Here is a 115,343-nt window from a genome sequence, read left to right on the forward strand (position 1 = left end):
CGGTAGGGGCTGAGCTGGGCATCGAGGATCACGTGGGAACGCACGTTCATCAAGGCGACGAGCCGCATCATTGGAAAAGGCGTCTGGCGTTCAGTCCCCGTGTTGCCAGAGCCAAAATGTTCTCTTAGCTCAGGTGTATCGGGGGTTCGCAGTAATGCACCATCGACCGCGAACACCTGTAAACCATTCCAACCATCACCCTCGTATCGCTCGCAGCCCCAGTGTCTACCCGTCTGACGAAACAACGATTCGACCGGATCAGCTCCCAGTCGCTTACGCGCCTCAGTCACCCCACTTCGCGCGAGCAACTGATCGGAGGCCAGGCCTTGAGCGCAGATATTCAGACGCCTGGCCACCTCATGCACAGGCTCATCCCGGAACAGCGCCATGCCCAACACCAACCAGAGAACCTGATCGCTTGGCAGGCGACGGCGCCTTATGGTGGCTTGTGCTGAAAGGCTCAGCGCGCTGGCGACCCACTCAACAGGGATGTTCTGCGTGAAGGTACTCAGATCCGAGAAATTGAAGAGATCACCGAGGTCGAGCAATTGCTGCTGAATGGGCATAAAAAATCCGATACCAGAGGACTGGTATCGGATTTTCTAGAAGCCACGGCCTGGACTCAAATGCTTAAGTGAACAGCATTACACCGCATGGTGGGCCTTTTTTGTTTCTGTTCAGCGCTCACTGTGCCGGAAACACGTCGGCGACGCAGCGCCGCCTTGTGAGAGGCCCAGATACCTCGTTGCGATGAATCGGGCTGGAGAATCCAGCCCTGCGGCCGACATAGCGGCGTATGACGTTAGCTTGTCCTGGCGTTTTGATGTTTCCCTTATGGTTTCGCTTGATGTTTCTCACACCTTTACGCAGCTTGCGAGCGCGCTTCGCCATCGTCGTCGCCCTGGTCGTCTTCGTGCTCAGTTGCATTTTCGGCACCGCCATCGGTGAGTCTTCCATTTCGCGATTGAAGGAATGGACGGGACAACAGCTCGGAGAAGCGGCTTTCTCGATGGTTGATCGCCTTGACCGCGACATGAGCGGCCGCTCCAAAGAGCTGACCGTACTCAGTGAGCTCCAAGCGCTTCGCAACCCAGAAAATGTCGGTGAAGCCCGCACGCTTCTCAATCATCTGAGCGATCACTTTCCCAGCTACTCCTGGATCGGCCTCACAAACGCCAACGGCAAGGTGGTCGCCTCCACCGATAGCCTGTTGGAGGGCGTGGACATCTCGGCCAGACCCGTATTCCTCAACGGGGTGGAAAACACCTTTATCGGTGACGTACACGAGGCGGTGTTACTGGCCAAACTGCTGCCGAACCCGTCGGGCGAGGCGATGAAATTTGTCGACATCAGCATGCCCGTGCGCGATGACTCGGGGGCACTGGCAGGGGTGCTGGCCACCCATCTTTCCTGGGAGTGGGCAGATGAGGTTGGCAGATCATTATTTGAACCACTGCAAAAGCGTTTGCCAGGGTTGGAGTTTCTTGTCGTCAGCAAAGACAGGACGGTGCTGCTCGGCCCGAGGGAAATGATCGGTAAGCCTATCGGAATCAAGCTCGAGGACCGTCCCGTGCAGAATTGGTCCGTGGTGCATTGGCCAGACGGCACAGAATATCTGACGGGATTTGCCGAAAGTGTCGGCTTCGAGGACTACCCCGGATTGGGTTGGACCGTCATTGCTCGCCAGCCCGCAAAGATCGCGTTTGCCGAAGCACGCCAGTTACGCGATGAGATTTTCATCTGGGGGGCCATGCTGTCCTTGGCCTTCGCCGTCATCGGCTGGTTTGTTGCGGGAATGATTACACAGCCGCTACGAGAGATCGTTGACGCAGCGGCCCGCATTTCGGAAGGGGCCGCAGTTCGGATTCCGCTACTGAAAAGCACGCAGGAAGTCGAAGCCCTCAGCGTTGCGATACGGCATCTGGTGGACAGCCTGACCCGAAAAAGAAGTCAGCTGGCGTTGGTCGAAGGGATTGCCTATCGCGATACCGTGACCGGACTGCCGAACCGGGCGGCGCTGCAGAAATACGTAGAAGCTGTCCGGACCGAAGAAGAACGGCAGTCGAGCTTCGGCGTTCTGTGCCTGGACCTCGATGGCTTCAAGCCGGTAAATGACCTCTTCGGCCATGCCGTAGGCGATGCGCTCCTGCATGAGGTCGGGTTGCGGCTTTCGGCTTCGATCCGCGACGGAGACATCGCGGTGCGGCACGGTGGAGATGAGTTCGTCCTGCTTCTGCGCCTGCGCAAAGGCGAATCCGTGCGCAATGTGCAGCGCGCGGCCGATCGCATGATCGCCAGGCTTGCCGAGCCGGTATCGCTGGCGGGCGAATCTATCAACATCGGTTGCAGTGTCGGCGGCGCGCTCTGGTCAGGCGGTGACTTTGCCGACGCACTTCGGTCAGCTGACGAAGCGCTATACCGCGCCAAAGGCGCCGGTAAGGGACGAGCGAGCTTTAGCGTTGCCAACAAGGGTGAGGCTAAGGCGCCGGTGCCGCAGGTGGTTTGATAAACCTAGGCGTGAGGGCAGCTGCCATGTTCAGCCGCTTGGCAGGGTTGGCGGGAAACCAGGGCTGATAGCAATAGCCAGCTCGGTAACGCCGATCGATATTCAACGTCCCGCGCTCGACCTCAGTTGAGGCCGAGCTGGTAGTATCGGTTTAGAAGCTAAACAAAAGCTCAGGCGGTGGGCTTGTCCTTCGCCTCGTCTTCTTTCTGCTTTGTGCGTCCTGTTAGGAGAGTACTGGGGCTTGAGTAATCGGTGGTCCTGGCAGCCCTGTCTCGATCAACGTTCCGGTAATCGAGCAAGGCGCCCGTACCCAGTACACCGAGGCTGAGGAGTGCACACAACGCTATCTGAAAGGCGTTCATTTCGAAAACTCAAGGATGGTGGAGAAGGTGCGCCAATACCTGCCGCACCACTATGCAATACCTGCTCCGTCCGGCAATCCATTAGATCTAGGTCGAGTAGCGATTGAAGTGCGTATGGTTTTGAGGGCTTAACGCCACTGCCGCTTCTTCGCGTCGGCGCGAACACTTATCGACACAACAGTCGACCAAATGACTTGATACAAACCGGGCTGAGTGCTCGAGCCTCGCCAGGATGGTTTGTGGCTATGATTTTGCTCCCCATCCGATTCCGGCATGGGTTCTGATCGCAACCTTCTGCTTGAGAGTCTTGATGGAATCGCTTATTCAGCTTTTTTCCGAACCTACCACCTGGGTGGCCCTGGCCACGTTGATTGCCATGGAGGTGGTACTTGGTATCGATAACCTAATCTTCATCTCCATCCTGACCAACAAGCTTCCCGAGCATCAGCGCGAGCGTGCCAGACGCATCGGTATCGGTTTGGCGTTGGTGCTGCGGCTGGGCCTGCTAGGTACCGTAGCCTGGATTGTTCAGTTGACCGAGCCGGTAATCGAACTGTTCGGAAACGCCTTGTCCTGGAAGGACATGATTCTGATTGCGGGTGGTTTGTTTCTGTTGTGGAAGGCCACGAAAGAAATTCACCACACCATGGACCCAACCCCTGGCGGCGACATGTTTGAGGGCAAGCCGCTCGAGAACGCGGTCACCATGGGTTTCAGTGCAGCCATCGCGCAGATACTGCTACTTGATCTCGTGTTCTCCATCGACAGCATCATTACTGCGGTTGGTATGACCGAACATGTTTCGATCATGGTGATCGCTGTCGTCGTCGCAGTGACCGTGATGCTCGTTGCCGCTAATCCGTTGGCCAAGTTCATCAACGATAACCCTACGGTTGTGATGCTCGCCCTGGGCTTTCTGATCATGATCGGCATGACGCTCATTGCCGAAGGCTTCGGCGCGCATGTACCGAAGGGCTTTGTGTATGCAGCGATGGCATTCTCGGCCGGTATAGAGGTGCTGAACATACTGTCCCGACGCGCCAAGCGAAAGCAGCCTGAGTCGGCTCGTTAGAACCACTCTGTCGGTGCCCGGCCTAGCCGGGCGTACTAGGGCTGCGTAACAGGAGCGAGGTGAGTTCGGATGCCCAGCACCAGCGGTCTGCACACAGCAACCGGCCATGCAATTTAGCCGCACGTATCTCCCGCACCGGTAAGGCAGAAACAAAAAAGCCCCGCATCAAACGATGCGGGGCTCTTCTGTTTGGGCTGAGTCCTATCCCTTCGGCCGCTCCGAGCAGCGATTCCTTGCGTCAGTCCTGACGCTTCGCGAGTCCTTCGCGGCAGCCTTGCACCAGCTGAAAGTCACTTCGCTGGTCGCCGAGCTAGGCGTTCCATGGCACACCGAAATGGGTCAGGGAGCGGCTAGCAGCGGCAGCAGGGTTAAGAGGGGCAGTGATGGCAAAAGTTCCACTTTTAGAATGAAAAGGCCATCAGATTAATCACAGCGAGTCGAATCGGTGCCTTCGATTGGCCATCAGTCCCTACTGGCTGTGTTCGCAGGCAGGTTTTCGCCTAGTCATCTCGCCTGTAATCAGTCCGACATTTGCCGGCAGCCGATTCGCTCTAGAGGCCCTTGGCCAGCGTTTCAGTGGATTGCACCGCGATCCATTTCCAGACGTCTGCGTCCGGAACATGCCAGACAAAACGCGGTCTGCTGTGCGTCGCCACTCCAGCGCAACTGAAGGCAATGCTTGCCACCACGGAGCCAGCCTTGAGGAGCCGAGCCACTCGATGAGCGCTATCACCACCCTCTTCCACAAACTCAAGCTGTACCTGTTCAATGCTTCATGGATGATGGCGGAGCGGCTGCTGAACATCGGCGTGGGCTTTCTCATGGCGATTGTGCTGGCCCGCTATCTGGGACCGGAACAGTTCGGGATTCTCGCCTACGCCATATCCATGACCGCGATCTTCGCCTCGGCGGGTCACATGGGACTGGCAGGCCTGGTGGTGCGCGAGGTGGTAAAGCAGCCGGACAAGGTTCCGGAGACGCTGGGCACCACCTTCATGCTTAAGCTGACCGGCATGACCCTCGGTTTCATTCTGGTCTTCGTTTACGCGTGGGTGTTCGAAGAAGTTGGCGGCACCGAGTTCTGGATGCTGCTGATCGTCGCCTCGGCGATCTTCTTCCAGACGTTTGACGTGGTGGAATACTGGTTTCAGTCCCAGGTGCAGGCCCGCTATCCGGCCATCGCCAAGTCCAGCGCAATCCTGCTCTCGGCCGGCCTCAAGCTGTTGATGGTCGTCAGCGGCGCCGGCGTCGTAGCCTTCGCCTTCGCGCATACCGCGCAGTTCATCATCGCCGCGGTGATCCTCGCACTGCTCTACAAAGGCACCACCACTGTCTCGCTGATGAGCTGGAAGGCCAGCTTCGCCAAGGCCAAGGAGCTGCTCAGCCAGGGCTGGATTCTCTACGTCGGTTCGATCTTCGCAGTGATCTACATGAAGATCGATCAGGTCATGCTCAAGTGGATGGTGGGTGCCGAGGAGGTGGGCGTTTATGCCGTGGCCGCACAGCTCTCCGAGGCCTGGTACTTCCTGCCGATCGCCATCGTCGCGTCGTTCTTCCCCAAGCTGATCAAGCTGCATGCGGCCGACCTGGCGCTGTTCAACAAGCGCTTCCAGCAGCTCTTCGACGTCCTGTTCATTCTCGCCATTGCCGTAGCGGTGCTGGTGTCGCTCGTCGCCGAACCCCTGATCGCCCTGCTGTTTGGCGACGAGTACCAGAACTCCGCATCGATCCTCACCATCCATATCTGGGCCGGCGTGTTCATCTTCATGCGAGCGGCGTTCAGCCGTTGGATCTTGATCGAGGGCGCACTGATGTTTTCGCTGATCACCCAGGGCCTCGGCGCGCTGGCCAATATCGGCCTCAACCTGCTGCTGATTCCTCGGTACGGCGGTGAAGGCGCCGCCATGGCCACGCTCATTTCTTATGCGGTTGCTTCATACGCTGCACTGCTGGTGCACAAGAAGACCCGCCCGGTGTTCTACATGATGACCAAGTCAATGTTCAGCCCGGTCCGTTACGCATTCAACGCCGTAGGAGCCACCCGATGAGCCTCATGTCGCTCGCCAGAGCCTTGCCTGATCCTGTGAAGAACGCCATCAAGGCGACCCGGGATAGCACTGGCCTGGCCCTGGTCCGCCTGTTTTCCTCCAGCGGCTTCTTGTCTTCTGCCTATTACTGCCTGATCAGCCGTGAGTTCGACCGGGAACACCGCGCGGTGCTGCTGGGCCGGCTGCATTTCGCTCAGCGGATGCGCGGCAAGGGCGAGAACGATGCCTTCCTGCGGCGCAACGTGCATCGCCTGGAGAAGGGCCTGATCATGCGTCCACGGCGCAGCACCTTTGCCGAGGACTACATCGGCCCGACGGTTCGTTGCTATGCCGATGCGACCCGGGCCGGCGGCGTCAACGGCCAACAGCGCTGGGCCAACGATGTACTTACTGACTATTTCTCAGCCGTTGGCAGCACGCCGCGCATCGACTCGGCCAAGCGCGCCTTCACCAGCACCGAGAACCCCAACGAAACCAACCGCTGCGTGCCCTACCCCCACAGCCAGCTGCCGGACTGCCCGGTTAGCTATGACGAGCTGATGGTGCTGTTCCGCCGTCGCCGCTCGGTTCGCTGGTATCAGGATAAGCCGGTCAGCAATGAGCTGATCGAACAGGCGGTAAGCGCCGCGGCTCTGGCGCCGTCGGCCTGCAACCGCCAGCCGTTTCGCTTCTATGTCAGCAACGGCAAGGAAAAGGCCGCCGAGGTCGCCAAGTGCGCCGGCGGCACGGCGGGTTTCCACGACAATTTGCCCTGCGTGATTGCTGTAGTCGGCGACCTGGGCTGCTATCCAGAGGCACGCGACCGCCACGTGGTCTATATCGACGGCTCGCTGGCCGCCATGCAGCTGATGCTGGCACTGGAAAGCCTGGGCTTGTCGAGCTGCTCGATCAACTGGCCTGACGTCGAAGAAAGAGAACGTCAACTGGCGAAAATACTGGGCCTGGCCTACCAGGAACGCACTGTGATGCTCCTTGCGGTGGGCTATGCCGATCCAACGGGAGGGATTCCTTATTCGGACAAGAAGACCGCAGACGACTTGATTGTATTCAACTGAGGTAAGCGATGATTATCGAGATCAGAAAGGCAGGCTTCGTCAATAAAGGCGCTGAGCTGATGTTGCACGCGGCGTTGCAGAAACTGAGGACCCGGTATCCGGACGCTACCTTCGTCATGGCCCCGACCCCGAAAAAAGCCGAGCAGCCGTTTCGCAAGCTGGTCCAGCTGGGTTTCTATCCCAAGGCCTGGCTGTGGCGCTACGGCATCCAGTGGGGCACGCTGGCCAACTTCGCGCCACGTCCGCTGCGCGAGATGTACGGCGTGGTGCTGGATAAGGAAGTCGATGTGGTCATCGATGCGGCGGGCTTCGCCTACAGCGATCAGTGGGGCGAAGACCCCTGTGCGGAGCTGGCGCAGTCGACCAAGCGCTGGCACAAGAACGGCACCCGCGTGATCCTGATGCCGCAAGCGCTTGGGCCGTTCAAATCGGAGAAAAACCGGGCGGCAATGAAAACGGTGATCGATAACGTCGACCTGATTTTCCCGCGCGAGCGCGTGTCCTACGAGCATCTCACCGAGCTGGTGGGTGAGCAGGCGAAGATCAAGCAATCACCGGACTTCACCAACCTCATCACCGGTGTTCTGCCGCAGGGCTTCGATACCGAACAGAACCGTTTCTGCATCGTCCCCAACTGCCGAATGCTGGACAAGACCGACCAGAAGACGCGCGATGCCTACCTGCCGTTCCTGATCAGCTGCACGCGCTACCTGCTGGAAAAGGGCGCCAAGCCTTTCGTGCTGGTGCATGAAGGCAAGGACGATCAGCGCCTGGCTGACGAACTGTCTGCGGCGGTGGGCGGCATTCCGATCGTCAAGGAAAGCGGTGCACTGGAAATCAAAGGCATCCTCGGCGCCTGCAGCGGCACCCTGGGCAGTCGTTTCCACGGGTTGGTCAGCGCGCTATCCCAAGGCGTGCCAGCCTTGGCCACCGGCTGGAGCCACAAGTACCAGATGCTGTTCGAAGACTACGGTTTCCCTGAAGGGCTGGTTCAGGTCACCACTGACGAGGCGGAAATCAAGCGCAAGATCGACTTGGTGACGGATGATGCTGCGCGGATCCAGGCGTTGATCCAGACCCGTACCGCTCAGCTCAAGCAACAATCCGAGCAGATGTGGCAGCAGGTCTTCGCCGTGATTGACCAGTGTCAGCGTACACACCAGGCGCAGCACCACACCGCTGGCGCGGCCTGATTGACCACCGTGGCGCCGCGAACTGGCGTCACGGTCTACTGTTTTTTGCTGGCGAAGCGCTGGCGAATCAGCCGATACAGGTAATAGAGCACCATCAGCACCACGATCGCGGTGGAAACCGGGTTGAGGTACTCCGAGACTTTCTGGTACTGCGACTCAAGCAGGTAACCGGCCAGCGCCAGCAAGGCCGTCCAGATCAGCGAGCCCAGCGTCGAATAGATCAGAAATTTGGTCATCGACATTCCGGCGATACCCGCGGGCACCGAAATCAGCGTGCGGACCGCCGGAATCAGGCGGCCGAAGAACACCGCGCCCTTGCCGTGACGATCGAACCAGTCGCTGGCCTTGTCGACGTCCTCTGGCGACAGGGTCAACCAGTGGCCCCAGCGTTCGGCGAAATGCTTCATGCGCTTCTGACCGAGTTTGGCGCCGGCGTAGTACCAGGGCAGCGCACCGACCACTGAGCCAGCAGTGCCGACCAGAATCACCGCGATGAAGTTGAGATCACCCCGCGCGGCGACGAAGCCCGCCAGTGGCATGATCAGCTCCGACGGGATGGGCGGGAAGATGTTCTCCAGCAACATCAGCAGGAAAACCCCGACGTAGCCCAATGCCGAAACGATTTCCACGATTTTGTCGAACATCGGTTACCTCTGCTTTTGCGGTAAAGGGGTCTGCGCGGACGGCTCGGTGAGGGTTGGGGCGGGCTTATCGAGAGCCCCGGCCACCTTTGCCGGCAACGACGCGTAGTAATCGGCCAGTGCCTGCATCTGCTCCGGCGTGAGCCGCTGCGCGGCGCTGTGCATGATATGGGCGTACTCCGTACCGCCACGCTTACCGGCCGTGAACAGTTCCAGCTGCAAGTTCAGGTAGCGGGCGTACTGCCCGGCGATGTTTGGATACATCGGATTGCGAGGCCCATCCTTGGGCCCGTGGCAGTGAACGCAGGACGGGATGCCGCGTTCACGCACACCGCGCTCCGCCAGCGACAGGCCCTGGGCCAGGATGTCCGGCGTCGGCTCTGGAGCGTCTGTGCGACTGACTGGCGGCAGATCGGCGTAATGCTGCGCCAGTGCTTCGAGCACCGCCGGCTCCAGACCTGCGGCGATCGGCTGCATGATGCCACTATGCCGCTCGCCCCTTGCGTAGGCCTGCAGCGCACCGAGCAAATATGCCTCGCTCTGCCCGGCCAATCGGGGGAACGCGCCCTCGCCCCGGCCGCCGCCGTCTTCGGCATGGCAACGGTTGCAGTTGGCCAACACCGGACCGAGCGGATCCTTCAGCGGCCGCAGATGATCGGGCGTGACGGGTTTGGCGGTCTCTTCGCTGCGCCCGCCCAGCGCAAGCTGCTTATAGCGCTCGGGCGACATGCTCGGCATCGCCTGGAGGAATGCCACCACGGCCCAGACCTCATCGTCCCTTTTCTGCGCGGGCCAGGCCGGCATGGCGGTGAATTTCACGCCATTCTTCACAATCCAGAACAGCTCCTGCGGCTCCCAGTGCTCGATCTGCGGCGGCAAGTAAGGCGGCTCGGGCGTCATCTGCTGGACGATCAGCGAACGTTCCTGGCCTGGGCCGCCATGGCAGGCCAGGCAGCCCGTGTGATAGTGCCCAGCCCCCTTGAGCACCAACGCCGGATCGTCCAGCGGCGGCACCTTGATGCCCATCGACTGCGTGCTCACCGCACGACGCATGGCGTAGTGCAGCATCCAGCCGGTCGCCTTCCAATGACCCGAGCTGGCACTGATCGAGACCAGTCCCAGCGAAACCAGCACGAACGCGCCCGTGCCCGCCAGCGCTGCCATCAACGCGATGGCCGCCCCAACGCGCTTCCACGAGCCACCGGTCAGCCAGCATAGCCAGCGCCGCAGCGGCGCCGAGCATCGCCGGACCTTGCGTTTAGCTGACTGAAAAGGCATTGCGCTTGTCCTGTAATAGCCCGAAAAGCAGATACAACCCGCCGATAAGATAGGCGCTGCCGCCAAAAGCCAACATGATCACGCCGCCCATCTGTTGATCCTCGAGCGGGCTCATGCCTGAGAGTGCCGAGCCGGTGTGCTCGAACAGCGGTCGGCTCGACATCGCCAGCAGCACGCCGAGCAGCGTCATGTGCATCGAGGTCAGCAGCAGGCCGGCAATGCCGGCCAGCGCGCGCTGATGACGCACGCCGCCGAATGCCGCGAGCCAGACCAACAGCCCAACGAACAGATAGCTGCCCTGTTCCAACAACTCCGCCGATTGCGAGGTGCGCGCCGCATGGTGCAGCGCCGGCATGTGCCAGGCCCAGACCACGAACAACTCGATCACCGAAGCCAGGATCGGCGAGAACAGAAACGGGATGCGATTGGAGAAATCAAACCGGCCGCCAGCAAGGCCGATCGCCAGTAACGGCGCCGCCACCGCCACCACCATCACGTGCATCAGCATATGGCCGACGAACAGCCGATCGGCCATGTCTGGCAGCGGACCGAGCCAGACCGCCCCCAGCGTGGTCAGGCCAAGCATGAACGACAGGCGCCGCCAGATCATGCGCAGCTCCTGATGAAGACCACGCACAGCGCCACGAAGATCGTCGCAACGAAGCTCAGGCCGCTCAACAGCAGCGTCGAGAAGCCAAGGAAGCGATGGCGATCGCCGGGGGTGTCGAAATCATGCGGCGCCGTTGCATGCCCAAAGGAGTGGTGACGCCAGCCTTTCCAGCCGGTCAACCCAATGCCGACCAGCGCAACGAGCGTCAACACACCGATGGCGATGCGAATGTCGCCCAGCTCGCCGCTGCGGCCCGCCACCTTCGCGCACCACACAGACACAGCCAGGTAGGACAGCAGAAAGTGCGCCGCCCAGATGGTCGGGCTGAAGGTGATCAGCCAGAGGGTGTCGCGCTCTTGCGGCGGTGCTTCAGGGGCCTGCTGATCGCCATTCCGTTGCTGTTCGCTCAGGTTTTCACTCATAGCACCTCCGGAAAGCCGGCGATGACCGCGACGGTCACGCCGACGGTGATGAGCATGAAATGCCAGTACAACGCGATATTGCGGATATCGATGTCATGCACCGCCGTCATCCGGCCGGCCGCACGTCGCGCCAAGCAATAGAGCTGCATGATCAGGCCGATGGACAGGTGTATCAGGCACCAGAGCACCAGCACCCACACCGTGGCGGGATAGACATTGCTGGTGGGATCGAGGCCGCTGAAATGCGGCCCGGCCCACATGGAGTAGGCCCCCGCCAGGGTGCAGATCGCTGCCAGCCCCAGCGAGCCGTAGAAGCCCGCCGCCTGATCGCGAAAGTTGCAGTGCCGCGCCAGCAGCGTCAGCGCCCAGGACGCTGCAATCAATCCCAGTCCCAGTACCGGCCAGAACACGCCGGGGCCGGCGGCATCGGCGGGCGGGAAATTCTCGTGCACGGTCCAGAAGAAGAAGTAGCCGAATACCAGACTGCCGAAGGCGCTCATGTCGCCGATCATGGTGATAAAGGTGGCCCACCAGCCCACCGACTTTGCGCCGGAGGCATAGAGCGGCACCGTCACGTCCAGGCCGATATCCTTTTTTGGCTTTTCCGGGATCACCGCCGTGCCGGTCCACAGCCAGATGAGGATGGTGATCAGCGCGAGGCCGGCACTTACCAGCGCTGCGACATACCAGCTGTAGGTCGCGAAGATGAACAGCCCACCGGTGAAGATGGCCGCCCACATGCTCAAGAAGGTCGGGCCCGGCACGCGCAGGCACTGGATCGGCTCGGCATCAATGATGCTGCTGATCAGGGTCTCGCGTTTGCCCTCCTCGGCGTCCGGCAGGTAGAAGCGACCAGCATCCACGTCCCGCATCAGGTCTGGCTGATCCCACAGTGGGTAGCGGCTCTTGATGATCGGAATCGAACGCGCGCCCCAGGCCCTGCCGGGCATTTCTGCCAGCCATTCAAGGGTCCCGGCGTTCCACGGATTGCGCTTGCTGTAGGGCTGTTTGCCCTTGGGCCGCAACACATCCCAGACCAGCACCGCGACGCCGGTGGCGAGGATGAAAGCGCCCACCGTGGACACCATATTCAGCACGTCGAAGCCCATACCCGGCGCATAGGTGTAGACACGCCGCGGCATGCCCAGCAGGCCGGTGAAGTGCATGGGCAGGAAGGCGATGTTGAAGCCGATGAACATCAGCCAGAAGGCGATCCGCCCGAGCCGGTCCGACAGTGTCTTGCTCATCGCCAGCGGGAAGAAGTAGTAGAGGCCGGCGATGACCGGGAACAACATGCCGCCGATCAGCACGTAGTGCAGGTGCGCGACGATGAAATAGGTGTCGTGCGCCTGGAAATCGAACGGCGCCAGCGCCACCATCACGCCGGTCAGCCCGCCCAGCACGAAGATCGCCAGCGCACCGGCGACGAACAGCATCGGTACCGATTTGACGAAACGTCCCGCCAATGCAGTCGCGAGGAAGCAGAAGATCTGCACCCCAGTGGGGATCGCCACCGCTTCAGATGCCGCCGAGAAGAAGGCCAGCGAGATGCCCGGCATCCCGGTGGTGAACATGTGGTGGACCCACAGCCCGAAACTGATGAACCCGGTGCCGACCGCTGCCAGCACGATGAAGCTGTAGCCAACGATAGGCCGCCCGGCTGCGGTGGGCACGATGGTCGCCACCAGCGCCACGGCGGGCAGGAAAATGATGTAGACCTCGGGGTGGCCGAAGATCCAGAACAGGTGCTGCCAGAGCAGCGGGTCACCGCCACGGCTGGCATCGAAGAACGGCCAGTCGAATGCGCGCTCCAGCTCGAACAACAGGTCGCCCGCGATCAGCGGTGGAAACGCGAACAGGATCATTCCCGCGACCACCAGGATGTACCAGGAATACAGCGGGATCAGGTTGATGCGCATCCCCGGCGGCCGTGTTTTCAGCACGCCGACGATCAGCTCCACCGCCGCCGCGATCGAAGACACTTCGATGAATGACAGCCCGAGCAGCCAGATATCCGCGCCGAGGCCGTCCTGATAGGTGGTGGTGAGCGGCGGGTACATGAACCAGCCACCCTGCGGCGCGACGCCGAAAAAGATCGAGCCACAGACGAACACGCCACCAATGATGAAACACCAGAAGCCATAGGCCGACAGACGCGGGAACGGCAAGTCTCGTGCGCCGAGCATCTGCGGCAGGATCAGGATGGAGAAGGCTTCGAAAATCGGCACGCCGAAGAGAAACATCATCACCGAGCCGTGCAGTGTGAACACCTGGTTATAGGTTTCGGCCGATAGGAAATCGTTATCCGGCACCGCCAGCTGAGCGCGAATCAGCATCGCCAGCACGCCGGCAAAGAGGAAAAACAGGAACGACACGCCGGTGTACCAGAGGCCCACCTCGGTGTTGTTTACCGCTGACCAGTAACGCCAGCCGGTGGGGGTCTTCCAGGCTGCGGCAAGGCGTTCGGCCTGTCCTTTGGCGCGGGCTTCGTCCTGCGGGTCGCGGTATGCAATCGGCTCGCTCATTCAAGGCCCTTCAGGTAATGCGCCATGGCGCTCAGCTGTGCCTCAGGCAGCATGCCGAAGGCGGGCATTTTCACGTCTGGCTTGATCGCGCTGCTGTGGCCGATCCAGCGCCGGAAGGCGTCGACATCGGCCGGCAGCGTGCCGGCTGCCAGGGTCAGGCGGCTGCCGACGTGGGTCAGGTCGGGCCCGACCGTGCCGTCGGCGGCCGTGCCGCGCACCTGATGACAGGCACCGCAGCCATTGGCGAGAAAGGCCTGCTGGCCCGCCTGCTGCAATTCCGTTTCCGGTTGCTGTGCGGGCTCTGCCTGTTCGGCTAGCCATTGATCGAAGGCCTCACGGGTCATCACCACTACGGCGAAATTCATCAGCGCGTGGGAGGTGCCGCAGTATTCGGCGCAGGCGCCACGGAAGGTGCCAGTCTCGGTCGGCTCCAGCACCAGCTCGTTGACCCGACCGGGAATCATGTCGACCTTGCCGCCCAGCGATGGGATCCAGAACGAGTGGATCACGTCCGGGCTGGTCAGGCTGAAGGCCACCCGCTCACCCACCGGCAGTCTTATTTCATTCGCCAGTTCAACGGCCTCCCCCGCATCGGTCCGGTAGCGCACCCGCCACCACCACTGCTCACCCGACACCTCGACACGCAGGGCGACATTTTCGGCGGAGCGCAGCTGCGGCATCAGCATCAGCCCGTAGATCAGCAGGCCGGTCAAAACCACGACGGGGAAAATGATCCCGCCGCCGATGATCAGCCAACGGGCGCTGCGGATACCGTGAGCTTCCGGGTGTGCCTGGGTGGCATACAGGGCGATGCCCATCACCACCAGCCAGATGACCAGCGCACCGCCCGCCATCCACCAGAACAATGTGGCGATGCTCTGTGCGCCGGCACCAGCGGGGTTCAGCGCCGACTGCTGGCCGTCGCACCCCACCAGCACCGCACTCAGCAGCAACAGGCAGACGCCATGCGGCTGCAAGCGTGCTGTGGTGAGGTCGTTTGTTAGGGTCAGCCGCATGGTCCGCCTCGCTGTGGGTCACGTTTTGTGACACTCCTCAGGCGGGAAAAGTTGGATAACCGGTCGAATTCGTGAGCGGTGGACCCTTAAGTCGTTGCGCTTGTCCTAAAAAACAAGGAAATCGACTTTGGAGAACGCATGGCCACAGACAGACGACACCGACGCTACCTTTTGATTTTGGTCGGCCTGTTCCTGTTGATCTGGGGTGCGCTGGCGATCGATCCGTTCAACCGCCATGACTGGCTGTTGGAGAACCTCTTGGTGGTGGGGTTGGCAGCGGCCTTGTTGCTGGGGCACAAGCACTACCTGCCCTCCCGCAGCGCCGCGACACTGATCTTCCTTTATCTCTGCATCCATCAGCTTGGCGCCCACTACACCTACGCCAACGTGCCTTATAACGATTGGTGGCTGGCACTGACCGGCGAAGGCTTGAATGAACAGCTGGGTTGGGAGCGCAATCAGTTCGACCGCTTGGCACACTTCAGCTATGGGCTGCTTCTGGCCTATCCGATGCGTGAGGTGCTGGTGCGCATGGGCCTGCGCCCTGGATTCTGGAGCCTGGTATTGCCGATAGACATCGTGCTGTCGACCTCGGCGATTTACGAGCTGATCGAATGGGCAGGCGCGGAAGTGTTAGACGGCGGCCTGGGGCGCACCTTTCTCGCCACTCAGAATGATCGCTGGGACCCACAGAAGGACATCGCGCTGGCAGCCGGCGGCGCGCTGATCGCCATGATCATTACCGGAATCGTCAGCCGAACACGGCGCCAGCGTGGCGACTCGGCCGGATGACGACTGTCGCCGGTCTCACGGACGGGCGGCGTCTCCAAGCCGCTCGGGCGAGTCGGATGGCTCGGGATCTGTGGTCACGCCGATCCGGCGCAGGTACCACTGATGAGCCACGTATGCGCAACCCCAGCCAAGCAGAACGCCAAGGGTATTGGCGAGCATGTCGCCCAGCGACGCCTGTCGATTGGGCAGCAGGCTCTGCCCGACTTCGATCAGCGTGGCCGCCGCCAGGCTTGCCGCCACGGCCCAGAACACGCTCCACTGCGGGAAGGCCAGGCGCAGCGAGAACATCAGCGCGGCGAAGCCAAGCATGTGGTGCAGCTTGTCCTGCTGGTCGAACACCTGAGGAACCGGTTCCGGCCGCAATCCGCTGAAGAGGATGACCGCTAGCACCGCGAGGAACGGCAGGACGCGCAAGTAATTCATAGGCAATCGGTAGCTCTTGCTGAGATCGGAAAGGTGAAGTTGGCAGGGCCCGAATCGCGGGCGTGATGAAGACGTCAACAAAGGCGGCGTAAGATAGCAGCCCCTCGACGCAGCGCGTACCGAGCATGGTCGTCGGCGTGCACGCTATGGAGGTCGGAAGCGGTCGATAGTTCGTGCCGGCCTGTAACAAATTGCGCCGCTGTCGACCAACTGCCCATATTCGACGCCTCAGAGACCTAAACGTAACCTCGTGATCGAGGTCCGAACTGTTAGGATCTGGGCAATGCTACGGGGTACGGCGTATGCCGCCCCGCTACCAGCACTACGGGATACCACTTTGACGCACCCCACTTCGCTGCCAGGCAGTCTGCAGCGGCAGCCGACACAGGACGCCCACGCCACACTCACCATTGGCGGCGACTGGACCCTGCAGCACTACGCCACGCTGCGGCGGGAGATTGAGCGCACGCGCCGCCAGGTCACAGACACCGATCGGGTCGAGCTCGATTCGCTTGGCGAGCTGGATACCGCGGGCGCCGGGCTACTGATCGAACTGATCGGCCCCGCACGGGTGGCCCGTCTGAGCGACTGGGCGCCGCAGCTGCCGGCGGAACGCCAAGCCTTGTTGAAAACCGTCGCCGCCGCGCTGGACCAGCCAGAAGCCGAGCAGGCGCCGGCCACCAATGGCTTTGCCGATGTGCTGGCCCATGTTGGACGTACCGTGTCGGGTGTCTGGAATCAGCAGCGCACTCTGCTCGGCTTCATTGGCCTGACCCTACAGACCCTGTTCACCGTGCTCCCCAACCCGCGGCGCTGGCGGGTCACAGCGTTGGTGGCGCACATCGAGCAAACCGGGCTGGACGCGATCCCCATCGTCGCCCTGCTGACCTTTCTGGTCGGTGCGGTGGTGGCTTTTCTAGGCGCCACGGTGCTGGCCGATTTCGGCGCGACCATCTACACGGTCAACCTTGTTGCCTTCTCGTTTCTGCGTGAATTTGGCGTGTTGCTGGCGGCGATCCTGCTAGCCGGGCGCACCGCGAGCGCTTTTGCCGCACAGATCGGGGCGATGAAATCCAACGAGGAAATCGACGCCATCCGCACCCTTGGCTTGAGCCCCATCGAGCTGCTGGTACTGCCACGGGTGCTGGCGATGCTGATCACGCTTCCGATCCTGACCTTTATCGGCATTCTCAGCGGCATCGTCGGCGGGCTGGTGGTCTGCTCCTTGGCGCTGGACATTTCGCCCGCCATGTTCTTCACCATCTTGCAGCGCGACATCCCGCTCAACCACTTTCTGGTCGGCATGGCCAAGGCGCCAGTGTTCGCCTTCCTGATCGCAGTGATCGGCTGTCTCGAGGGCTTCAAGGCCAGCGGCAGCGCGCAGTCGGTGGGCGAACACACCACCTCCAGCGTGGTGCAATCGATCTTCATGGTGATCCTGCTCGATGCGGTCGCCGCCCTGTTCTTCATGGAGATGGGCTGGTGAGAACAGACGAACCCGTGATCCAGGTCCAGGGCCTGGTCAATCGCTTCGGCAAACAGGCGGTGCACGTCAATCTCGATCTGGATATCCGTCGCGGCGAAATCCTTGGCGTGGTCGGCGGTTCCGGCACTGGCAAGTCGGTGCTGCTGCGCAGCATCGTCGGCCTGCGCCGGCCCAATGCCGGTAGCGTGAAGGTGTTCGGTGAGAACCTGCTGAAGCTCTCGACCCAGCGCCGCTCGGAAGTCGAGCGGCGCTTCGGCGTGCTGTTCCAGCGCGGCGCCCTGTTCACCTCGCTCAACCTCCAGGAAAACGTTGCCTTGCCGCTGATCGAGCACATCGGCCTCAAGCGCGCCGATGCCGAACATCTGGCACGGCAGAAGCTGGCGCTGGCTGGCCTGCCGCCGGAAGCCGCCTGCAAGTATCCCGACGAGTTGTCCGGCGGTATGGTCAAGCGCGCCGCCCTGGCTCGCGCGCTGGCGCTGGATCCGGAGGTGCTGTTTCTCGATGAACCCACCGCGGGCCTCGACCCTATCGGCGCGGCGGCCTTCGACCAGTTGATCCTGACCCTGCGCGATGCGCTGGGCTTCAGCGTATTTCTGGTCACCCACGACTTAGACACGCTGTACACCATATGCGACCGCATTGCCGTGCTGGCGCAAAAACGCGTACTGGTGGTCGACACGCTGGAAAAGGTCGCCGCCACTGACGACGAATGGATTCGCGAATATTTTCACGGCCCTCGTGGCCGCGCCGCGCACGAAGCCGCGCAACGGTTGGAGAAACCATAATGGAAACTCGCGCCCATCATGTATTGATCGGACTGTTCACCGTGGCAGCCGTCGGCTGCGCCCTGCTCTTCGCCCTGTGGCTGGGCAAATCCAGCATGGACCGGGAGTACAGCTATTACGTTATCGGCTTCAGCCAGGCCGTCAGCGGGCTGTCGAGTGGCAGCTCGGTGGAATACAGCGGCATCAAAGTCGGCGATGTCACCGAGCTGTGGCTGCAGCCAGACGACCCGCGCAAGGTTCGAGCGCGGATCCGCGTCTACGCCGGCACGCCCATCAAAACCGATACCCAGGCGCGCCTGGCGCTGGCCAATATCACTGGCAGCATGGTCATCCAGCTGCACGGCGGCACCCCGGATGCCCCGCGGCTCGAAGGCGACCGCGAAGACCCACCGCTGATCATCGCCGACCCGTCCTCACTCAGCGCACTGCTGGAAAACGGCGAAGACCTGATGAGCAACATCAACAACCTGCTGCTCAGCGCCAACCAGATCTTCTCCGAGGAGAACACCACGCGCCTGAGCCGCACGCTGGAGCACCTGGAACAGGCCACCAGCGTGCTCTCGGAGCAACGCGGCGATCTGTCCCAGACACTCCAGCAATTCAACCAACTGAGCCAACAAGCCAATACCGTGATGGGTGAGCTGTCGAGCCTGACACGCAACGCCAACGACCTGCTCGATGATCAGGGCCGCAGCGTACTGGACAGCGCAGCGCAATCGATGAGCGCGCTGGACCGCACCACCTCGCGTCTGGATACCTTGCTCGAAGAAAACCAGGGCGCGCTGAACAATGGCATGCAGGGCTTCAACGAACTCGGCCCGGCGATCAACGAACTGCGCAGCACCCTCGGTGCGCTGCGCCGGGTCACCCAGCGCCTGGAAGACAACCCGAGTGGTTTCCTCCTCGGCCGCGACAAACTGCAGGAGTTCAACCCATGAGCCTTCGCCAATCCCTGTCCCGCTTTGCGCTGCTCGGGCTGCTCTCGGCCCTCGCCGCCTGTTCGGTGCTGCCGGAGTCCGAGACCCTGCGGATCTTTTTGCTGCCGACCACACCGACGCCGCAGCAAGCCAGCGAGCCGACCATCCAGCAAGCGCTGCGCATCAACACACCGCAGGCCAGCCGCATCCTCTCCGGCCAGCGCATCGCCGTCGTGCCGCAGGGCAACGAAATCAGTGCCTACGGCGGCGCACGCTGGAGCGACGCTGCGCCGGTGCTGCTGCGCGACCGCCTGATCGAAGCCTTCCAGCGCGACGGGCGCATGCCTTCGGTAAGCAACGAAGACGTCAATCTCTATGCGGACCTCAGCCTGCACAGCGATCTGCGCGCCTTCCAGACCGTCTACATCGATGGCAAGCCGGTGGTGGTGATTACCCTCGATGCGCGGCTGGTCAATCGCAACGACCAGCGCACCCTGGCCAACCGCCGCTTCGAAGTCCGTCAGCCGAGCGCCGACCCCAGCGTGGAAAGTGTGGTCGACGCCTTCGGCCAGGCCAGCGACAGGATCAGTGCCGATATTCTCGAATGGACGCTGAGCCATGCCCGACAACTGCCCTGAGCAACTGCCGTACGGTAGGCGCTAATCGCCTCAAAATTGATCCAGATACACACAAGTAGCGTATTAGAGCGCCTAAGATGACTCCGGACGATTAATAGCCGGAGCAGAGTCATGAGTCAGCCACGCACCCGAGCCGCACTCAAGGTTCTTGCAGCCGCCGCCGTGATTGCCGTCATCGGGGCGCTGCTGTGGAACGAATTGCGCCCCAGCGGTCTCGGCGAAGGGTTCGCCAGCGGTAATGGTCGCATCGAAGCGACCGAGATTGATGTCGCCACCAAGAGCCCGGGCCGAGTGATTGAAATCCTCGTGGACGAGGGTGACTTCGTCCAGCCGGGCCAGGTACTGGCGCGTATGGATACCGATGTGCTCCAGGCGCAATTGAACCAGGCGCGTGCGCAGGTCCGCCAGGGCGAGAATGCCATCCTTACCGCAGAGGCCATGGTCGCTCAGCGGGAAAGCGAGCGCGCCACCGCCGAAGCCGTCGTCACCCAGCGCCGAGCCGAACTGACCGCCGCCCAGAAGCGCCATCAACGGACCGAAACCCTGGTGGCGCGCAACGCCATGGCGCGACAGCAGCTCGACGATGACCTGGCCGCGATGCAAAGCGCCCAGGCGGCGCTCGCCGCCGCACGCTCACAAGTGGTGTCTGCCGACGCCGGCATTGCTGCAGCGAAATCCCAGGTGATCGAGGCGCGCTCGGCTGTCGAGGCGGCACAAGCCGGCGTTGAACGACTGCAGGCAGACATTCGCGACAGCGAACTGAAGAGCGACCGGGTGGCTCGCGTGCAATACCGCGTGGCGCAGCCCGGCGAAGTCCTCGGCGCGGGGGGCAAGCTGCTCAATCTGGTCGATCTGGCCGACGTCTACATGACCTTCTTCCTGCCCGAACGTCAGGCCGGACGCGTGGCGATCGGCGCCGAGGTACGGCTGGTGATCGACGCCGCTCCGCAGTACGTGATTCCGGCCAAGGTCAGTTATGTAGCCAGCGTGGCGCAATTCACACCAAAGACCGTGGAAACCGAAAGCGAGCGCGAAAAACTGATGTTCCGGGTCAAGGCACGCATCGATCCGGAACTGCTCAAGCGTCACATGGAGCAGGTCAAGACCGGCCTGCCGGGCATGGCCTATCTGAAGCTCGACGCTGAAAGCGAGTGGCCCGCCGATCTGCAGATCAATGTAACGCCATGAGCGAGCCGCTCGATTCGGTGGTGCAGGTTGCCGGGGTCAGCCTGCAATACGGCAAGACGCGTGCTCTGGATGAGCTGACGCTGACCTTGCCCGCGCGATGCATGGTCGGCCTGATCGGCCCCGATGGGGTGGGCAAGTCCAGCCTGCTGGCGTTGATCTCCGGGGCGCGAAAGCTGCAGCAGGGCACGATAGGCGTACTCGGCGGCGACATCGCCGACCCCGGCCACCGGCGCAGGGTCTGCCCGCGTATCGCCTACATGCCTCAGGGGCTGGGCAAGAATCTGTATCCAACGCTCACCGTTTTCGAGAATCTCGAATTCTTCGGTCGCTTGTTCGGCCAGGCGGGCGAGGAGCGCCACTGGCGCATTGCTGAACTGACCCGCAGCACGGGCCTCGCGCCCTTTCTCGAACGGCCGGCGGGCAAACTCTCCGGCGGCATGAAACAGAAGCTCGGCCTCTGCTGCGCGCTGATCCACGACCCCGATCTGTTGATCCTCGACGAGCCCACTACCGGCGTCGATCCGCTGTCGCGTGCACAGTTCTGGGAGCTGATCGAGCGCATCCGCCGCGAGCGCCCACAGATGAGTGTGCTGGTGGCCACCGCCTATATGGATGAGGCGCAGCGCTTCGACCATCTGGTGGCGATGGACGCCGGCCGCGTGCTGGCCACCGGCACGCCAGCCGAATTGCTGGCGCGCACCGCCAGCGACTCGCTGGAGCAGGCCTTCATCCGCCTGCTGCCGGACGCCAAACGCAATCAGCATCGAGAACTGGTCATCCCGCCGCAGCCGCATAGCGACAGCATTGCGATCGAGGCCCACGGTTTGACGATGCGCTTCGGCGATTTCGTCGCGGTGGATCAGGTCAATTTCCGCATCGCCCGTGGCGAAATCTTCGGTTTCCTCGGCTCCAACGGCTGCGGCAAGACCACCACCATGAAAATGCTCACCGGCCTGCTGCCGGCCAGCGAGGGCGAGGCGCTGCTGTTCGGCAAGCCGGTGGACCCGCACGACATGCAGACCCGCCAACGCGTCGGCTACATGTCCCAGGCGTTCTCGCTGTACAGCGAGCTGACCGTGCGGCAGAACCTCGACCTGCACGCCCGGCTGTTCCACCTGCCGGTCGAACGGCGCGGGCCGCGCGTGCAGGAGATGCTCACGCGCTTCGATCTCACCGGCGATGCCGACAGCCTGCCCAGTCGCTTGCCGCTAGGCGTGCGTCAGCGCCTGTCGCTGGCGGTGGCGGTGATCCACAATCCCGAAATCCTGATTCTCGACGAGCCCACTTCCGGCGTCGATCCGGTTGCCCGCGACGGCTTCTGGGAACTGCTGGTGCAGCTGTCACGTGAAGACGGCGTGACCATTTTCATCTCGACCCATTTTATGAACGAGGCACTGCGCTGCGACCGCATTTCGTTGATGCACGCCGGCCGGGTACTCGACAGCGACACGCCACAAGCGCTGATGACCAAGCGCGGGCTGCCGACGCTCGAAGCAACCTTCATCGCCTACTTGGAGGAAGCCGCCGCGGCGCATGCCGGCGAACAGCCGGCAGCCACCTCAACCGCTACGCACGGCCCGATCGAAGCGTCCAGCAACAGTGGCCGCCAGGCACGTTTCAGCCTGCGGCGGCTGCTCAGCTACACCCGCCGCGAGGCCATGGAACTGCGCCGCGACCCGATCCGCGCAACGCTGGCGATGCTCGGCAGCGTGCTACTGATGTTCATCATGGGTTACGGGGTCAGTTTCGACGTGGAAAACCTGACCTATGCCGTGCTCGACGGGGATCAGACCACCACCAGCCAGCATTACCTGCAGAACATCGCCGGCTCGCGCTACTTCTTGGAAAAGCCGGCCCTGGCCAGCCATGCCGAACTGGATGCACGCCTGCGCAGCGGCGACATCAGCCTGGCGGTGGAAATCCCACCCAATTTCGGCCGCGACCTCAAACGCGGGGCCGTGCCTCAGGTCGCGTTCTGGATCGATGGCGCCATGCCCATGCGGGCCGACACCATCAAAGGCTACGTGCAGGGCATCCATCTGACCTACCTGCAGCAACTGGCCCGCGAAGCCGGCGTAGACGGGCAGTTGGCGCCAGCCGACGTAGCCATCCGCTACCGCTACAACCCCGACGTGCAGAGCCTTCCAGCCATGGCGCCTGCGATGATTCCGCTGCTCTTGATGATGATCCCGGCGATGCTCACCGCCTTGGGTGTCGTGCGCGAGAAGGAGTTGGGCTCGATCACCAACTTCTACGTCACCCCGACCACCCGCCTGGAGTTCCTGCTCGGCAAGCAGCTGCCCTACATCGCCCTGGGCATGTTCAACTTCGCCACCCTGGCACTGCTGGCGGTGTTCGTCTTCGGCATCCCGATCAAGGGCAGCATCCTGACCCTCTGCCTCGGCGCGTTGCTCTACGTGACCTGCGCCACCGGGCTGGGCCTGTTGATGTCGTCGATACTCAACAGCCAGATCGCAGCCATTTTCGGCACCACCATCGTTACCCTGCTACCGGCAATCCAATTTTCCGGGCTGATCCACCCAATCTCGGCAATGGAAGGGTTCGGCGCCTTTATCGGCAAACTCTATCCCACCAGCCATTTTCTGATCATCAGCCGCGGAGTGTTTTCCAAGGCGCTGGGCCTGGCCGACCTGTACCCGTATTTCATCCCGATGCTCCTGGCGATTCCGCTGCTGACCCTGCTCAGCGTCGCCGGCCTGCGCAAGCAGGAGAAATAGCATGGCCAATATCCGGCGCAAGCTCAGCAACATCATCCAGCTCGGCCTCAAGGAGCTGCGCAGCCTCTACCGCGATCCGGCAATGTTGGTGCTGATCATCTATTCGTTCACCCTGGCCATTTACGAAGGCGCCACCGCCGTGCCCGAGGCGCCGCACCGCGCCAGCATCGCCGTGGTCGACGAGGATCGGTCGCAGGCCTCGCTGCGTATCGTCAACGCCTTCCAGCTGCCCTACTTCATTGAGCCCAAGGCCATCACCCTGCAGCAGATGGACAGCGGCATGGATGCCGGCCTCTACACCTTCACCCTGAACATCCCGCCGAACTTCCAGGCAGATTTACTGGCCGGTCGCCAGCCGACAATCCAGCTCAATGTCGACGCCACCCAGGTCAGCCAGGCGTTCACCGGGGCAGGCCAGATCCAGCAGATCATCGCCAGCGAGACGGCCGACTTCGTCCGCCGCTACCGCAGCGTTGATGCCCTGCCGGTCGAAGCCGTCGTGCGCACGGCCTTCAACCCCAACCTGAATCGCGCCTGGTTCGGTGCCGTGAACGAGGTGATCAACCAGATCACCATGCTGGCGATCATCCTCACCGGCGCCGCTCTGATCCGCGAGCGCGAACACGGCACGATCGAGCACCTGCTGGTGATGCCGGTGACGCCATTCGAGATCATGGTCGGCAAGGTCTGGGCGATGGGATTGGTGGTGTTGGCCGCCGCGGCGTTCGCGCTGCGCTTCGTTGTCGAGGGTTGGCTCGACATCCCGATTCAGGGCTCGCTGCTGCTGTTTGCCAGTGGCGCCGCGCTGCACCTGTTTGCCGCGACGTCCATGGGCATCTTCTTCGGCACGGTGGCGCGCTCGATGCCGCAACTGGGTCTGCTGGTAATCCTCACGTTGATCCCGCTGCAGATCCTCTCCGGTGGCGTGACCCCGCGCGAGAGCATGCCTGCGCTGATCCAGCACATCATGCTAGCGGCACCGACCACCCATTTCGTCGAACTGGCGCAGGCCATTCTCTTCCGCGGCGCTGGCGTCTCGGTGATCTGGCCACAACTGCTGGCGCTGCTGGCGATCGGCGCGGTGTTCTTCCTCGGTGCGTTGTCGCGGCTGCGGCAGTCGTTGCGTTAGTGATCGTCGCTGGTAAGCGGGTCACCCTCGGGCGACGGCTGTAATTCGACCTCGAACACTGAACCGCCCGCAGCGTGCTCGACGCCGGTCAGCGCACCGAACAGTCGTAGCTGGTGCTCAAAGGTCGACTGGATCTGCGAGACCCGCGACACCATGCGGCGGCTAGCGATGCGCACGGCAGGGTCTTCGCTGGCCATCATCTCGAACGAATAGGTGGTCACGGCCTCGCTCAGTTGCGACAGGCTGCGCGCAGTCATACTCAGAAACTCGACGAGTTGCTCGTTACAAGTGTGCATTCCATTGCCACCTAACAGTTGATATCGCCATGATGTTACTGCATTTTTGCCACCTGCCTGCATCGCCGCTTTGGTCGAATTACCCTAACGTCAGGGTTGAGCCCAGACGCGTTGGCGTCATGCACGGAAACTCATGAGCAAAACAGGCGAATCACCTGCCAGGCTTGGCGGGGCTCTGGCCAGCGGGTTGCCGGAACAAACGCAGTCAGTAACCTTCATACCCGTTCGGAGTTCAGCACTATGGGCGGGAATTTTTGTATTTTCGGCGGGTCTATCCTGCCGACATGCCAAGAGCCTGTAGCTCTGTAGCGCGCCAAGGAAGCCTCTCAATCATGCGCATTCTCGTAACCGGCGGAGCCGGATTCATCGGCTCTGCTCTGATCCGCCATCTTATCCAAGACACCGGGCACAGCGTCCTCAACCTGGACAAGCTGACCTACGCCGGCAATCTCGAGTCGCTGGCCGATGTCCACAGCAGCGACCGATACCAATTCCTTCAAGCCGACATTGCCGATCGCGAGCGCGTCAGCGAAGCGCTGCTGGACTTCCAGCCGGACGCTATCATGCACCTGGCCGCCGAATCCCATGTCGATCGCTCAATCGACGGCCCGGCAGAGTTCATCCAGACCAACATAGTCGGCACCTATCAGCTGCTCGAGGCAACACGTGCCTATTGGCAATCCCTGCCAGCCGAGCGCCGCGAAGCCTTCCGCTTCCACCACATCTCCACCGACGAGGTGTACGGCGACCTGCACGGCGTCGATGACCTGTTCACCGAAACCACACCCTATGCGCCCAGCTCGCCCTATTCGGCGAGCAAGGCCTCGTCGGATCATCTAGTCCGGGCCTGGCAGCGCACCTACGGCCTGCCAGTACTGATCACCAATTGCTCGAACAACTACGGGCCGTATCACTTCCCCGAGAAGCTGATTCCGCTGGTGATCCTCAACGCGCTGGATGGCAAGCCGCTGCCGGTCTACGGCAACGGCACCCAGGTACGTGACTGGCTGTTCGTCGAGGACCATGCGCGCGCCCTGTTCAAGGTGGTCAGCGAAGGCGAGGTCGGCGAGACCTACAACATCGGCGGTCACAACGAGCAAAAGAACATCGACGTGGTGCGCGGCATCTGCGCCCTGCTCGAAGAGCTGGCGCCGCAGAAGCCCGAAGGCCTCGAACGTTTCGAGGACCTGATCACTTTCGTCAAGGACCGCCCCGGTCACGACCTGCGCTACGCCATCGACGCCAGCAAGATCGGGCGCGAGCTCGGCTGGGTCCCGCAGGAGACCTTCGAGACCGGCCTGCGCAAGACCGTGCAGTGGTATTTGAACAACCTCGAATGGTGCCGTCGCGTTCAGGACGGCAGCTATCAACGTGAGCGCCTCGGCGCCCTGGAGAACGCATGAAAGGAATCATCCTCGCTGGAGGCTCCGGCACCCGGCTGCACCCCATCACCCTGGGCGTATCCAAGCAGCTGCTGCCGATCTACGACAAGCCGATGGCCTATTACCCGATTTCGGTGCTGATGCTCGCCGGGATTCGCGACATCCTGCTGATTTCAACGCCGCAGGACCTGCCGCAGTACAAGAACCTGCTGGGTGACGGCAGCCAGTTCGGCGTTAACTTCAGCTACGCCGAGCAGCCTTCTCCGGACGGCCTGGCCCAGGCGTTCCTGATCGGTGAAGACTTCATCGGCGACGACTCGGTGTGCCTGATCCTTGGCGACAACATCTTCCACGGCCAGCATTTCACCGAGAAATTGCAGCGTGCCTCGGCGCAAGAAAAAGGCGCGACGGTGTTCGGTTACTGGGTCAAGGACCCGGAGCGCTTCGGCGTGATCGACTTCGACGAGACCGGCAAGGCCCTGTCGATCGAAGAGAAGCCAGCCAAGCCGAAGTCCAGCTATGCGGTAACCGGGCTGTATTTCTACGACAACGACGTCATCGAGATTGCCAAGTCGATCAAGCCCTCGCCGCGCGGAGAGCTGGAAATCACTGACGTCAACAATGCCTATCTCAAGCGCGGCGACCTGAATGTAGAGCGCTTCGGCCGCGGCTTCGCCTGGCTCGACACTGGCACCCACGACAGCCTGCTCGAAGCCTCGCAGTACGTGCAGACCATCGAGCACCGTCAAGGCCTGAAGGTCGCGTGCCTGGAAGAGATCGCCTATCAGCACAAGTGGATCGACCGCGAACAGCTCTTGCAGCGCGCCGATGCCCTGGGCAAGACCGGCTACGGCCAGTACCTGTTCAAGCTGGCGGGTGAAGACGCATGAAGGTCATCGAAACCGACATTCCCGATGTGCTGATTGTCGAGCCCAAGGTATTCGGCGACGAACGCGGTTTCTTCTACGAGAGCTTCAACGCGGCCGCTTTCGAAGCGGCCACGGGGCTCACGCGCCAGTTCGTTCAGGACAATCATTCCAAATCCCAGCGCGGCGTGCTGCGCGGCCTGCACTATCAAATTCAGCAGCCCCAGGGGAAGTTGGTGCGGGTCGTGGCCGGCGAAGTATTCGATGTCGCGGTGGACCTGCGCCGCAGCTCGCCGACGTTCGGTCGCTGGGTCGGCACCCGCCTGAGTGCCGATAACCAGCGCCAGCTGTGGATCCCGGAAGGCTTTGCTCATGGTTTTGTGGTGCTCAGCGAGAGCGCCGAATTCCTCTACAAGACCACCGACTACTACGCGCCAGCCCATGAGCGCTCTTTGCTCTGGAATGACCCGCAGATCGGCATCGACTGGCCATTCACCGAGCCGCCCCAGCTTTCGAAGAAAGATATCGACGGCAAAGTACTCAGCGAAGCGGAGCTGTTTGCATGAAAATCCTCGTCACCGGTAGCTCGGGGCAACTGTCTCGGGAGCTGCAACTGGCGCTTGCCGGTGAAGGAAAGGTGCTCGCGCTGGGTCACAAGCTGCTGGACCTGGCCGAGCCGGCGCAGATTCGTCGACAGGTTCGCCTTTTGCGTCCCGACCTGATCATCAACGCGGCCGCCTACACCGCGGTTGACCCCGCGCAAGACGACCGTGAGCGAGCCTTTGCAGTGAACGCCATCGGCCCTGGTGTGCTCGCCGAGGAGGCGGCAGCCCTGGGTGTACCGCTGATCCACTATTCCACCGACTACGTCTTCGACGGCCGCAAGACCGGGCTCTACAGTGAAGAAGATGTACCAGCTCCGCTGAGCGTATACGGGGCGAGCAAGCTGGCCGGTGAACAAGCGATTCAGGCCGTAGGCGGCGACCACCTGATCCTGCGCACCAGCTGGGTCTACTCGTTGCACGGGCGCAACTTTCTGCTGACGATGCGACGCCTGCTACAGGAGCGCGACTCGCTGTCGGTAGTCGACGATGAGATCGGCGCGCCAACCTGGGCCGGAACCATCGCAGCGGCCACCGCCGAGATGGTACGCAAACGGCGTAGCGGTGCGGGCGGGCCCAGCGGGCTTTATCACCTGACCGCCAGAGGGGAGACGTCCTGGTACGGCTTCGCCTGCCACATCGCTCAACATCTGCAGAGCCAGGGCCTGCTGCGCGCAAGGATAGAGCCTATCCTGTCTGCCAATTACCCCACGGCTGCTCAGCGGCCGCTTAATTCCCGCCTCAGCTGCGCGCGCCTGCAGCGCGATTGGCAGATAACCTTGCCAGACTGGGAAACCGCCCTGCAACAGTGCCTTGGCGATATGCCCCGTGCTCAGGCGGATCACAGCGCACCGGCTGCGCAAAGCGTCTGATAGTACCGACGCTGGTCCAGCCGACTAAGCCGCTCACCTAGCCTCAAGCACCAAAGCGGGTCGGACGTGCATAATGGCGCCCGAACCACAGGCGCATCTGCATGACTTCACCCGATACCCCCCGCCGCCCTCGCTGGCGCAACCTGGCCGTGGTTGCATTGTTGTTGGCGCCGCTGCTGTGGCCGCTGCAGCAACTGGCCAAACGTTATTACAGCAACGAGCTGATCGAGCAGAACCGCCAAACGCTCGATCTTTACGTCGCCAACCTGCTCGGCTCGCTGCGCCGCTACGAAGTGCTGCCGCGCATCCTCGGTGACCTGCCGACCCTGCGCACGGCGCTGCGTCAGCCCGACAACCCAGCCGCCAAGGATCAGGCCAACCGCCTGTTGGATCAGCTGCGCAAGGAAACCGGCGCCGATGTGATCTATCTGATGGCGCCGGACGGCGACACGCTGGCCGCGTCAAACTGGAACGAGGAAGACAGCTTCGTCAGTCGAAACTTCGCCTTCAGGCCCTATTTCCGAGAAGCCATGGCCGGTGAGCTGGGCCGCTTCTTCGGCCTCGGCACCACCTCGGGCAAGCGCGGTTACTACTTCGGGGCCGCTGTTCGCGATGGCGACGAGATCCTTGGCGTGCTGGTGGTCAAGGTGGACCTGGACCATACCGAGACGCTATGGGGCAGCACGCCCGAGCAACTGATGGTGACCGACAGTTTCGGTGTGGTGATCCTCACCTCGAAACCAGAATGGCGGTTCCGCGCCAGCCGTGCGCTGGATATTGAGGAGCGCGAGCAGATCGCCTCCGAACGCCCCTATCCAACGCTAGAACCCCGTGACCTGACGCTCGATATCGATACCTGGCTGATTCAGAGCCGCGAACTCAAGGAAACCGGTTGGACGGTGCGCATCCTGGCGCCGATCAGCCTGGTCGAACGACCCGTGCAGACGGTCGTCGCGATCGGCGCAGCGACCCTCGCAGCGCTCTTGCTGTTGCTTGGCCTGCTGATGCAGCGGCGTCGCCATTACCTCGAGCGTATCGCCCTGGATGCCAAAGCGAGGCAACAACTCGAGCGCCGCGTGCAGGAACGGACCTACGACCTGGAAGCCCTGAACAGCCGACTCAAGGAAGAGGTGCTGGAACGCGAGCAAGCTCAGCAGGAGCTGGTCCGCGCTCAGGACGAGTTGCTGCAGGCCGGCAAGCTCTCGGCGCTCGGCACCATGTCAGCGAGCATCAGCCATGAACTCAACCAGCCGCTTGGGGCGATTCGCAGCTATGCCGACAACGCCGGCGTCCTGCTCGACCAGCAGCGAAACGACGAGGCGCGCGACAACCTTCGGTTGATCAGCGAGCTGACCGCGCGCATGGCTTCGATCATCGCTCATCTGCGCGCCTTCGCCCGCCGCGACCGCCATGCCCCGGAGCGGGTTGCGCTGCAGCCAGCGCTGGACGACGCGCTGGCGTTGCTGGCCAAGCGGCGTCAGGCCATGGGCGTAGAACTGATTCGTGACCTGCCGGACGCCACACTCTGGGTTCAGGCCGGCGAGACGCGACTACGGCAGATTATCTCCAACCTGTTGAGCAACGCCTTGGACGCCCTGGTCGAGCGCCCGCCGGTGCGTCGCATCTGGCTGCGCGCCGAGCGGCAGGGCGAAGGCGTGCTGCTGACCTTGCGCGATAACGGACCGGGCTTTTCCGACGAGGCGATGCGACGGGCCCGCGAGCCCTTCTTCACTACCAAGACCAGCGCTCAGGGGTTGGGCCTGGGGCTGGCCATCTGCGATACCCTGGCCCGAGCCCTGGACGGTGAACTGACCTTGGCCAACCATCCAGAGGGCGGCGCGCAGATCAGTCTTTACCTGCATTGCGCCGACCCCGGTGTCGCCTTTCCAAGCGAGGACTAGCATGACCCACCCGATCGACCCGCAGACTCAGGTCATCCTGGTCGATGACGATCCCCATCTGCGTAAGGCACTGAGCCAGACCCTCGACCTCGCCGGGCTAAAGGTGCTCAGCCTGAGCGATGCACGCGGTCTTCCAGGCATGCTGCCGGTGGAGTGGGGTGGCGTGGTGGTCAGCGACATCCGCATGCCCGGCATAGACGGCCTGGAGCTGCAGCAACAGCTACATGCGATCGACCGCGAGCTACCGGTGCTGCTGATTACCGGCCATGGTGATATCCAGCTGGCGGTTCAAGCCATGCGCGCCGGTGCCTATGACTTTCTTGAAAAACCCTTCCCCAGCGAGGCACTGCTCGACAGCGTCCGTCGCGCCCTCGCCCTACGCCAGCTGGTGCTCGACAACCGCAGCCTACGCCTGGCCCTGGCCGACCGTCAGCAGTTGTCGACCCGTCTGCTCGGCCAATCGCCTGCCATGCAGCGCCTTCGTGAGCAGATCGGCGCGCTTGCCGGGACCCAGGCCGACGTGCTCATCCTTGGCGAAACCGGCGCGGGCAAAGAGGTAGTAGCCCGTGCGCTACACGACCTTTCCAGCCGTCGCAACGGGCCGTTCGTGGCGATCAATGCCGGAGCGCTGGCCGAATCAGTGGTGGAAAGCGAGCTGTTCGGACACGAAGCCGGAGCTTTTACCGGCGCGCAAAAACGCCGTATCGGCAAGTTCGAGTTCGCCAACGGTGGGACCTTGTTCCTAGACGAGATCGAGAGCATGAGCCTGGATGTCCAGGTAAAGCTGCTGCGCATGCTGCAGGAGCGGGTCGTCGAGCGACTCGGTGGCAACCAGTCGATCCCGCTGGACATCCGGGTGATCGCCGCGACCAAGGAGGATCTGCGCCAGGCCGCAGACCAAGGCCGCTTCCGCGCCGATCTCTATTACCGCCTGAATGTCGCCCCCCTGCGCATCCCGCCGCTGCGCGAACGCAGCGAGGACCTGCTGTTCCTGTTCCAGCATTTTGCCGAGACCGCCGCGAGCCGCCACGCCCTGCCGATCCGTGAGCTGCGTCCGGAGCAGCGTGCACAGCTGCTTCGGCATGCCTGGCCGGGCAATGTGCGTGAGTTGCAGAACACCGCCGAACGCTTCGCGTTGGGGCTTGAACTGGGTCTCGACGATCCCGCTCGTGCTTCTGAGGCCAGCAGTACTGACTCAGCCCACGGGCTTGGCGAGCAGGTAGACGCTTTCGAGCGCGCCCTGATCGCAGCCGAACTCGCACGGCCCCATAGCTCGCTGCGCAGCGTTGCCGAGGCCCTGGGTCTGCCACGCAAAACGCTGCACGACAAACTGCGCAAGCACGGCCTGGTGTTCAATGATGCTGGCGGAACCCCGCCCGAGGATAACGAATAGCTGGCGGATTTCCGCCAAGCCCTCGCTCGCTGCAATCAAATTGTAGCGTCCAAGGCCAAGCAGACATGGTTTGGACATCTTTATCTGGCTGAATGTCGGCGTCTTGCCCTGGCTTGGCAACGCTGACGAAACCTGCGAGCTAGACGCATTAGGCTGAGAAACATTCGTCAGTATTTAGCCATCATGCGAGTAAACTGCCGCCTCACGGGCGCCAGTTGCACGCATCTGGCACAGCACTTGCTCCCGCAAACCCCATGAACCGGCAAGTCCAGCCGCAATCCGGCGCGGCGATTTATTCAATGGCGCCTAGACTTGTCTTGCTGGTTACAGCCGAGCTCCTGCCTGATTGCAGCGGCTCATCCACAACAAGAGGAAACACAACAATGTTCAAGCTGACTGCCACAGCGCTCGCCTGTGCTCTGTCCCTCGGTATCGCAAGCCTGGCCCAGGCCGCCGACCCGATCCTGATCAAGTTCTCCCACGTGGTTGCCGAGAACACCCCGAAAGGTCAGGGTGCCGTCATGTTCAAGAAGCTCGTTGAAGAGCGTCTGCCCGGCAAGGTGGAAGTCCAGGTTTACCCGAACTCTTCCCTGTTCGGCGACGGCAAGGAAATGGAAGCGCTGCTGCTGGGCGACGTACAGCTGATCGCTCCGTCGCTGGCCAAGTTCGAGCATTACTCCAAGGGCGTTCAGGTGTTCGACCTGCCGTTCCTGTTCGACGACATCCAGGCGGTTGACCGCTTCCAGCAGAGCGATGCCGGCCAGAAGCTGCTGAGCTCGATGGAAGACAAGAACATCACCGGCCTGGCCTACTGGCACAACGGCATGAAGCAGCTGTCGGCCAACAAGGAACTGCGTGAGCCGAAAGACGCCCGTGGTCTGAAGTTCCGCGTACAGGCCTCCGCCGTATTAGACGAGCAGTTCAAGGCCCTGCGTGCCAATCCGCGCAAGATGAGCTTCGCCGAGGTCTACCAGGGCCTGCAGACTGGCGTGGTCAACGGTGCCGAGAATCCTTACTCGAACATCTACTCCCAGAAGATGCATGAAGTGCAGAAGCACATCACCGAGTCCGACCATGGTCTGCTCGACTACATGCTGATCACCAACACCAAGTTCTGGGACGGTCTGCCGGAAGACGTTCGCACCGAGCTGGACCAGATCATCGACGAAGTCACCGTTGAGGTGAACAAGCAGGCCGATGACCTGAACCAGAAAGCCAAGCAGGACATCCTGGCTGCTGGCACCACCGAAATCCTCGTCCTGACTCCGGAAGAGCGTGCCAAGTGGCGCGAAGCCATGAAGCCCGTTTGGAGCAAGTTCGAGAACGACATCGGTGCCGACCTGATCAAGGCCGCCGAAGAAGCTAACAAGGCCCAGTAAGGCCTTGCCGGAGGGCAGCCACAAGCCGCCCTCCGCGTTCCGACTAGAGCAATACCAGCCACATCGACAGACCAGTGAAAAGACAACCCAGCCAGGCAATACCTACGGCGCGGTGATCCCGAGCCAGCTGCCTGTACAACAAGAGTTTTTCATTGCTCTGTCACCCGGTTACTCGACCGGCCCATGGCGCACGTTCTGTACGCCCACCGAAACAATGCAATCCATCAGGAGATGTCATCCATGAACGCCCTCTGGCGCGTCTGGGACCACTTCGAAGAAGCGTTTATCGCCTTCCTTCTGGCCGCCATGACCTTGGTGACCTTCGTTTACGTGGTCTTGAACAACCTTTACACCGTGTTCTACAGCCTCGGCGATCGCTACGAGGGTGCCAGCGATCTGTTCTTCGCCATGGGTGACTTCACCATCGGCCTGGCGCAAGAGATGACCTGGAGCACGGCACTGACCAAGGCACTATTCGCCTGGCTGATCTTCTCCGGCCTGGCATACGGTGTGCGCACAGCCGGCCATATCGGCATCGACGCACTGGTCAAACTGGCGCCGCGCCACATCCAGCGCTACATCGGCTTCGTTGCCTGCCTGTTCTGCCTCGGTTATGCAGGCATGCTGGCCTTCGCCAGTTTCAATTGGATTTCGGCGCTGTTCACCGCAGACATCGGCGCGGAAGACCTCGGTCATTTCGGGATCAAGCAGTGGCACATCGGCATGATCGTGCCGATTGGCTTCGCCATGGTCTTCATCCGTTTCGCCGAAATCTTCGTGCGCATTCTGCGTAACGAGCAAACCGGCCTGGGCCTGGCAGACGAAGCCGCCGAAGCCGCGAAACTGGGCGCAGAGGAGCCGAAGTAAATGACCATCCTGTTCCTCTTTGTCGCGCTCTTCGCGCTGATGTTCATCGGCGTGCCGGTGGCCGTTTCCCTCGGCCTGGCCGGTTCGCTGACGATCCTGCTGTTCAGCCCGGACTCGGTCACCTCGCTTGCAATCAAGCTGTTCGAAACGTCCGAGCATTACACGCTGCTGGCCATTCCGTTCTTCCTGTTGGCCGGCGCGTTCATGACCACTGGCGGCGTCGCCAAGCGACTCATCGACTTCGCCAACGCCAGCGTCGGGCACATCCGTGGTGGCCTGGCCATCGCGGCGGTGCTGGCCTGCATGCTGTTCGCCGCGTTGTCCGGTTCTTCGCCGGCAACGGTCGCCGCGGTCGGCTCGATCGCGATTGCTGGCATGGTCCGCTCCGGTTACCCGCAGGCGTTCGGTGCCGGCATCGTCTGTAACGCCGGCACGCTGGGCATCCTGATCCCACCGTCGATCGTCATGGTGGTCTACGCCGCCGCGACTGAAACCTCGGTCGGTAAGCTGTTCATGGCCGGCGTCGTGCCGGGCCTGCTGCTGGGTATCGCGCTGATGGCCGCCATCTACATCATCGCGGTGAAAAAGAACCTGCCGGCGCTGCCGCGAGCCACCTTCCGCGAGTGGCTCTCTGCCGCACGCAAGGCGGTCTGGGGTCTGCTGCTGATGGTGATCATCCTCGGCGGTATCTACTCCGGCATGTTCACCCCCACGGAAGCGGCTGCAGTGGCGGCTGTGTACTCAGCTTTCATCGCGCTGTTCGTCTACAAGGACATCACGATACGTGATTGCCCGAAGGTACTGCTGGAGTCGGGCAAGCTGTCGATCATGCTGATGTTCATCATCGCCAACGCCATGCTCTTCGCGCATGTGCTGACGACTGAACAGATCCCACAGCAGATCACTGCCATGGTCCTCGAGGCCGGCCTGCAACCCTGGATGTTCCTGCTGGTGGTGAACATCGTCCTGCTGATCGCCGGTGCATTCATGGAGCCGTCGGCCATCATCCTGATCCTGGCGCCGATCCTGTTCCCGATCGCCATGGAACTGGGCATCGATCCGATCCACCTGGGCATCATCATGGTGGTGAACATGGAAATCGGCCTGATCACGCCTCCGGTGGGCCTGAACCTGTTCGTCGCCTCGGCCGTGACCGGCATGCCGGTCACTCAGGTAATCCGTGCGGTCATGCCGTGGTTGGCGATGATGCTGGCCTTCCTCGTCCTCATCACATACGTGCCGTCGATCTCGCTGGCGCTGCCGAATCTGTTAGGCATGTAACGCCGTTTGTAGCACCGCTTCCCTATTGGCCCGGCTTATGCCGGGCTTTTTTTGCCCGCGCTACAGCGCAAGCACATCTGCAGGACGCCGGCGAAACCAGCCCGTCAGGGAGAGGCGGTCGGTATGGGTGACCAGCACTTCGTGAGGGAACTCGCCAGACAGGAAAACCAGGAGATCACCCGCAAGCGGCGGAATGTCGCGCTGCGAGCCGTCAGCGAAATGCATGCGCAACTCTCCCCCATCAGCGGGTTGCCAGTCCGGATTGAGGTAGACCACCGCGGTGACGCAGCGGCTGTCGTCGTCTCGGAAGCGATCCAGATGCGTCTGATAGAAAGCGCCCGGCGGGTACAGGGCGAAATGGCATTCGAACTCTTCCAGACCGAGGAACAGCGTCTGGTTCATGCGTAATCGAAGCCCATCCATCAGCTCCAGATAGCAGTCACACAACGGCGACTGGCCCGGTTCAAGCCATTGAATCTGATCGCCACGTATTCCTTCGCGGATCGTCAGCGCATCGCCGCGGCCGATGCCCGCCGGGGCCAGGGCACCTTGTGCCTCGCGCTTGCGGCACTCCGCTGCCAAACCGAGGGTCAGATCATCTGACAGGAACGAATGACGTAGCGACCAGCCATGCTCGGCGAGGTCGTCAATGATGGGATCGAACTGCAAGGAAGAGACTCCGAAAGGACTGCGTGGAGTCTAGCAGCAGCGCTTTCGCGCCTCGACAGCAGCCGTCAGGGCGCTGAAAATAAACTGCCCGCCAGACAGGAGCTTCCATGCGCGCTTTAATCGCTTGTGTATTACTTGCCTTCAGCTTGAACACCCTCGCCGATACCTACGACGAGCTGTACGAGACCGCTGGCTGGACCGAACAACGCGCCAATTTCAGCGATGCTCTGACCGCCGCTCAACAGCGCTACAAGAACACCCTGCCACCCGCCGTTTACCAGGCACTAGTGACCAACAGCAATCGCCGTTTCGCGGTTAACGCCATCGATCAGCGGGCCAAGCAGGCGCTGCGCGAGAGCCTCGCCAATCCGCAACCAGCGCTGGAGTTTTTCCAATCTCCGCTCGGCCACAAGGTGGTCGCGGCCGAGACGCTGGCCGGGCGCCGCGAGCAGCTGGCCAGATACGAAAACGGCATTCCGCGAATGGAGGCCGGCAGCAACCGGCAGCTGTTGATCCGTCATCTGGCCCAGGCGCTGCCGGCTGCCGAAGCCGGTGCTGAGGTCAGCCTGGCGTTGGCTGGTGTCGCAGCCGATAGCCTCAGCCAGATGATTCCGGGCTTGCTCGGCGGCGGCCAGGCGCAGGGCCTGCTCGACAGCCAACGCGAGCGTTTGCAGCAACAGGTCGAGAGCGACCTGGACAACACGCTGCTGTATATCTATCGCGATCTCTCCGATGCCGAACTGGAGGAATTTGTCCAGTTCGCCCAGTCGGAGGCCGGTCAGCGCTATTACAGCGCAGCGCTGCAAGCCCTTCGTGCCGGGCTTGCGGTCGGATTGAGCAGCAACGAGACTCAAGCGTAAGCGGGCTCTCAGCCAACGCGCTGGGCTACTTCAAGCGTTCGCTAAGAAACTCGAAGTATTCACGGCGTAGGGCTTCCTGCTCGTTGACCAGGTGATGCCTCGCTGCGGGTAGCCGAAGAATCTCCGGGGCAGCGAACTTGTCTTGCAGGACCGGCAGGTTGTGTTGCCAGTCGACCGTCATGTCGGCCTCTCCCTGAACAATCAGCGGGCTGTACAGGCTGGCAGGCGCGCCTTCGATACGCTGGATCCAGCGCGACAGCGCGCCCACCCAGGCGGTCGGGAGGATATCGGGCTGCAGCGGATCGTGGGATTGGATGAACTGGAGAAACGCCGGATCGCCTGAGTTTTCACTGAAGCGCCGGGGAATCTGCTGGACGAAGCGTCGCATCACCTGATAACTGAAGCGGGACCACCCCCAGGCTCGTGGCCGCACCAGGGGCGCCAGCAGAATGCTCTGCCCCAGCGCTGGGTGCAACGGCTGGCAGAGCAGGTAATCCAGCACGATGGCGGCGCCAGTGCTCTGCCCCAGCAAATGCCAAGGATGCGGCAGATTCATCGCAGCGGCTTCTTGCAGCAGGCCCTGCAGCACGGCCTGGTATTCATCGAATTCATTGATGCTGGCGCGAGGCCCGCTGGAAAGCCCATGCCCCGGCAGGTCGCAGGCGAGCACGGCGAAGCCCATGCGCAACCCCCAATCCACTACGTGCCGGTACAGGCCCATATGGTCGTAGTAACCGTGCAGGACCAGCAGTGTCGCGACCGGCTGCTCTGGGCACCACGTTTGTGCCACCACCTCATAACCGTGTACCTGAAACCGCCCCAGGCGCCGCTGGATACCGCCGTGGTGAGGCAGATCCAACCCATAGTAGGCCTGATAGAAGCGTGCATCGGCGGTAAGCTCGGCCGCGTGGCGAAGTGGGCTTAATTGTGCGCGGAGTGCGTCGGGATCGATTCGCGAAGGCATGAGCGGTTTTCTTGCTAGGAGTAAGCGAGATATTCAGCTCTGCAGCGCGACGTGGCAAGCTGGCGCATCCATCCAAGAGTCCCATCATGTCCGTACGCAACAAGTATCTGATCGCAGCGCTCGTTGCCCTAGTCTGGGGTGGCGCCATGCTGGCTGCCTTCTGGTGGTTCGAAGCGCGCTACCTGCGACCGTTCGAGAACGAGCGGGCCGAGCTGTTCTCCGGCGATCAGCTGGCATTGCCCGAGTCGCTGAGCGGCGCCGGGCCGGTTCGTGTGGTGCACTTCTGGGATCCGGCCTGCCCCTGCAATGCAGGCAATCAGCAACACCTGGCCGAATTGGTGCAACGCTTCGGTGGGCGGGGCGTCAGCTTTTATGCGCTGCAAAAGCCGGGTAGCCAGGGCCGCTTGCCGGACCAGTTGGCTGGTCTGCAGCCGCTCGCTGATCTGCCGGGGGCCAGCAGCCTGCCTGCCAGTCCGGCGGTTGGGATCTGGGATACCGATGGACGACTGGTGTACATCGGCCCCTATAGCGAAGGGGCCGTGTGCAGCTCCGACAACAGCTTTATCGAGCCCATCCTCGAGGCGGTGCTGGCTGGCCGTCCGGTCAAGGTGACGCACTCGCTCGCGGTGGGTTGTTTCTGTGACTGGGCGCCTTCGCCGAGCGCTGAATCCTCAGCAAACCAGCGGTCAGCAGCTAATCGCTGACCGCTAGCAGTGCCTGTCAGCTGTGTGCCGAGGGTGGCGTCATTACCTTGCGACTGTCGATAACCTGACGCCAGGTCGGGTTGGCATTGGTGTCATCCATCGCCTGGCGCATCGCCCGCACACGGCGCTTCTCGGCGCGACGGCCGATGTACCAGGCAATGAAGGTCGCCAGCGACACCACCAGCAGGATCAGGCTGGCAACGGCGTTGATCTCAGGCTTCACACCCAGGCGCACCGCCGAGAAAATCTCCATTGGCAGCGTCGTTGCGCCTGGACCGGAGACGAAGCTGGCCAGGACCAGATCATCCAGCGACAGCGCGAACGAGAGCATGCCACCGGCCGCCAGTGACGGCGCGATCATCGGCATGGTGATCAGGAAAAACACCTTCCAGGGCCGTGCCCCGAGGTCCATCGCTGCTTCCTCGATGGACTGGTCAAGTTCACGCAGCCTCGCCATCACGACCACGGCGACATAGGCCGAGCAGAAGGTGGTATGGGCGATCCAGATGGTGACGATGCCGCGCTGGGCGGGCCAGCCGATCAGCTGCGCCATGGCCACGAACAGGAGCAGCAACGACAGACCGGTGATCACTTCCGGCATCACCAGCGGCGCCGTGACCAGACCGCCAAACAGGGTGCGCCCGCGAAAGTTGGGTATTCGCGTCAGCACGAAGGCGGCCATGGTGCCTAGCGCAACCGCGGCTATGGCGGTGTAGAAAGCGATCTCCAGCGACCGCATGACCGCGCCCATCAGCTGGCTATTGTCCAGCAGCCCGGCGTACCACTTCAGCGACCAGCCGCCCCACACCGTGACCAGCCGCGAGGCGTTGAAGGAGTAGATGACCAGCAGCACCATGGGCAGGTAGATGAACAACAGCCCGAGGACCAGGATCAGGTTGGAAAAGCTGTAACGCTTCATAGCTTGCCCTCCAGTTCCTTGGTTTGGTTGCGGTTGAACAAAATGATCGGTACCAACAGGATCGCCAACATCACCACCGCCAGTGCAGACGCTACCGGCCAGTCGCGGTTATTGAAGAACTCCTGCCACAGCACCTTGCCAATCATCAGCGTCTCCGGCCCGCCGAGCAGCTCGGGGATGACGAACTCGCCCACCACCGGAATGAATACCAGCATGCAGCCGGCAATGATGCCGTTCTTTGACAGCGGCACCGTGATTTTCCAGAAACTGGTCAAATTGCGAGCGCCCAAGTCGGACGCAGCCTCCAGCAGGCTGAGGTCATGCTTCACCAGGTTGGCGTAGAGCGGCAGGATCATGAACGGCAGGTAGGAATACACCACGCCGATGTAGACAGCGAGATCGGTGTTGAGGATACGCAGCGGTTCGTCGATCAGACCCAGGCCCTGCAAAAGGCCGTTCAGAATGCCGTTGCTGCTGAGAATGCCCATCCAGGCGTAGACGCGGATCAGGATCGCAGTCCAAGTCGGCATCATGATCAGCAATAGCAGCACGGTCTGCAGGTCCTTGCGTGCTCGAGCGATGGCGTAAGCCATCGGATAGCCCACCAGCAGGCAGATCAGCGTGCTGAAGAAGGCAATGCGCAGCGAGCCGGCGTAGGCCGCCCAGTACAGATCATCTTCGCTGAGGAAAATGTAGTTACCCAGGTTGATGATGATCTGCAGCTGCTGCTCGGCGTAAGCAAAAACCTCCGTGTACGGCGGAATCGCTACATCAGCTTCGGCAAAACTGATCTTCAGCACGATCACGAACGGCAGCAGAAAGAACAGCACCAGCCATACGAAGGGTACGCCAATGACCAGTCGGCGGCCTGGGTTCAGACGGGAGCGGCTCATGCCTGCAACACCACGCCGCTGTCGTCCAACCAATAAACGAAAACCTCTTCCTCCCAGGTCGGCCATTTCACGTGGCGCTCATTGTTAGCCATGAATGCCTGCAAGATGCCGCCGGATGGCATTTGGATGTAATAGACCGAATGCCCGCCCAGGTAGGCGATGTCATAGACGACGCCTTTGGCCCAGTTATAGCCGGGGCGCTGCAGTTCAGGTAGCTCAGTTCCGATCAGCAGTTTTTCGGGGCGAATCGCATAGGTGATCTGCTTGTCCTGCGCCCGGGTGCTGATGCCATGGCCAACGTAGATCGGGTTTTCCAGGCCAGGTGATGAGATGACGGCATGGTCTTCGACGTCCTCGACCAACTCGCCGTCGAAGAGGTTGACGTTGCCGATGAACTCGCAGACCAAGCGGCTCGCCGGGGTCTCGTAGATGTCCATCGGGCTGCCGACCTGAGCGATCCAGCCGAGGTGCATGATGGCGATGCGCTCGGCCATGGTCATGGCCTCTTCCTGGTCGTGGGTGACCATCACGCAGGTTACGCCGACGCGCTCGATGATCTGCACCAGCTCCAGCTGCATCTGCGAGCGCAGTTTCTTGTCCAGCGCGCCCATCGGTTCATCCAGCAGCAACAGCTTGGGTCGCTTGGCCAACGAACGGGCCAAGGCAACACGCTGGCGCTGACCGCCAGAGAGCTGATGCGGCTTGCGCTTGGCGTACTGGCTCATCTGTACCAGATTGAGCATCTCATCGACGCGCGTCTTAACCTCATCCTTCGACAGGCCATCCTGCTTCAGGCCGAAGGCGATGTTCTGCTCGACAGTCATGTGCGGGAACAATGCGTAGGACTGGAACATCATGTTGATGGGCCGCTCGTAGGGCGGCATATCGGTGATGTCCTGGCCGTCGAGGAAGATCCGTCCTTCAGTGGGCCGCTCGAAGCCTGCCAGCATGCGCAGCAACGTGGACTTGCCCGAGCCCGATCCTCCGAGCAGGGCAAAGATTTCGCCTTGGTGAATGCTCAACGAGACATCATCGACCGCCACCGTTTCGTCGAACTTCTTGGTGACGCGGTCGATCTTCAGCAGCACCTGCTTGTTCTGGCTCTCACCGGTGAGGGCCTTTTTGTAGGCGCTGGAGGCAACGGCCATGCGCAAACTCCCGATTGGAATAATGGACCCGGACGGCGCCGGGAAATGACACGCTGTAAGGCAAGACGGAAGACCAGCAGCGGCTCCCGCCTTGCCCGGTGTTGCTATTGGCCGGACTTCACCTTGGTCCAGGTGCGGGTCATCAGGCGGTTGATCTTCTGCGGCAGCTCTGCGGAGACGTACAGGCGATCCAGCACGGCTTGCGGCGGATAGACCGACGGATCGTTACGCACCTCCTGGTCCATCAGTTCCCCCGCCTTGATGTTGGGGTTGGCATAGCCGACATAATCACTGACCGACGCGATCACCTGGGGGTCGAGCAGGTAATTGATGAAGGCATGGGCTTCGTCGACATTCTGTGCGTCGGCGGGAATGGCCAGCATGTCGAACCAGAGATTGCCGCCTTCTTTGGGAATCGCGTACGCAATATCGATACCCTTACCGGCTTCGTCGGCGCGCGCCGACGCCTGGAAAATGTCCCCGGAGAAGCCAGCGGCTATGCAGATGTTACCGTTGGCCAAGTCCGATATGTACTTGGATGAATGGAAATAGCGGACGTACGGACGTATTTCGAGCAACTTCGCCTCAGCTTTGGCGTAGTCATCCGGATCGGTGCTATTGGGATCCAGGCCAAGGTAGTTGAGCATCGCCGGGATCATTTCATCAGGCGAGTCGAGCAGGGCAATGCCGCAGCCGGCAAGCTTCTTGGCGTTCTCCGGCTCGAACAGAACGGCCCAGGAATCTACCTTCTCGATGCCCAGCGCAGCGGTCACCTGTTCGACGTTGTAGCCGATGCCATTGGTGCCCCAGAGATAGGGCGCGGCGTAGGCATTGCCCGGATCGTTCTTCTCGAGCTGCTTAAGCAGCGAGGGATCCAGGTGTTTCCAATTAGGCAGCTTGCTCTTGTCCAGTTTCTGGAAAGCGCCAGCGCGAATCTGTTTGCCGAGGAAATGGTTGGAAGGCACCACTACGTCATAGCCGGTACGACCAGCGAGCAGTTTGCCTTCGAGGGTTTCGTTCGAATCGAAGACGTCATAGACCGGCTTGATGCCGGTCTTCTCTTCGAATTCTTCCAGCGTTGTTTCGCCGATGTAATCGGACCAGTTGTAGATATGCACCGTGGCAGCCTGAGCGGATGCAGCACCGCTGACCGCAGCGGCTATAAGAAGCGACTTCAATGTCGAGCGCATGAGAGTGTCCTCTTAGTGCAGACCGCGCGATCAGTGGGCGAAAGGCGGGCTATTTATTGGAAAAACCTCTAAAAATCAACTGGCGCGTTGTAAATGGCGAGACGGTCAGGCGCAAAAGGCGCGCAACAGCCAGACCGCAAACCAGATTTGCAAAATCCGAACTGGCCCCTTCGAGGACTGAGGAGCGCCTCGCGCAGGCTTGCAAGCAGGCCTGGCGAGGCGGCTGGATCAACGACCGGATTTGATCTTGGTCCAGCTGCGGGTCATGGTGCGCTGGGTCTTCGGGTCAAGGTCCGGGAAGGTGTAGAGCTTTTGCAGCACGGCCTGGCTCGGGTAAACGCCCGGGTCGGTACGAATTGCTTCATCCACCAGCGGAGTGGCCGCCGCGTTGCCGTTGGGGAACTGCACATAGTTGGTGATGGAGGCCATCACCTCAGGCTTCATCAGGTAATTGAGGAAGACATGGGCGTTGTCGACGTTGTTCGCATCAGCCGGGATCGCCAGCATGTCGAAGAAAGTGCCTGCGCCTTCCTTGGGAATGTTGTAGTTGACCTTGACCGTATTGCCGGCTTCTTCGGCACGCGCCTTGGCCTGGTAGATGTCACCGGAGTAGCCGATGGCGACGCAGACGTTGCCGTTGGCCAAGTCCGAGATGTACTTCGAGGAATGGAAATAGGCCACGTTCGGACGGATCTGCATGAACAGCTCTTCAGCCTTCTTCAGCTCCTCCTTCTTGGTGGAGTCTGGCTTGTAGCCCAGGTAGTGCAGCGCAGCAGGAAGGATTTCGGTTGGTGAATCGAGAAACGAGACGCCGCAAGATTTCAGCTTTTCCATGTTTTCCGGCTTGAACACCAGATCCCAGGAATCAACCGGTGCGTCTTCGCCCAACGCGGCCTTGACCTTCTCCGGGTTGTAGCCGATGCCGATGGTGCCCCACATGTAAGGCACTGCGTACTGGTTGCCCGGATCGCTCGGCTGCAACGCCTTGAGCAGGTCCTTGTCGAGGTTTTCCCAGTTCGGCAGCTTGCTCTTGTCGAGCTTCTGGAACACGCCCGCCTTGATCTGCTTGGCCAGGAAGGGATTGGAGGGTACGACTACGTCATAGCCGGAGCTGCCCGCCAGCAGCTTGGCCTCCAGCACTTCGTTGCTGTCGAACACGTCGTAGACGACCTTGATCCCGGTTTCCTTGGTGAAGTCCTCCAAGGTGTCTTCGGCGATATAGTCGGACCAGTTATAGACGTGCAGCACCTTGTCTTCGGCCTGCGCAGCGCCGGCGACCGCGCCAGCCAGCGTCATCGCAAGTAGGGTCTTGGCAAAGGGTTTCATCCGTGCAGCTCCTGTTGTAGTCATATGTTGGGCTGTGGACAGGTCACACAGGGCGGCGGCGACGCCTACCCCATTGTGCCTGGTGCAGCTAATGGCTGTGCCGGCATCGACACACCCTCGGTAAGTCAGGCCAAAGCACGCGCGCAGTCTGGCAAGGTCAATGGCTGTTTTTCAACCGCTTGCATGCGCTTCGCTTGCACAGTTTTCCAGTCGATCCTTGGCGCCGGTAGCTCTGGCCGACGCCCTGCACACTCAACCCCGCGCATCTTTCAGCGTCGCATCCAGGCACAGCCGGACTTTGCCGATCAGCTCGTCGATCTGCTCCTCGTTGATCACCAGCGGTGGCGAAATGATCATGGTGTCACCGACTGCGCGCATCACCAGACCGTTGCGGAAGCAATGCTCCCGACAGAGCATACCCACGCCAGGGTCAGCGAAGCGCTCACGGGTCTTCTTGTTTTTCACCAGCTCCAGCGCGCCAAGCATGCCGACACCACGGGCCTCACCCACCAGCGGGTGCTCGACCAATTCATGCCAGCGAGACTGCAAATAAGGTGCCGTCTTGGTCTTGACCCGCTCGACGATCTTCTCCTCGCGCAGAATGCGGATGTTCTCCAGCGCTACCGCAGCCGCTACCGGGTGTCCCGAATAGGTGAAGCCGTGATAGAACTCGCCCCCTTCGTTGAGGGTGTGCACCACTTCGTCGCGTACCACCACGCCACCCATGGGCAGATAGCCAGATGTCAGGCCCTTGGCGATTGGCATCAGGTCCGGCGCATTGCCGTAGTAGTCGCTGCCAAACCACTCGCCGGTTCGACCGAAGCCGCAGATGACTTCGTCGGCAATAAACAGGATCTCGTAGCGGGCGAGGATCTCGCGGATTTTCGGCCAGTAGCTGTCCGGCGGAATGATCACCCCGCCGGCGCCCTGGATCGGTTCGGCGATAAAGGCGGCCACCTTGTCTTCGCCAACTTCGAGGATCTTCTGTTCCAGTTGCTCAGCCATGCGAACGCCGAATTCTTCGGGATCAAGGTCGCCGCCTTCGCCAAACCAGTAGGGCTGATCGATATGCTCGATGCCGGGGATCGGACCATCGCCTTGCTCGTGCATGGCCTTCATACCGCCGAGGCTGGCGCCGGCAATGGTTGAGCCGTGGTAGCCGTTCCAGCGGCCGATCACCACCTTCTTCTGCGGCTGCCCCTTGATCGCCCAGTAATGGCGCACCATGCGCAGCACGGTGTCGTTGGCTTCCGAGCCGGAGCCGGTGAAGAACACATGGTTCATGCCTTCCGGCGCGACCTCGGAGATGGCTTTGGCCAAGGCCAGCGCCGGCGGGTGGGCAGTCTGGAAAAAGAGGTTGTAGTACGGCAGCTCACGCATCTGCCGAGTGGCCGCTTCGACCAGCTCTTCGCGGCCGTAGCCAAGGTTGACGCACCAGAGCCCGGCCATGGCATCAAGGATCTTGTGGCCTTCGCTGTCCCACAGGTAGACGCCCTCACCCCGCGTAATGATGCGCGTGCCCTTGGCATTGAGCGCTTTGAAGTCGGTGAACGGCGGAAGGTGATGGTCGCGGCTCAGGGCTTGCCATTGCAGGGTTTGCGAATCGCTCATCAATCACCTCTTGATAATGGTTGCTTGGTCCGGTGGATGAACAGAGCGTCATCCACCCTACGGCTGTTCGTTACACCGAGAGCATCAGGAATTCCCGCTCCCAGGAACTGATGACCCGATGGTAGTTCTCCTGCTCGGCGCGCTTGACCGCGATGTAGCCGGTGATGAACTTGGGGCTCAGGTACTTCTCCAGCGGCCGGCAGTTCTCCATTCGTTCCAGTGCCGCTTCCAGCGTCAGCGGCAGACGCAGATTGCGGCGCTCATAGCCGCGACCCTTGACTGGCTGGCTTGGCGGCAGCTCCTCGACCATGCCGATGTAGCCGCACAGCAGGCTGGCGGCGATGGCCAGATAAGGGTTGGCATCGGCGCCCGGCAGGCGGTTCTCGACGCGACGGTTCTGCGGATCGGAATCCGGCACTCGCAGGCCGACGGTACGGTTCTCCTCGCCCCATTCGACGTTGACCGGTGCCGAGGTGTCGGGCAGGAAGCGGCGGAACGAATTGACGTTCGGCGCGAACAGCGGCAGCAGTTCGGGAATGTATTTCTGCAGGCCTCCGACGTGGTACAGGAACAGCTGGCTCATGGTGCCGTCGCTGTTGGAGAAGATGTTGCGCCCGGTTTCGAGGTCCACGACGCTCTGGTGCAGGTGCATCGCACTGCCCGGCTCGCCCGTCATGGGCTTGGCCATGAAGGTGGCGGCGACGTTGTGCTTGAGCGCGGCCTCGCGCATGGTGCGTTTGAACACCAGAATCTGATCGGCCAGGTGCAGCGCCTCGCCATGACGGAAGTTGATTTCCATCTGTGCGGTGCCTTCCTCGTGGATCAGGGTATCCAGATCCAGCCCCTGGGCCTCGCACCAGTCGTACATGTCCTCGAACAGCGGGTCGAACTCGTTGGCCGCGTCGATGGAGAACGACTGCCGTCCCGTCTCCTGCCGGCCCGAGCGGCCGATAGGCGGCTGGAACGGCAGGTCCGGGTCTTCGCAGCGCTTGGTCAGGTAGAACTCCATCTCCGGTGCGACGATGGGCTGCCAGCCTTTATCGGCGTACATCTTCAGCACACGCTTCAAGATATTGCGCGGCGAGATTTCGATGGGGTTGCCCATCTTGTCGTAGGTGTCGTGGATCACCTGGGCAGTGGGCTCGATGGCCCAGGGCACCAGGAACACCGCGTCCGGGTCGGGCCGGCAGAACATGTCGATATCGGCGGGATCGAGCAGCTCGTAATAGATATCGTCCTCTACATAATCGCCAGTCACGGTCTGCAGCAACACGCTTTCCGGCAGGCGCATGCCTTTTTCGTCGAGGAATTTGTTGGTGGGTGAGATCTTGCCGCGGGCGATGCCGGTCAGGTCGCTGATCAGGCACTCCACCTCGGTGATCTTGCGTTCTTTCAGCCAGCCGGTGAGCTGGTCGAGCTTGCTGGACATATCGACCTCAGAAATTAATGAAACGAGCGCCGGGCCGGCCCGCGCTCAGCGCCGTCCTGCGCGTTCCTGGCAGGCGCGGGCAAAGCCCTCGAACAACGCCAGGTAATAAGGATGCTCATGCACCTTCCATTCCGGATGCCATTGCACGCCGAGGGCAAAGCTTCGCGCACCCTCGACGGAAAACGCCTCGATCAGCCCATCGGGTGCCAGTGCCTCGATGCGCAAGCCCTTGCCGAGCCGCTCGACGCCCTGTCCATGCACCGAATTGACATCAATCTGCGCGGGTAACCCGAGGCGCTGTAGCAATCCGCCCGGTTGGACGTGCAACGGATGACTTAGACCGTACTGCACCTCGACTGGATCCTCGGCGCGCTCACGGTGATCGGCATAAGGCCCGGCCTCGTGAACCTTCTGGTGCAGGCTGCCGCCAAAAGCGACGTTCATTTCCTGAAACCCGCGGCAGACGCCGAATACTGGAACACCCGCATCGACCGCCGCACGAATAAGCGGCAGCGTCAGTTGATCACGTGAGGGGTCATGGGCGGTGCCCTCGGTGCTGGCCGGGCCGCCATAATGGTGCGGTTCGACGTTGGACGGTGAGCCGGTAAAGAGCAGGCCGTCTACGCTATCCAGTAATGCAGCTGGGTCGATCAGATCGCCGAGTGCCGGGATTACCAGCGGCATGCCGGCTACAGCCGCCGCGCGCAGGTACTTGTCGCCGGCGATATGGAAACTATGGTGGCCGATCTGCCTGGTACAGGCGGAAACGCCGATCAATGGCACGCGAGGCATGGGATACTCGTCTTTCCAGATGGGGCTCTTCGGAGAGTAGTCTTGTTCGTTTTTATAGACAATAGCCGAGGGTTACCGCTTCGCAAAGCCATGTCAGCGTTTCGGGATCGTTCTCCGGACTGCCCCGAAAACGCCCACTGTGGGCCTCGAAGAGGCATTTCGGGGCACTATTGACAGCGGCAGGGCTTTTCGATTGACTCCAAGACAAGCTGTTTGATGATTGAAATTTTTAACAATTAAGGTGCTTCATCATGCTTCCGCCGCCGCGTGCCGTTCAGCTCAACGAAGCGAACGCATTTCTAAAGGAACACCCGGAGGTCCAGTACGTCGACCTGCTGATCGCAGACATGAACGGTGTCGTCCGGGGCAAGCGCATCGAGCGCGCCAGCCTGCACAAGGTGTATGAAAAAGGCATCAACCTGCCGGCCTCTCTGTTCGCCCTCGACATCAATGGCATCACCGTGGAGAGCTCCGGCCTCGGAATGGACATTGGTGACTCCGACAGGACCTGTTTCCCCATTCCCAACACGCTCAGCAACGAGCCTTGGCAGAAACGCCCCACCGCCCAGCTGTTGATGACCATGCACGAGCGTGACGGCTCGCCATTCTTCGCTGATCCACGGGAAGTGCTGCGTCAGGTAGTGAGCAAGTTCGATGAACTGGGCCTGACCATCTGCGCCGCGTTCGAGCTGGAGTTCTACCTGATAGACCAGGAAAACGTGAACGGTCGTCCGCAACCGCCGCGCTCGCCCATTTCCGGCAAACGCCCCCACTCTACCCAGGTCTACCTGATCGATGATCTGGACGAGTACGTCGACTGTCTGCAGGACGTGCTCGAAGGCGCCAAGGAACAGGGCATTCCCGCCGATGCCATCGTCAAGGAAAGCGCCCCGGCGCAGTTCGAGGTCAACCTTCATCACGTCGCCGACCCGATCAAGGCTTGCGACTACGCCGTGTTGCTCAAGCGGTTGATCAAGAACATCGCTTACGACCATGAAATGGATACGACTTTCATGGCCAAGCCCTACCCGGGCCAGGCCGGCAACGGGCTACACGTGCATATCTCGCTGCTGGACAAGAACGGCAACAATATTTTCGCCACCAGCAATCCGCTGGAAAGCGAAACGCTGCGCCACGCCATCGGCGGGATTCAGCAGACCATGGCCGCCTCGATGGCTTTCCTCTGCCCCAACGTGAACTCCTATCGCCGCTTCGGTGCCCAGTTTTATGTACCGAACGCGCCCTGCTGGGGCTTGGACAACCGCACCGTGGCGCTGCGCGTGCCAACCGACAGCCCCGATGCCGTGCGCATCGAGCACCGGGTTGCCGGCGCAGACGCCAACCCCTACCTGCTGCTGGCCAGCGTGCTAGCAGGCATTCACCATGGTCTGACTAACAAGATCGCGCCGGACGAGCCGATCGAGGGAAATTCCTACGAGCAGGTCGAGCCGAGTCTGCCCTCCAACCTGCGCGATGCGCTGCGCGAGCTGGACGACAGCGAGATCATGGCGCGCTACATCAGCCCGCAGTACACCGACATTTTCGTGGCCTGCAAGGAAAGCGAGCTGGAAGAATTCGAACACTCGATCTCCGACCTCGAATACAACTGGTACCTGCACACCGTCTGATACCACGCCCCGCACCATCGCGTGCGGGGCTCTCAGCCGCTCACGGAAGCGCTGGTGATCGGAAAACCTCGCTGCCATCTGCACCGCCATCGATAAAAAAACCTAACCGGCTCAACTAACGCAAGGTCACGCGCCACGATTGTCGGTCAACGGAGATCGCTCACGGCGACGCCCGAGTCCTGGCAGTTGCCCGATGGCGTAGCCTAAGGCGCTGAGGTTGTAGGGTTTGGTCACGACCGGAACCTGATCGAAGCGCTCCGGGATTGCGGTACGGGCGCCATAGCCTGTGGCGAACAGGAAAGGATGCTGCTCGGCTTCAAGCTCGGCGGCAATACCAAGGCTGGTTTCCCCGGCCAGATTGACGTCCAGTATCACCAGATCGAACGGATCGAGCCGCAAGGCTCGCCGCGCATCGCCCAGCGAGCCGGCGATCTCAACCTTGACGCCGGCGTCTTCGAGCATGGTCTGCGCGTCGAGGGCAATCATCATGCTGTCTTCGACCAGCAACAACCTGAGACCGGCGATGGGGCTTGCCGGGCGAGCACGAGCCACGTCCGGCTGAGGTTGCTCGGTAGCCAGCGATACATGCTGAGGTGGAATGCGGAATCTGGCGAACAACCCTTCCGGACGGAACTCCACCCGTGCGTCCCCCTGCAGTTCGAAGGGAACGGTGCGCTCGGTAACGATGCTTCCGAAGCCGCGTCGAGTCGGTGGCTTCACCTCTGGCCCGCCGCTTTCATTCCACTCCAGCTCCAGTCCTCGCCCCTCCACAAGCTGCCAACTTACAGTCAGCTGGCCCTCGGGCACGCTCAGCGCGCCATATTTTGCGGCGTTGGTCATCAGCTCGTGAAGCACTAGCGCCAGGGTTTGATAGCCCCGTACATCCAGCGTTACCGCGCGACCGGCGAAGTGGATGCGCTCGTCCAGTTCGTCGCGGCCGATCCAAGCCCGGGCTTCGGATTCGAGCAACGCACGCAGTTGTGTCGAGGCGCCAGCAGGTGCGTTGATCTGATCGTGCGCGCTGGCGAGTGCCTGGATGCGTCGCTCTACCTCCCGGGTGAACTCCTCCACCGATGTCGCCTGTTGCGCACTCTGACGCGTGGTAGCGAGAACCAGGCTGAGAACGTTCTTGACCCGATGATTGAGCTCGGCAATCAGCAGAGACTGGCTGTCTTGCGCCTGTTGACGTTCCGAAGCGATCAATTCAGTGCGACGAAGAATGACTTCCAGCAGGGCCACCCGAAGCGTTTCGGCGACTCGCAGCTCACTGGTGGTCCAAGGGCGCGCATGGCCACGCACGGTCTCTCGCCAGGCCTCGAAGCTGCTGCGCGGATTGAGCGTTCCGCGAACAGGATCCCGCTGCACGGCTTTGTCAGGGTTGCCGCCCCAGGTGACGGTCTGGATAACTTCGCGGCGGAAGAACAACAGATAATCCTGCGCGACCCGCGAAATGGGGATAGCGAGCACACCACTAGCGAGATCAGCGAAGCTGGCGGCGGGCGCGAAGTGCTCCGCGAGCGATGAGGTTGCGTAGATGCGATCCACAGGCTTCTGCCCGAGAAAGGCGATCAGTTCCCCAACCGCTTCGTTCGGTGGCAGTACGCCCTCGCCGTTGAGGCGACCGTTCGACCAGACCGCCACGCCATCGCACGCAATCATGCTGTGGAGCATGCCCGCGTAGCGGTTCAGGTCTTCAAATACGGTATCGCGAGGGGACATCGCCTCCAATAGCTGATCGTGCGCATGCTGCGCGTCGGTCACCCGCTGCTGTTCCTGTTGTTGCTCGCGCACATCGATCTGCAGCGAAAGCATCTGGCCGAACAGCTCGGCTGCCGAGCAGAGTGCGCCGCTCAGGTAGTGCGGCTCACTGTGATGGCAGGCGATCAGCCCCCACAGTTGTTCACCGCGCATCAAGCTGACCGTGAGCGTGGCGCGCACATCCATATTGCGCAGGTACTGAATATGCACAGGCGACACGCTGCGCAGCGCCGCCAAACCCAGGTTCAAGGGTAGGCCTTCCGGACTGCGGCCCGGCAGAACCGGCACCGGTTGATAGTTGACGTCCGGGATCAGCCTGAGTGGCTGACGCCGATACAGTTCGCGCGCCTGTGCGGGAATATCGGTCGCCGGATAGCGAAGTCCCAGATAGGAATCGCTGCCGTACCGCACCGCCTCGGCCACCACCTCACCCGACTCGTCTGGCAGGAAACGATAGATCATCACCCGGTCGTAACCGGTAACGGCGCGCACTTGCTGCGCCGCGAGCGTCAACAGCCGCTGCACAGTGGGCGCCCGACGCAACCGACCGGCCAGCCCGCGCAATAGCGTCACGCCGTTTGCGCCTGCCCCCATCACGCTGGGCGCCGCTTCGATCACAGCCAGGCCGTCGACCATATGCACCGTCATGTCGTAGCGATGCGCGCTGTCATCAAGCGCGAGGCAGTCCAGCCGCTCGGCAGAGCCAGACAGCATCGCCGTCTGCAATTGATTGCGTACGGAGTGGACCGTTTCGATCGGCAGGACGGAATCAAGCGGTCGGCCCAACAGCGACTGCGGGTCGACGTCGGCTAAAAAGCTCGAGGTGTTCGCCGAAACGTGCGCGATGGTCCAATCCGGCAGGGTGCAGCCTAGTAGCAGGCCGTGTGGTTGGATGGTCCCGGGAATGTGGATGGGCTCCTGGGCACAATCAACGGGGGCGACGGACAGATTGAACTCGGTCGTCAATGCGAAACTTCTCCTGCAGCTGCTGAGAGCCAGGCCCAACAGAGACCCGTTCAGAAAGCTGAGACATGCATCGGCGGCATTCGCTCAAAAAAACCGCCCGACGTAGCAACAGACCGTCGGACCGAGATCGCTCGAGGCTAGCTCATTGAAGAAGCAGCCTGCGCATCGGGCCAGACGACGAAGCGAAACTGACGATTGCTTCATACCGCGTCATGGCTTCCAATGCCGGCCATGACCAAGCCCGATGATCAAAAGCCTGTCTCCGGACGGCGACCACGCGCCAGCAGCCAGGCACGCATCGCCCAGATTCTCGCCGCCGCACGCGAGCTGCTGGCCGGACAGGGCGTGGCCGGCCTTTCCATCTACAGCGTGGCGGAACACGCCAGGATCCCGCCTTCATCCGTCTATCACTTTTTTGCCAGCGTGCCGGCGCTGCTCAATGCGTTGACCGCCGATGTGCACGCCGCCTTCCGTGCAAGCCTCGCCGAGCCGGTGGATCACGACCGCCTGGGCTGCTGGCGCGACCTGTCCCGGCTTGTCGAACAACGCATGCTGGCCATCTATCAGCACGACGCAGCCGCCCGGCAGCTGATTCTCGCGCAACACGGGCTGAGCGAAGTGACCCAAGCCGACCACCAGCACGACATCGAACTCGCCGGGTTGATGCAGGTCCTTTTTGAAAGGCATTTCGAACTCCCGACATTGCCCGGTGATGTCGATGTGTTTGCCTTGGCACTGGAGCTTGGAGACCGGGTCTACGCGCGATCGGTGCATCTGTACGGCAGCATCACGCCGCGCATGGCAGAGGAAGGGATGCGCGTATTCGATGCCTACCTGGCACTCTATCTGCCGCCCTATCTGCCAAAGCGCATTCAGATCTAGCCGATAGATATCGGTTTTTATTCAAGCGCCCCGGGAAGAAGCTGACCGAATGGGCTTTCAATCCAGATAATTATCGAATAGATTTCGCAGCGCCCCACAGGGCCGCCCTTACGCCAGCATCCGCGAGGTTTTCCATGTCCCGTATCGTTACCGTCGCCGCCACCCAGATGGCCTGTTCTTGGGATCGCCAGGCGAACATCGCCAACGCCGAGAAGCTGGTCCGCGAGGCAGCCGCCAAGGGCGCACAAGTCATCCTGATTCAGGAGCTCTTCGAGACTCCGTATTTCTGCCAGAAGCCGAACCCGGAATATCTGCAACTGGCCACTTCAGTGGAAGACAACCCAGCCGTACAGCATTTCCAGAAAGTCGCCGCTGAGTTGCAGGTCGTGCTGCCGGTGAGCTTCTTCGAGCTGTCCGGGCGCGCGCGATTCAATTCCGTCGCCATCATCGATGCCGACGGCAAGGTGCTCGGCGTGTACCGCAAGAGTCACATCCCGGACGGCCCCGGCTACCACGAAAAGTACTATTTCAACCCGGGCGATACCGGTTTCAAAGTCTGGAACACCCGCTATGCCAAGATCGGCGTAGCCATCTGCTGGGATCAGTGGTTCCCCGAAACCGCGCGCAGCATGGCGCTGATGGGCGCCGAACTGCTGTTCTACCCGACCGCTATTGGTAGCGAGCCGCACGATTCGAGCATCACCTCGCGCGACCACTGGCAGCGCGTACAACAGGGCCACGCCGGTGCCAACCTGATGCCGCTGATTGCGAGCAACCGCATCGGCCGCGAAGAGCAGGACGGCTACGACATCACCTTCTATGGCTCCTCGTTCATTGCCGATCAGTTCGGCGCGAAGGTCGAAGAAATGGACGAGACCAGCGAAGGCGTGCTGGTGCATAAGTTCGACCTCGATCAGCTCGAACACATTCGCAGCGCCTGGGGCGTGTTCCGTGACCGCCGGCCGAACCTGTATAGCCCGATCAAGACGCTGGATGGATCGCTGGAGTCCTGAACCGGCCCTCTGATCGGTAAAGGTTTTCAGCTGCACGATTCGTTGCGGCTGAATGCCCTCCGCCGTGGTCAGATTTATCGCCTCCAACGAACGGCCGTTCCCAACCGGCCACGAAAGATTTGCCGCCCTCCAGGTAGACCGATGACCACTCTGACCACCACACCGCGTGCCGACGATTTCCACATGCCTGCCGAGTGGGCGCCGCACAGCCAGACCTGGATGGTTTGGCCGCAGCGCCCGGACAATTGGCGCAGCCAGGCCACGCCGGCTCAGGCGGCATTCACTGCGGTCGCCAAAGCCATCGCCCGCTTCGAGCCAGTAACCGTCTGTGTGACAGCCGAACATTTCCTCACCGCCCGTGCGCAGCTGGACGACCCACGCATCCGGGTGGTGGAGATGAGCACGGATGACGCCTGGGTGCGCGACACCGGGCCGACCTTTCTAATCAATGGCAAAGGTGGGCTACGCGGCGTTGACTGGACCTTCAACGCCTGGGGCGGCCTCGACGGCGGGCTGTACAGCGAATGGCAGCGCGACGATGAGGTGGCGCAGAAGATCCTCGAAATCGAACGCTGCGATCGCTACCACACCGAAGGTTTTGTACTGGAAGGGGGCTCGATCCATGTCGACGGTGAAGGCACGCTGATCACCACTGAAGAGTGCTTGCTCAATCGCAACCGCAACCCGCACCTGTCACGCGAAGACATCGCAGCGGTGCTGGCCGACTATCTGGCGATCGACAAGGTCATCTGGCTGCCGCACGGCCTGTTCAACGATGAAACCGACGGACACGTGGATAACTTCTGCTGCTTCGTTCGCCCAGGCGAGGTGTTACTCGCCTGGACGGACGACCGCGACAACCCCAACTACGAACGCTGCCAAGCCGCGATGCAGGTGCTAGAGACGGCGACGGACGCCTGGGATCGCCAGCTGATCGTGCACAAGATGCCGATACCGGGGCCCCTGCATGCCACCGACGAGGAGTGTGCCGGCGTGGTCCCGCTGGTTGGCAGCCAGCCGCGCGATCCATCGATTCGCCTGGCCGGCAGCTATGTGAACTTCCTGATCGTCAACGGCGGCATCATCGCGCCCTCCTTTGACGATCCGCTGGACGCCGAAGCCGAAGCGATTCTGACCCGACTGTTCCCGCAGCATCAGGTGGTCATGGTACCCGGCCGCGAAATCCTGTTGGGCGGTGGCAACATTCACTGCATTACCCAGCAACAGCCGATCGCGACGTTGACGCATAAAGGCTGAGGTCCGGGGGCAACAAAAAAACCGCTGCGTAGCCTGGGGCTAGCAGCGGTTTTTTATTTCACGACTGGCCTCAGGCAACGATCACCTGATTCTTGCCCAGACGCTTGGCGGTATACATGGCGGCATCGGCACGGGCGAACATCGCGCTGAGGTCCGGATCGCTGGCTGTCAGATAGGTCACGCCCAGGCTGATGGTGACGCCAAAGCGCTGCCCGTCCGGGCTGGTGAACACCAGTCGCTGGATCTCGCGCTGCAAGCGTTCGGCGATCTGCTCGGCGAGGTCGGGCTGGCAACCCGGAAGCAGCAAGGCGAATTCCTCGCCGCCGATTCGGCCGAACAAATCACCACGGCGCAGAACCGACGATCCGCACTGAGCCACGCGCTGCAGCACTTGATCGCCCATCTGGTGCCCATGGGTGTCGTTGATGCGCTTGAAGTCATCGATGTCCAGCAGCTGGAAGGCCATCGGCGTGGCGTATTGCCGAGCGAGATCGAACTCGCGCTGGGCACATTCGAAAAAGTACCGCCGGTTGCTGCTCTGGGTCAGGACATCGATGGTGGCCAGACGCTGCAGCTCGCCCTCGAGCTGCTTCTTTTCGGTGATGTCTTCGGCGATCCCGACGATGATCGGCCCGTGCAGACAGTCCGCATTGCGCGCAATGAAGCATTTGTCGCTGAGCCAGCGCAGCTGTCCATCCGTGCGAATGATGCGGTACTCACGCTCTTCGACTGCGCCTTTCTCGAGTACATCGAGCATGCTCTGCTGGGCGTACTCAAGATCGTCCGGGTAGATGCTGTTGCGCCACTCGCCAAAGTCCGACAGCAGCAAGGCGGCGGAGCGGCCGAAAATCTGCTCATAGGCCGGGCTGACGTAGATCATCTGCTGGGCCTGCCAATCGAACGCCCAGAGCACCGCATTGACGGCACCCATCAGCGTGCTGAACAAATGCTCGCGCTCACTCAGGCGCTCGACTTCGGCACGCGCATGCATCAATGCCAAAAGGGTTTGCGCCTCGGTCGGCGGAAGAATCCCGACACCCGTTTCGCTTCGCTGCTTCACCAGATTCATACCTGCTTCCAAAATATGGCGTCAGGCACCGACGGAGACCCGCTGGATAACTGTCGCAAGAGCACCAGAATGCAGTTCAGAGAGTGGCGAGCAGGCAAAGTTCCGGGCTCCGGGCGTGTCGCAGGTCGCGCCGATCAGAGGTCACGCATGGGCGACAGCCGGCCTCAGCGAATAGGTTCGCAGGTGCTCAGCGAACTCCCGCAGCGACTGAATCCCACTGGCTTCGGCGTCGTGCACCCACTGCTTCATCGCGGCCAGCATCTCGTGCCCGTTGGCACTGGTGCGCGTCCAGGTCTGCTGCAGCGCCAGACGCTGTTCATAGATCACCCGCAGCGACTGACTTTGCTCCAGGATCACCTCGATATGCGCCTGCTGATCATCCTGGAGCAGGCTCGGCTCGCGGGACAGCAGCCGCTTTGCACGGCGAAACTGGTGCCGGACAGAGGCGTCGGCGCGTTGCAGCTCCAGCTGCACCAGTGGCTTGATCACCAGCTTGCGGTACTGCGCCATGATCTGGAAACGGTTGTTGAGGATGGCCATGGCGCTGTCCATGTCCAGCTGATGCTTGGCCTTGACGCGATGCGCAATGGGCGCGGTGCGGTTCACCTTGGCCAGGCCAAACAGGCTGAACAGCTTGATCCAGGCCCAGCCCATGTCGAACTCCCACTTGCGCACCGAGAGTTTGGCCGAGTTCGGGTAGGTGTGATGATTGTTATGCAGCTCCTCGCCGCCGATGAGGATGCCCCAGGGCACCAGATTGGTGGCGGCATCCCGGCATTCGAAGTTGCGGTAACCCACCGCATGGCCCAATCCGTTGACCACACCGGCGGCCCACACCGGTATCCAGATCATCTGCACCGCCCATACGGTCAGGCCGATCACACCGAACAGAGCCAGATCGAGGCCTAGCATCAGGACGATGCCGAGGTTGGGGTAGCGGGAATACAGGTTGCGCTCGACCCAGTCGTCCGGGCAGTTTTTGCCGTAGACCCGCAAGGTTTCCTCATTTTTCGCCTCTTCCATGTACAACTCGGCGCCGCGACGCAACACGGTGCCCAACCCTTTTTGCACAGGGCTGTGCGGATCATCCGGGGTTTCGCACTTGGCGTGATGCTTGCGATGGATCGCTGTCCATTCACGCGTGTTCATCGCCGTGGTCAGCCACAACCAGAAGCGGAAGAAATGCTTGAGCACCGCATTCAGTTCGAGCGAGCGGTGAGCAGAATAACGGTGCAGATAGACGGTTACCGCAACGATGGTGACGTGGGTCAGAATCAGGGTTGCCGCAACCACCTGCCAGGCGGAAAGGTCGAGAATACCGGTGTACCACATAGTGTCGCTGCCTCGCGGTGTAGAAAGCCGATCCGCAGCCGCGGACCTGAATGCATTATCCACCCTGCCTGGCTGGCTGAGCCGCCGCCTGTCGTTCGGCGCGTCTTTTTCGTTTCAGGGTCTAACAGAAACAGCCTTCACGGCCGATATACAGCGGAGCAAGGGACGGCGCTTTCGAGATAGCATATAGCTATCACTTTTCCTTCGTCCGCCTCGGACGTTCTGCCCCACGCAGAGCTGCGCGAGACGGTGTCGATGATTGCCCCGAACAGAGCCATGAGCCCCCTTACCCATTCCACCAGCCCTCGATGGTTACTCGGCGTCGGCAGCCTGCTGCTGGCCTTGCTGTTCGGCGGCCTGGCCTTTAATGGTTTTCAGGCTAAGGATACCGTCTGGTCGTTGCAGACCGAGCAACAGGGCGAGCTGCAGGCCATGGCCTTGCGCAGCGCCCAGCAGGGTTTGGAAAAACAGGCCCGGCTGATAGCCCGGACGCTCAGCGCCAGCCCCGAAACCTTGCGCCTGGTACGTCAAGCGGACCGGGCCATCAAAGCCGGAGCTCAGTGGCATGGCCCGCGCATGACGCGCATTCGCCAGCAACTGACCCAGTCGTTGATGCCAACCTGGACGGCGATGCAGCGCCACGGTGCCCGTCAGCTACAGCTCTTCTGGGGCGATGCCGGGATCGCACTGTTGCGCATGCAGGATCTGGACGCCTTTGGTGACGCCGTGGCCGACCGCAGGCCATTGCTCTACAAAGCCCTTTCCCAGGGCCAGACCGTCTCTGGTCTGGACATCGGCCAACACAGCGCCGGCAACCGCGCGATCGTACCGATACGCGCCAGCAGCAGCCTCGAAAGCGAAGTGATCGGCGCGCTGGAGGTGGGGTTCGACATTCTTCCGGATCTAACCGAACTCGGCGAGCAGCTGGATGCCGGTCTGGGCCTGCTGGTCAACCGTGCCGAGCTGGAGGAAATGCTCTGGGCACGCCCGGTCGGCATCCAGCTCAAGGAGCTCGGCGGCTGGTTGCTAGATAGCCACTCGGCACCGCAGATCCTGCAATGGGCCCAACAGCAGAAACTCCCGGCCCCCGAAGCAGGACAAGCCCTGCGCATGCTTGAGGCGAACGGCCGCAGCTTTTTGCTCAATCAGATACCGCTGCATGACGTCAGGGCTGAATACAGTCCCGGTCGTCTGCCCATGGCGGTTGCGCTCGTCTGGCGCGACATCACTCTGGCGCTTCGTGAGCAGCAGCAGGCCGAACACCGCCTACTACAGAAGTGGGGCCTGGCGTGGCTTATTGCCGAGGCCTTGCTGCTCATGCTGGTTTTTATGCTGCACCGGCGCGGCATCTTGCAACGTCTTCACCAGATCCGTTCGACACAACAGGAACGCGCCCGCCGGCGTTTGCTCGAACGTGGCCAAAAAATCACCAGCCTGCTGCCGGGCATGGTCTACCAGCTGAAGCGCTCCGGGGACGGGAGCTACAGCTTTCTCTATGCCAGTGAGGGTTCCCGCGAGCTGTACGGGATCAGCCCGGAACAGCTGGTTGATGACGCAAACATTGCCTTTGCCGCCATTCATGACCCTGACCGCCCCACGCTCAGAGCGGCAATTGAACGCTCGGCAGCCACTTTGGGCAGCGGTGCTACCCGCTATCGCATTAAACATCCGAACAAAGGCCTGATCTGGGTCGAAGTGCGGGCAAACGCCGAACGTCTGCGTGACGGGTCCGTCCTCTGGCATGGCTTCATCGCCGACATCACCCCGCTGATGAGCGCGACCCTCGCCCTGCGTGAAAGCGAAAGCCGCTTCCGCAGCATGGTCAGTAATCTGCCGGGCGTGGTCTACCGCCGCGGCGTCGATGCCGAACGCACGATCAGTTACCTGAGTGACGGCGTCGAGCGCCTGACGGGCTACCCCGCCAGCGACTTCGTAGCGCCAGGCACACGCCAGTACAGCAGCCTGATCCACCCCGATGACCGCGCGAGTCTTGAGGACGACGGCGCGGACCCGTTCGAGCGCATCTATCGGCTGATCAACGCCCGCGGCGAAACACTCTGGGTTCAAGAGAACCGCCGTGCGCTGCGCGACGCTGAAGGACGGTTGCAGTGGTACGACGGCTTCATCGGCGACGTTACCGCCCGCGCATTGGCCGAGCGCGAAGCCCATGAGCGCGAGAGCTACGTGCGTCTGCTGATCGCCAACGTCATCGACGCGATCATCATCATCAACCAGCGCGGCTTGATCGAGACCTTCAACCACGCCGCCGAACGCATCTTCGGTTACAGCGAGGAGGAAGTGCTTGGGCGCAACCTGTCCATCCTTATGCCCGAACCCCATCGCGCCGCTCATGATGGTCATCTACAGGACTACGAAAGACGCGGGGAGGGCCGCAGCCTGGAGCAGAACCGCGAACTGCAGGCGGTGCGCCGCAATGGCGAACTGTTCACCATCGAACTGCGTGTTTCGGAAATCAGTCACCGCGGGGAACGCAAGTTCATCGGTCTGGTGCGCGACATTACCGAACGCAAGCGAGTCGATCGGATGAAGAGCGAGTTCGTCTCCATTGTCAGCCACGAACTGCGCACGCCGCTGACTTCGATTTCCGGCGCACTGGGCCTGCTACTCGGTGGCGCTGTTGGCGAGGTTCCGCCGGCCATGAGACAGATGCTCGGCATCGCCCAACAGAACAGCCAGCGCCTCGGATTACTCATCGGCGACCTGCTGGATATGGAGAAGCTGGTAGCCGGGCACATGACTTTCCAACTGCAGCCCCAGCCTTTGGCTCCCCTGTTGGAAGACGCACTGCGCTCGAACCAGGCCTATGCCGAACAGCTTGGCGTGCGTATCGAGCTGGGCGAGCAAGCCGCGGCTACCGTGAGCGTGGACGCGCACCGTCTGCAGCAGGTCCTGGCGAACCTGCTCTCCAATGCAGCGAAATTCTCCCCAGCCGGTGGAGTCGTAACCTTAAGCAGTCAGCGGCGCGGCGAGAACATCCGCGTACGCGTTGACGACGTCGGCCCCGGTGTTCCACTGAGCTTCCGGCAGCGGATTTTCCAGAAGTTTTCCCAGGCGGACTCGTCCGATACGCGCCAGAAAGGGGGTACCGGCCTCGGCCTGGCCATCAGCAAAGAGTTGATCGAGCACATGAACGGTTGCATCGGTTTCGATTCGGAGCTGGAGCAGGGGGCGTGCTTCTGGTTCGAACTGCCTGTGCAAGAACCCGGTTAGCCGACTATTTTTCCAGAGTGCCAAGTCAGCCGACGAGCAAGCTGGCAAACTGTTCATTTTCGAGCGCGCCAGGCACGCTTCGTTGGAGATCCCGCATGAGCGAGCTGAAACGGATTCTGCATGTCGAGGACGATCCGTCCATCCAGGCTGTCGTCAAGGTCTCGCTGGAGGCGATCGGCGGCTATCAGGTGCAGTCCTGCTCGTCCGGCCACCAGGCGCTCGAAGAGGTGGAAGCCTTCGCCCCGCAGTTCGTCCTGCTGGATGTGATGATGCCTGGGATGGGCGGGCCCGAAACGCTCACCAGGCTCAGCGAGCGGATCGATCTGGCTCAGGTTCCGGTGGTGTTCATGACTGCCAAGGTCCAGCCAAGCGAGATTGAGCACCTGCGCAAGCTCGGCGCGCGCGATGTCATCGTCAAACCTTTCGATCCGATGCGCCTGGCCAGCCAGATCCAGGCGATCTGGGATGCCAGCGGCAAATAAGCCGTTGCCCCTGAATCCGAGAGAGCTCAGCCAGATGGAGTCATCGAAATCGATACCGGCACCCTCCCAGCCCCGCGAGCTGTCCAGACTCGCCGCGTTGCTGCGCTACGAGATTCTCGACACGCCTGACGAGTCTGCCTTCGACGATTTCACCCAACTGGCTGCCTATATCTGCGGCACCCCCATCGCCTTGATCTCGCTGGTCGACGACCATCGCCAGTGGTTCAAGAGCCGCCTCGGCCTCGATGTCAGCGAAACCCCGCGAGAGCTGTCGTTCTGCACCTATACCATCGAAGGCCAGGGCCTCTTCGAAGTCGAGGATGCACAGCGGGACGCGCGTTTTTGCGATAACCCGCTGGTCACCGGCAACCCGAACATCCGCTTCTATGCGGGGGCGCCGCTGACCTCACCGGACGGCTACAACCTCGGCACTCTCTGCGTCATCGACCGGCAGCCGCGACAGCTCGACGAAGCGCAACGCGGCGCACTGGTAAGGCTCAGTCGGCAGATCATGCGACTGTTCGAAGAGCGCCTGCAGGCCCACCGCTATGCCGAGCAAGCGGCGCTGCAGCAGGCGCTGCTCAACAGCGCCGCAAGCGCGATGATAGTAACCACGGTCGACGGACGCGTATCGGGTGTAAACCCCACCGCCGAGCGTCTGTTCGGCTATTCCGAGCAGATGCTGATCGGACACCCGCTGACTTCAGCACTGTTTCCACAGGAAGCGCTGCAGCGCCGCGCAACCATTCTCGGCAATGCGCTTCGCGAACCCATCGAGCCGGGGTTCGCCGTGCTCACCGCGCCGCTGCTCGAAGGCCGACGCGAAATGCGCGAGTGGCGTCTGCTGCATCGCAACGGCAGCGGCGTTCCGGTGCTCCTGAATGTCTCGGCGATCCATGATGAGCGCGAGCTGTTGCGCGGCTACATCGTCAGCGCCTATGACCTGGCCCACCAGGAACACCTGCAGCTGCGCCTGCAGCAGATCGCGGCGCAGGTCCCCGGCATGCTGTTCCAGTTCTGCTGGCGACCCGACGGCAACAGTTCGTTCCCTTACCTCAGTGAGGGCGTCGAGGACATCTACGGCCTCAGCGCTGCCGAGATGGAGCCCAGTATCGGGCCGGTCTACGCCCGCGTGCACCCCGACGACCGCGAGCATGTGCTGGCGAGCATCCGCCAAGCCGCCTCGACGCTCACGCCGTGGCACTTCGAACACCGGATCGATCACCCTCGCAAGGGCTTGATCTGGGTCGAAGCCCGCGCCACACCGATGCGTCAACCGGACGGTTCGGTGCTTTGGCACGGGCTGGTGACGGACATCACCGAGCGCAAGGCCGAGCAGCTGGAGCTGGACAAGCAGCAGGAAATGAATAGACGCCTGCTTGAAGCATTGTCCGAAGCGGTGGTGGCTTGCGACGCCGACTGCAACCTCACCTTGTTCAACCACACTGCCCGTCGCTGGCACGGGCTCGATGCTCAGCAAATGGCGCCGGAACAATGGGCGGACGTCTATCACCTCTATCATGCCGACGGCGTCACGCAGATGAAGCCTGAGGAAGTTCCGCTGATGCGCGCCTTGCGCGGCGAACATATCCGCAACTTAGAGATGACCATTGTGCTGGATGGCACACCCCGTTACGTGCTGGCCAACGCCGATCCGATGTACGCCTCCAACGGTCAGCAGAACGGTGCGGTGGTGGTGCTGCACGACATCACCGAGCGCAAGCAGATCGAGATCCTGCAGCGGGACTTCGTCTCAACCGTCAGCCATGAGTTGCGCACACCGCTGACCTCCATTACGGCCTCGCTCGGACTGATTTGTGGCCAGGTCATGGGCGCGGTGCCCGAACATTTGCAGGAGCTTCTGGACATCGCTCACCAGAACAGCAAACGGTTGAGCACACTGATCGATGACCTGTTGGACATCGACAAGCTGTACGCCGGCAAGATGCGTTTCGAGTTGCGGACGCAGCCCTTGCAACCCTTGCTTGAGCAGGCATTGCGCAGCAATCAGGGTTATGCAGAAAGCCATGCGGTGAGCATCGCGCTGGGTGATTGTCCTGCCGTGTCGATCACCGTCGATGCGATGCGCCTGGAACAGGTGCTGAGCAATCTGCTGTCCAACGCGGCGAAGTATTCCCCGGCCGGTGAAACCGTCGCTATGAGCGCCCGACTGGTTGCCCCGCAACGGGTGCGAGTCAGCGTCTGCGACAAAGGCCCCGGCATCACCGAAGCCTTTCGTGAACGAATTTTCAGCAAGTTCGCCCAGGCCGATTCGTCCGATACGCGGCAGCAAGGCGGTACCGGACTGGGCCTGGCCATCAGCAAGGAGCTGATCGAGCACATGAATGGCGAGATTGGCTTCGACTCGACGCCCGGCGCCGGGGCCTGCTTTTGGTTCGAGTTGCCCTGCAATACGCTGAAAGGGGCCGTCCCTTGAAGCCCTTGCTGCGTATTCTGCATGTCGAGGACGTTCCCTCCATTCAAGTGGTGACCCGCATCGCGCTGGAGAAACTGGGTGGTTTCGAGGTGCTCAGCTGCGCCTCTGCACAGCAAGCGCTGCAGCAGGCGCCCATATTCAAGCCGGACATGATCTTGCTCGACGTGATGCTGCCGCAGATCAGCGGCATCGAGTTGTTGCGCCAACTTGCGTCACTGATCGACCTGCAGCAAACCCCCGTAGTGCTCCTGACCGGCCAGCCGGACGACCCGGCGGACCCCGAAGAACTGCAGCGTCTGGGCGTGCGTAAAGTGCTGCATAAACCCTTCGATCCACTCCAACTGGCAACACGACTGAACGAAATATGGAATGCCGAGCATGAATGAGGGCGCTAACGAAGCGCTGCAACGCCAACTGCAGGCACTCAACGAAAAGTTTGCTGAGCGCTTGAGCGAGGAATTGGCCGCACTCGAGCAATACGCCGAGCAGCTGCATTCGGTTCGCGAGCATGAACAGCGACGCCAGCTGATGCTCGCCTTGCTTGAACGGCTGCACCGTCTAGCCGGTACAGCGGGCACCTTTGGTTTCACCACGCTGGGCGAGCAGTCGCGGTTGCTCGAACGACGCGCAGAGCGCTGGCTGGAGGCCGCCAAGCCCAGCGGCCAGGCGCTTTCAGCGCTTGTCCGGGCGGTCCAGCAGATGGCCGCCACCGGGCGCGCCGGGGGGGCCGGCCCGCATCCCGAGCTGCATAGCGGCACGTCAGACGCGCTACCAGCCGGGTGCCGGATCTATCTGCTCGAAAGCGACTTCGAGGCCGGCCAGAACATGTGCCAGACCCTGGGCAACTTCGGTTACGAAGTGCTGCTGTTTCCTGAAATCTCGCTGTTGCAAAGCGCTGTCCAGGGACAGCTGCCTGACGCCCTGATCGTCAGCCAGCACGATGGCGAACTGGCTGCCGTCAGTGCACTGCAGCAGAGCCTGGAGGTGCCGTTGCCGCTGCTTGTCATCGGTCACCGAGCTGATTTCGGCAGCCAGCTGGCGGCTGTGCGAGCCGGTGCTAAAGGCTTTTTCGTCCGGCCAGTGGATATCACCCAGCTGGAGAACAGCCTGGAAAACATCCTCAACCTGCAGCTGAACGAGCCATACCGGGTGCTGATTGTCGATGACGATGACGACCTTTCAGCCCGTTACAGCTTGGTGCTGCGTAACTCGCAGATGCTGGTGCGGACCTTGAGCGACCCCAGTCAGCTGTTTGAGGTGATGCGCGAATTCGATCCGGAAATGGTCCTGCTCGACATGAACATGCCGGACTTCACCGGAATCGAGCTGGCGCAGATGATTCGCCTGAACGACGAGTGGCTGCGGGTGCCCATCATCTACCTGTCGGCTGAAACCGACATCAACCGGCAGATGGCCGCCCTGCTCAAGGCCGGCGATGATTTCATCACCAAACCCATCAGTGACACCGCACTGACCGCCGCCGTGTTCTCCCGCGTGCAGCGTGCGCGCGCGCTGAGCATGGCTTTGTCGCGTGACAGCCTCACCGGTTTGCTCAAGCACGCCGATATCAAGGAGCAGGTCGCGCTGGAAGTGGAACGCGCGCAACGCAGCGGCAAACCCACCAGCGTAGTGATGCTCGACCTCGATCACTTCAAGCAGGTCAACGACCAGTATGGGCATGCTGCAGGGGACAACGTCATCCGCTCACTGGCCAACCTGATGCGCCAACGGCTGCGCCGTATCGACAGCATTGGTCGCTACGGTGGTGAGGAGTTCATGGCGGTGTTGCCGGACTGCCCGGCAGAACAGGCAAAGCGGATTTTCGACGAGATCCGCCTGCGTTTCGCCGCCTTGAGTTTCCACGCCGGCGCGCGCACCTTCAGCGTGTCGCTCAGCGCCGGGATCAGCGAAACCGACGGCCACGCCAGCGCGGGCGCCATGCTCGAACTGGCCGACCAGGCGCTTTATGCCGCCAAGCATAACGGTCGCAACCAGGTGCAGATCGCCTGACGAACAAACCGGCTCGCGGGAAAACAAGCGAACCGTCACGCCATTGAGGACTCCAACTACACTGCACAGCACAGCAGTCGCGGCCGGTTCGTAGGCGCTGGCATGCGGCGGCACGCCTGGGCTGGCTCCAGCGTTCGGGCCGTCCCTATTCGTTCAACCGGCGAAAGGAGTTCCGGTTTGCCCGCAAGAACCCTGATCAGCTGGCATTGGCTCGCATTCCCGATCGCCTTCATCCTGCTAGTCGCACTGGGCTGGCAAGGCAAGCAAACCCAGCAACAGGTTCTGGCGACCAATCTGTCGGTCAGTCATAGCCTGGAAGTCATTACCGCAACCCAATACATGCTGACTTCGCTGCAAGACATCGAAACCGGTACTCGCGGTTTCGTTTTGACCGGTGATCCCAGCTACCTTGAATCCTACGAACTCGGCCTACGGCAGATCGAAGCGCACCGTCGTGGGCTGCAACGGCTGCTGGAGGACCGGGCGTTTCCCGACCAGGGTTGGTTCGAGCAGCTCGACCGCAATATCGCCGAGCGCCTGATGATCGCCGACGACAACATCCAGGCACGCCGAGTTATCGGCTTGCAAGCGGCAGCCGAACGCCTGCACCAGGCCGGCGGCAAGCTGATCATGGATCGGCTGCGGGCCTTGCTCGATGCGGTCGAGCGACGGGAGCGCAAGCAGCTCGCCGCCGCCAACCAGGCCGTGGCCGACACCATCGCGCAAAGCCGCAGACTGGCACTGATCGGCAGCCTGCTGGTGGCAGCGTTGTCCTTGGCCGCGTTTTGGGCCATCCGCCGCAACCTGCAGATTCGCCACGCCCTGGCGATCAAGGCGCAAGCTGGCGAAGCTCGTATGGGCGCCCTGCTGCAGGCGATTCCCGACAACCTGTACGCCATTGATGGCCAGCGCCGGATCACCGCGCTGTCCCAAGGAAGCGCGGTTCAGGCTCCGGCGCCCGAAGCCATCGAGCCGCTGCTGCTGGGGCTGCTTCCCCACTCCGATAACTCGTTACAACTGCGCCAGACCACCTGGTGCGAGGTGAGCCGGCAGCGAACCTTCGAGGTTCGTCTGGTGCCTACCGGCCTCGGTGATCACTTGGCGATTGCCCGTGACGTGACCGAGCTGCAACGGAGCCGCGACACGCTCGAGGACCAGAAAGTCTTCCTGCGGCGAGTCGTCGATACCGATGAGAACCTGATCTTCGTGCGCGACGAGCTGGGCCGCTTTCTGTTGTGCAACAGTGCCCTCACCGCACTGCTCGACGCTAGGCCCGAAGCCATCGAAGGCCGCCGGGCCGAGGAAATCGCCGGGGCGGAACGGCTATTGCCTCTGCTGCAGGGCGAAGGTGACCTGCTTTGTGGCAGTGGCGAACTGCGCATTACCGAGATCGGTCTTACCGATACATACGGTCAGGAGCGCTGGCTACAAGTGGTCAAGCGTCCCATGACCATGCCCAGCGGCGCCTGTTATGTCGTGACCGTTGCGGTCGATATGTCGCTCAGACGACGCATGGAGCAGATGAAGACCGAGTTCATCTCCACCGTCAGCCATGAGCTGCGAACCCCGCTGACCGCCATCCGTGGCGCGCTGGGCATGCTGGTCGGGGGCGTCGCAGGCCACATCGACGAGGGCGCCCGACCGCTTCTGGATATCGCGCACAAGAACAGCGAGCGGCTGGTGCGCCTGATCAACGACATCCTCGACATCGAAAAGCTCGAAGCCGGGCGCTTGCCGTTTCACTTCAGCCGCTGCGATGTCCAGGCGCTGACCGAACAGGCATTGGCCGACCTCAAGCCATACGCCGATGAATACGGCGTCCGCCTGACGCTTACGCTGCCCGACGGCCCCCTCCAGGCCGAAAGCAATCTCGACCCGGATCGGTTCACCCAGGTGATGGCCAATCTGCTGTCCAACGCAATCAAACACTCACCGGCTGGCGCTGTCGTCACTGTCGATCTGCGTCGCCACGGCGGCAGCCTGGAGATTGGCGTGCAGGACCAGGGTCAGGGCATTCCGGCGGACTTCCGCTCACGCATATTCGAACGTTTCGCCCAGGCTGACTCATCCGATGCGCGTAAGCGTGGCGGCACTGGACTGGGCCTGGCGATCACCCGTTCGTTGGTCCAGCAGATGCACGGGCGGATCGGTTTCGACTCTCAGGAAGGCCAGGGCACGCGCTTCTGGCTGCGCCTGCCCGTCGCATCTACACAGCCCATCAATCCACCAACAGTCGCGCAAGCGCTGCCTACAACGAGCACCAGTTTGCCGGTTGAACGCATCCTCGTACTCGAGCCCGACGCGCCTGCCGCCGAACAGCTCGCCGCCGCGCTGCAGCAACACGGCTACGCCACCCTAATCGCCGAAACGGCTGCCCAAGCACGAGAGATGCTGGCTGAGTTCAGCGTTCAAGCGCTCACCCTGAGCCCAGCGCTGAGCGACGAGGACAGCATTGCCTTCCTGCAGAACCTGCGCAGCCAGACCGCTTACCGTCATTTGCCGGTGCTGATCGTCAGTCTCCAGCCACAACGTCGCGACAATGACGACGGGGCCCTGCGCGGCGGCGCGGTCGGCGTAATCGACTGGTTGCACAAGCCGGTTGACCCGTCGCGGGTCATGGACGTGGTGCGCGCATGCCTCAGGAACAACGGTGCCCGCCCGCGCATCCTTCACGTTGAAGACGATGAGGATCTGCGCACTCTGCTCGCCAGGCTGGTCGAGCCATTGGAAATCGATCTCCTTGGTGCGCCCACCCTGAGGGAGGCGCGCCAACTGATCGACCAGCAACGCTTTGACCTGGCGATCATCGACCTGATGCTGCCTGACGGGGACGGCAGCGAGCTGTTCGATCAGTTGGCTCAGAGCACGCCGCCACCGCCCGTAATCATATTCTCCGCGCTGGATTCGCCGGTGCACGACAGCCGCCTGGCCCTACGCCAGCTGGTCAAGTCGCGCCATGACGGCGACGAGCTCGCTGCACTGATCCAGCAGTTGCTCCAGCAATGGCCGCCCGGCCATACCCCGGTTTCAGAAGAGGTCAACCCATGAGCGACTCCACTAGCCAGCGCATTTTGATGGTTGAGGACGAGGAGGACATCGCGTTCCTCATTCGCTTCATGCTCGAGCGGCACGGATTTACCGTGGATCACGCCGCAGACGGCCGTCAGGCCATTGAAAAGATCACCTCATCGGGTCCTCCTGATCTGACCCTGATGGACATCATGCTGCCCTACCACGACGGGCTGGAGCTGATCGAGCGGCTGCGCGCACAACCTGGCTGGGAAAGCGTGCCGGTGCTGATGCTGACCGCCAAGGCACGCGAGGTGGATATTGTCCGGGCGCTGGAGCTGGGCGCCGACGATTACGTGACCAAGCCCTTCCAGCCGGAGGAACTGTTGGCGCGCATTCGCCGCCTGTTGCGGAGGCCACGATGACTCGCCTGGTTCTAGGCATGGCGCTGGCGCTTCCAATTTCACTGCTGCCAGCGCTGGCGCTGGCTGATGTCGTCAGTGCCCAACGACAGATCGAAGCGCAGCAACTCGACGCTGCCGAGGCGACCCTGCTGGAGCATCTGACAGGCCAGCCCAACGACAGCGAAGCTCGATTCCTGCTGGCCCGCGTGCGCGCCTGGCGCGGCCAACCCGAGCAGGCCCTGCCCCTCTACGATCAGCTGCTGCAACGCGAACCGGACAACGCCGACTACCTGCTCGGGCAGGGCCAGGCGCTGCTTTGGGCCGGTCGCCCGCAGGCCGCGCTGGACTCGCTCGAGCGGGCTGCTCAGATCGCCCCGGACTATGCCGATATCCAGCAGGTGATTCAGCAGGCGCGCGCCGCGATGACCTCCCCGGTAACTGCCACCACAGCGGTCGCCACAGCGCCGGCGCAGCGCCGCCACGAGCTCGAATTGTCGGCCCGCCAAGACTGGCTGGACAGCGGCTTCGACAACTGGCGCAGTCAGCGCCTCGACTACGCCTCGACACAACCGGAAGGGCTCGGCTGGTACGGTGCACTGCTGCGCGAGCAGCGCTTCGGCGAATGGGATCAGGGCGCCGAGGCGGGGGCGGTGATCGCATTGGATGAAAACTGGACGCTGCAACCCGAAGTCGGCTATCAGCCGTCACCTTATTTCCTGCCCGAATGGCACGCCGACCTACGCCTGCAGCGGCGACTGCCGGCGGGCTTCCTCGGCGCTGCCAGCATTCGCCGCACCGAATACGAAACCACCCGCGTCGAGCGGCTGGCCCTCAGCGCCGAACGCTATTGGGACGCCTGGCGTGCGGGCTACACCCTAAACATTACCGACGTGGCCAATGCCGGGACGCCGGTCGGCCATGACCTGGCGCTGGACTACTACTATGCAGGCCTCAGCTATGCCGGTCTGCGCCTGACCGTTGGTGAAGAAGAAGCCGTCGAGGAACAGCAGCTGATCACCAGCGACGTACGCGCGCTCAGCCTGCAGGGTCGCCATTGGCTGGACAGCCGCTGGGCGCTGACCTGGGAAGTGGGTCATCACCGCCAGGGCGATTACTACACGCGGCGCTGGCTGCAGCTCGGCCTGCGGCATGCTTTCTGAGCGGCTGCCCGCCTGCCCAGCCTGGCTGTGCGAAACGCCGCGCCAGGCCTGGCTGTCGATCTGGCCGGACGACGCCATGCTGCAGCTGGCGCTGTACTGCGCGCTGGGGCTGGGCGCCCTGACTCTGCTGGTGATGTTGCAGGTCATGTTGCTCGGCGAGCTCGCGCGCCGGCGCGCCAGCCGCCGCCAGCAGTTCAACGAGCAGTGGCGGCCGTTCTTTGCCCTGTGCAGCCTTGGCGATGAGCTGTCGCCGCCAGCGCCGCCCCTGCCACGCGGACAGCAGCTGTGGTTTCTCCTGCAATGGAACCGCACCCAGCTGCAACTGCGTGGGGCAGCCCGTGAGCGGATGAATCGCGCCTTGGTCGCGCTGGGCATGGATCAACACGCTCTGGTGCTGCTGCGCGGCCGGGTCCGCAGCAAGCTGATCGGGCTGACCTGCCTACGCCACCTTGCGGACCCCGCGTATTGGAATGACGTGCAACCGCTGCTCGTGAATCGCAACGTGACCGTCTCGCTGGCCTCGGCACAGACGTTGATTGCCATGGATGCGACCCGTGCCATGCAGCTGATCCTGCCGGCCGCCGTGAGCCGTCCGGACTGGGCGTTGCCACGCCTGGCGAGCCTCTGTCAGCAAGCCGGCGAACAGGCTGTGACCTTGCCATTGCTGATTGCCCTCAGCGGCTCTGAAGACCCGCGCCGCGAGCGACTGGTGCCCCTGTTGGTGCATGGCGACCCCCGTCACGCGGCGCCCTGGGCTCGCGCACGGCTGGAAGAGGACGCTGCGCCGGAGCAGTTGCAGGTCGCGCTGCGTTGCCTCTGCGAATTGGGCGACCCGCGTGACCGCGGCCGTCTGCTGCGTGCCCTGCAACACAGCCATGCCGATGTGCGTCTGGCCGCGCTGCAAGCCCTGCATAAACAGGCACGCAGCGACGACAGCACGCTGTTCATGCCGTCGCTTGGCGATCCCAGCTGGTGGGTCCGCCAAGCCGCCGCAGATAGCTTGGCAACGCTGCCGGGCGCCACCCCAGAAGGGCTACAGAGGCTGTTCCGGCAAGTGCGAGATCGTTACGGACAAGACGCACTGCGCCGCGCCATGGCGGAGGTCAAACGGTGACCTTCGATTGGCTCTGGTGGCTGCAGCTGGGTTTCATCCTCTATTTTCTGCTGCTCAACGGCATGTACCTGTTGCTCAACGTGCTGTCGATGGTCAGCCTGACGAGTTATATCCGACAGCGCGCCGAAATTGGTGAGATCGCCCCCTATCTCGGCGTTGAGCCTCCGGTTTCGGTGCTGATGCCGGCATTCAACGAAGAAGCGACGATCCGCACTTCGGTGCGCTCGATGCTGCAACTTCAGTACCCCGAGTTCGAAGTGGTGGTGATCAACGACGGTTCGAAGGACAACACCCTCGCCGTGCTGATCGAGGAGTTCGAACTGGTGCCGCATCCCGAGCCGCTGCGCCAGGCCGTTGCCCATCAGCCGGTGCAGGCGATTTACCGCTCACGGCGCTACGCCAATCTGCGGGTCATCGACAAAGCCAACGGCGGCAAGGCTGACGCACTGAATGCTGGTATCAATGCCGCGCGACACGGTTTGTTCTGCGGGGTAGATGCCGACTCGATCCTCCAGCGCGACAGTCTGTTGCGCGTTGTCCAACCTTTCCTCGAAGACGAACGCACGGTCGCCGCTGGCGGCACGGTCCGTATCGCCAACGGCTCGGAGGTGCGCGGTGGTTTTCTGATCCGTGCCGGACTGCCGAGCAACTGGCTGGCGCGCTTTCAGATCGTTGAATACCTGCGAGCCTTTCTGTTCGGCCGCCTCGGCTGGTCACCGATGAACGCCGTGCTGATCATCTCCGGTGCCTTCGGGCTGTTCGACAAGGAGCGGGTCATGGCCGTTGGCGGCTACCGCACCGACACGGTGGGCGAGGACATGGAACTGGTGGTGCGGCTGCATCGCTATCACCGGGAGAAGCGGATTCCCTACCGCATCCGCTACCTGCCCGACCCGATCTGCTGGACCGAATGCCCGGAAGATCTCGGCACCCTCGGCCGTCAGCGCAGTCGCTGGCAACGCGGGCTGGCAGAGAGTCTGAGCCGCCACGCACGCCTCGCCTTCAGCCTGCGCGGCGGCACACCGGGCTGGCTGGCCTGGCCGTTCATGGCGTTGTTCGAATGGGTTGGACCGTTGATCGAACTGGTCGGCTACGGCTTCATGATTGGCGGGTTCATGATGGGCGTGGTGTCGTACGCGGCGCTAGCGGCCTTCCTGCTGGTCGCTATCGGCATGGGGATCTTGTTGTCGGTCAACGGTCTGCTGCTGGAAACCATGTCGTTTCGCGTCTACGAACGTCGCCGCGACATGCTGCGGCTGTTTCTCATGGCCGTACTGGAAAACTTCGGCTATCGCCAGTTGAACACCCTCTGGCGCTGCCGCGGACTATGGCAGTGGTTCTCGCGTCGCAAGCATCACTGGGGCGCGATGCGCCGCAGTGGGCGGTGGGGGCAGTAGAAAAACCAAAAAAGGCGGTGCGATCGTAGGGTGGATCACGCTTCACCGATCCACCAGCGGCGAATCAAGAAAGCACACAGAAGGTGGATGTAAAAAGCGACATCCACCCTACGGATGTCGTTAGAGCTTGATCCAGGTGGCCTTCAGCTCGGTGTACTTGTCGAAGGCATGCAGTGACTTGTCGCGACCGTTGCCGGACTGCTTGAAGCCGCCGAACGGTGCAGTCATGTCACCGCCGTCGTACTGGTTGACCCAGACACTGCCAGCCCGTAACGCTTTGGCGGTCAGGTGCGCCTTGGACAGATCAGCCGTCCACACGGCGGCGGCGAGGCCGTACGGCGTGTCGTTGGCGATGCTCACCGCCTCGGCTGCGGTGTCGAAGGTGATCACCGAAAGCACCGGACCGAAGATCTCTTCGCGGGCGATCTTCATCGCATTGCTCACGCCATCGAAGATCGTCGGCTCGACATACAGGCCGCCAGTGTCCTGCATCGTCCGTTGCCCGCCGATCAGCACCTTCGCACCGTCGTTGCGACCGGCTTCGATGTAGCCGAGCACGGTGTCGAGCTGCTGGGTATCGACCAGCGCGCCGACATTGGTGGCCGGATCCAACGGGTTACCAGGCTTCCAGCCCTTGAGCGCCTCGACCACCATCGGCAGGAAGCGCTCCTTGACCGAGCTTTCGACCAATAGCCGCGAGCCAGCGGTGCAGACCTCGCCCTGGTTGAAGGCGATGGCGCCCGCCGCAGACTTCGCTGCGGCCTCCAGGTCCGGGGCGTCAGCAAAGATGATGTTCGGGCTCTTGCCGCCCGCTTCCAGCCAGACGCGCTTCATGTTCGACTCGCCAGCGTAGATCATCAGCTGCTTGGCAACCCGTGTGGAGCCGGTGAACACCAGCGTGTCGACGTCCATGTGCAGCGCCAGCGCCTTACCCACGGTGTGGCCGTAGCCCGGCAGCACGTTGAGCACGCCCGGCGGAATGCCTGCCTCGATCGCCAGTTGCGCCACGCGGATGGCGGTGAGCGGGGATTTTTCAGACGGCTTGAGGACCACCGAGTTACCTGTGGCCAGCGCTGGGCCAAGCTTCCAGCAGGCCATCATCAGGGGGAAATTCCAAGGCACGATCGCCGCTACCACACCTACCGGCTCGCGGGTCACCAGGCCCAGCTGATCGTGCGGAGTCGCGGCCACTTCGTCGTAAATCTTGTCGATCGCCTCGCCGGACCAGCGCAGCGCATTGGCTGAGCCGGGCATGTCGACATTCAGCGAATCGCTGATCGGCTTGCCCATGTCCAAGGTTTCCAACAAGGCCAACTCCTCGGCGTTGGCCTGGATCAGGTTGGCGAAGCGAATCATGGTCGCCTTGCGCTTGGCTGGCGCCAGGCGGGACCAGACGCCAGATTCGAAAGCCATACGGGCGCTGATCACGGCGCGATCAGCATCGGCCTCGTCACAGCTCGCCACCTGCGCCAACACCCGCCCATCGACCGGGCTGATGCAGTCGAAGCGGGCGCCGCCGGTGGGCTCGGTGTATTCGCCCTGGATGAAGGCGCGGCCTTCGATGCGCAGGTCGCGGGCACGCTGTTGCCAATCGGCAAGAGTCAGGGTGGTCATGGGGCGTCCTCGGTAGTCTGTCGAATAATCAGAAAAGCACCCTAAACCAGCGGCACCAGGCCTATCAATATTTTTTACGCAGCAGCCGTTTTCTGCCTTGTTTTGTGCGTTTTATTAAACATAGACTCGCCAAAACCGCTGGGCGCTCGGGTGATGTCGCGCTACAGCATAGCCGTCGAACCCGTCGCCCTGCCGGAGCTAGTCATGGCCCACGATCGCGCCACATCTGCCGAACATTTCTGGATGCCCTTCACCGCCAACCGTCAGTTCAAGGGCAGTCCGCGCCTGCTGGAGCGCGCCGAGGGCATGTATTACACAGACACCGATGGCCGTCAGGTGATCGATGGCACTGCCGGGCTCTGGTGCTGCAACGCCGGCCACGGCCGCCGCGAGATCACCGAGGCGGTGAGCCGGCAGATCGCCCAGCTGGATTTCGCACCGACCTTCCAGATGGGGCACCCGCTGCCCTTCGAGCTGGCCGAGCGGCTGGCACAGATCAGCCCGGCCGGGCTGAACCGGGTGTTCTTCACAAACTCCGGGTCGGAGTCGGCGGACACCGCATTGAAGATCGCCCTGGCCTATCAGCGCGCGATCGGCCAAGGCAGTCGCACCCGCCTGATCGGCCGCGAACTGGCCTATCACGGCGTCGGCTTTGGCGGCATTTCGGTCGGCGGCATGGCCAACAACCGCAAGGCCTTTGGCGCGCTATTACCAGGTGTCGACCACCTGCCGCACACGCTCGACTTGCAACGCAACGCATTCAGCCGTGGCCTGCCAGAGCACGGCGTGGAGAGAGCCGACGAGCTGGAACGACTGGTCACCTTGCATGGGGCGGAAAACATTGCCGCCGTGATTGTCGAGCCAATGTCCGGCTCTGCTGGGGTGATCCTGCCGCCGAAGGGTTATCTGCAGCGCTTGCGCGAGATCACCCGCAAGCACGGCATCCTGCTGATCTTCGACGAAGTGATTACCGGCTTCGGTCGGGTCGGCGAGGCCTTCGCTGCCCAGCGCTGGGGCGTCACGCCCGACATTCTCACCTGCGCCAAAGGCCTGACTAACGGCGCGATACCCATGGGCGCGGTGCTGGTCGACGAACAAATTCATGAGGCCTTCATGCACGGTCCGGAAAGTACCATCGAGTTCTTCCACGGCTACACCTACTCCGGCCACCCGGTGGCCTGCGCAGCCGCACTTGCCACTCAGGAAATCTACCAGCGGGAGAACCTGTTCCAGAAAGCCATCGAGCTCGAAGAGTACTGGCAGGATGCCCTGTTCAGCCTCCAGGGGCTGCCGAACGTGACCGATATCCGTACGGTTGGGCTGGTGGCCGGCATTCAGTTCGCGGCCCATGCGGACGGCGTCGGCAAGCGTGGCTACGAGGTGTTCCGTCAGTGCTTCGAGGATGGTCTGCTGGCGCGCGCCAGCGGCGACACCATCGCCTTGTCACCGGCGCTGATCGTCGAGCGCGAGCATATCGACGCGATGATCGAGCGTCTGGCTGATGCCATTCGCAAGGCTGGCTGACGGAACGAGAGGAGCTTTTTTTGGCACGCCTACGGCCTGCATTCGCCGCGGGGCGCGCCTCCCAATGGAGCGGTTCTGTGCAGAGCTCGGCTCTGGACTCTGGGCTTTGACTCTGGCTCAGAGCGCTGGCTTTTAGCATTTGTGGGAGGCCCGCCCCGGGGCGAAGCTTTTGGCGTTCCACAGCTTGAAGACCTCTAGCCCAGAAACGAAAAAACCCGCCGATTGGCGGGTTTTTCTTCAAGGGCCGATCAATTACTTGATCTTGGCTTCCTTGTACATCACGTGCTTACGCACGACAGGATCGTACTTCTTGATTTCGATCTTGTCGGGAGTGGTGCGCTTGTTCTTGTCGGTGGTGTAGAAGTGGCCGGTACCGGCGCTGGACACCAAACGGATCAGGTCACGCATGATAGTTCTCCTTAAACCTTTTCGCCGCGAGCGCGGAGTTCAGCCAGAACGGCGTCGATGCCGCGCTTGTCGATAACGCGCATGCCTTTGGCAGTCAGGCGCAGACGTACGAAGCGGTTCTCGGACTCGACCCAGAAGCGATGATGCTGCAGGTTCGGCAGAAAACGACGACGGGTTTTGTTGTTCGCGTGGGAAATGTTGTTCCCGGTTACCGGACCCTTACCGGTAACTTGACAGACTCTCGACATGCCTCAGCCCTCTAAAACCACATGCCCAACCCGGCATGGGTTGGCCGCTTGAATTCAAATGTCTTTTTGGCGCTCAGCGCCACGTTTCGTTGGGGTCTTACCGGCTACGCGGCAAGCGATGAAACCGGGCCCCTAGAAAAGAGCGCTGCTTTATATCAGAAAGCCCCCCTGGCAACAAGCGCGGTGTAACTTTTAAGCATCGGCGTCTATCGCCTCAATTCCTTCTTAGGCCGCGCCCGGCACGGTCTGCCGGAATACGCCGTTCGTCGCCTTTGTCTTCCCCTCTTTATATAGACCCAACCGCCCACCGGCAACGAGCCGGCCTAACGGGCACATCGGCTTGGGTCATATCGAAGCGGAGCAACCGCGCGTAACGATACAGCACTCATCAGATCCGACCATCAAACCAGCATTGTCAGCGAACTGATGTTTTACTCTGCGGAATGCAGAACCGATATTTTCAGCTATTATGCCTGAATTGGGACAAGCAACCTGGCGATGGCCTGCCCTCGCGGCAGGGCCCGAGCATTCTGTAATGGCCGCCCTGCCGAGCGAAGGGGCGATCTGCTATCGTGCGGCCCCGCAGCCCCACCACTAGACAGACCGACACCACATGAGCGACATCGAAGACACCGATACTCCCAAGGACCGCAAATTCGTCGAAGCGCTATCGCGCGGGCTGGATGTACTGCGTGCCTTCACCCACGGTTCGGTGGTGATGGGCAACCAGGACATTGCGCGTATCACCGGATTGCCCAAACCGACGGTGTCGCGCATGACCTACACCCTGACCAAGCTCGGTTACCTCAGCTACTCGCCGCAGCTGGAAAAGTACCAGCTCGATTCCGGCGTGCTGGCGCTGGGTTATGCCTACGTATCCAACCTGCGCGTGCGCCAGCTGGCCAAGCCATACATGGATGAGTTTTCCCGCCGTACCAACACATCAGTGGGGCTGACCTGCCGTGACCGGCTATCGATGATCTACATCGAGAACTGCCGTCCGGCCGAGGTTTCGACGCTACGCATGGACGCGGGTGTACGCCTGCCCCTGGCCACCACCGCGGCAGGCCGCGCCTTCCTCGCCGCAACCCCGGACAAGGAGCGAGAGCACCTGATGGCCGCGCTGGAAACCAAGTACGGAGACGACTGGGCAACCATGAAGCAATCGTTGGACGGCTCCTTTGCCGAGTTCCGCCAGCATGGCTTCTGCTTGTCGCTCGGCGACTGGGACCGCAACGTGATGGCCGCTGGCGTACCGCTGCATCTGGCCGACGGCAGCATCATGGCGCTGACCTGCGGCGCGCCCTCGTTCCAGCTCAGCGAAGAAACCCTACGCGGCTCGCTGGCGCATCAGCTGGAAATGCTCGCACGCGATATCGAAAGTCTGGGCGTCTGATCGCTTGACTAACGCGCCCGGGCTATCGCGCCGAAGGTGGCCAAGGCAGCTCAGAAGCGCGGATTCAATTGGCATTTACTAGAACGGGTTTTGGCAGATGCGTGGCGGTCACTGCGCCCGGACGCTGGCCCAGGCGATGTCCGCGAGCAGTTCGCGGCAGTCCGCCAACGCAGTGCGCGAGCGCCCGGCCAGCCAGTTACGGGCCAGGTCGTGGCAGGGCCCGATCACTACAGCCAGAAAGCAATCGCCTGGCATCCGGCGAAAGGCACCGCTCTCCCGGTGTCGCCGCAAGATAGCGCTGACCCGCTCGCCATGGGCCTGATTGACCTCGCGCAGCCGTTCACCCATCTCGCCGGCCTCGACTCGCCCGCGGTTATGCAGGACGAAGCGTGCCCAGTCCGGGTTCTCCGCGACCCAATCGATGTAGCTGGTGACGAACAATTTGACGCACGCCTCGGCATCCAGCGTCTCGATCAGCCCGGCCTCCAGCAGCGCGGCGTATTCACCAATGCCCTCCAGGTAAAGCGCAGCGATGATCCGCTCACGGTTGCCGAAATGATGGTAGAGGCTGCCGATACTCGCACCGGAACGGTCTCTGATCATCTCGATGGTGGTCGCCTCCACTCCGAACTCGGTGAAGCAGGCGAGCGCAGCCTGAAGAATTTCTTGCTTGCGACTACTTCGGGCCATCCGATCTCCGACTAGAATAATGTTCTAGAATTAATTTCTGCTGCTCGTATACTGCACCGATCCAGGCATTACAAAAAGACCGGAGAACAGGCATGGCGACGATACAGGCTGAAGCACGCTCGATCGACAACGGTAACGGCCACCAATTGGCGAGCTGCTGGTATCACCCTGAGGGCATGCCACGCGGCGCCGTGCTGATCGCTCCTGCAATGGCGGTGAAACAAGACTTCTATGCCCATTTCGCCAGTTGGCTCGCCAACCAGGGATTTTTGGTGGTGACCTTCGACTACCTCGGCATGGGCCAGTCCTGTCATATCCCTTTACGTCAGCTTGAGGTGGATATTCTCGACTGGGCCCGTCACGACTGCAGTGCCGTGCTGGCCAACGTTGCGGAAGCGGCCGGGGAGCGACCGATCTATTGGATCGGCCACAGCGTCGGCGCGCAAATCCTGCCCCTGGTGCAAGGCCATGAGCGGCTCACCCGCATCGTGACCATCGCTGCAGGCAGCGGTTATTGGCGCGAGAATAGCCCACAGATTCGCCGACAAGCCTGGTTGCTTTGGCATGGATTGGCGCCGCTGCTTACGCCGTTGTTCGGCTACTTTCCCGGTGGGCGTATCGGGGCAGTGGGTGATCTGCCGGCCGGCGTGATCCGCCAGTGGCGTCGCTGGTGCCTGCATCCCGAGTACTTGGTTGGCGTCGAGGGCGAACCCATGCGGCGCGCGTTCGCCGAAGTACAGACGCCACTGACGTCCCTGTCATTTACCGACGACGAGATGATGTCGGCGCGCAATACCGAGTCCTTGCACGGCTTCTACACCGCCGCACCGAAACAGATGCGCCGCATCGCCCCAAACGAAGTCGGCGCCGAGCGCATCGGCCACTTCGGGTTCTTCCGCCGAGCCTTCGCGCCTACGCTCTGGACGGATTATTTGTTGCCGGAGCTCAACTTTGGAAATGATCAGGCGGTTGCGTAAAAGGTGCGTTCGAAACGGTCACGGACCTTGCGCAACCAATGGGGCAAGGTACCGATAGGCACGTCGGCCGCACGTTGAGTCCCTCAACCCCGACTCACCGTTGAGCCGCTGTAGGAGCCAGCTTGCTGGCGATCAAAACCTCCCTGCAGCCCCAGATCGCCAGCAAGCTGGCTCCTACGTAGACATCGACGTAATCCAAACCTAAGCGGTAGGGCGGGCTTCAGCCCACCACCTGCGCCCCGACGATGCGATGAAGCGGAGGGCCGCCCGGCGCGCCATAAGAAAGGATGCCTAAATAGAAGACCGGACCATAGGGCCCGGTCGTGGTGTCTCGATTGGCGCGTCACGCCACCTGCATCAACTTCGCATAGGTCTTCAGGTGATGGTCATCGTCCCCGAACTGATGGGCGATCATCACCAGGCGCTTGGCGTGGTGTGCGAGGTTGTATTCCCAGGTCATGCCGATGCCGCCGTGCAGCTGGATCGCTTCTTCGGCCACCTTGCGCGCGGCGCGGGCGCAGATGTATTTGGCGGCGGCGATGATGCGGCGGCGGTCGTCGTTGTCTTCGCCATCGGCAAAGGTCGCGGCGAGGATCGCCATGCTGGTGGCCTGCTCCAGCTCGGTTTGCATGTCCACCATGCGGTGCTGCAGCACCTGGAACTTGCCGATCGGCACGCCGAACTGCTTGCGCGTCTTCAGGTAGTCGAGGGTCAGCTTGCAGGCCTCGTCCATGCTGCCGAGGGCATCAGCACACTGCGCGGCGATGGCGCGGCCCTGCTGGTAGCGCAGCGCGGGCAGTGCATTGCCGATCTCGCCCAGCACGGCGTCAGCACCGACCTGCACGTTATCGAGGAACAGCTCGCAGCCCTTGCGCCCGTCGATGGTCGGGTAGACGCGGCGACTGACGCCCGGAGCATTCGGATCGACCAGGAACAGGCTGATGCCGGCCTCATCGCGGCTATCACCTGAACTGCGTGCGGAGACGATGATCTTCCCGGCGCTGTGTCCGCCGATCACCACAGCCTTGCGTCCAGATAGGCGATAGCCGCCATCGACCGCCTCGGCCTTGGTCTGCACATCATGAAGGTTGTAGTGGCTCTGCGGCTCCTCGAAGGCCACCGCCAGCTGCAGCGAGCCGGCCGCCACCTGAGGCAGCAGATCCTGTATCTGCGCGTCATTGCCCAGCTGATTGAGCAGCCCGCCGCCGAAGATCACCGATTGCAGGTAGGGCTCCAGCGTCAGGCCTCGGCCCAGCTCGGTCATGACCAGCATGGTTTCCACGCCGCCGCCACCAAAGCCGCCGATCTCTTCGGCAAAGGGTACGGCGGTCAGGCCCAGCTCACCCAGCTGCGACCAGAACTCGGACGAAAAGCCCAGTTCCGACTCGCTGAATTTCTCGCGCTGCTCGAACGGGTAGGCGTCGCGCACCAGGCGCGCCGCGGTGTCTTGCAGCATTTGCTGCTCTTCAGTCAGTTTGAAGTCCATTGCGGTGCCCCCTTACAGCTCGAGAATCATCTTCGAGACGATGTTCTTCTGGATTTCGTTGGAGCCGCCGAAGATCGACAGCTTGCGCATGTTGAAGTAGTCGCCAGCCAGCGACGCGCTGTAGTCAGCGTGCAAGAGGTCGCCTTCGTAATCCAGCTGCAGTTCCTCTTCAAGAAATGGCAACGCATAAGGACCGATGACCTTGCGCAGCAGGCTGGTGATGGCCTGGCGGATCTCGGTGCCCTTGACCTTGAGGATCGAGGATTCGGCGCCGGGCACGCCGCCCTCCTTAGCCGCGGCGAGGATGCGCAGGGTGCTCATCTCGATGGCCATTAACTGCATCTCCACTTCCGCCACCTGGGCGCGGAACAGCGGGTCTTCGAGCATCGGTTTACCGTCGCAGACTTCCTTCATGGCGATGCGCTTGAGGTGCGCCAGTGCGGCCTTCGAGGCGCCGATGCCGGCCAGCCCGGTGCGCTCGTGGGTCAGCAGGTATTTGGCGCAGGTCCAGCCCTGGTTTTCCTCGCCGACGAGGTTCTCCACCGGCACGCGGACGTTGTCGAAGAAGACCTCGTTGACCTCGTGGTCGCCGTCTAGGGTGATGATTGGACGCACGCTGATGCCCGGCGTGCTCATGTCGATCAACAGAAAGCTGATGCCGCGCTGCTGCTGGGCTTCGGGGTCGGTTCGCACCAGGCAGAAGATCATGTTGGCGTGCTGGCCGAGGGTGGTCCAGGTCTTCTGGCCGTTGACCACGTAGTGGTCGCCATCGCGCACGGCGCGGGTCTTCAGGCTTGCCAAGTCGGAACCTGCGCCCGGCTCGGAATAGCCCTGACACCACCAGTCTTCGCCGGAGAGGATGCGCGGCAGGTAGTGGTCTTTCTGCTGCTGGGTGCCGAACTTGATGATCACCGGCGCGACCATGTTGACGCCGAAGGGCACGGTACGTGGCGCGCCAAACTGGGCGCATTCCTCGTCGAAGATGTGTTTCTCGACCGGGCCCCAGGTGGTCCCGCCCAACTCCACCGGCCAGCCCGGCGCGTACCAGCCGCGCTTGACCAGAATCTGCTGCCAGCGCTCGTGGTCCTGCTTGGACATGTGCTTGCCGAGCTTGACCTTGGCGGCGATGTCCGCCGGCAGCTCGTTTGTCAGGAAGGCACGCACTTCATCGCGGAAGGCGAGCTCTTCAGCCGTGTAGTTGACGTTCATTGTTGGATCCTCGATGTCCGATCGGTGTGCAGGCGGGCGGCGCTCATTGCCCGGCCTGCCATTCGGTAAAGGTGCGGCCTTCGGCGGCCAGTTTTTCCAGCAGTGGCGCCGGCTTCCACCAGTCGCCGCAACGTGCGTGCAGTTCCTTGACCCGCGCCAGCACGGTGTCCAGGCCAACGCTGTCGGCATAGAACATCGGCCCGCCACGGAAGGCCGGGAAGCCGTAGCCGTTGAGGTAGATGACGTCGATATCACTGGAGCGCTGGGCAATGCCCTCTTCAAGGATCTTGGCGCCCTCGTTGACCAGCGCGAAGATGCAGCGCTCGACGATGTACTGCTCGTCCAGCGCTCTTCGCTCGATGCCTTTCTCCTGCGATGCAGCTTCCAGCATAGGCGTGAGTTCAGGGTTCTCCAGCGGCGTGCGGTTGCCCGGCTCGTAGCGGTAGTAGCCGGCTCCGGTCTTCTGGCCGAGCATGCCGGCGGCGCAGAGCTTGTCGGAGACGGTGGGGAAATCCAGGTGCGCCGGCAGCGTCGCGCGCTGGCGCTTGCGAATCGCCTGGCCGATGTCGAGACCGGACAGGTCACGCATGGCGAACGGCCCCATGGCCATGCCGAAGTTGCGCAGCGCGCCATCGACCTGTTGCGGCGTGGCGCCCTCCTCCAGCAGGAATTCCGCCTCGCGGCCGTATTGGAAGACCATGCGGTTGCCGACGAAGCCGTCGCACACGCCCACTACCACCGAGACCTTCTTCAGCTGCTTGCCGATGGCCATGGCGGTGGCCAGCACCTCGTGACTGGTCTTGTCGCCGCGCACCACTTCCAGCAGTCGCATGACGTTGGCCGGACTGAAAAAGTGCAGGCCGACCACGTCTTCCGGGCGATTGGTGAAGGCGGCGATAGCGTTCAGATCCAACGATGAGGTGTTAGAGGCGAGGATCGCACCGGGCTTGCATACCGCATCCAGCTGTTCGAACACCTGCTGCTTGACGCCCATTTCCTCGAACACCGCCTCGACCACCACATCAGCATCGGCCAGCGCAGCGTAGTCGGTGGCGCCTTCGACCAGCGCGAGACGCTGCTCCATGACCTCCTCCGTCAGGCTGCCTCGCTTGACGCTCGCCGCATAGGTGTCGCGGGCGCGCTGCAGACCGCGTTGCAGGGCTTCGTCGTTGATCTCGAGCAGCTTCACCGGCACACCGGCATTGGCGAAGCTCATCGCGATGCCGACGCCCATGGTGCCGCCACCGATCACCGCCGCCGTCTTGATCGTGCGCGGCTTCACGTCGGCGGGCAGGTCGTTAATCTTTCCGGCTTGCCGTTCTGAAAAGAATGAATGGATCAGTGCGCCGCGTTGCGGCGAGTTCAGGCACTCGGCGAAGAGTTCGCGCTCACGCTTGAGGCCCTCGGCCAGCGGCAGCTGTGTCGCGGCTTCAACCGCCGCAATGCAGCGCAGCGGCGAGAACAGTCCGGGCATACGCTTGGCGACTTCGGTGTGCTTGGCGCGGATCAGCGCCTCGTTGTCGACGCCTTCGAGACCGTGGGTCTGTTCTCCCGTGCGGCGCGGGCCGCGGCCTTCGTCTACCAGCCGACGTGCATAAGCCAGGCCGGCCTCGCGCAGATCACCCTCGAACAGCTCGTCGACGATGTTGTGCTCGACCGCCTCAGCCGCACTGATCGGCGTGCCGCTGACAATCATGTCCAGCGCCTTCTCGACACCGGCCAGACGCGGTAGCCGCTGGGTGCCGCCGGCGCCGGGCAACAAACCCAGCTTCACTTCGGGCAGGCCGACCTTGGCGTCCTTGCGGGCGATCCGGTAATGACAGCCCAACGCGACTTCCAGCCCCCCACCGAGCGCGGTGCCATGGATGACGGCGACGCTCGGCTTGGTGGAGCCTTCGATAGCTTCGATCACCTCGGGCAGGCTCGGCGCCTGCGGCGGCTTGCCGAACTCCTTGATGTCAGCGCCGGCAATAAAGGTACTGCCTTCGCAAGCCAGCACCACCGCGCGCACCTGGGAATCTGCTTCAGCACTCTGGAATGCCTGCAGCAAACCCTCTCGCACGGCGTGGCCGAGTGCGTTGACCGGTGGATTATTGACCGTGATCAGAGCAATCTCGCCCTGAAGTTCGAGCCGTACGGCGTCCGTCATGGCAGGCCTCCGCTTGTGAAATGATGATTGGAATTGTTATTTCACGGAATCATGTTTCGCACAGCAGAATAGTCGAGTCATTTCCGCATGTCGAGAGACTGGCAACAATCCTCTCGGCTAGCAAGCGCCATAACCGATACAGCGTTCTCGGCATAACTAAAGCCGGGTGTTCCCGCTCTTCTTGCAAAGCCAACTGCAAACGTTAGCGGACCCAGCGCGGCCCATCGCGGCTTGTCGAATTGCCCGACCACCGGGCATAAAAAAGGAGCCTGGCTCCATCGGAGCCGGCTCCTCGTAGCTCAGCGCGTTTTATAACCCCAGGCAGAGGTACTTGATCTCGAGGTAATCCTCGATGCCGTACTTGGAGCCTTCACGTCCCAGACCGGAGGACTTCACCCCGCCAAACGGCGCGACCTCGGTGGAAATCATGCCGGTATTGATGCCGATCATCCCCGACTCGATGGCCTCAGCGACGCGGAACACACGGCCCAGGTCGCGCGCATAGAAGTAAGCGGCCAACCCGAACTCGGTGTCATTCGCTAGGGCGATACCCTCGGCCTCGTCCTTAAAGCGGAACAGCGGCGCCAGCGGGCCGAAGGTCTCTTCCTTCGCCACCTTGGCATCGTGCGGGACGTTGACCATCAGGGTCGGCTCGAAATAGCTTCCGCCCATTTCATGGGCCTTGCCGCCGGTGAGGACCTTGGCGCCATTGGCCACCGCGTCTTCAATATGCTCGCGTACCTTGGCGGCGGCGCGGTCGTCGATCAGCGGACCGATATCGACGCCTTCATCCAGCCCGTTGCCGACCTTGAGCTTGGCCACCGCTGCCTGAAATTTCTCGGCAAACGCGTCATAGACCGAATCCTGCACATAGATGCGGTTGACGCACACGCAGGTCTGCCCCGCGTTGCGGTACTTGGACTGCATGGCGCCCTTCACCGCTTCGTCGAGGTCGGCATCGTCGAAAACCAGGAAGGGCGCATTGCCGCCCAACTCCAGCGAGAGCTTCTTGATGCCCGGCGCGCACTGAGCCATCAGCTTGGCACCGACTTCGGTGGAGCCGGTGAAGCTAAGTTTGCGCACGGTCGGGTTGGCGGTCAGTTCGTCACCGATGTCGCCGGCCGAACCGGTAACAACGCTGAACACGCCCTTCGGGATGCCGGCACGTTCAGCCAGCTCAGCCAGGGCCAGCGCGGAAAATGGCGTCTGGCTGGCGGGTTTGAGCACCATGGTGCAGCCCGCCGCGAGCGCCGGACCAGCCTTGCGGGTGATCATCGCTGCCGGGAAATTCCACGGGGTGATGGCCGCGGTCACGCCAATCGGCTGCTTGATAACGATGATGCGCTTATCTTTCTGATGCCCAGGAATGGTGTCGCCATAGATGCGCTTGGCTTCCTCGGCGAACCACTCGATAAAGGAGGCGGCATAGGCGATCTCGCCCTTCGACTCGGCCAGCGGCTTGCCCTGCTCCAGTGTCATCAGACGACCCAAATCGTCCTGGTTTTCCATCATCAGCTCGAACCAGCGGCGCAACTTCTGCGAACGCTCCTTGGCAGTCAGGTCACGCCAGGCCGGCAGCGCGCGCTCGGCAGCCGCGATGGCGCGGCGCGTCTCGGCAGCACCCATCTTCGGCACGGTGCCAAGAATCTCGTTGCTGGCCGGGTTGTTGACCTTGATGGTCTGGCCGCTATCCGCGTCCTGCCAGGCTCCGTCGATATAGGCCTGCTGGCGGAACAGCGATGTGTCTTTGAGTTGCATGGCAGTCTCCTACGAGCCGGCGGCGCGCGCCGGAAAATGAACCACGGCCCTGAGGCCGTTACGGGCAATTGGCAGTGGAATCCGCCCGACCTAGGTCAGAACGAGGGATGGCCTCGGGGTTCCTGCTGCACGACGGGGCGTTTGAAATCTCGAACGAATGCTAGGCCCGCAGCCTATGAACAGGCAACACCATGTTCGGAAAAATTAACGCGCCATAGCCCAGTCTGATGACCGGCCGGTTCGCCGTCTCACGCCCCGCCCCGTCTGCGACGCGGCCGCCGAAGCGCCATGGACGACCGCAGACGACATGCGTATGATTGCGCCCCGCAACGCACCAGTAGCTCAGCTGGATAGAGTACTGCCCTCCGAAGGCAGGGGTCGTGGGTTCGAATCCCGCCTGGTGCGCCATATCGTTGTATACGAACACCCTACAGAGCCCGCCCCGTGCGGGCTTTGTCGTTTCTAGCTTTCTCCCGTTGTATTCCTCTAGTAAAGCCGCTCCAGTTGGCGCAAAAGAGGTGCAGAGAGCTATTGCCTTGCACCAAAGGGCCGCCTGCCTTTGTCGGTTCTTACAACGAAATCGCCAGATTTCGGCACAAAGCGAAACGCTATCTGTGCACATTGCACAATCGATTAGACAATTACGCAGCTCAAGCGGTTTACCCACAGACTGGCATGGCCGCTGCTAGGGGTATTACTTCACTCAACTGTGGAGTTATGGACATGCCTCACGCCCACCGAGACGACAGCGATTTTCCCTTGAGCGAAGTGCCGATGACGTCCCGCAAAGGACTGTTTTCAACATCGATCATGCTGTTCGGTTTTATGTTCTTCACCGCAACTATGTTTGCCGGCGGGCGCATTGGCATGGCGTTCGACTTCACCACGCTGTTGTGGGCCGCAGTTATCGGCAACTTGTTGCTGGGCCTGTATGCCGCCGCGCTTGGCCTTATCGCCTGCCGCAGCGGGCTCAACTCGGTGCTGATGGGGCGCATCTGCTTTGGCGAGGTGGGCAGCAAACTTTCCGACGTGATCCTTGGCTTCACCCAGGTGGGCTGGTACGCCTGGGGCACGGCGACCATCGCGCTGGTCCTGGTGAAGATTCTCGACCTGCCAGAAAGCCTGACGGTCCCGCTGATGGTGCTGTTCGGCTTCGGCTTCTGCATCACCGCCTTCGTCGGCTACAAGGGCCTGGATCTGCTGTCGCGCTTCGCAGTGCCGGCCATGCTGGTGTTGCTCATCTGCTCGCTATGGATCGCCACCCGCGACGTCGGCGGTCTGGACGCGCTGATGGCCATCGAGCCCAGCGAAAGCATGAGCCTGAGCATGGCGATCACCATGGTGTTCGGCACCTTTGTCAGCGGCGCCACTCAGGCAACCAACTGGACGCGCTTTGCGCGTAATGGCCGCACGGCCGTCCTCGCGAGCCTGATCGGGTTTTTCATCGGCAACGGCCTGATGATCGTTGCCGGGGCCTACGGTGCAATCGTCTATCAGCAGCCGGACGTGGTTGAAGTACTGGTCCTGCAGGGTCTTTCCATGGCCGCCGTGGTGATGCTGTTCCTGAACCTGTGGACGACCCAGGACAACACCATCTACAACTTCGCGGCGGCCGGCTGCAACCTGCTGCGCACCGGACGGCGTCGGCTGGTCACCCTCGGCGGCGCCGCGATCGGCACCCTGCTGGCGATCGGCGGCATGTCCGACATGCTGGTTCCTTTCCTCATTCTGCTCGGCTCGATCATTCCACCCATCGGCGGTGTGATCATGGCGGACTTCTTCTATGCACACCGAGGCCGCTACCCCTTGCTAGCCGAAGCTCGCCTGCCCGCCTTCAACTGGGTCGGGCTCGCGGCCTACTTTGTTGGCGCGCTCAGTGCCTACCTGTCGCCCTGGGTCGCGCCTATTGTCGGGATCCTGGTCGGCGCTCTGGCCTACGTTGTGCTGTTTGAACTGCAGCGCTTGGCGCTGGGCCGAAAAGTGACGTTGGCGCAACCGCGACCATGAGCCTGACTGTGTCGGCAGTCCTCGCGCTTCCGGGGCTGGAAAGCCTGCGCCTGCGTGCAGGCGCAGCCGGCGTAGACAATCCGGTGCGCTGGACGTACGTAGCCGAGAACGAAGGCATCGCCGACTGGGTCATGGGTGGTGAGTTGGTGTTCGTCACCGGCATCAACCATCCACGCGACGAGGCCAACCTGCTGCGCTTGATTCGTGAAGCGCAGGAGCGGGTCGCCGCTGGCGTGGTGATACTGACCGGCGAGGAGTTTATCCACGCGATACCGGAGTCAGTGGTCAGCGACGCAGAACGACTCGGCGTACCGCTGCTGGAACAGCCCTACCAGCTGAAGATGGTGGTGGTCAGCCAGTCGATTGGCACAGCGCTGGTCCAGGAACAGATGCTCGGCCGCTCGCGTGAGCATGTTCTGCAACAGATGCTCGACGGTGACTATCAATCGCTCGAAGGACTCCTGCGGCGAGCCGATAGCCTGCAAATGCCCCTCGCAGCACCGCGTCAGGTAGCCCTACTGAAGCTGCAGGACAGCGAACGACTCTTCACCCAAGCGCCGCCGCACGATGCCGAACGCCGCCTGCAGGCATCTCGACAACTGCTGCAACGCCGGCTGGAGCAGATTCTCATCGAGCTTGGCGAACCCTTACCGCTGGTCTGCCAGGGCGAGCATTGGATAGCCCTGCTGCCGGCTCGCTCAGCCCATGCGTCCCCCAATCGTGAAGTGCTGGCTGCGGCGTTGGATGAGCTCAACAGCACACTAGCGCCCTTGCGGCTCTACGCAGGCGTGAGCGCCAACGGTCACGGCCCCGCGCAGCTTGCCAGCGGGCTGGGGGAAGCGCGCCAGGCTCTGCTGGTAGCTCAATCGTTCCCCGAGCGTCTGGGCCTGTGCTGCTTCAGCGACCTCGGTGTGCTGGAGCTGCTCGGGGCGATCCGGGACCGCAGCCTGCTCGACCGATTCGTCGACAAGGTCCTCGGCGCGCTGATAGGCGATGACTCGCGCCACGAACCGGTGCTGATGCCAACGCTGGAAGCCTGGTTCTACGAGAACGGCAACCTGGCACTCGCCGCCCAGCGGCTGGCTGTGCATCGCAACACGCTCAGCTATCGCATGCAGCGCATCGAAGCGCTGACCGGCTGCTCCTTTAACGATCCACACGACCGCCTGAACGTGGCCGTCGCCTTGATGATCAGGCGACTGTCCTCTCCCCAACCGAACAGGAATACCCCATGAACATCGTCAACGCCCGCTTGCGTGGGAAGGAAGGGCTGTTTCGCGTCGAGCTCGTCGGCGAACGTATCGCGGCGATTAAACCCCAGCCGTCTACCGCAGACGCTGAAGGCGGCGACCTGAACGCCGCTGGCAACCTGGTTACCGGGCCCTTCATCGAGCCACACATTCATCTTGATGCCACCCTAACGGCTGGCGAACCCGCCTGGAACATGAGCGGTACACTGTTCGAGGGCATCGAGCGCTGGGCCGAACGCAAGGCCACGGTCACACATGAGGACACCAAGGCACGGGCGAAGAAAACCATCGATATGCTGGTCGACCATGGCATCCAGCATGTGCGCACTCATGTTGATGTGACCGACCCGACCCTCGCTGCGCTCAAGGCGATGGTCGAAGTTCGTGACGAGGCCCGTCATCTGATCGACCTGCAGATCGTCGCGTTTCCGCAGGAAGGTATCGAGTCCTTTGCCGGTGGCCGTGCATTGATGGAGGAAGCCGTCGCCATCGGCGCGGACGTGGTTGGCGGAATTCCGCACTTCGAAAACACCCGAGAACAGGGCGTCAGTTCGATCAAATTCCTGATGGACCTTGCTGAACGCAAAGGTCTGCTCGTGGATGTTCACTGCGACGAGACGGACGACCCGCAGTCACGCTTCCTGGAAGTGCTCGCCGAAGAAGCCCGCGTGCGCGGAATGGGCACGCGGGTCACCGCCAGCCATACCACCGCGATGGGCTCCTACGACAACGCTTACTGCTCCAAGCTGTTCCGGCTGTTGAAACGGTCGGAAATCAACTTCATTTCCTGCCCGACCGAAAGCATCCACCTGCAAGGACGCTTCGACAGCTATCCCAAGCGGCGTGGACTGACGCGCGTGGCGGAAATCGATCGCGCCGGGATGAATATCTGCTTTGGCCAGGATTCGATCGTCGATCCCTGGTATCCGCTGGGCAACGGCAACATCCTGCGCATCCTCGAAGCCGGTTTGCATATCTGCCACATGCTTGGTTACGAAGACCTGCAGCGAGGCCTCGACTTGATCACCGACAACAGCGCCCGGACCTTGAACCTCGGCGATCGCTACGGCGTCGAGGCAGGTCGCCCGGCTAATCTGCTGATTCTCTCGGCACCGAGCGACTACGAGATGATCCGCACCCAGGGCCATGCCCTGGCCTCGATCCGCAACGGCAAGCTGCTGATGCAACGCACCCCGGCACGCGTTGAGCGCTGTTGAAGCCTGCTTTCAGCTATGCCTCCGGTGTGAGCCGTAGGGGTTTCACCCTCCGGCTCCATTAGCGCCGTTCTTCCCGAATAAAGGGTATCCCCAACGCACCGGGTTGGTTGCCTGTCACGTGCTTGCCGCTGGCGACCCAGATCATCACCGCCAGCGTCACCGCGTAAGGCGTCATCATCACGAAGTACTGCGGCAGACGCACCCCGGCGGCAGCGAGTTGCGGAATCAGCGCCTCAATGCAGCCGAACAGCAGCGCCCCAGCCAGCGCCTTCCAGGGTGACCAGCGAGCGAAGATCACCAGCGCCACGGCGATCCAGCCGCGGCCACCAGTCATGTCGGCAATCCACAACTTGGTGCTGAGCACCGAGATGTAACCGCCGGCCAAGCCGATCAGCGCGGACCCGGCAAGAATCGCCACCAGCCGATAGCCAAGCACCGAGATGCCAGCAGCATCCGCGGCCTGCGGGTTTTCCCCAACGGCACGCATCCGCAAGCCATTGGTAGTGCGGGTCAGAAACCAAACGACTGCGAGAAAGATAAGCGGCGTCAGGAATACCAAAGGGTTCTGCACGAAAATCTTGCCCAGCAATGGCATCTCTGAAAGTGGCCAGAGCTCGACGGCGCTCAGCCCTTTTACCGGCTTGTTGGTCCAGTCCAGCAGCGTGCCCAGCAACCCGGTCAGCCCCTGGCAGAAGAACACCAGCGCCAACCCTGCGATCACCTGATTGATCCGCAGCACCAGCACCATCAGCGCGAACAGCAGCGACACCACGGCCGCCGCGCCCATCGCCAGCAGCAGCGACATGCCTTGATTGCCGTAAGCGAGCTGCGCACCGATGCCAGCCAGCGCGCCGACCAGCATCAGGCCCTCGGCACCGAGGGCCAGCACACCAGCGCGCTCGGTAAGGATCAGCCCCAGCGCCGCGAGGGCGAAAGGCACGGCAAAGTCCGGCGTGTTCCCAAGCCAGTTGGCGATCATGTCCATCAGCTTTCGCCTCCCTGAACGCGACGTATACGGTGGCGGATGAAGAAATCCGAGGAGGCAACGCAGATCACCAGGATCGCCTGGATCAGCTGCACCATGGAAAAGGGGATCTGGTAGAACACCTGCAGGCTGCGCCCGGCGACGAACAGCATCGCCATCAACAGCGCCACCACCAGCGCTGCCACCGGGTTGTTGCGCGCCAGAAAGGCGATGAGGATCCCGGAGAAGCCGTAGCCCTGATAGAACGACTGAGTCAGCCGCCCCTCCTGCCCGGCCGTGACAAGAAACCCGGCGATCCCGGCCATGGCACCGGAAATCAGCACCGTGCCGATGATCATTTTCTGCACCGGCACGCCCACCGCGCCCGCCACACGCGGGTTGGCATCGACGAAGCGCAGATAGAGCCCGGCGCGGGAAATGCCGAGAAACCACAGCGCCAGCAGCGCAACGACTACCGCCAGCGGCACTGCCGCGCTGACGCCATCGAACAGCTCGGGCAGGCGCTCGAACGGCTGGAATTGTGGCGAATAAGGGAACGAGCTTTTCGGGTCCTTCCAGCTTCCGTACAAAAGGTGCAGCAGGAAATTGATCGCCAGGTAGTTGAGCATCAGCGTCGAGATGATCTCGTTGACCTTCAGCCGCAGCTTGAGCAACACCGGCGCCAGCGCCCAGAGCAGCCCGCAAAAGATCGCCGCTGCGAGCATCAGCGGCAGGCGCAGCGTTTGCGGGCCGACCTCGAACAGGGAGATCGCAGTGGCACCGATGGCGCCCCAGATCATCTGGCCCTCAAGGCCGAGGTTCCAGAACTTCGCGCGGAACGCCATGCAGCCGGCCAGGCCGACAAGGATCATCGGCGAGGCCTGGAACAAGACGGCGGTCAGGCTCTGCGCATCGAACACCGTCATGATGACGAATTCGTTGAGCAGCTCGCCGGCCGGCACCCCGGCGGCGATCAGAATCGCAGCGGAGATAGCCAGCCCCAGCAACAGGGCGAGACCGATGATCACCGCCTGCCAGTGCCACGCCAGTTGCTGGCGGACCTCCAACGCGTAACGCCGCGACAGCAGCGGCTGATGGGGGCGCTTCGCCGCCTGCGCGGCCTGCTCAAGGATCACTGGGCGTACCTGTTCATTCATGGCTTACCCCTTCCAGATTCGGCGTGCCACGACCGAGCGCGGGCTGACCGAGCGCTCCGTGACCCAGTTCGCCATGACTCAGCTCTCCATGACTCACCATGGCCTTGCCAATGGCCTGGCGGTCCGCGGGTCGGTCGAATTCCTCGACGATTCGCCCGGCGTTCATCACACCGATGCGATCGGCCAGAGCCAGCACTTCATCGAGGTCTTCACTGATCACCAGCACGGCCGCGCCGGCATCGCGAGCGGCACGCAAACGCGCATGCACGGCGGCGGTGGCCCGCACGTCCAATCCTCGGCTGGGGCTGTGTACCAACACCAGTTGCGGGTCGCGTGAGAATTCGCGGGCGATCACCAGTTTTTGCGCGTTGCCGCCGGAAAGCAGCGCGGCCTTCTGCTTCAGGGAGCGCACGCCCTGCACATCGAAACCCGCCACCGCCTCGGCGGCCTCAGCCTCCAGACGCTTGCGCCGGAGATTGAAGAACGAGCCATAGCGCCCGCTGTGGATCTGCCCAACACCGAAGTTCTCGGCCACCGACAGCTCGCCAGCCAGCGCCGTGCCGTAGCGGTCGGCCGGAATCGAGGCGATGCGCAGCTCGCGGCGTTGCTCGGGGCTGGCCCGGCGCAGATCGCCAAAACCGCTCAACTCCAACGTGCCTTCACAGCGCTCCGGAAGGCCCATCAGCACATTGGCCAACTCGCTCTGGCCGTTACCGCCAACACCCGCGATGCCGTAGATCTCGCCAGCACGCAGGTCGAGCGTCACGCCATTGAGTGCGCCATGCTCGCCCGCGCCGGTCGATCTAAGATCACGCACGTGCAGCCGCACCTCGCCCGGTGTCGCCGGCTGATACTCGCTGGCCGGTGCGGATTCGCCCACGGTCAGGCGCACTAGCTCCGGCACCGAGACCGATTGCGGGTCGAGGGTTTGAATCGTCCGTCCGCCGCGCATCACGGTGACGCGGTCGGCGAAGCGCTTCACATCGCTCATCTTGTGAGTGACCAGAATCACCGCCGCCCCCTGGCGGGCAAAGGCGCGCACCGTTTCCAGCAGGCGCTCGGCTTCCTGATCGGTGAGTACCGCGGTCGGTTCGTCGAGGATCAAGATCCGCGCGCCAGCCAGCAGCACCTTGAGAATTTCCACCCGCTGCTGCTCTGCCACCGACAGCGACTCGGTGACTTTGCGCGGGTCGATGGTGAAACCCAGCTCTGCCGCCTTGTCGCGAATCCGCTGCTCCAAAGCGGCGAGCCGCTGCCGGTGGCTGCCCGCGAAGGCGTGATTACCAGGCCCCTCGGGCAGCCCCAGCTGGATGTTCTCAGCCACGGTAAAGGGCTTTACCAGCTTGAAATGCTGGTGAACCATGCCGATGTGGTAGCGGCTAGCGTCCCGCGGGCCGCTCAAGCGCACCGGGTTGTCGTCGATCAGCAGCGATCCGCTTTCCGGTGCGTAGAGGCCGGTGGCGATGTTCATCAGCGAGGATTTTCCCGCGCCGTTCTCGCCGAGCAGCGCGTGCACTTCGCCCCATTTGGCGGTGAAATCCGCCTGGGACAGGGCCATGAAGCCGTCGAACGACTTGCTCACCCCGGTCAGCTGGATCGCGTTCAGGTTGCTCATTGCTGGGTGATCACTCCTTTGACGAACCAGTCCATCTGCCACAACGCCGGGTCTGCCATGACCTCGCCAGCAGCGATGCGCTCGGTGCCGTCGCGGTCGAGCATCGGCCCGGCGTAGATCTGCTTCTCGCCTTTGAGCAGCTCTTCGCGGGCGGCCATGATCTTGGCCTTATCCGCTTCGGAAACCGCCGGGCCGCAGCACGCCGCGTCAGTGCCGCCTTCGGCCATGGACAGCAGCGCGCCGTTCTCAGGTGGCGTCCAGTTCCCGGCGCTGATCTTCTTCAACTCCGGCGCGAGGAACTTGTCCCACACCCAGACCGATGAGCAAACGGTGGCGTCCGGGGCGAACTCGCTCATGTCTCGATGGTGCCCTGTGCCATGCACGCCGCGCTCCTGCGCGACGATCTGCGGCGTGGGGCTGTCGACGTGCTGGCCGAGCACGTCGGCGCCAGAGTCGATCAGCGCCATGGCGGCGGCGCGTTCCTTGACCGGGTCGTTCCAGGCTCCGGTGTAAATCACGGTGACGGTGGCGTCCGGGTTGATCTGCTGGGCGCCGAGGGCGAAGGCGTTGACCGTCCAGTTCACCTGACCGAAAGGATTGGCCGCGACGAAGCCGAGCTTGCCGGTCTTCGACGCCGCGCCCGCGGCCATGCCGCACAGGTACTGGCTTTCGTAGGTGCGCCCATAGAAGGATTCGAGGTTGCCGCTGTTGGTAGTGCCCGAACCGTTGAGGAAGGCCACGTCCGGATACTTGTCGGCCAATTCCTTGAAGGTGTCCGAGTAACCAAAGGCAGTACCGATGATCACGTTGGCGCCGCGCTGGATGAGGCGGTCCACGGCCGGGCGGATCGAAGAGGCATTCTCCGGCACGCTCTCGACGTACTGGATCTTGGTATCCAGCTCGGTTTCGAGCTTCTGCCGCGCCTCGTCGAACGCCTGAGTCCAGCCGCCGTCATTGCGCGGGCTGATGTAGAGCATGGCGATCTTAGCTGGCTTATCGAGCGTCAGCCCCTGCCCTTCCTGCGCCGAAGCCTGGCCCGCCGCGCCTGTCAGGCCGAGAGCCACCGCCGCACACAAGGTCCGTTTCATGAACTTATTCAGCATTTTTGATTTCCTGATGGTGGGATCGTCAAAGCATGTGGTTGATGCGGAACACGTTTTTCTCGGGGTCCAGCAGCACGGCTTGATACCAGTGGTAATAGGTTTCGTAGGGCGCCTTGATCAGCGTCGCGCCCATGGCGACGGCGATGGGCACCAGCCGCTCGACCTCGTCTTTCGAATCCACGTCGATGTTCAGCAGGAACTTGCAGCCGCGGGTGTCGGCGAATTCGTCCAGATGCAGCAGTTCATAGGCTTCCGGCGCGTTGAAGCCGATGCAGCTCTTGCCGGTATCAAGCCCGCGAAAGATCGGCGAGGCGATCTCGGGAATGTTCCTGAAGCCGAACAGCTCGCGGTAGAAGTCACTCAGGGCTTCGATGTCGCGGGCGAAGACGTTGACGTAGGAAAGCGTGCTCATGCGACCTCCAGGCCTTTGCCGAAGGTGGTCTGCTTGACGAACTTGGAGAGCAGGTTGTCGCCAGAGGTGACCGGCGCGTGGCGCGGCGCTTCACCCTCGGCCAGGCATCCCGGCAGGCACTCGATCAGCGCGTCGTAGTTGGGCTGGTGGAAGAACACCAGTGATTGCCGTCCGTTGTCGGCAGGGCTGTCCTCAGGCGGGTTGACCACCCGATGCAGCGTAGAAATCCACTGGTCATTGGTCCACTGCATCATCAGGTCGCCGATGTTCACGGCGAAGCCGTTCTCCACGTAGGGCACGTCCACCCATTCGCCCTGGCGGTTGCGCGCCTGCAGGCCGCCCAGCGCGTTGTCCGGCTTGACGATCGTCAGGCTGCCGTAATCGGTGTGAGCACCGGCGCGCATCTGGCCGGATTCCACCGCACCCTTCACGTCCGGATAGCTGAGGCTGCGGAACATGCTGATGTGCTTGTCGATCTTGTCGTCGAAGAAAGTTTCCGGCAGCTCCAGCGCCAGGGCAAAGATGCGCATAAGCGACTGCGACAGCTCGCTCATGGCAGCGAAGTATTCGCGATAGGCCTGCTCGAAGCCTTCGATGCTGGTGGGCCAGACGTTCGGCGCGAAATGCGGGCCGGCTGCGGCGCAACGGTAGTAATCCTCATCCGGCACATCGCTGGGCCCGATGGAAAAAGATTCCTTGAGATCGCCGGGCGCGGCCTCCTCCATTGAGTACGACAGGCTCTCTTCGGCGATGGCGCTGTAGCCGCGCACCATTTCCGGGCTGGGCCGGTCGACCTTGCGCTTTTCCGGCAACGGCAAGGCGAAGAACTGCCGCGTCAGCCGCGACACGCGCTCAATCAGTTCGGTGGGGATCTGGTGGTTGGTGATGACAAGAAAACCGATGTCGCGACAGGCCTGGTCAACGGCCTTGGCCACCCGGGCCTTGCCCTCCGGCGCACCGGAGAAATACGGCGCCAGGTCAATGATGGGAACGTATTGCAGAGTCATGTAACGCACTCCTCTGACGCAAGGCTGAACCTGAGCGCGTCGCCGATGGCTCAGCGCTTTTCTGAATGATGGCCGCAGCGGGCCTGTCGTCCCGGTTGCACGCATGCGGGACCGACAGCGAGGAGAAGGCAGAAAGTGTGCCACTAAACACATTCGCTTATGAATCAGTTGTTTAGCTTTTTTAAACGACAGAAGCAGATCGGTTGGTCTACTTCGGAGCACTTGGTTTGTGCGCCAGGCACGAAGAGCGGCACAGTTGAGGGCATGCCATCAATGCTTCCCCACACCAGTGACCTGAGTGCTATCGACCGCAATTACCAGCCGTGCTGTTTCGGTCATTACTTTTCTCCAGGCATAAAAAAACCGCCCGGAGGCGGTTCATTTATTCTTTGGCGGGTTAGTGAAGTAGCAGGCCTTCAGCCTTCAGCCTTCCACCTGTCTTCGTTTCGGAGGTAAATCATGGTCAAGCTAAACTGCGACCGGACCATCGCCCCTAGGGAATTCTGAGAATCCACTGAGCCGACTATTGAGTGCCTGCAGTCTCCCATGTAGCTGTAACCGTCTGGCTTGTTGCCGAACTTTGCTGTCGCAGGACTCTTCAATCGCGCTCAACGAAGTTGCCAGCCATGACCCATGCGTAACTTTCGTCAGCAGACATCTTCTCGCTGCTGCCAGAGTCATCGCTAAGCCAAATACCCAACGCAGCTATTGTTAGACCGAGAAATGCAGCCGCCGACCAATCCTTAGCTCCGTAGTGTTTAGCCATACAAGCCCCCTAGTTCGCGCCATCGCAAGCAGTCGAGGCCTGAAGGCGTAGCTTGGGGTCGGAGATTCGAAGCACTCTGGCCATGCACTGGTCATAGCTTGAGCCAGGCTGACCCAGTGGCTGCGCGAGCGCCTGCGTCCTTGTGACTCGGCTAGATAGAGCCGCCTTGACCTCTCCATCGGCCAGAACGGCGCGCAGTGCATCGCCCCCGGCAATGAAGAAATTGTTTATCGGCCCGCTCCATTTGGCCTGGCTTTCACCCAGGAGAGCGCCTTGATCATCGTAGACGGATGCAGCTAGGTCGTAGTCGAATCGATTGCGCATGTAACCGTCGCTCTTCCACTCAACAAGCCTAACAACGAGCAACCTTTCTCCGCGCTTCTCAGCTCTTTGGGAGCCGGAAGGATGGCGTGTGGCAGTTACACCACTGCGCTCCAGCCCAGTGACGATCGCGGTCTGTATATCCATCGCGAGCGGACTGCCGCTCAGCGTAGTCACGTTCCAAGGATTGTAATAGAGCCCTCTCAGCGTCCCGACATAGTTCGGGTTTTTGCGTTGGGCCGTCACGTAGGGCCTCTGGTCCACAACGGAGACCGCAACCTCAGCATCTGTAGATAGGTTTAGCGCCGGTACGGCTTGGCGATAATCTATCCGCTGGCCGATTGCGCATCCGGTCAACTGGAGCAGGACCGCGGCGACAAAAACAGCTTGAATCAGCTTCATTAGTTCAGCTCCCGGGCAGCGCCATCACAGATCGCCATCGACTCGACTCGAAGCGCGGCGTCCGATATCCGCATGACTCGAACCATGCATTCGTCGTACTCGCTTCCGGTTGGAACTCGCTGTTCCAGCGCATCGATTTGCGTCAATTCTGGCTCAGGCTCTGCCCTCTCAATCTTCCGCGCTGTCAGCGGCACGCCATTGCCAGGGTCAATCCCGCCGCCAAGCGCCACGCAGTCGATCGCGGCGGGGTCATCTAGGCGGCGCGCAAAGCCCCAAACCTGCGGACGCGCCCAGGCGAAGAACCCAAATTTCTTTTTTTGCCGCTTCTCGGTGATTACGTCTGCGCCAACACTTCGAGCCACATCGGCCAAGGCGGCGTTAACTGCCGTGTAGTCGCCATACCACTGCTGGTTGGCAACGGCCCTACCGAGGAACGTTGATTCAACGCCGTCTGGCAGCTCGGCAGGCAGAAAGCATACGGGGCCAGAATGCGAAGCCATCGCGGGCTCTGAGTTGGCCCACTTTTGGACCACTGATTTATTACTGCACCCCACCATCAACAGTGCCAACGCAACTACTGCAATTGCTCGCATCCCTGCCCCTCCCCTGAGAAAGGGCCAATGTATCAGATGGCCATCAAAGAAACCCAGCGCTAGGCTGGGTTCTGATGGGTGCTACGTGCTATGCGGCTTTTTTGTCTGCTAACAGCTCGCGCAGTCGCGCGACTCCGGAAGCGTTGTAAACGAAGCTCTCAACTTGCTTGCTGCTGTGCTTCGCCTTGTCCAGCCTGGTATTCAACCACCTTGTCTCGAACTCGCTCGCTTTTGATCCGGCCTGCCTGAACTGTAGCCATCCACCCGGCAAGCTTTCGAAGCGGAAGGCAAGTGGTCATCTGAGGCCCGCCTTCGGAGGGTATCTCCATAAGCACCACACCCCAGCGGTCAGCATTGTTGCTCATCCGCTTAAACTGCCCACCCCAATCAAGGCCGATCCCCTCCACTACTGGCTTCATTGGCACGAATGGCTGCCCCTGATGCTCAACCAGGTAGAGATTGGCGCCATGGAACGGAACGTTGATTAGGCCGCTCATGCTGCCACCGCCTTAACGCCGATATATTCTTGTGGCTGCATCCGGCCGCGCTCAAGACTGCTAAGCGCCGCGCCGATGCTCCCCGCAATACCTCGCACACAATTTCGCCTAACGCCGACCAATACTGTGCCACGGTGCCCTGTACGCATTCCAGTTCCGGCAATAGTGGCGCGGTGATAGCGTGTAGGCTTTTGCTAGGGAGCGGCCCATGTCATCGATAATCATCTTACTCAGCCCAGAGCAGGCCATCGTAGCCACGGACACCTTGGCCGTAAATCTAGATGGCTCGCCTCGCCAGTTCACGACCAAGGCATTCTTGCTTCCACACCTAAAGACAATTGTCGCGGGAACGGGACTTGCCGGGCTCGCGAGCGCCTGGTTCCGGCGCGTCAACGAGATGATGCTGGTTCGGAGTCTTGACCACCTGAATTTCCATACCCAGCAGGGTCTTTGCGAGCTCTACGGCAGAGACTTTGGAGAAATCGATGGGCACGAAGTGTCCAGCAGCATCTACCAGATCGGAGTGGGTGACGACGGGAGAATGCATGGTTACTCCTACAGCTCGTTCTATGATTTTGAGCCGCGCCGAATGGAATACGGCCTTCAAATGAAGCCAACAGCCGGGCCCGAAACCGAAGACAGCCAGCGAACTATCGCTCAGTTGATGCTGGCCCAGAGAAACCTTCAGGACAAAGAACCGGCGAGCGCTCGCGTTTACATTGGCGGCGACATCAACTTAATCAAGCTGGAGCTGGACGGCACGGCCATCCACACGAGCCTAGATCGCTTTCCAGACTACCAAGAGGCTGAGGCCGCCATGTACAAAGGGTTTGGTGCCGCATAGGTTCACGCTAATAGCGCCTCACTTCGACCGCATCACCTCAAGCGCTGCGGTTAGCCCCGAGTCACCCGGCCATGCGCATCATCAAGCCGCATCAGGCACCACACCTCGCCCGGCTCTAGCGTTTGCCCGGTGAGCCTCGACCATGCCTCCATCTCGCAGTAGCTAAGCGGGTCTGAAGTGCGCTTGCAGTCCCGTAAAGCCCCACCAGATAGCCCATCCCGTCTGGAGCCGGAGGCATCTCCAGCTCCTTTGGCTTGTGGCCTGTCTGCTCCCAGACTTTCGTCAAGTGCTCCTTGATCGAAGCCTGAGATCCTGGCGCTACCACGCGAAGCTTTAGATCAGCCTCGAAGTGCTCTGTTAAGCGGCCAACGTGCTCGCGAAAAAAAACGCGTGCGATCCCCGCTGAACTGTTCAATCTCCAGAGACAGGCCTGGGTTGTTGGTCAGCAGGTCGCAATAGCCTCCTTGTTAAACTCGATCGGAAGGTTCCAGCCGTCAGCGCGGTCGAACCCCGTCGAGTATCAGGGACTGCAGGCTCTGCAGCGCTTCTTCGAAGAATGCCGGGTCATCCAGCGTGCGGCCGGCGACGGCTTCGATCTGCACGCGGAAGTCGGCGTAGTGCTGGGTCGTGGCCCAGAGCGTGAAGATCAGGTGATGCGGCTCGACGGGTGCCAGCTTGCCGGCGGTGATCCAGGCCTGGATCACCGCGACCTTGGTCTCAACAAGGTCACGCAAGGGCTGTTCCAACTCGCTCAGCATCAGCGGCGCGCCCTGCATGATTTCCATGCAGAACAGGCGCGATTCGGCGGGGTGGTCGCGAGAAAGCTCAAGCTTGGCGCGCAGGTAGTCCTTGATCGCCTCGACCGGGTCCTGCTCGGCGGAGAACGCCTGCAAAGGCCGCAGCCAGACCTCAAGCAACTGGCGCAGCACGCTGAGGTACAACTCTTCCTTGCTGCCGAAGTAGTAAAGCAGGTTGGTCTTGGAGACGTCGGCCTGGGTTGCAATCTGATCAAGGCTGGTGCCATGCAAGCCGAAGCGGGAAAACAGGCCAAGGGCTGCATCGATGATGCTGGTCCGCTTGCTTTCGATCATGCGCGTGCGGCGGTCGACTGCACTGGCGCTGGGTTCGCGCGCGGCAGTGGTTTTGGCTTTAGCAGTCTTACTGGCGGTCAGGCGTCGGCGTGGTGGTACGGGGGTCTGGTCTGTCACAGCGCTACCGGTGGGGCTCAAACGGGCAGCTACTGTAGCGCGCACCGGTGCATGCGCGCACGAATGGCGACGGTCGAGGGCATTGTTGCTCAGTTTTTGAGCGTCGCCCCATACCCGCGCACAAACCAAGTGCTCTGATTCGGACCATTTGGTCCACCGTTTTCAGCGCGTTACCTGCAAGCGATTGATAGCAAAGCTAAAACCGAATCTGGCCTGCATCGTGCAAATGCATCTCTGTCCCTGCCCGACACGCTCGAGCAGCGCTTTCTAGCCATTGCGTACAGAGGTGCTTCCTATGGATGTTGGTGTTTTCATTCCGATCGGCAACAACGGCTGGCTCATTTCCGAAAACGCGCCGCAGTACATGCCGACCTTCGAGCTGAACAAGGCCATCGTGCAGAAGGCCGAGGGCTACGGCTTCGATTTTGCGCTGTCGATGATCAAATTGCGCGGCTTTGGCGGTAAGACGGAGTTCTGGGAGCACAACCTGGAGTCCTTCACGCTGATGGCGGGGCTGGCTGCTGTCACCAGCAAGATCCAGCTGTTCGCCACCGCCGCCACCCTGACCCTGCCGCCGGCCATCGTCGCGCGCATGGCCTCGACCATCGACTCGATCTCCAATGGCCGCTTCGGTGTGAATCTGGTGACCGGCTGGCAAAAGCCCGAATACAGCCAGATGGGCATGTGGCCGGGGGATGAGTTCTTCGGCACGCGTTACCAGTATCTCGGCGAGTACGCCCAGGTGTTGCGCGACCTCTGGGGAACCGGGCGTAGCGATTTCAAGGGCGAGCACTTTCAGATGGAAGACTGCCGCGTCAGCCCCAAACCTCAAGCGGACATGAAGATCATCTGCGCGGGCTCTTCGGATGCGGGCATGGCCTTCTCCGCGCAGTACGCCGACTACAACTTCTGCTTTGGCAAAGGTGTGAACACGCCGACCGCCTTCGCGCCCGCCACCGAGCGGCTGCTCAAGGCCACTGAGAAGACCGGCCGCAGCGTGACTTCCTGCGTGCTGTTCATGGTGATCGCCGATGAGACCGACGAAGCCGCCCGCGCCAAGTGGGAGCACTACAAGGCCGGCGCCGATCAAGAAGCCATCGCTTGGCTGGGCGAACAAGGCGCGGCGGACAAGACCTCCGGCGGCGACACCAACGTGCGGCAGATGGCCGACCCGACCTCGGCGGTAAATATCAACATGGGCACCCTCGTCGGCTCCTACGCGAACGTGGCCAGGATGCTCGACGAGATCGCCACCGTGCCCGGCATGCAGGGCGTGATGCTGACTTTCGATGACTTCCTCCAGGGCATCGAGGCGTTCGGTCAGAAGATCCAACCCTTGATGCAGAGCCGTCGCCACATCGAGCCGCTGAAGGAGTCCGCCTGATGAACGCCGCGGAGCACTTTTCAGGCTACGCTCTGGGCCCGGTGGGCGAGCCGCTGAAACTGCCGGCGCGTCCGGAACCACTGGCTATGAGCGCCAGCGAGACGGCGCTGATCGTGGTGGATATGCAGAACGCCTATTCCACCAAGGGCGGTTATCTGGATCTGGCCGGCTTCGATGTGTCGAGCACCGGGCCGGTGATCGAGAAGATTCTGCAGGCGCTGGCCGCCGCACGCGCCGCCGGGATTCAGGTGATCTTTCTGCAGAACGGCTGGGATAGCGGGTATGTGGAAGCAGGCGGCCCGGGCTCGCCCAACTGGCACAAGTCCAACGCCCTAAAAACCATGCGCAAACGCCCGGAATTGGCCGGCACGCTGCTGGCCAAGGGCGGCTGGGATTATCAACTGGTGGATGAACTCACTCCCCAGCCCGGTGACATCGTGGTGCCCAAGCCCCGTTATAGCGGCTTTTTCAATTCTCATCTGGACAGCACTCTGCGCGCCCGCGGGATCCGCAATCTGGTGTTCACCGGCATCGCCACCAACGTGTGCGTGGAATCGACCCTGCGCGACGGCTTTCACCTGGAGTATTTCGGCGTGGTTCTGGCCGATGCCACCCATCAGGCCGGGCCGGATTTTGCCCAGCAGGCCGCGCTGTACAACATCGAGACGTTCTTTGGCTGGGTCTCCAGCGTGGACGATTTCTGCAGCACCGTTGCCCGCGCCGAGGTTACCGCCAGCGCGCTTTAGATCAGAACAACGCACCGCCTCGTAGCGGCCGCATCAATCGCCTTGCAAGGAATCAATGACATGCCCAAGCAATCCATCATCCCCGCCGGCTCCGGCAAACCGCTCGCTCCGTACGTCCCCGGCTCCATGGCCGATGGCGTGGTCTACGTCTCCGGCACCCTGCCCTTCGACAAGGACAACAACGTAGTCCACGTCGGCGACGCCGCTGCGCAAACTCGTCATGTGCTGGAAACCATCAAGGGTGTGGTCGAGGCCGCCGGAGGCAGCATGGACGACGTCACCTTCAACATGATCATGCTCACCGACTGGGCCAACTACGCGAAGGTCAATGAGGTGTACGCCGAGTACTTCCCCGGCGAGAAGCCCGCGCGTTATTGCATCCAGTGCGGTCTGGTGAAACCCGACGCGCTTATCGAGATCGCCAGCATCGCGCACGTGGGTCAGTAACGCCTAAGAAGGACTGTGCAACCTGACCCTCGCGGAGGGATAAACATGCATTACGAGATTCATGGTCGCCTCGAAGCTGACGCTCCGACGCTGGTGCTGAGTTCCGGCCTTGGTGGCGCCGGCGCGTTCTGGACGCCGCAGCTGCCGGTGCTTACGCAGCAGTACCGTGTGCTGATTTACGATCAGTTGGGCACCAACAAGAGCCCGGCACATCTGCCGGATGGCTATTCCATAGAGTCCATGGCGGTCGAACTGCTGGAACTGCTCGACAGCCTGCGGATTCGCCAGTGTCATTTCGTCGGCCATGCGCTGGGCGGATTGGTAGGCCTGCAGCTGGCGCTCTTGCGCCCGCAAATGCTGCAGAGCCAGGTGCTGATCAACGCCTGGAGTAGCCCGAACCCGCACAGCGCGCGCTGTTTCGCGGTGCGGCAGAACTTGCTGCGTGATAGCGGCCCGGCCGCCTATGTGCAGGCGCAATCGCTGTTCCTCTACCCGCCGGACTGGATCGCCGCCAACAGCGAAAAGCTCGCCCGCGACGATGCCCATGCCCTGGCGCACTTCCCGCCAACCGCAAATTTGCTGCGACGGATCGGTGCACTGCTGGCCTTCGATATCGAAGCCGAGCTTGCCTCCATCAGGACGCCAACCCTGCTGATCGCCAACCGCGATGACATGCTGGTGCCCTGGAATCGCTCGCAGCACATGGCAGACGTTATGCCCAATGCGCGGCTGCAACTGCTGGAATACGGCGGCCATGCGTCAAGCGTCAGCGATAGCGAACCCTTCAATCAAATCCTGCTGGGCTACCTGGCCGAGCAATGCCGGGCCGCGGCAGCCTGAGGAAACGAACCTATGTCCACACCCATCGATTCGCAGGCCCTCGCCGCGCTGTTCAGCGAGGGGCGCACCCACAGCACCTGGCTGGACCGGCCAGTGCCGGATGCGCTGTTGGAGAAACTCTACGCGCAGGTCAGCCTTGGCCCGACCGCAGTCAACAGCTGCCCGGGACGCTTCGTCTTCGTACGCTCGTCCGAGGGCAAGCAGAAGCTCGCGCCCTGCCTGTCAAAAGGCAATCTGGAAAAGACCATGAGCGCACCGGTCACGGTCATCGTCGCTTATGACGAGGACTTCCCGGACACCCTGCCCGAGCTGTTCCCCTTCGCCGACGCTCGCAGCTGGTATGCCGGCCAGCCGGCGCTGATTACCGAAAACGCCCTTCGCAACAGCTCCATGCAGGCCGGCTATCTGATCCTCGCCGCACGCGCCCTAGGCCTCGACTGCGGTCCGATGTCCGGCTTCGATGCCAAGATGCTGGACGAAGCCTTTTTCAGCGGGACGAGCTGGAAATCCAATCTCTTGATCAACCTTGGCCATGGCGACACGAGCGCGCTGCGCGACCGCCTGCCGCGTCTTCCCTTTGAACGGGCTTGCGTCCTTGCCTGATGGAGATCCGACCATGCAACTGGCTCAACTCGAATGCGCAACCGACCTCACCCCACCGGTATTGAAGCAGGACTACCGCGACGCCATGGCACGTCTGGCCGCCGCGGTTAACGTGGTCACCACTGATGGTCCCAGTGGTCGGGCAGGCTTTACCGCGACCGCGGTGTGCAGCGTCACCGACGAACCGCCTACCTTGCTGGTGTGCCTGAATCGCAGCGCCTCAGCCCACCCAGCCGTGATCGGCAACGGCATTCTTTGCATCAATACGCTCAGTTGCGATCAGCAGGCACTGTCGAACCTGTTTGGCGGGAAGACACCCATGGCCGAACGCTTCGCGGCAGCCGGTTGGTCGACCTGGGCCACTGGCGCGCCCGTACTCGATGATGCCGCTGCGTCCTTCGACTGTCGTATCAGCCAGATCAACAGCGTTGGTACCCACGACATCCTCTGCTGCGAGGTGCTAGCTCTTCGACGCCGCGACAGGGCCGACGGACTGGTGTACTTCGATCGTGATTACCACGGGGTATGCACCGCGATTTGAGTTTCAGCATTCGTTAAGACGCGTGAACTCAGGCGGGCGTGTGCGGAATGACGTTTTTGGATGCGCCTGCCTAGTCGTAACCAACGCACCCTAGTCCTTAACCTTGGACTCAGATGGCTTTCCCAAGCGCCTCGAGCAGCAGGGCGATCTTCTGCTCGTTCCTTTTGTAGTAGGTCCAGGGGCCGATGCGTTGCGAGGTCACCAGCTGTGCGCGTTGGAGCGCGGCGAGGTAGTTTGAGACGGTCGATTGGGACAGCCCGACGCGCTCCTGGATGATGCTGACGCAGACGCCGAGCTGCTCGGGATCGGCTTCCTGCTCCGGGAAGTTGGTCTTCGGGTCCTTCAGCAGGGTAAGGATGGCCAGGCGGGTGGGGTTGTCCAACGCCTTCAGCGCTTCACTGACGTCTATGTTCATGTTCGCCGCGGGTAGTGGGTTTTCGCGATCTTACGATACTTCGGTCCGGGTCGCTGCGTGCCGGTGATGGCGGGCACGCAGCAGTCGCTCAGGCCAGGTGCGCCGGGTAGTCGGTGTACCCCTTGTCAGTGCCGCCGTACATGCTATTCGGGTCCAGCGTGTTCATCGGCCAGCCATTGGCGATGCGCGCGGGCAGGTCCGGGTTGGCGATGAACGGACGGCCGAACGCAATGAGATCCGCCCAGCCGGCTTCGATTGCCGCCGCAGCGCGCTCGGGGGTGTACCTGCCGGCGTAGATGATCTTGCCGGTGAAGGCCGCACGGACCGCCTTGCGGAAGCTGTCAGGCAGCTCGGGCGCGCTGTCCCAGTCGGCTTCTGCCAGAGACAGGTAGGCCACGCCGATTTCGTCCAGGCATTTGACCGCCTCGACATAGGTTTCCTGCGGATCATCTTCGACCAGTCCGAGATAAACACGCTCTTCGTCCGTGCTGGCGAACAGGGGCGCAAAGCGAACGCCCATCCGATCGGCGCCGATGGCATCGGCGATAGCCTGAACAATTTCGCGTAGAAAGCGCAGGCGGTTTTGCAGGGAACCACCGTATTCGTCAGTTCGGGTATTGGTGTGAGCCGAGATGAACTGGTTGACCAGATAGCCGTTGGCGCAGTGGATCTCGATGCCATCAAAGCCAGCATCTATCGCGTTGCGCGCAGCCTGGGCATAGAGCTGCACCAGTTCTTTGACCTCGGCATTGGTTAGTTCCCTCGGAGTTGATGGGTCCGCCAGCATGCCCTCCCCCGGCCCGGTTTCGATGAAGACTTTGACGTTGCGCGCAGGGATTGCAGACGGCGCGACCGGGTCGGCTCCACCCGGCTGCAGCGAGGTGTGGGACACGCGACCGACGTGCCAAAGCTGCGCAAAGATCACGCCGCCTTGAGCATGAACTGCCTGGCTGATCGCCTTCCAACCTTCGATCTGCTCCGGGCTATAGATGCCGGGCGTCCATGCGTAGCCCTGGCCACGGGGTTCGATCTGGGTGCCTTCGGTCACCATGAAGCCGGCTCCGGCTCGTTGCCGATAATAGGCCGCCATCAATTCGTTGGGGATATTGCCCGGCTGCGAGCTGCGCGAGCGCGTCAGCGGCGGCAGCACGATACGATTGCGCAGGGGAAAGGGGCCAAGGGTCGTCGGTGTGAAGAGTGCTTGATGATTCATAATGTTAGATTTAGATATCGTAATTTATAGATATAAGCTGGCGAGGCTTGCCCCGCTTTATAGGTGAACCGTACCGCCCCGCTCGGTTGAGTCTGAAGTCGGTAGCTGCACCAGGTCGGCGATATTGGTGGTCATATTGATAAATGTCAATATCTAGATTATTCGCTGCGGATTATGCCATCGTGTGCCGATGATTGATGGAGCACAGGATTGCAGGACTGGTGCGGCATACCGGTACAAACCGTCCGCCGTTCACAAGCTCAGCGGCCCCGGCATAGTGCCCCTGATATAAGCCAGCCGATAAGCCTGTCTCGTAGCGCTTTGACCGGACCCATGGCCGGTCAGACCTGGTCGATGCCAAACACAGCTGTCCATAACCTTTTCTGCACGCAGGCTAGCCTGTCCTGCTCTTCCCTCGCGTAACGGCTCGGTTGGTCCGTAAACAGCAACCGAGCCGCTGTGGCTGAACAGTCGTGATCAGTGCTCGTGCTTTTCGCCGACGAAACTCAGCGAGGAGAACATGCCACGCACGCGCGCATCCGGATCATCGCTCGGGACGGTGGCGGAGGCTGCGATGACGTTGAGGCCGTGGTTGCGCACGGTGATCTTCGCCTTACCCTCGGCGTCGGTTTTCGTGGCGACTTCGTCGGGTGCGTTCACGAAGTCGGCAACGAGCTCGACGTTGGCCGCCGGTTTGCCATCAACCAATACCTGGACTTCCAATTCCTCGCCAGCTTCAACCGACATAGGGTCCTGTTGGGGCACGATAACCAACTTCAGCTCGTCCAGCGGAGGGAGCTTTGCACCCTCTTCCAGCACTGCCAGGGTGTACTTGTAGTAGCGCCCGGAATCCAGCGCGTCGGGCACCTGGGTTTCACCGACATTGAGCCATTTCTTGTCCGGGGCCTGGGTCCAGTAGCCATTGTCCAAGGCGACACTGAGCACGGCGGGCGACTTCTGCGGTTTGAGCCGCGCATGGTCCTCGAGCTTTTCGATAGTGACCGGAACATTTTTACCCTGCTGGTCGCTTGCCCAGGCACCAGAGATTTTCTTGGGGTCATAGGCGTTGTCTTCAGCACCGTCACCGTAGATCACTTCGATGTTCCCGCGCCGCTCCGCGGTCCAGATGCCGTGGGCCGATACTTGTCCGGCCAGCATAGCGGCCAATAGTGCGGCGGCGATTTTCGCGTGTTGCTTGTTCATTGTTTTTCCTTACGGATGGGCCTTGTGACGCCGACTCGGGGAAGCGAGCCGGGTCGGGGTTATAGATTCAGCGACAGGCTCAGACTGAGATTGCGCGGTTCGCCCGGCATCACCCAGACATTACTGTAGGAGCGCTCGTAGTAAGTGCGGTCGAACGCATTATTCAGGTTCACGCCAAGGGTCAGGTCTTGCGTGGCCTTGTAGCGCGCCAGCAGGTCAACTGTAGTGTAACCCGGCAGTTCGAAGCCGCTGTCCGCGACATTGCCGGAACGGTCACCGACGTAGTTGACGCCACCGCCGAGTTCGAGGCCTCGCAAGCCTCCGTCGAGGAACTCGTAGACGCCCAGCAGGCTGCCGCTGTGTTCGGGCACGTTGAGCAGACGGCTGCCGCGCGCCAGGGTGTTGTCCTCGGTGACTTCGGCATCGACATAGGCGTAGGCGCCGATCAGCCGAACCTCGTCGGTCAGTTGCCCGGTCAGCTGCAAATCGATACCGCGGCTGCGCACTTCGCCCGCTGCGATCTGATAGGTCGAGTCGACCGGATCGGCGGTGAGCACATTTTCCTTGGTCAGGTGAAACGCAGCGATGGTCATGCCTAGACGGCTGCCGAGCAGATAGAACTTAAAGCCGGCTTCGTAGCCGACGCCTTCCTCCGGATCGAACGAGGTGCCAGTACCTGGCCGTGGCGCGCCTGTGTTGGGCTTGAACGACTGCGAGGCATTGGCGAACACGGCGACCTCAGGTGTGAACTGGTAGAGCGCGCCGATGCGCGGCGTGATCTTTTCGTGGGTCTGCTCGGCGCGGGTGCCGGCGATCTTGTTGTCCAGGCGATGCTCGTAATGGTCATAACGCGCGCCGATGACGCCGAACAGCTTTTCGCTGAAGCGCATCTGGTCCTGCAGGTTCAGCGAGCGGGAATGGACCAACTCGTGACGATCGGTGCTGCGCCCGCCAACGCCCACGCTGAATGGCGGTCGTGGTTGCCCGTAAACCGGCTCGTAGATATCGATTTGCGAAACCGGTCGACTGCGCATCAAGCGCTCATCTTTGGCATACCGCTCGTACTCGGTGCCGATCAGCAGGTTGTGTTCGATGTCGCCGGTATAGACCAGGCCACGCAGCTCCAGCTGGGTGATGCTGTCCTGCCAATCGAAATCTCGATAGCGGTACTCGCGGTTGAGGGTGCGGACATCGTCGGCCAGAAAGCTTGCCTCGGTAGCGCCTCCATTTAGGCGTCCTTGCTTGTAATGGCTGGCCAAGCGAACGGTCCAGCTGGCATTCAGATCATGCTCGATTTCGGCCTGCAGGCTTTCGTTGTTGTTGTCGATTTCGCCGTCACGGGGCTCACCGAAAAAGTCGGAACGCGAGACGCTGCCAAGGTGGTCGTTCGGCGCAACCACACCGCGGTCGAATACCTGGCTGCTGCGGATGACTTCAGCCTGCACCAGCAGGCGCGTCTGCGGCGTCAATTCCCAGCTGAACGCCGGCGCAAAGAACTGCCGTTCACTGGAACGGTAATCACGGAAGCTGTTGTTGTCCTCTACCGCGAGATTCATGCGGTAGAGCATCGTGCCTTCGTCATCCAGGGGCGTGTTGACGTCCAGGCTGCTGCGGTAGCGGTCCCAACGGCCGGCGCTCAGGTCCAGGCGCGCGAACTGATCATTCTGTGGGCGCTTGCTGACGATGTTGATGGTGCCACCTGGGTCGCCGCGGCCATACAGGCTGGAGGCCGGGCCTTTGAGCACGTCGATGCGCTCTACATTGGATGGGTCCTGCGGGTTCATATAGCCGCGGTTGACGCTAAATCCGTCCTTGTAAAACTCCGAGGTGGTCAGGCCACGGATGCTGTATTCGTACATGGTCAGGCCGCCGAAGTCATTCTGCCGCGCCACGCCACCCGCATAGTCCAAGGCCTTTTCGATACGCGGGCTGTCCAGATCTTCCAGGACCGTAGCAGGGATGACGCTGACCGCTTGGGGCACCTCCTCCAGCGGAGAATCGGTCTTGGTGGCGCTTGCTGTACGCCGAGTCCGGTAGCCCTCTGCTTCGACTTGTTCGCGATCTGCCGTGACGACCACTTCTTCGAGAACAGCGCTGTCTGACTCTTGTGCAAACGCTGACATGCTGCCCAAACCTGCCGCGGCGGCTATTCCCAAAATTCTTGCTGCAACGCTACTGCTGTTCATGCCCGCTTCCGCTCAAATGTTATACCGTAACATTTGAGCGGAAGCTGTCTGTTGCTGTCAAGGCCGCAGGCTAGCTGGCAAGCCGCGTTCGGCTAGGGCAGCATGCGGCGACAACGATCCATAACGAGGAACGCAGCGATGATCGATTTCGACAACAAGGGTTTCTTCAAGCTAAAGCAGAACGATGAGTACGCCGAGCGGGTCCGGTCGTTGCTGTTGGACGACGAGCAGGTAGTCGATTCCTACAAGTCCATGCGTGACGGCGTGGTGTTCACCAACAAGCGGATCATCGCGGTCAACGTGCAGGGCATCACCGGCAGCAAGAAGGATTTCACTTCCCTGCCCTACAACAACATCGTTGCTTATTCGGTGGAGACATCGGGGACATTCGATCTGGACTCGGAGCTGGAGGTCTATTTCTCGTCGCTTGGGAAGGTGAAGTTCGAGTTCACCGGCAAGACCTCGATCGTCGAGATATCGAAGCACATATCCAAACATCTACTCTGAACTGAGGGGCAGCGGCAGCGAACAGCGCAGTACCTGCAGGGGGCTCAAGTCGTCGCGCGTAGTCCGGCAACGACGCCCACACCAGCCCTGACTCGCTAGCATAGGTAGCGAGCAATTAGGATTGGCTGCCGCAATGAACCGGTGTCGTTACCGGTCGACCTCCACACCAGAGCAGGCTTTTTCAGCCGTCGAAGAGACGGCCTCGGCAGGGCGGGAAGACAACTCCGAAGGCTTAGGTTCTTCAGAGCGAATACCTAACGCGACCAGCAATGTCTCGCTCATTTCCATGAATGAATAGCCATCGGCCCATATTTCGGTTTTGCCGTTCAGTCTGTTATCCATGCTTTCCATATCCCAGGCTGCGCGCCCACTCAGCCGTGCGTTCGAATTGTTTTGCTACGCCTGTTGGCGACACGCAACTGCAGCATCCTGCGTGCCAACATTGGAAAGCGAATTTACGCTTTCATATCAATTACTTACGGAACCAGTGAGTTCCAGCAACTGTTGCAAGATGCACGATTTGCAATCTGTACCCTTGCGATGTGCATGTCTGCCCGTCTGTGCTGCAGGTCACAGAAATGGAGTCAGGATAATGACCAGTCCACAGCCCGTGTCTTCGCCAGCGGTACACGAACAGGCCCGGCCTTTCGGCATAATCGGTAGCCCGCCCTTGAGCACGTGCCATGCAGATCGATGAAGAACTCACGCTGAAAAAGCTGGAGGTGTTTCTGGCCTTCATGCGCAGCGGCAATCTGAGCAAAGCGGCCGCCGAGCTGAACACCAGCAATGTCAGCGTGCACCGCGCCATCCACTCTCTGGAGAGCGCCCTGCGCTGCCCGCTGTTCAAGCACGAGGGGCGCAACCTGATTCCACTGGAAAGCGCTTATGTACTGGAAGAGAAAGCGCAGAAGCTGGTGCAGGATGTGCTTGAGACCGTTCGCCAAACGCGCGAGGCCGCAGGGTTCTCGGCCGAGCGGTTCAAGCTCGGGGCCCTGTATTCGCTGACGGTGAAAACCGTCCCGCAGCTGATCATGGGGCTGAAGCTGCGCCGTAGCGAACTCAACATCGACCTGATCCTAGGCTCCAACGTGGACCTGTTCTACAAACTGAAGAACATGGAGCTGGACGCGATCCTTGTGTCGCTCAACGACAGCGTCAGCCACGACCCGGACTGTGCACAGCTGCCCCTATTTGCCGACGACATCTTTCTCGCCGCGCCGGCTGATTCGCCGTTCGCGCAACAGGCGGAAGTCGACTTGAGCGATCTGCGCGACGCCACTTTCATAACTCTGACGCAAGGCTTCGCGACGCACCAGGACGGCAATCGGGTATTCCAGCAGGCAGGCTTCGAGCCGAAGGTGGCGATGCAGGTCAACGACATCTTCACCTTGATGAGCATGGTCAATTCGGGGGTGGGCTATGCGCTATTGCCCGGTCGGGTGGGGATGGTCTATGAGGCGCGGGTCAAGCTGGTGCCGTTGCAGGCGCGGTATCACCTGCAACAGCACATCGGCGTGGTGTTTCTGAAGGCCAAGGAGCGCGATCCCAACCTGCTCGCGCTCCTGGCCGAATGCCGCATGTACAGCCTTAAGAACCCGAGTTGACGCACCGCAGGGTGGGCAATGGCAACGCCTTGTCCACCTCGAGGCAACTCAACCGAGCAGTCCGCGCATGATGAAGAACAGCAGCGACGGGCCAAGCAGGCAACCGAGTGCAGTATAGAACGCCGCGGTGAGGCAACCGTAGGGCACCAGCTTGGCGTCGGTCGCCGCCAGACCACCGGCGACGCCACTGGACGTGCCGATCAAGCCGCCGAAGATCACTGCCGCGCGCGGGTTGTTCAAACCGATCATCGGTGCGAAGAACGGCGTCGCGATCATCACCAGAATCGCCTTGACCAGGCCCGCCGCGATGGACAGCGCCATCACCTCCGAGCTGGCACCAATCGCCGCGCCGGTTACCGGGCCGACGATGTACGTCACTGCGCCGGTGCCGATGGTGGTCAGACTGACCGCATCGGTGTAGCCGAACGCCATGGCCACCGAGACGCCCGCAATAAACGACGAGAACACGCCGACGAACAATGCCAGCACGCCCACCAACCCGGCGCGCTTGAGTTCCTCGACGCTGACGCCGAAGCCAGTGGCGACAATGGCGAAATCCCGCAGCATCGAGCCACCCAGCAAACCGATGCCGGAGAACAGCGCGATATCCACCAGGCCCTTCTGCCCGCCGGTCACCACGCCGCCGATGTAGGACAGCAATAGACCGATGAGGATGGCCACCGCCGAGCCGTGCAGACGGCCCTTGGTGAGTTTGTCCGACAGCCAGTAGGAGAACCACATGGTGGCGCCGATGATGGCGAAGCCGCTGATCAGACCGTAGCCGGAGACGACCTTGAGTAGAGATTCGTACATGGCTTAGCCCTCGTTGGTCAGTGGTTTGGCTTCATCGGCTTCAAGATTTTTTCGGCCGATCCGGTCGAGCACCGGTACCAGGGCAAAGGCGATGGCCACCGCGGCGACGCCGGCGAGGATCGCCATCGGACCACCGCTGAGGGCGCCATACACGTTCTGCTGCGCCGCCATGGCGACCACGATGGGGATGTAGACGGCGCTCCAGAACTTGACGCCCTGCTCCGAATCCATCGTGAACAGGCCACGCGACTTGAGATAGCTGCCAAGCAGAATCAGTAACACCATGGCGATACCGACGCCGCCGACGTTGGCAGGGACGCCAATCAGTTTGCCCAACAGTTCACCGACGAAGATGCCTGTCAGGGTGCACAAGGCCAGGAAGGCCACACCGAAGATAATCATTGTTATTGTCCTTTTGGGTTGCGCTCAGGCCCGGTACTACCGGCTCCGATGCGCGTGTGTTGTCGAGGTCGTTGTTTTTATCCATCGAACAGTGGCGAGTACGGCTCGCTCGCTCTGAAATGCACGCGATCTATCGGCTCTGGCTGCCCTCCTGACGCAGCAAGGCGTCCAGTGTGTCCAACCGGGCGCCGTCAAAGGCGACCAGCGTTCCTTGTTCAAAAACCCGCCGCGCCAGGCCGGTCAGTACCGAGCCGGGGGGCAGTTCGATATGCAAGCGCACGCCGCGTTCGTAGGCGGTGC

General features: G+C 61.8%; 101 protein-coding genes and 1 tRNA gene (1 of these 102 running past the window's edge). 54 read left to right on the forward strand and 48 right to left on the reverse strand.

Going from position 1 to position 115,343, the window contains the following annotated elements; genetic code table 11:
• The coding region (locus ACQKEK_RS19470; protein WP_499167682.1) for a transposase domain-containing protein at positions 1-560 on the reverse strand (560 nt) is incomplete at its 3' end.
• A gap of 287 nt (positions 561-847) precedes the next feature.
• On the opposite strand from ACQKEK_RS19470, the gene ACQKEK_RS19475 reads away from it, so the two are divergent.
• From ACQKEK_RS19475 to ACQKEK_RS19495, 5 genes are all read left to right on the forward strand, one after another.
• Positions 848-2,506, forward strand: a complete 1,659-nt coding sequence (locus ACQKEK_RS19475; protein ID WP_499144100.1) for a diguanylate cyclase domain-containing protein — start codon at positions 848-850, stop codon at positions 2,504-2,506.
• Positions 2,507-3,178: 672 nt separating this feature from the next.
• On the forward strand, positions 3,179-3,940 hold the full coding sequence (locus ACQKEK_RS19480; RefSeq protein ID WP_499144101.1) for a TerC family protein: 762 nt from the start codon (positions 3,179-3,181) through the stop codon (positions 3,938-3,940).
• A 719-nt stretch (positions 3,941-4,659) separates the two neighbouring features.
• Entirely contained in the window at positions 4,660-5,988 is a 1,329-nt protein-coding gene (locus tag ACQKEK_RS19485) for a flippase (protein WP_499144102.1), read from the forward strand.
• Positions 5,985-7,043, forward strand: a complete 1,059-nt coding sequence (locus ACQKEK_RS19490; protein WP_499144103.1) for a nitroreductase family protein — start codon at positions 5,985-5,987, stop codon at positions 7,041-7,043. The genes ACQKEK_RS19485 and ACQKEK_RS19490 overlap by 4 nt, the downstream gene beginning before the upstream one ends.
• An 8-nt stretch (positions 7,044-7,051) precedes the next feature.
• Complete coding sequence (locus ACQKEK_RS19495) at positions 7,052-8,236, forward strand: polysaccharide pyruvyl transferase family protein (protein ID WP_499144104.1); 1,185 nt, start codon at positions 7,052-7,054, stop codon at positions 8,234-8,236.
• 35 nt (positions 8,237-8,271) lie between these two features.
• On the opposite strand, the gene ACQKEK_RS19500 is transcribed toward ACQKEK_RS19495, so the two are convergent.
• The 6 genes from ACQKEK_RS19500 to coxB are packed head-to-tail and all read right to left on the reverse strand — an operon-like array spanning position 8,272 to position 14,728.
• Positions 8,272-8,880: a DedA family protein gene (locus tag ACQKEK_RS19500; RefSeq protein WP_045423282.1), complete on the reverse strand. Its 609-nt coding sequence runs from the start codon at positions 8,878-8,880 to the stop codon at positions 8,272-8,274.
• Between the two features lie 3 nt (positions 8,881-8,883).
• Positions 8,884-10,155: a c-type cytochrome gene (locus ACQKEK_RS19505; RefSeq protein ID WP_499144105.1), complete on the reverse strand. Its 1,272-nt coding sequence runs from the start codon at positions 10,153-10,155 to the stop codon at positions 8,884-8,886.
• Complete coding sequence (locus ACQKEK_RS19510) at positions 10,136-10,765, reverse strand: cytochrome c oxidase assembly protein (protein ID WP_084797665.1); 630 nt, start codon at positions 10,763-10,765, stop codon at positions 10,136-10,138. Before ACQKEK_RS19510 ends, ACQKEK_RS19505 begins: the two co-directional genes overlap by 20 nt.
• Positions 10,762-11,187, reverse strand: a complete 426-nt coding sequence (locus ACQKEK_RS19515) for a hypothetical protein (protein ID WP_499144106.1) — start codon at positions 11,185-11,187, stop codon at positions 10,762-10,764. The genes ACQKEK_RS19510 and ACQKEK_RS19515 overlap by 4 nt, the downstream gene beginning before the upstream one ends.
• The gene (gene ctaD, locus ACQKEK_RS19520) at positions 11,184-13,712 is read right to left on the reverse strand and encodes a cytochrome c oxidase subunit I (RefSeq protein ID WP_499144107.1); all 2,529 of its coding nucleotides are present in this window, start codon (positions 13,710-13,712) and stop codon (positions 11,184-11,186) included. Before ctaD ends, ACQKEK_RS19515 begins: the two co-directional genes overlap by 4 nt.
• A complete protein-coding gene (coxB, locus tag ACQKEK_RS19525; RefSeq protein WP_499144108.1) occupies positions 13,709-14,728 on the reverse strand; it encodes a cytochrome c oxidase subunit II in 1,020 nt (339 codons plus the stop codon). The genes ctaD and coxB overlap by 4 nt, the downstream gene beginning before the upstream one ends.
• Positions 14,729-14,866: 138 nt before the next feature.
• Between coxB and ACQKEK_RS19530 the strand changes: the two genes are divergently transcribed.
• Positions 14,867-15,520 carry a DUF2238 domain-containing protein gene (locus ACQKEK_RS19530; protein WP_499144109.1) on the forward strand — a complete coding sequence of 218 codons (654 nt, stop codon included), beginning with the start codon at positions 14,867-14,869 and terminating at the stop codon, positions 15,518-15,520.
• A gap of 15 nt (positions 15,521-15,535) precedes the next feature.
• Here the strand turns inward: ACQKEK_RS19530 and ACQKEK_RS19535 are convergent, their stop codons facing one another.
• Positions 15,536-15,943, reverse strand: coding sequence for a VanZ family protein (locus tag ACQKEK_RS19535; protein ID WP_499144110.1), 408 nt, complete (start codon positions 15,941-15,943; stop codon positions 15,536-15,538).
• Positions 15,944-16,280: 337 nt separating this feature from the next.
• On the opposite strand from ACQKEK_RS19535, the gene ACQKEK_RS19540 reads away from it, so the two are divergent.
• The 7 genes from ACQKEK_RS19540 to ACQKEK_RS19570 all read left to right on the forward strand — a co-directional run bounded on the left by ACQKEK_RS19540 (position 16,281) and on the right by ACQKEK_RS19570 (position 24,824).
• Complete coding sequence (locus tag ACQKEK_RS19540; protein ID WP_231108009.1) at positions 16,281-17,429, forward strand: MlaE family ABC transporter permease; 1,149 nt, start codon at positions 16,281-16,283, stop codon at positions 17,427-17,429.
• Positions 17,426-18,214, forward strand: coding sequence for an ABC transporter ATP-binding protein (locus tag ACQKEK_RS19545; protein ID WP_045423267.1), 789 nt, complete (start codon positions 17,426-17,428; stop codon positions 18,212-18,214). Before ACQKEK_RS19540 ends, ACQKEK_RS19545 begins: the two co-directional genes overlap by 4 nt.
• Complete coding sequence (locus tag ACQKEK_RS19550) at positions 18,214-19,152, forward strand: MlaD family protein (RefSeq protein ID WP_045423264.1); 939 nt, start codon at positions 18,214-18,216, stop codon at positions 19,150-19,152. The genes ACQKEK_RS19545 and ACQKEK_RS19550 overlap by 1 nt, the downstream gene beginning before the upstream one ends.
• Positions 19,149-19,769 (forward strand): ABC-type transport auxiliary lipoprotein family protein, encoded by a 621-nt coding sequence (locus ACQKEK_RS19555; protein WP_499144111.1) that lies wholly within the window; start codon positions 19,149-19,151, stop codon positions 19,767-19,769. Before ACQKEK_RS19550 ends, ACQKEK_RS19555 begins: the two co-directional genes overlap by 4 nt.
• Positions 19,770-19,880: 111 nt before the next feature.
• Positions 19,881-20,957 carry an HlyD family secretion protein gene (locus tag ACQKEK_RS19560; protein WP_499144112.1) on the forward strand — a complete coding sequence of 359 codons (1,077 nt, stop codon included), beginning with the start codon at positions 19,881-19,883 and terminating at the stop codon, positions 20,955-20,957.
• Positions 20,954-23,695, forward strand: coding sequence for a ribosome-associated ATPase/putative transporter RbbA (gene rbbA / locus ACQKEK_RS19565; RefSeq protein WP_499144113.1), 2,742 nt, complete (start codon positions 20,954-20,956; stop codon positions 23,693-23,695). The genes ACQKEK_RS19560 and rbbA overlap by 4 nt, the downstream gene beginning before the upstream one ends.
• A gap of 1 nt (position 23,696) precedes the next feature.
• Entirely contained in the window at positions 23,697-24,824 is a 1,128-nt protein-coding gene (locus tag ACQKEK_RS19570; RefSeq protein ID WP_499144114.1) for an ABC transporter permease, read from the forward strand.
• Here ACQKEK_RS19570 and plzR read toward each other — a convergent pair.
• Positions 24,821-25,120 carry a PlzR type 4 pili assembly inhibitor gene (gene plzR, locus ACQKEK_RS19575; RefSeq protein ID WP_499144115.1) on the reverse strand — a complete coding sequence of 100 codons (300 nt, stop codon included), beginning with the start codon at positions 25,118-25,120 and terminating at the stop codon, positions 24,821-24,823. The genes ACQKEK_RS19570 and plzR overlap by 4 nt on opposite strands.
• A gap of 332 nt (positions 25,121-25,452) precedes the next feature.
• Here plzR and rfbB point away from each other — a divergent pair, with 332 nt between their 5' ends.
• The 9 genes from rfbB (at position 25,453) to dctM (ending at position 35,663) form a co-directional block, all read left to right on the forward strand.
• Positions 25,453-26,523, forward strand: a complete 1,071-nt coding sequence (rfbB, locus tag ACQKEK_RS19580) for a dTDP-glucose 4,6-dehydratase (RefSeq protein ID WP_499144116.1) — start codon at positions 25,453-25,455, stop codon at positions 26,521-26,523.
• The gene (gene rfbA / locus ACQKEK_RS19585) at positions 26,520-27,392 is read left to right on the forward strand and encodes a glucose-1-phosphate thymidylyltransferase RfbA (protein WP_499144117.1); all 873 of its coding nucleotides are present in this window, start codon (positions 26,520-26,522) and stop codon (positions 27,390-27,392) included. Before rfbB ends, rfbA begins: the two co-directional genes overlap by 4 nt.
• Positions 27,389-27,934, forward strand: a complete 546-nt coding sequence (rfbC, locus tag ACQKEK_RS19590; RefSeq protein ID WP_499144118.1) for a dTDP-4-dehydrorhamnose 3,5-epimerase — start codon at positions 27,389-27,391, stop codon at positions 27,932-27,934. The genes rfbA and rfbC overlap by 4 nt, the downstream gene beginning before the upstream one ends.
• Complete coding sequence (rfbD, locus tag ACQKEK_RS19595) at positions 27,931-28,842, forward strand: dTDP-4-dehydrorhamnose reductase (RefSeq protein WP_499144119.1); 912 nt, start codon at positions 27,931-27,933, stop codon at positions 28,840-28,842. The genes rfbC and rfbD overlap by 4 nt, the downstream gene beginning before the upstream one ends.
• Before the next feature lie 101 nt (positions 28,843-28,943).
• Positions 28,944-30,743 carry a sensor histidine kinase gene (locus ACQKEK_RS19600; RefSeq protein ID WP_499144120.1) on the forward strand — a complete coding sequence of 600 codons (1,800 nt, stop codon included), beginning with the start codon at positions 28,944-28,946 and terminating at the stop codon, positions 30,741-30,743.
• A 1-nt stretch (position 30,744) separates the two neighbouring features.
• Positions 30,745-32,136: a sigma-54-dependent transcriptional regulator gene (locus tag ACQKEK_RS19605; protein WP_499144121.1), complete on the forward strand. Its 1,392-nt coding sequence runs from the start codon at positions 30,745-30,747 to the stop codon at positions 32,134-32,136.
• 383 nt (positions 32,137-32,519) lie between these two features.
• A complete protein-coding gene (gene dctP, locus ACQKEK_RS19610; RefSeq protein WP_046163350.1) occupies positions 32,520-33,515 on the forward strand; it encodes a C4-dicarboxylate TRAP substrate-binding protein DctP in 996 nt (331 codons plus the stop codon).
• Positions 33,516-33,755: 240 nt separating this feature from the next.
• A complete protein-coding gene (locus ACQKEK_RS19615; RefSeq protein ID WP_045423237.1) occupies positions 33,756-34,382 on the forward strand; it encodes a TRAP transporter small permease in 627 nt (208 codons plus the stop codon).
• Complete coding sequence (dctM, locus tag ACQKEK_RS19620; protein WP_127840485.1) at positions 34,383-35,663, forward strand: C4-dicarboxylate TRAP transporter large permease protein DctM; 1,281 nt, start codon at positions 34,383-34,385, stop codon at positions 35,661-35,663.
• 60 nt (positions 35,664-35,723) lie between these two features.
• On the opposite strand, the gene ACQKEK_RS19625 is transcribed toward dctM, so the two are convergent.
• Positions 35,724-36,332 (reverse strand): 2OG-Fe(II) oxygenase, encoded by a 609-nt coding sequence (locus ACQKEK_RS19625; RefSeq protein ID WP_045423233.1) that lies wholly within the window; start codon positions 36,330-36,332, stop codon positions 35,724-35,726.
• 107 nt (positions 36,333-36,439) lie between these two features.
• Between ACQKEK_RS19625 and ACQKEK_RS19630 the strand changes: the two genes are divergently transcribed.
• Positions 36,440-37,192 carry a hypothetical protein gene (locus ACQKEK_RS19630; protein WP_499144122.1) on the forward strand — a complete coding sequence of 251 codons (753 nt, stop codon included), beginning with the start codon at positions 36,440-36,442 and terminating at the stop codon, positions 37,190-37,192.
• 25 nt (positions 37,193-37,217) lie between these two features.
• On the opposite strand, the gene bipL is transcribed toward ACQKEK_RS19630, so the two are convergent.
• On the reverse strand, positions 37,218-38,156 hold the full coding sequence (gene bipL, locus ACQKEK_RS19635) for a phospholipase BipL (protein ID WP_499144123.1): 939 nt from the start codon (positions 38,154-38,156) through the stop codon (positions 37,218-37,220).
• An 86-nt stretch (positions 38,157-38,242) separates the two neighbouring features.
• Here bipL and ACQKEK_RS19640 point away from each other — a divergent pair, with 86 nt between their 5' ends.
• Positions 38,243-38,860: a DUF6436 domain-containing protein gene (locus tag ACQKEK_RS19640; RefSeq protein WP_128119887.1), complete on the forward strand. Its 618-nt coding sequence runs from the start codon at positions 38,243-38,245 to the stop codon at positions 38,858-38,860.
• Positions 38,861-38,876: 16 nt separating this feature from the next.
• Here ACQKEK_RS19640 and ACQKEK_RS19645 read toward each other — a convergent pair whose 3' ends face one another.
• The 8 genes from ACQKEK_RS19645 to ACQKEK_RS19680 all read right to left on the reverse strand — a co-directional run bounded on the left by ACQKEK_RS19645 (position 38,877) and on the right by ACQKEK_RS19680 (position 48,168).
• A complete protein-coding gene (locus tag ACQKEK_RS19645; RefSeq protein ID WP_499144124.1) occupies positions 38,877-39,779 on the reverse strand; it encodes an ABC transporter permease subunit in 903 nt (300 codons plus the stop codon).
• A complete protein-coding gene (locus tag ACQKEK_RS19650; RefSeq protein ID WP_128119889.1) occupies positions 39,776-40,672 on the reverse strand; it encodes an ABC transporter permease subunit in 897 nt (298 codons plus the stop codon). The genes ACQKEK_RS19645 and ACQKEK_RS19650 overlap by 4 nt, the downstream gene beginning before the upstream one ends.
• On the reverse strand, positions 40,669-41,820 hold the full coding sequence (potA, locus tag ACQKEK_RS19655; protein WP_499144125.1) for a polyamine ABC transporter ATP-binding protein: 1,152 nt from the start codon (positions 41,818-41,820) through the stop codon (positions 40,669-40,671). The genes ACQKEK_RS19650 and potA overlap by 4 nt, the downstream gene beginning before the upstream one ends.
• Positions 41,821-41,924: 104 nt before the next feature.
• Complete coding sequence (locus ACQKEK_RS19660) at positions 41,925-43,010, reverse strand: polyamine ABC transporter substrate-binding protein (RefSeq protein WP_499144126.1); 1,086 nt, start codon at positions 43,008-43,010, stop codon at positions 41,925-41,927.
• 228 nt (positions 43,011-43,238) lie between these two features.
• Positions 43,239-44,336 (reverse strand): polyamine ABC transporter substrate-binding protein, encoded by a 1,098-nt coding sequence (locus ACQKEK_RS19665; RefSeq protein ID WP_499144127.1) that lies wholly within the window; start codon positions 44,334-44,336, stop codon positions 43,239-43,241.
• Positions 44,337-44,588: 252 nt separating this feature from the next.
• Complete coding sequence (locus ACQKEK_RS19670) at positions 44,589-45,947, reverse strand: aspartate aminotransferase family protein (protein ID WP_499144128.1); 1,359 nt, start codon at positions 45,945-45,947, stop codon at positions 44,589-44,591.
• A gap of 70 nt (positions 45,948-46,017) precedes the next feature.
• The gene (locus ACQKEK_RS19675; protein ID WP_045423208.1) at positions 46,018-47,376 is read right to left on the reverse strand and encodes a glutamine synthetase family protein; all 1,359 of its coding nucleotides are present in this window, start codon (positions 47,374-47,376) and stop codon (positions 46,018-46,020) included.
• Between the two features lie 45 nt (positions 47,377-47,421).
• The gene (locus ACQKEK_RS19680; RefSeq protein ID WP_499144129.1) at positions 47,422-48,168 is read right to left on the reverse strand and encodes a gamma-glutamyl-gamma-aminobutyrate hydrolase family protein; all 747 of its coding nucleotides are present in this window, start codon (positions 48,166-48,168) and stop codon (positions 47,422-47,424) included.
• Positions 48,169-48,419: 251 nt separating this feature from the next.
• On the opposite strand from ACQKEK_RS19680, the gene ACQKEK_RS19685 reads away from it, so the two are divergent.
• Positions 48,420-49,796, forward strand: coding sequence for a glutamine synthetase family protein (locus ACQKEK_RS19685; RefSeq protein WP_045423203.1), 1,377 nt, complete (start codon positions 48,420-48,422; stop codon positions 49,794-49,796).
• Between the two features lie 126 nt (positions 49,797-49,922).
• Here ACQKEK_RS19685 and ACQKEK_RS19690 read toward each other — a convergent pair whose 3' ends face one another.
• A complete protein-coding gene (locus ACQKEK_RS19690; RefSeq protein WP_499144130.1) occupies positions 49,923-52,520 on the reverse strand; it encodes an HWE histidine kinase domain-containing protein in 2,598 nt (865 codons plus the stop codon).
• 231 nt (positions 52,521-52,751) lie between these two features.
• Here ACQKEK_RS19690 and ACQKEK_RS19695 point away from each other — a divergent pair, with 231 nt between their 5' ends.
• The 3 genes from ACQKEK_RS19695 to aguA all read left to right on the forward strand — a co-directional run bounded on the left by ACQKEK_RS19695 (position 52,752) and on the right by aguA (position 55,672).
• Positions 52,752-53,402, forward strand: coding sequence for a TetR/AcrR family transcriptional regulator (locus tag ACQKEK_RS19695; protein ID WP_499144131.1), 651 nt, complete (start codon positions 52,752-52,754; stop codon positions 53,400-53,402).
• Between the two features lie 134 nt (positions 53,403-53,536).
• On the forward strand, positions 53,537-54,415 hold the full coding sequence (aguB, locus tag ACQKEK_RS19700) for an N-carbamoylputrescine amidase (protein WP_499144132.1): 879 nt from the start codon (positions 53,537-53,539) through the stop codon (positions 54,413-54,415).
• Positions 54,416-54,556: 141 nt separating this feature from the next.
• Positions 54,557-55,672 carry an agmatine deiminase gene (gene aguA, locus ACQKEK_RS19705; RefSeq protein WP_499144133.1) on the forward strand — a complete coding sequence of 372 codons (1,116 nt, stop codon included), beginning with the start codon at positions 54,557-54,559 and terminating at the stop codon, positions 55,670-55,672.
• 70 nt (positions 55,673-55,742) lie between these two features.
• Here aguA and ACQKEK_RS19710 read toward each other — a convergent pair whose 3' ends face one another.
• Both ACQKEK_RS19710 and desA read right to left on the reverse strand, forming a co-directional pair.
• A complete protein-coding gene (locus tag ACQKEK_RS19710; protein ID WP_128119896.1) occupies positions 55,743-56,741 on the reverse strand; it encodes a GGDEF domain-containing protein in 999 nt (332 codons plus the stop codon).
• A gap of 141 nt (positions 56,742-56,882) precedes the next feature.
• Positions 56,883-58,073, reverse strand: a complete 1,191-nt coding sequence (gene desA, locus ACQKEK_RS19715; protein ID WP_499144134.1) for a delta-9 fatty acid desaturase DesA — start codon at positions 58,071-58,073, stop codon at positions 56,883-56,885.
• A gap of 276 nt (positions 58,074-58,349) precedes the next feature.
• On the opposite strand from desA, the gene ACQKEK_RS19720 reads away from it, so the two are divergent.
• From ACQKEK_RS19720 to ACQKEK_RS19765, 10 genes are all read left to right on the forward strand, one after another.
• Positions 58,350-61,304: a PAS domain S-box protein gene (locus ACQKEK_RS19720; protein ID WP_499144135.1), complete on the forward strand. Its 2,955-nt coding sequence runs from the start codon at positions 58,350-58,352 to the stop codon at positions 61,302-61,304.
• Between the two features lie 95 nt (positions 61,305-61,399).
• On the forward strand, positions 61,400-61,786 hold the full coding sequence (locus tag ACQKEK_RS19725; RefSeq protein WP_045423187.1) for a response regulator: 387 nt from the start codon (positions 61,400-61,402) through the stop codon (positions 61,784-61,786).
• Positions 61,787-61,820: 34 nt separating this feature from the next.
• Positions 61,821-64,223: a PAS domain S-box protein gene (locus ACQKEK_RS19730; RefSeq protein WP_499144136.1), complete on the forward strand. Its 2,403-nt coding sequence runs from the start codon at positions 61,821-61,823 to the stop codon at positions 64,221-64,223.
• Positions 64,220-64,609: a response regulator gene (locus tag ACQKEK_RS19735; protein WP_499144137.1), complete on the forward strand. Its 390-nt coding sequence runs from the start codon at positions 64,220-64,222 to the stop codon at positions 64,607-64,609. Before ACQKEK_RS19730 ends, ACQKEK_RS19735 begins: the two co-directional genes overlap by 4 nt.
• Entirely contained in the window at positions 64,602-66,233 is a 1,632-nt protein-coding gene (locus ACQKEK_RS19740; protein WP_499144202.1) for a GGDEF domain-containing response regulator, read from the forward strand. The genes ACQKEK_RS19735 and ACQKEK_RS19740 overlap by 8 nt, the downstream gene beginning before the upstream one ends.
• Positions 66,234-66,410: 177 nt before the next feature.
• Positions 66,411-69,281, forward strand: coding sequence for a CHASE3 domain-containing protein (locus ACQKEK_RS19745; RefSeq protein WP_499144138.1), 2,871 nt, complete (start codon positions 66,411-66,413; stop codon positions 69,279-69,281).
• Positions 69,278-69,667 carry a response regulator transcription factor gene (locus ACQKEK_RS19750; protein ID WP_046163327.1) on the forward strand — a complete coding sequence of 130 codons (390 nt, stop codon included), beginning with the start codon at positions 69,278-69,280 and terminating at the stop codon, positions 69,665-69,667. Before ACQKEK_RS19745 ends, ACQKEK_RS19750 begins: the two co-directional genes overlap by 4 nt.
• Positions 69,664-70,806, forward strand: coding sequence for a YaiO family outer membrane beta-barrel protein (locus tag ACQKEK_RS19755; protein ID WP_499144139.1), 1,143 nt, complete (start codon positions 69,664-69,666; stop codon positions 70,804-70,806). The genes ACQKEK_RS19750 and ACQKEK_RS19755 overlap by 4 nt, the downstream gene beginning before the upstream one ends.
• Positions 70,796-71,920: a HEAT repeat domain-containing protein gene (locus tag ACQKEK_RS19760; protein ID WP_128119905.1), complete on the forward strand. Its 1,125-nt coding sequence runs from the start codon at positions 70,796-70,798 to the stop codon at positions 71,918-71,920. The genes ACQKEK_RS19755 and ACQKEK_RS19760 overlap by 11 nt, the downstream gene beginning before the upstream one ends.
• Positions 71,917-73,317, forward strand: a complete 1,401-nt coding sequence (locus ACQKEK_RS19765) for a glycosyltransferase family 2 protein (protein ID WP_499144140.1) — start codon at positions 71,917-71,919, stop codon at positions 73,315-73,317. The genes ACQKEK_RS19760 and ACQKEK_RS19765 overlap by 4 nt, the downstream gene beginning before the upstream one ends.
• Positions 73,318-73,437: 120 nt before the next feature.
• On the opposite strand, the gene ACQKEK_RS19770 is transcribed toward ACQKEK_RS19765, so the two are convergent.
• On the reverse strand, positions 73,438-74,931 hold the full coding sequence (locus ACQKEK_RS19770) for an aldehyde dehydrogenase (RefSeq protein WP_128119907.1): 1,494 nt from the start codon (positions 74,929-74,931) through the stop codon (positions 73,438-73,440).
• Between the two features lie 204 nt (positions 74,932-75,135).
• Between ACQKEK_RS19770 and aptA the strand changes: the two genes are divergently transcribed.
• Positions 75,136-76,455 carry an omega-aminotransferase AptA gene (aptA, locus tag ACQKEK_RS19775; protein ID WP_499144141.1) on the forward strand — a complete coding sequence of 440 codons (1,320 nt, stop codon included), beginning with the start codon at positions 75,136-75,138 and terminating at the stop codon, positions 76,453-76,455.
• A 252-nt stretch (positions 76,456-76,707) separates the two neighbouring features.
• Here the strand turns inward: aptA and rpmG are convergent, their stop codons facing one another.
• Together rpmG and rpmB are read right to left on the reverse strand one after the other, a co-directional pair.
• A complete protein-coding gene (gene rpmG / locus ACQKEK_RS19780; protein ID WP_045423166.1) occupies positions 76,708-76,863 on the reverse strand; it encodes a 50S ribosomal protein L33 in 156 nt (51 codons plus the stop codon).
• A gap of 11 nt (positions 76,864-76,874) precedes the next feature.
• A complete protein-coding gene (gene rpmB, locus ACQKEK_RS19785) occupies positions 76,875-77,111 on the reverse strand; it encodes a 50S ribosomal protein L28 (RefSeq protein ID WP_019339373.1) in 237 nt (78 codons plus the stop codon).
• A gap of 613 nt (positions 77,112-77,724) precedes the next feature.
• Between rpmB and ACQKEK_RS19790 the strand changes: the two genes are divergently transcribed.
• On the forward strand, positions 77,725-78,507 hold the full coding sequence (locus ACQKEK_RS19790) for an IclR family transcriptional regulator (RefSeq protein ID WP_499144142.1): 783 nt from the start codon (positions 77,725-77,727) through the stop codon (positions 78,505-78,507).
• 108 nt (positions 78,508-78,615) lie between these two features.
• Here the strand turns inward: ACQKEK_RS19790 and ACQKEK_RS19795 are convergent, their stop codons facing one another.
• The gene (locus ACQKEK_RS19795; protein ID WP_499144143.1) at positions 78,616-79,197 is read right to left on the reverse strand and encodes a TetR/AcrR family transcriptional regulator; all 582 of its coding nucleotides are present in this window, start codon (positions 79,195-79,197) and stop codon (positions 78,616-78,618) included.
• 92 nt (positions 79,198-79,289) lie between these two features.
• On the opposite strand from ACQKEK_RS19795, the gene ACQKEK_RS19800 reads away from it, so the two are divergent.
• A complete protein-coding gene (locus tag ACQKEK_RS19800; protein ID WP_499144144.1) occupies positions 79,290-80,174 on the forward strand; it encodes an alpha/beta hydrolase family protein in 885 nt (294 codons plus the stop codon).
• A gap of 343 nt (positions 80,175-80,517) precedes the next feature.
• Here ACQKEK_RS19800 and ACQKEK_RS19805 read toward each other — a convergent pair whose 3' ends face one another.
• The 4 genes from ACQKEK_RS19805 to gabD all read right to left on the reverse strand — a co-directional run bounded on the left by ACQKEK_RS19805 (position 80,518) and on the right by gabD (position 86,776).
• On the reverse strand, positions 80,518-81,660 hold the full coding sequence (locus ACQKEK_RS19805) for an acyl-CoA dehydrogenase family protein (protein ID WP_499144145.1): 1,143 nt from the start codon (positions 81,658-81,660) through the stop codon (positions 80,518-80,520).
• Between the two features lie 12 nt (positions 81,661-81,672).
• Positions 81,673-82,869, reverse strand: a complete 1,197-nt coding sequence (locus ACQKEK_RS19810) for an acyl-CoA dehydrogenase family protein (RefSeq protein ID WP_499144146.1) — start codon at positions 82,867-82,869, stop codon at positions 81,673-81,675.
• Between the two features lie 43 nt (positions 82,870-82,912).
• Complete coding sequence (locus ACQKEK_RS19815) at positions 82,913-85,018, reverse strand: 3-hydroxyacyl-CoA dehydrogenase NAD-binding domain-containing protein (protein WP_499144147.1); 2,106 nt, start codon at positions 85,016-85,018, stop codon at positions 82,913-82,915.
• A gap of 309 nt (positions 85,019-85,327) precedes the next feature.
• Positions 85,328-86,776 carry an NADP-dependent succinate-semialdehyde dehydrogenase gene (gabD, locus tag ACQKEK_RS19820; RefSeq protein ID WP_499144148.1) on the reverse strand — a complete coding sequence of 483 codons (1,449 nt, stop codon included), beginning with the start codon at positions 86,774-86,776 and terminating at the stop codon, positions 85,328-85,330.
• 331 nt (positions 86,777-87,107) lie between these two features.
• Here gabD and ACQKEK_RS19825 point away from each other — a divergent pair.
• From ACQKEK_RS19825 to codA, 4 genes are all read left to right on the forward strand, one after another.
• Positions 87,108-87,184: transfer RNA gene (locus tag ACQKEK_RS19825), tRNA-Arg, on the forward strand.
• A gap of 315 nt (positions 87,185-87,499) precedes the next feature.
• Entirely contained in the window at positions 87,500-88,783 is a 1,284-nt protein-coding gene (gene codB / locus ACQKEK_RS19830; RefSeq protein ID WP_499144149.1) for a cytosine permease, read from the forward strand.
• Positions 88,780-90,018, forward strand: a complete 1,239-nt coding sequence (locus ACQKEK_RS19835) for a PucR family transcriptional regulator (protein ID WP_499144150.1) — start codon at positions 88,780-88,782, stop codon at positions 90,016-90,018. Before codB ends, ACQKEK_RS19835 begins: the two co-directional genes overlap by 4 nt.
• A complete protein-coding gene (gene codA, locus ACQKEK_RS19840; protein WP_499144151.1) occupies positions 90,015-91,250 on the forward strand; it encodes a cytosine deaminase in 1,236 nt (411 codons plus the stop codon). The genes ACQKEK_RS19835 and codA overlap by 4 nt, the downstream gene beginning before the upstream one ends.
• Positions 91,251-91,308: 58 nt before the next feature.
• Here the strand turns inward: codA and ACQKEK_RS19845 are convergent, their stop codons facing one another.
• From ACQKEK_RS19845 to ACQKEK_RS19885, 9 genes are all read right to left on the reverse strand, one after another.
• On the reverse strand, positions 91,309-92,235 hold the full coding sequence (locus ACQKEK_RS19845) for an ABC transporter permease (protein WP_499144152.1): 927 nt from the start codon (positions 92,233-92,235) through the stop codon (positions 91,309-91,311).
• Positions 92,235-93,371 (reverse strand): ABC transporter permease, encoded by a 1,137-nt coding sequence (locus ACQKEK_RS19850; protein WP_499144153.1) that lies wholly within the window; start codon positions 93,369-93,371, stop codon positions 92,235-92,237. The genes ACQKEK_RS19845 and ACQKEK_RS19850 overlap by 1 nt, the downstream gene beginning before the upstream one ends.
• Entirely contained in the window at positions 93,364-94,986 is a 1,623-nt protein-coding gene (locus ACQKEK_RS19855) for an ABC transporter ATP-binding protein (RefSeq protein ID WP_499144154.1), read from the reverse strand. Before ACQKEK_RS19855 ends, ACQKEK_RS19850 begins: the two co-directional genes overlap by 8 nt.
• Positions 94,983-96,089: a BMP family ABC transporter substrate-binding protein gene (locus tag ACQKEK_RS19860; RefSeq protein ID WP_499144155.1), complete on the reverse strand. Its 1,107-nt coding sequence runs from the start codon at positions 96,087-96,089 to the stop codon at positions 94,983-94,985. Before ACQKEK_RS19860 ends, ACQKEK_RS19855 begins: the two co-directional genes overlap by 4 nt.
• A 25-nt stretch (positions 96,090-96,114) precedes the next feature.
• Positions 96,115-96,501: a VOC family protein gene (locus ACQKEK_RS19865; protein ID WP_499144156.1), complete on the reverse strand. Its 387-nt coding sequence runs from the start codon at positions 96,499-96,501 to the stop codon at positions 96,115-96,117.
• Positions 96,498-97,508, reverse strand: coding sequence for an isopenicillin N synthase family dioxygenase (locus tag ACQKEK_RS19870; RefSeq protein ID WP_499144157.1), 1,011 nt, complete (start codon positions 97,506-97,508; stop codon positions 96,498-96,500). The genes ACQKEK_RS19865 and ACQKEK_RS19870 overlap by 4 nt, the downstream gene beginning before the upstream one ends.
• A gap of 775 nt (positions 97,509-98,283) precedes the next feature.
• Positions 98,284-98,997 (reverse strand): YajG family lipoprotein, encoded by a 714-nt coding sequence (locus tag ACQKEK_RS19875; RefSeq protein WP_499144158.1) that lies wholly within the window; start codon positions 98,995-98,997, stop codon positions 98,284-98,286.
• Positions 98,997-99,566 carry a hypothetical protein gene (locus ACQKEK_RS19880; RefSeq protein WP_499144159.1) on the reverse strand — a complete coding sequence of 190 codons (570 nt, stop codon included), beginning with the start codon at positions 99,564-99,566 and terminating at the stop codon, positions 98,997-98,999. The genes ACQKEK_RS19875 and ACQKEK_RS19880 overlap by 1 nt, the downstream gene beginning before the upstream one ends.
• Positions 99,567-99,748: 182 nt before the next feature.
• On the reverse strand, positions 99,749-100,087 hold the full coding sequence (locus tag ACQKEK_RS19885; RefSeq protein ID WP_128119926.1) for a phage antirepressor N-terminal domain-containing protein: 339 nt from the start codon (positions 100,085-100,087) through the stop codon (positions 99,749-99,751).
• A 208-nt stretch (positions 100,088-100,295) separates the two neighbouring features.
• Between ACQKEK_RS19885 and ACQKEK_RS19890 the strand changes: the two genes are divergently transcribed.
• A complete protein-coding gene (locus ACQKEK_RS19890; RefSeq protein WP_128119927.1) occupies positions 100,296-100,931 on the forward strand; it encodes a hypothetical protein in 636 nt (211 codons plus the stop codon).
• A gap of 494 nt (positions 100,932-101,425) precedes the next feature.
• Here the strand turns inward: ACQKEK_RS19890 and rutR are convergent, their stop codons facing one another.
• Positions 101,426-102,103, reverse strand: coding sequence for an HTH-type transcriptional regulator RutR (gene rutR / locus ACQKEK_RS19895; protein WP_499144203.1), 678 nt, complete (start codon positions 102,101-102,103; stop codon positions 101,426-101,428).
• 331 nt (positions 102,104-102,434) lie between these two features.
• Here rutR and rutA point away from each other — a divergent pair, with 331 nt between their 5' ends.
• The 6 genes from rutA to rutF are packed head-to-tail and all read left to right on the forward strand — an operon-like array spanning position 102,435 to position 106,700.
• Positions 102,435-103,523: a pyrimidine utilization protein A gene (gene rutA, locus ACQKEK_RS19900; RefSeq protein ID WP_499144160.1), complete on the forward strand. Its 1,089-nt coding sequence runs from the start codon at positions 102,435-102,437 to the stop codon at positions 103,521-103,523.
• A complete protein-coding gene (gene rutB, locus ACQKEK_RS19905) occupies positions 103,523-104,269 on the forward strand; it encodes a pyrimidine utilization protein B (RefSeq protein ID WP_499144161.1) in 747 nt (248 codons plus the stop codon). Before rutA ends, rutB begins: the two co-directional genes overlap by 1 nt.
• A gap of 60 nt (positions 104,270-104,329) precedes the next feature.
• The gene (rutC, locus tag ACQKEK_RS19910) at positions 104,330-104,716 is read left to right on the forward strand and encodes a pyrimidine utilization protein C (protein ID WP_014819103.1); all 387 of its coding nucleotides are present in this window, start codon (positions 104,330-104,332) and stop codon (positions 104,714-104,716) included.
• 45 nt (positions 104,717-104,761) lie between these two features.
• Positions 104,762-105,556 carry a pyrimidine utilization protein D gene (gene rutD, locus ACQKEK_RS19915; RefSeq protein WP_499144162.1) on the forward strand — a complete coding sequence of 265 codons (795 nt, stop codon included), beginning with the start codon at positions 104,762-104,764 and terminating at the stop codon, positions 105,554-105,556.
• A 12-nt stretch (positions 105,557-105,568) separates the two neighbouring features.
• Positions 105,569-106,159 (forward strand): malonic semialdehyde reductase, encoded by a 591-nt coding sequence (locus ACQKEK_RS19920; protein WP_499144163.1) that lies wholly within the window; start codon positions 105,569-105,571, stop codon positions 106,157-106,159.
• 13 nt (positions 106,160-106,172) lie between these two features.
• Positions 106,173-106,700, forward strand: a complete 528-nt coding sequence (gene rutF / locus ACQKEK_RS19925; RefSeq protein ID WP_499144164.1) for an NADH-dependent FMN reductase RutF — start codon at positions 106,173-106,175, stop codon at positions 106,698-106,700.
• 109 nt (positions 106,701-106,809) lie between these two features.
• Here the strand turns inward: rutF and ACQKEK_RS19930 are convergent, their stop codons facing one another.
• The 4 genes from ACQKEK_RS19930 to ACQKEK_RS19945 all read right to left on the reverse strand — a co-directional run bounded on the left by ACQKEK_RS19930 (position 106,810) and on the right by ACQKEK_RS19945 (position 111,717).
• Positions 106,810-107,115 (reverse strand): ArsR/SmtB family transcription factor, encoded by a 306-nt coding sequence (locus tag ACQKEK_RS19930; RefSeq protein ID WP_499144165.1) that lies wholly within the window; start codon positions 107,113-107,115, stop codon positions 106,810-106,812.
• A gap of 88 nt (positions 107,116-107,203) precedes the next feature.
• A complete protein-coding gene (locus ACQKEK_RS19935; protein ID WP_499144166.1) occupies positions 107,204-108,328 on the reverse strand; it encodes an alkene reductase in 1,125 nt (374 codons plus the stop codon).
• 477 nt (positions 108,329-108,805) lie between these two features.
• A complete protein-coding gene (locus ACQKEK_RS19940) occupies positions 108,806-109,531 on the reverse strand; it encodes a DUF4198 domain-containing protein (protein ID WP_499144167.1) in 726 nt (241 codons plus the stop codon).
• Between the two features lie 59 nt (positions 109,532-109,590).
• Entirely contained in the window at positions 109,591-111,717 is a 2,127-nt protein-coding gene (locus ACQKEK_RS19945) for a TonB-dependent siderophore receptor (RefSeq protein ID WP_499144168.1), read from the reverse strand.
• 138 nt (positions 111,718-111,855) lie between these two features.
• Here ACQKEK_RS19945 and ACQKEK_RS19950 point away from each other — a divergent pair, with 138 nt between their 5' ends.
• Positions 111,856-112,224, forward strand: coding sequence for a PH domain-containing protein (locus ACQKEK_RS19950; protein WP_127840525.1), 369 nt, complete (start codon positions 111,856-111,858; stop codon positions 112,222-112,224).
• Between the two features lie 147 nt (positions 112,225-112,371).
• Here ACQKEK_RS19950 and ACQKEK_RS19955 read toward each other — a convergent pair whose 3' ends face one another.
• The gene (locus ACQKEK_RS19955; RefSeq protein ID WP_499144169.1) at positions 112,372-112,566 is read right to left on the reverse strand and encodes a hypothetical protein; all 195 of its coding nucleotides are present in this window, start codon (positions 112,564-112,566) and stop codon (positions 112,372-112,374) included.
• Positions 112,567-112,907: 341 nt separating this feature from the next.
• Here ACQKEK_RS19955 and ACQKEK_RS19960 point away from each other — a divergent pair, with 341 nt between their 5' ends.
• Positions 112,908-113,828, forward strand: a complete 921-nt coding sequence (locus ACQKEK_RS19960; RefSeq protein WP_499144170.1) for a LysR family transcriptional regulator — start codon at positions 112,908-112,910, stop codon at positions 113,826-113,828.
• A gap of 48 nt (positions 113,829-113,876) precedes the next feature.
• On the opposite strand, the gene madM is transcribed toward ACQKEK_RS19960, so the two are convergent.
• The 3 genes from madM to mdcH form a co-directional block, all read right to left on the reverse strand.
• Entirely contained in the window at positions 113,877-114,641 is a 765-nt protein-coding gene (gene madM, locus ACQKEK_RS19965; protein WP_128119939.1) for a malonate transporter subunit MadM, read from the reverse strand.
• 3 nt (positions 114,642-114,644) lie between these two features.
• Entirely contained in the window at positions 114,645-115,043 is a 399-nt protein-coding gene (madL, locus tag ACQKEK_RS19970; RefSeq protein WP_499144171.1) for a malonate transporter subunit MadL, read from the reverse strand.
• A gap of 130 nt (positions 115,044-115,173) precedes the next feature.
• A protein-coding gene (gene mdcH, locus ACQKEK_RS19975; RefSeq protein ID WP_499144172.1) for a malonate decarboxylase subunit epsilon crosses the window boundary here: on the reverse strand, positions 115,174-115,343 show its 3' end. 757 nt of this gene lie beyond the right edge of the window; 170 of the gene's 927 nt are visible here — the last part of the coding sequence; the start codon falls outside the window, past its right edge; its stop codon occupies positions 115,174-115,176.

Origin of the sequence: Pseudomonas sp. NPDC077408 (assembly GCF_050269105.1) — a bacterium.
Lineage (GTDB): Bacteria > Pseudomonadota > Gammaproteobacteria > Pseudomonadales > Pseudomonadaceae > Stutzerimonas.

Bases quoted from the DNA above. Each gene is read 5' to 3' on its own strand.
- ACQKEK_RS19920 (WP_499144163.1), top strand. From the start codon at position 105,569: ATGTCCACACCCATCGATTCGCAGGCCCTCGCCGCGCTGTTCAGCGAG.
- ACQKEK_RS19485 (WP_499144102.1), top strand. From the start codon at position 4,660: ATGAGCGCTATCACCACCCTCTTCCACAAACTCAAGCTGTACCTGTTC.
- dctP (WP_046163350.1), top strand. From the start codon at position 32,520: ATGTTCAAGCTGACTGCCACAGCGCTCGCCTGTGCTCTGTCCCTCGGT.
- ACQKEK_RS19660 (WP_499144126.1), bottom strand. From the start codon at position 43,010: ATGCGCTCGACATTGAAGTCGCTTCTTATAGCCGCTGCGGTCAGCGGT.
- ACQKEK_RS19805 (WP_499144145.1), bottom strand. From the start codon at position 81,660: ATGGACTTCAAACTGACTGAAGAGCAGCAAATGCTGCAAGACACCGCG.
- bipL (WP_499144123.1), bottom strand. From the start codon at position 38,156: ATGCCTTCGCGAATCGATCCCGACGCACTCCGCGCACAATTAAGCCCA.
- rpmG (WP_045423166.1), bottom strand. From the start codon at position 76,863: ATGCGTGACCTGATCCGTTTGGTGTCCAGCGCCGGTACCGGCCACTTC.
- ACQKEK_RS19480 (WP_499144101.1), top strand. From the start codon at position 3,179: ATGGAATCGCTTATTCAGCTTTTTTCCGAACCTACCACCTGGGTGGCC.
- ACQKEK_RS19650 (WP_128119889.1), bottom strand. From the start codon at position 40,672: ATGAGCCGCTCCCGTCTGAACCCAGGCCGCCGACTGGTCATTGGCGTA.
- ACQKEK_RS19770 (WP_128119907.1), bottom strand. From the start codon at position 74,931: ATGACCACCCTGACTCTTGCCGATTGGCAACAGCGTGCCCGCGACCTG.
- madM (WP_128119939.1), bottom strand. From the start codon at position 114,641: ATGTACGAATCTCTACTCAAGGTCGTCTCCGGCTACGGTCTGATCAGC.
- ACQKEK_RS19945 (WP_499144168.1), bottom strand. From the start codon at position 111,717: ATGAACAGCAGTAGCGTTGCAGCAAGAATTTTGGGAATAGCCGCCGCG.
- ACQKEK_RS19875 (WP_499144158.1), bottom strand. From the start codon at position 98,997: ATGAAGCTGATTCAAGCTGTTTTTGTCGCCGCGGTCCTGCTCCAGTTG.
- ACQKEK_RS19570 (WP_499144114.1), top strand. From the start codon at position 23,697: ATGGCCAATATCCGGCGCAAGCTCAGCAACATCATCCAGCTCGGCCTC.
- ACQKEK_RS19930 (WP_499144165.1), bottom strand. From the start codon at position 107,115: ATGAACATAGACGTCAGTGAAGCGCTGAAGGCGTTGGACAACCCCACC.
- ACQKEK_RS19795 (WP_499144143.1), bottom strand. From the start codon at position 79,197: ATGGCCCGAAGTAGTCGCAAGCAAGAAATTCTTCAGGCTGCGCTCGCC.
- ACQKEK_RS19640 (WP_128119887.1), top strand. From the start codon at position 38,243: ATGTCCGTACGCAACAAGTATCTGATCGCAGCGCTCGTTGCCCTAGTC.
- ACQKEK_RS19760 (WP_128119905.1), top strand. From the start codon at position 70,796: ATGCTTTCTGAGCGGCTGCCCGCCTGCCCAGCCTGGCTGTGCGAAACG.
- ACQKEK_RS19500 (WP_045423282.1), bottom strand. From the start codon at position 8,880: ATGTTCGACAAAATCGTGGAAATCGTTTCGGCATTGGGCTACGTCGGG.
- ACQKEK_RS19535 (WP_499144110.1), bottom strand. From the start codon at position 15,943: ATGAATTACTTGCGCGTCCTGCCGTTCCTCGCGGTGCTAGCGGTCATC.
- gabD (WP_499144148.1), bottom strand. From the start codon at position 86,776: ATGCAACTCAAAGACACATCGCTGTTCCGCCAGCAGGCCTATATCGAC.
- rpmB (WP_019339373.1), bottom strand. From the start codon at position 77,111: ATGTCGAGAGTCTGTCAAGTTACCGGTAAGGGTCCGGTAACCGGGAAC.
- rbbA (WP_499144113.1), top strand. From the start codon at position 20,954: ATGAGCGAGCCGCTCGATTCGGTGGTGCAGGTTGCCGGGGTCAGCCTG.
- rutD (WP_499144162.1), top strand. From the start codon at position 104,762: ATGCATTACGAGATTCATGGTCGCCTCGAAGCTGACGCTCCGACGCTG.
- ACQKEK_RS19530 (WP_499144109.1), top strand. From the start codon at position 14,867: ATGGCCACAGACAGACGACACCGACGCTACCTTTTGATTTTGGTCGGC.
- madL (WP_499144171.1), bottom strand. From the start codon at position 115,043: ATGATTATCTTCGGTGTGGCCTTCCTGGCCTTGTGCACCCTGACAGGC.
- ACQKEK_RS19750 (WP_046163327.1), top strand. From the start codon at position 69,278: ATGAGCGACTCCACTAGCCAGCGCATTTTGATGGTTGAGGACGAGGAG.
- ACQKEK_RS19630 (WP_499144122.1), top strand. From the start codon at position 36,440: ATGCGCGCTTTAATCGCTTGTGTATTACTTGCCTTCAGCTTGAACACC.
- ACQKEK_RS19675 (WP_045423208.1), bottom strand. From the start codon at position 47,376: ATGTCCAGCAAGCTCGACCAGCTCACCGGCTGGCTGAAAGAACGCAAG.
- ACQKEK_RS19845 (WP_499144152.1), bottom strand. From the start codon at position 92,235: ATGGACATGATCGCCAACTGGCTTGGGAACACGCCGGACTTTGCCGTG.
- rutA (WP_499144160.1), top strand. From the start codon at position 102,435: ATGGATGTTGGTGTTTTCATTCCGATCGGCAACAACGGCTGGCTCATT.
- ctaD (WP_499144107.1), bottom strand. From the start codon at position 13,712: ATGAGCGAGCCGATTGCATACCGCGACCCGCAGGACGAAGCCCGCGCC.
- rfbD (WP_499144119.1), top strand. From the start codon at position 27,931: ATGAAAATCCTCGTCACCGGTAGCTCGGGGCAACTGTCTCGGGAGCTG.
- ACQKEK_RS19605 (WP_499144121.1), top strand. From the start codon at position 30,745: ATGACCCACCCGATCGACCCGCAGACTCAGGTCATCCTGGTCGATGAC.
- ACQKEK_RS19560 (WP_499144112.1), top strand. From the start codon at position 19,881: ATGAGTCAGCCACGCACCCGAGCCGCACTCAAGGTTCTTGCAGCCGCC.
- ACQKEK_RS19860 (WP_499144155.1), bottom strand. From the start codon at position 96,089: ATGCTGAATAAGTTCATGAAACGGACCTTGTGTGCGGCGGTGGCTCTC.
- ACQKEK_RS19495 (WP_499144104.1), top strand. From the start codon at position 7,052: ATGATTATCGAGATCAGAAAGGCAGGCTTCGTCAATAAAGGCGCTGAG.
- ACQKEK_RS19645 (WP_499144124.1), bottom strand. From the start codon at position 39,779: ATGAAGCGTTACAGCTTTTCCAACCTGATCCTGGTCCTCGGGCTGTTG.
- ACQKEK_RS19685 (WP_045423203.1), top strand. From the start codon at position 48,420: ATGCTTCCGCCGCCGCGTGCCGTTCAGCTCAACGAAGCGAACGCATTT.
- aptA (WP_499144141.1), top strand. From the start codon at position 75,136: ATGGCCCACGATCGCGCCACATCTGCCGAACATTTCTGGATGCCCTTC.
- ACQKEK_RS19550 (WP_045423264.1), top strand. From the start codon at position 18,214: ATGGAAACTCGCGCCCATCATGTATTGATCGGACTGTTCACCGTGGCA.
- ACQKEK_RS19555 (WP_499144111.1), top strand. From the start codon at position 19,149: ATGAGCCTTCGCCAATCCCTGTCCCGCTTTGCGCTGCTCGGGCTGCTC.
- ACQKEK_RS19475 (WP_499144100.1), top strand. From the start codon at position 848: ATGTTTCTCACACCTTTACGCAGCTTGCGAGCGCGCTTCGCCATCGTC.
- desA (WP_499144134.1), bottom strand. From the start codon at position 58,073: ATGTGGTACACCGGTATTCTCGACCTTTCCGCCTGGCAGGTGGTTGCG.
- aguA (WP_499144133.1), top strand. From the start codon at position 54,557: ATGACCACTCTGACCACCACACCGCGTGCCGACGATTTCCACATGCCT.
- ACQKEK_RS19870 (WP_499144157.1), bottom strand. From the start codon at position 97,508: ATGACTCTGCAATACGTTCCCATCATTGACCTGGCGCCGTATTTCTCC.
- ACQKEK_RS19740 (WP_499144202.1), top strand. From the start codon at position 64,602: ATGAATGAGGGCGCTAACGAAGCGCTGCAACGCCAACTGCAGGCACTC.
- ACQKEK_RS19865 (WP_499144156.1), bottom strand. From the start codon at position 96,501: ATGAGCACGCTTTCCTACGTCAACGTCTTCGCCCGCGACATCGAAGCC.
- ACQKEK_RS19515 (WP_499144106.1), bottom strand. From the start codon at position 11,187: ATGAGTGAAAACCTGAGCGAACAGCAACGGAATGGCGATCAGCAGGCC.
- ACQKEK_RS19835 (WP_499144150.1), top strand. From the start codon at position 88,780: ATGAGCCTGACTGTGTCGGCAGTCCTCGCGCTTCCGGGGCTGGAAAGC.
- ACQKEK_RS19720 (WP_499144135.1), top strand. From the start codon at position 58,350: ATGAGCCCCCTTACCCATTCCACCAGCCCTCGATGGTTACTCGGCGTC.
- ACQKEK_RS19695 (WP_499144131.1), top strand. From the start codon at position 52,752: ATGACCAAGCCCGATGATCAAAAGCCTGTCTCCGGACGGCGACCACGC.
- ACQKEK_RS19810 (WP_499144146.1), bottom strand. From the start codon at position 82,869: ATGAACGTCAACTACACGGCTGAAGAGCTCGCCTTCCGCGATGAAGTG.
- plzR (WP_499144115.1), bottom strand. From the start codon at position 25,120: ATGCACACTTGTAACGAGCAACTCGTCGAGTTTCTGAGTATGACTGCG.
- ACQKEK_RS19510 (WP_084797665.1), bottom strand. From the start codon at position 10,765: ATGATCTGGCGGCGCCTGTCGTTCATGCTTGGCCTGACCACGCTGGGG.
- rutB (WP_499144161.1), top strand. From the start codon at position 103,523: ATGAACGCCGCGGAGCACTTTTCAGGCTACGCTCTGGGCCCGGTGGGC.
- rutF (WP_499144164.1), top strand. From the start codon at position 106,173: ATGCAACTGGCTCAACTCGAATGCGCAACCGACCTCACCCCACCGGTA.
- coxB (WP_499144108.1), bottom strand. From the start codon at position 14,728: ATGCGGCTGACCCTAACAAACGACCTCACCACAGCACGCTTGCAGCCG.
- ACQKEK_RS19665 (WP_499144127.1), bottom strand. From the start codon at position 44,336: ATGAAACCCTTTGCCAAGACCCTACTTGCGATGACGCTGGCTGGCGCG.
- ACQKEK_RS19960 (WP_499144170.1), top strand. From the start codon at position 112,908: ATGCAGATCGATGAAGAACTCACGCTGAAAAAGCTGGAGGTGTTTCTG.
- ACQKEK_RS19850 (WP_499144153.1), bottom strand. From the start codon at position 93,371: ATGAATGAACAGGTACGCCCAGTGATCCTTGAGCAGGCCGCGCAGGCG.
- dctM (WP_127840485.1), top strand. From the start codon at position 34,383: ATGACCATCCTGTTCCTCTTTGTCGCGCTCTTCGCGCTGATGTTCATC.
- codB (WP_499144149.1), top strand. From the start codon at position 87,500: ATGCCTCACGCCCACCGAGACGACAGCGATTTTCCCTTGAGCGAAGTG.
- codA (WP_499144151.1), top strand. From the start codon at position 90,015: ATGAACATCGTCAACGCCCGCTTGCGTGGGAAGGAAGGGCTGTTTCGC.
- rutC (WP_014819103.1), top strand. From the start codon at position 104,330: ATGCCCAAGCAATCCATCATCCCCGCCGGCTCCGGCAAACCGCTCGCT.
- ACQKEK_RS19490 (WP_499144103.1), top strand. From the start codon at position 5,985: ATGAGCCTCATGTCGCTCGCCAGAGCCTTGCCTGATCCTGTGAAGAAC.
- ACQKEK_RS19885 (WP_128119926.1), bottom strand. From the start codon at position 100,087: ATGAGCGGCCTAATCAACGTTCCGTTCCATGGCGCCAATCTCTACCTG.
- ACQKEK_RS19815 (WP_499144147.1), bottom strand. From the start codon at position 85,018: ATGACGGACGCCGTACGGCTCGAACTTCAGGGCGAGATTGCTCTGATC.
- ACQKEK_RS19670 (WP_499144128.1), bottom strand. From the start codon at position 45,947: ATGAGCGATTCGCAAACCCTGCAATGGCAAGCCCTGAGCCGCGACCAT.
- ACQKEK_RS19940 (WP_499144167.1), bottom strand. From the start codon at position 109,531: ATGAACAAGCAACACGCGAAAATCGCCGCCGCACTATTGGCCGCTATG.
- ACQKEK_RS19890 (WP_128119927.1), top strand. From the start codon at position 100,296: ATGTCATCGATAATCATCTTACTCAGCCCAGAGCAGGCCATCGTAGCC.
- ACQKEK_RS19505 (WP_499144105.1), bottom strand. From the start codon at position 10,155: ATGCCTTTTCAGTCAGCTAAACGCAAGGTCCGGCGATGCTCGGCGCCG.
- ACQKEK_RS19855 (WP_499144154.1), bottom strand. From the start codon at position 94,986: ATGAGCAACCTGAACGCGATCCAGCTGACCGGGGTGAGCAAGTCGTTC.
- rfbA (WP_499144117.1), top strand. From the start codon at position 26,520: ATGAAAGGAATCATCCTCGCTGGAGGCTCCGGCACCCGGCTGCACCCC.
- ACQKEK_RS19600 (WP_499144120.1), top strand. From the start codon at position 28,944: ATGACTTCACCCGATACCCCCCGCCGCCCTCGCTGGCGCAACCTGGCC.
- rfbB (WP_499144116.1), top strand. From the start codon at position 25,453: ATGCGCATTCTCGTAACCGGCGGAGCCGGATTCATCGGCTCTGCTCTG.
- ACQKEK_RS19615 (WP_045423237.1), top strand. From the start codon at position 33,756: ATGAACGCCCTCTGGCGCGTCTGGGACCACTTCGAAGAAGCGTTTATC.
- ACQKEK_RS19935 (WP_499144166.1), bottom strand. From the start codon at position 108,328: ATGAATCATCAAGCACTCTTCACACCGACGACCCTTGGCCCCTTTCCC.
- ACQKEK_RS19725 (WP_045423187.1), top strand. From the start codon at position 61,400: ATGAGCGAGCTGAAACGGATTCTGCATGTCGAGGACGATCCGTCCATC.
- ACQKEK_RS19730 (WP_499144136.1), top strand. From the start codon at position 61,821: ATGGAGTCATCGAAATCGATACCGGCACCCTCCCAGCCCCGCGAGCTG.
- rfbC (WP_499144118.1), top strand. From the start codon at position 27,389: ATGAAGGTCATCGAAACCGACATTCCCGATGTGCTGATTGTCGAGCCC.
- ACQKEK_RS19790 (WP_499144142.1), top strand. From the start codon at position 77,725: ATGAGCGACATCGAAGACACCGATACTCCCAAGGACCGCAAATTCGTC.
- ACQKEK_RS19950 (WP_127840525.1), top strand. From the start codon at position 111,856: ATGATCGATTTCGACAACAAGGGTTTCTTCAAGCTAAAGCAGAACGAT.
- ACQKEK_RS19680 (WP_499144129.1), bottom strand. From the start codon at position 48,168: ATGCCTCGCGTGCCATTGATCGGCGTTTCCGCCTGTACCAGGCAGATC.
- ACQKEK_RS19710 (WP_128119896.1), bottom strand. From the start codon at position 56,741: ATGAATCTGGTGAAGCAGCGAAGCGAAACGGGTGTCGGGATTCTTCCG.
- potA (WP_499144125.1), bottom strand. From the start codon at position 41,820: ATGGCCGTTGCCTCCAGCGCCTACAAAAAGGCCCTCACCGGTGAGAGC.
- ACQKEK_RS19955 (WP_499144169.1), bottom strand. From the start codon at position 112,566: ATGGATAACAGACTGAACGGCAAAACCGAAATATGGGCCGATGGCTAT.
- ACQKEK_RS19755 (WP_499144139.1), top strand. From the start codon at position 69,664: ATGACTCGCCTGGTTCTAGGCATGGCGCTGGCGCTTCCAATTTCACTG.
- aguB (WP_499144132.1), top strand. From the start codon at position 53,537: ATGTCCCGTATCGTTACCGTCGCCGCCACCCAGATGGCCTGTTCTTGG.
- ACQKEK_RS19800 (WP_499144144.1), top strand. From the start codon at position 79,290: ATGGCGACGATACAGGCTGAAGCACGCTCGATCGACAACGGTAACGGC.